At 58.3% G+C, this 115,343-nt stretch carries 107 protein-coding genes and 2 pseudogenes (2 of these 109 running past the window's edge); 82 read left to right on the top strand and 27 right to left on the bottom strand.

What is annotated here, in order from left to right; genetic code table 11:
- From mutM to ffh, 14 genes are all read left to right on the top strand, one after another.
- A protein-coding gene (gene mutM / locus LG376_RS07955; protein WP_225746769.1) for a bifunctional DNA-formamidopyrimidine glycosylase/DNA-(apurinic or apyrimidinic site) lyase crosses the window boundary here: on the top strand, positions 1-627 show its 3' portion. It extends 189 nt beyond the left edge of the window; only the last 627 of its 816 coding nucleotides appear in the window; the start codon falls outside the window, past its left edge; the stop codon is at positions 625-627.
- 53 nt (positions 628-680) lie between these two features.
- On the top strand, positions 681-2,180 hold the full coding sequence (locus tag LG376_RS07960) for a sodium:alanine symporter family protein (protein WP_225746770.1): 1,500 nt from the start codon (positions 681-683) through the stop codon (positions 2,178-2,180).
- A 16-nt stretch (positions 2,181-2,196) separates the two neighbouring features.
- Positions 2,197-2,481, top strand: a complete 285-nt coding sequence (locus tag LG376_RS07965) for an acylphosphatase (RefSeq protein WP_225746771.1) — start codon at positions 2,197-2,199, stop codon at positions 2,479-2,481.
- Between the two features lie 78 nt (positions 2,482-2,559).
- Positions 2,560-6,081, top strand: coding sequence for a chromosome segregation protein SMC (gene smc, locus LG376_RS07970; protein WP_225746772.1), 3,522 nt, complete (start codon positions 2,560-2,562; stop codon positions 6,079-6,081).
- An 89-nt stretch (positions 6,082-6,170) separates the two neighbouring features.
- The gene (ftsY, locus tag LG376_RS07975) at positions 6,171-8,108 is read left to right on the top strand and encodes a signal recognition particle-docking protein FtsY (protein ID WP_225746773.1); all 1,938 of its coding nucleotides are present in this window, start codon (positions 6,171-6,173) and stop codon (positions 8,106-8,108) included.
- Between the two features lie 370 nt (positions 8,109-8,478).
- Positions 8,479-11,457, top strand: a complete 2,979-nt coding sequence (locus LG376_RS07980; RefSeq protein ID WP_049378299.1) for a DUF4040 family protein — start codon at positions 8,479-8,481, stop codon at positions 11,455-11,457.
- Positions 11,457-11,933 carry a sodium:proton antiporter gene (locus LG376_RS07985; protein WP_049378298.1) on the top strand — a complete coding sequence of 159 codons (477 nt, stop codon included), beginning with the start codon at positions 11,457-11,459 and terminating at the stop codon, positions 11,931-11,933. The genes LG376_RS07980 and LG376_RS07985 overlap by 1 nt, the downstream gene beginning before the upstream one ends.
- Positions 11,933-13,474: a monovalent cation/H+ antiporter subunit D family protein gene (locus tag LG376_RS07990; RefSeq protein WP_225746774.1), complete on the top strand. Its 1,542-nt coding sequence runs from the start codon at positions 11,933-11,935 to the stop codon at positions 13,472-13,474. Before LG376_RS07985 ends, LG376_RS07990 begins: the two co-directional genes overlap by 1 nt.
- A complete protein-coding gene (locus LG376_RS07995; protein WP_225746775.1) occupies positions 13,475-14,008 on the top strand; it encodes a monovalent cation/H+ antiporter subunit E in 534 nt (177 codons plus the stop codon).
- The gene (locus LG376_RS08000) at positions 14,005-14,295 is read left to right on the top strand and encodes a cation:proton antiporter (RefSeq protein ID WP_225746776.1); all 291 of its coding nucleotides are present in this window, start codon (positions 14,005-14,007) and stop codon (positions 14,293-14,295) included. The genes LG376_RS07995 and LG376_RS08000 overlap by 4 nt, the downstream gene beginning before the upstream one ends.
- Before the next feature lie 3 nt (positions 14,296-14,298).
- The gene (locus LG376_RS08005; protein ID WP_198491644.1) at positions 14,299-14,667 is read left to right on the top strand and encodes a Na+/H+ antiporter subunit G; all 369 of its coding nucleotides are present in this window, start codon (positions 14,299-14,301) and stop codon (positions 14,665-14,667) included.
- A 230-nt stretch (positions 14,668-14,897) separates the two neighbouring features.
- Complete coding sequence (locus tag LG376_RS08010; protein ID WP_225746777.1) at positions 14,898-15,236, top strand: P-II family nitrogen regulator; 339 nt, start codon at positions 14,898-14,900, stop codon at positions 15,234-15,236.
- A 6-nt stretch (positions 15,237-15,242) separates the two neighbouring features.
- A complete protein-coding gene (locus LG376_RS08015; protein WP_225746778.1) occupies positions 15,243-17,366 on the top strand; it encodes a [protein-PII] uridylyltransferase in 2,124 nt (707 codons plus the stop codon).
- 51 nt (positions 17,367-17,417) lie between these two features.
- Positions 17,418-19,070, top strand: a complete 1,653-nt coding sequence (gene ffh / locus LG376_RS08020; RefSeq protein ID WP_225746779.1) for a signal recognition particle protein — start codon at positions 17,418-17,420, stop codon at positions 19,068-19,070.
- A 131-nt stretch (positions 19,071-19,201) separates the two neighbouring features.
- On the opposite strand, the gene LG376_RS08025 is transcribed toward ffh, so the two are convergent.
- Positions 19,202-21,469 carry an acyltransferase family protein gene (locus LG376_RS08025; RefSeq protein WP_225746780.1) on the bottom strand — a complete coding sequence of 756 codons (2,268 nt, stop codon included), beginning with the start codon at positions 21,467-21,469 and terminating at the stop codon, positions 19,202-19,204.
- A gap of 353 nt (positions 21,470-21,822) precedes the next feature.
- Between LG376_RS08025 and rpsP the strand changes: the two genes are divergently transcribed.
- Positions 21,823-22,338, top strand: a complete 516-nt coding sequence (gene rpsP, locus LG376_RS08030; RefSeq protein WP_198491639.1) for a 30S ribosomal protein S16 — start codon at positions 21,823-21,825, stop codon at positions 22,336-22,338.
- A 217-nt stretch (positions 22,339-22,555) separates the two neighbouring features.
- Here rpsP and LG376_RS08035 read toward each other — a convergent pair whose 3' ends face one another.
- Both LG376_RS08035 and LG376_RS08040 read right to left on the bottom strand, forming a co-directional pair.
- On the bottom strand, positions 22,556-23,251 hold the full coding sequence (locus LG376_RS08035) for a TetR/AcrR family transcriptional regulator (protein ID WP_225746781.1): 696 nt from the start codon (positions 23,249-23,251) through the stop codon (positions 22,556-22,558).
- Between the two features lie 29 nt (positions 23,252-23,280).
- Positions 23,281-23,685 carry a cupin domain-containing protein gene (locus tag LG376_RS08040; RefSeq protein ID WP_225746782.1) on the bottom strand — a complete coding sequence of 135 codons (405 nt, stop codon included), beginning with the start codon at positions 23,683-23,685 and terminating at the stop codon, positions 23,281-23,283.
- Positions 23,686-23,791: 106 nt separating this feature from the next.
- On the opposite strand from LG376_RS08040, the gene rimM reads away from it, so the two are divergent.
- The 7 genes from rimM (at position 23,792) to LG376_RS08075 (ending at position 31,052) form a co-directional block, all read left to right on the top strand.
- The gene (rimM, locus tag LG376_RS08045) at positions 23,792-24,286 is read left to right on the top strand and encodes a ribosome maturation factor RimM (protein ID WP_225746783.1); all 495 of its coding nucleotides are present in this window, start codon (positions 23,792-23,794) and stop codon (positions 24,284-24,286) included.
- On the top strand, positions 24,283-25,155 hold the full coding sequence (gene trmD / locus LG376_RS08050) for a tRNA (guanosine(37)-N1)-methyltransferase TrmD (protein WP_225746784.1): 873 nt from the start codon (positions 24,283-24,285) through the stop codon (positions 25,153-25,155). The genes rimM and trmD overlap by 4 nt, the downstream gene beginning before the upstream one ends.
- Positions 25,155-25,529: a hypothetical protein gene (locus LG376_RS08055; RefSeq protein WP_225746785.1), complete on the top strand. Its 375-nt coding sequence runs from the start codon at positions 25,155-25,157 to the stop codon at positions 25,527-25,529. Before trmD ends, LG376_RS08055 begins: the two co-directional genes overlap by 1 nt.
- A gap of 255 nt (positions 25,530-25,784) precedes the next feature.
- Positions 25,785-26,288 (top strand): hypothetical protein, encoded by a 504-nt coding sequence (locus tag LG376_RS08060; RefSeq protein WP_225746786.1) that lies wholly within the window; start codon positions 25,785-25,787, stop codon positions 26,286-26,288.
- A 146-nt stretch (positions 26,289-26,434) separates the two neighbouring features.
- Positions 26,435-28,771, top strand: coding sequence for a Tex family protein (locus tag LG376_RS08065; RefSeq protein WP_198491632.1), 2,337 nt, complete (start codon positions 26,435-26,437; stop codon positions 28,769-28,771).
- A gap of 173 nt (positions 28,772-28,944) precedes the next feature.
- Entirely contained in the window at positions 28,945-29,289 is a 345-nt protein-coding gene (gene rplS / locus LG376_RS08070; RefSeq protein WP_005325245.1) for a 50S ribosomal protein L19, read from the top strand.
- Positions 29,290-29,414: 125 nt separating this feature from the next.
- On the top strand, positions 29,415-31,052 hold the full coding sequence (locus LG376_RS08075) for an IS30 family transposase (protein WP_225746787.1): 1,638 nt from the start codon (positions 29,415-29,417) through the stop codon (positions 31,050-31,052).
- A gap of 89 nt (positions 31,053-31,141) precedes the next feature.
- Here LG376_RS08075 and LG376_RS08080 read toward each other — a convergent pair.
- Positions 31,142-32,317: pseudogene (locus LG376_RS08080) on the bottom strand (IS1249 family transposase).
- Between the two features lie 270 nt (positions 32,318-32,587).
- Here LG376_RS08080 and lepB (LG376_RS08085) point away from each other — a divergent pair.
- The 8 genes from lepB (LG376_RS08085) (at position 32,588) to LG376_RS08120 (ending at position 39,351) form a co-directional block, all read left to right on the top strand.
- Positions 32,588-33,391, top strand: a complete 804-nt coding sequence (lepB, locus tag LG376_RS08085) for a signal peptidase I (protein ID WP_049377482.1) — start codon at positions 32,588-32,590, stop codon at positions 33,389-33,391.
- Positions 33,369-34,106, top strand: coding sequence for a signal peptidase I (lepB, locus tag LG376_RS08090; RefSeq protein WP_225746788.1), 738 nt, complete (start codon positions 33,369-33,371; stop codon positions 34,104-34,106). Before lepB (LG376_RS08085) ends, lepB (LG376_RS08090) begins: the two co-directional genes overlap by 23 nt.
- A complete protein-coding gene (locus tag LG376_RS08095) occupies positions 34,093-34,734 on the top strand; it encodes a ribonuclease HII (RefSeq protein WP_225746789.1) in 642 nt (213 codons plus the stop codon). The genes lepB (LG376_RS08090) and LG376_RS08095 overlap by 14 nt, the downstream gene beginning before the upstream one ends.
- Positions 34,735-34,796: 62 nt before the next feature.
- Complete coding sequence (locus LG376_RS08100; protein WP_005325239.1) at positions 34,797-35,102, top strand: DUF2469 domain-containing protein; 306 nt, start codon at positions 34,797-34,799, stop codon at positions 35,100-35,102.
- A gap of 170 nt (positions 35,103-35,272) precedes the next feature.
- Positions 35,273-35,671, top strand: a complete 399-nt coding sequence (locus tag LG376_RS08105) for a YraN family protein (RefSeq protein WP_225746790.1) — start codon at positions 35,273-35,275, stop codon at positions 35,669-35,671.
- Entirely contained in the window at positions 35,658-37,220 is a 1,563-nt protein-coding gene (locus LG376_RS08110; protein ID WP_225746791.1) for a YifB family Mg chelatase-like AAA ATPase, read from the top strand. The genes LG376_RS08105 and LG376_RS08110 overlap by 14 nt, the downstream gene beginning before the upstream one ends.
- Positions 37,217-38,398 (top strand): DNA-processing protein DprA, encoded by a 1,182-nt coding sequence (gene dprA, locus LG376_RS08115; RefSeq protein ID WP_198491628.1) that lies wholly within the window; start codon positions 37,217-37,219, stop codon positions 38,396-38,398. Before LG376_RS08110 ends, dprA begins: the two co-directional genes overlap by 4 nt.
- A 35-nt stretch (positions 38,399-38,433) precedes the next feature.
- Positions 38,434-39,351: a tyrosine recombinase XerC gene (locus LG376_RS08120; protein WP_198491627.1), complete on the top strand. Its 918-nt coding sequence runs from the start codon at positions 38,434-38,436 to the stop codon at positions 39,349-39,351.
- On the opposite strand, the gene LG376_RS08125 is transcribed toward LG376_RS08120, so the two are convergent.
- A complete protein-coding gene (locus LG376_RS08125) occupies positions 39,348-39,869 on the bottom strand; it encodes a M23 family metallopeptidase (RefSeq protein WP_225746792.1) in 522 nt (173 codons plus the stop codon). The genes LG376_RS08120 and LG376_RS08125 overlap by 4 nt on opposite strands.
- Before the next feature lie 378 nt (positions 39,870-40,247).
- Here LG376_RS08125 and rpsB point away from each other — a divergent pair, with 378 nt between their 5' ends.
- The 5 genes from rpsB to LG376_RS08150 all read left to right on the top strand — a co-directional run bounded on the left by rpsB (position 40,248) and on the right by LG376_RS08150 (position 44,803).
- A complete protein-coding gene (rpsB, locus tag LG376_RS08130) occupies positions 40,248-41,081 on the top strand; it encodes a 30S ribosomal protein S2 (RefSeq protein WP_049377474.1) in 834 nt (277 codons plus the stop codon).
- Positions 41,082-41,379: 298 nt separating this feature from the next.
- The gene (tsf, locus tag LG376_RS08135; RefSeq protein ID WP_225746793.1) at positions 41,380-42,192 is read left to right on the top strand and encodes a translation elongation factor Ts; all 813 of its coding nucleotides are present in this window, start codon (positions 41,380-41,382) and stop codon (positions 42,190-42,192) included.
- Between the two features lie 266 nt (positions 42,193-42,458).
- The gene (gene pyrH / locus LG376_RS08140; RefSeq protein ID WP_023027755.1) at positions 42,459-43,145 is read left to right on the top strand and encodes a UMP kinase; all 687 of its coding nucleotides are present in this window, start codon (positions 42,459-42,461) and stop codon (positions 43,143-43,145) included.
- A 71-nt stretch (positions 43,146-43,216) separates the two neighbouring features.
- Entirely contained in the window at positions 43,217-43,774 is a 558-nt protein-coding gene (gene frr / locus LG376_RS08145) for a ribosome recycling factor (protein ID WP_005325221.1), read from the top strand.
- 150 nt (positions 43,775-43,924) lie between these two features.
- Positions 43,925-44,803: a phosphatidate cytidylyltransferase gene (locus LG376_RS08150; RefSeq protein WP_193393087.1), complete on the top strand. Its 879-nt coding sequence runs from the start codon at positions 43,925-43,927 to the stop codon at positions 44,801-44,803.
- An 83-nt stretch (positions 44,804-44,886) separates the two neighbouring features.
- Here LG376_RS08150 and LG376_RS08155 read toward each other — a convergent pair whose 3' ends face one another.
- Positions 44,887-45,294, bottom strand: a complete 408-nt coding sequence (locus LG376_RS08155; protein ID WP_225746794.1) for a lipopolysaccharide assembly LapA domain-containing protein — start codon at positions 45,292-45,294, stop codon at positions 44,887-44,889.
- An 82-nt stretch (positions 45,295-45,376) separates the two neighbouring features.
- Here LG376_RS08155 and rlmN point away from each other — a divergent pair, with 82 nt between their 5' ends.
- From rlmN to LG376_RS08175, 4 genes are all read left to right on the top strand, one after another.
- Entirely contained in the window at positions 45,377-46,501 is a 1,125-nt protein-coding gene (rlmN, locus tag LG376_RS08160; protein WP_225746795.1) for a 23S rRNA (adenine(2503)-C(2))-methyltransferase RlmN, read from the top strand.
- Positions 46,502-46,519: 18 nt separating this feature from the next.
- Positions 46,520-47,350 (top strand): ABC transporter ATP-binding protein, encoded by an 831-nt coding sequence (locus LG376_RS08165; protein ID WP_225746796.1) that lies wholly within the window; start codon positions 46,520-46,522, stop codon positions 47,348-47,350.
- A 5-nt stretch (positions 47,351-47,355) separates the two neighbouring features.
- Positions 47,356-48,948 (top strand): hypothetical protein, encoded by a 1,593-nt coding sequence (locus LG376_RS08170; protein ID WP_225746797.1) that lies wholly within the window; start codon positions 47,356-47,358, stop codon positions 48,946-48,948.
- A gap of 414 nt (positions 48,949-49,362) precedes the next feature.
- On the top strand, positions 49,363-50,541 hold the full coding sequence (locus tag LG376_RS08175; RefSeq protein WP_013887464.1) for an IS256-like element ISCre1 family transposase: 1,179 nt from the start codon (positions 49,363-49,365) through the stop codon (positions 50,539-50,541).
- Positions 50,542-50,664: 123 nt separating this feature from the next.
- On the opposite strand, the gene LG376_RS08180 is transcribed toward LG376_RS08175, so the two are convergent.
- Positions 50,665-51,171 (bottom strand): DUF2631 domain-containing protein, encoded by a 507-nt coding sequence (locus LG376_RS08180; RefSeq protein WP_193393089.1) that lies wholly within the window; start codon positions 51,169-51,171, stop codon positions 50,665-50,667.
- Positions 51,172-51,303: 132 nt separating this feature from the next.
- On the opposite strand from LG376_RS08180, the gene dxr reads away from it, so the two are divergent.
- From dxr to map, 5 genes are all read left to right on the top strand, one after another.
- The gene (dxr, locus tag LG376_RS08185; RefSeq protein WP_225746798.1) at positions 51,304-52,464 is read left to right on the top strand and encodes a 1-deoxy-D-xylulose-5-phosphate reductoisomerase; all 1,161 of its coding nucleotides are present in this window, start codon (positions 51,304-51,306) and stop codon (positions 52,462-52,464) included.
- A 14-nt stretch (positions 52,465-52,478) separates the two neighbouring features.
- A complete protein-coding gene (locus LG376_RS08190) occupies positions 52,479-53,687 on the top strand; it encodes an RIP metalloprotease (protein WP_049377467.1) in 1,209 nt (402 codons plus the stop codon).
- 108 nt (positions 53,688-53,795) lie between these two features.
- A complete protein-coding gene (gene ispG / locus LG376_RS08195) occupies positions 53,796-54,959 on the top strand; it encodes a flavodoxin-dependent (E)-4-hydroxy-3-methylbut-2-enyl-diphosphate synthase (protein ID WP_023021310.1) in 1,164 nt (387 codons plus the stop codon).
- Between the two features lie 81 nt (positions 54,960-55,040).
- Positions 55,041-56,894, top strand: a complete 1,854-nt coding sequence (locus LG376_RS08200) for a penicillin-binding transpeptidase domain-containing protein (protein WP_225746799.1) — start codon at positions 55,041-55,043, stop codon at positions 56,892-56,894.
- 84 nt (positions 56,895-56,978) lie between these two features.
- Complete coding sequence (gene map, locus LG376_RS08205; protein ID WP_049377466.1) at positions 56,979-57,848, top strand: type I methionyl aminopeptidase; 870 nt, start codon at positions 56,979-56,981, stop codon at positions 57,846-57,848.
- A gap of 187 nt (positions 57,849-58,035) precedes the next feature.
- On the opposite strand, the gene LG376_RS08210 is transcribed toward map, so the two are convergent.
- The 4 genes from LG376_RS08210 to LG376_RS08225 form a co-directional block, all read right to left on the bottom strand.
- Entirely contained in the window at positions 58,036-58,434 is a 399-nt protein-coding gene (locus tag LG376_RS08210) for a hypothetical protein (RefSeq protein WP_049377465.1), read from the bottom strand.
- 48 nt (positions 58,435-58,482) lie between these two features.
- The gene (locus tag LG376_RS08215; RefSeq protein ID WP_049377464.1) at positions 58,483-58,875 is read right to left on the bottom strand and encodes a hypothetical protein; all 393 of its coding nucleotides are present in this window, start codon (positions 58,873-58,875) and stop codon (positions 58,483-58,485) included.
- Between the two features lie 322 nt (positions 58,876-59,197).
- Positions 59,198-60,595, bottom strand: a complete 1,398-nt coding sequence (mtr, locus tag LG376_RS08220; RefSeq protein ID WP_225746800.1) for a mycothione reductase — start codon at positions 60,593-60,595, stop codon at positions 59,198-59,200.
- A 27-nt stretch (positions 60,596-60,622) separates the two neighbouring features.
- Entirely contained in the window at positions 60,623-61,651 is a 1,029-nt protein-coding gene (locus tag LG376_RS08225; protein ID WP_225746801.1) for an alpha/beta hydrolase, read from the bottom strand.
- 265 nt (positions 61,652-61,916) lie between these two features.
- On the opposite strand from LG376_RS08225, the gene mqo reads away from it, so the two are divergent.
- Positions 61,917-63,413: a malate dehydrogenase (quinone) gene (gene mqo / locus LG376_RS08230; protein WP_225746802.1), complete on the top strand. Its 1,497-nt coding sequence runs from the start codon at positions 61,917-61,919 to the stop codon at positions 63,411-63,413.
- A gap of 79 nt (positions 63,414-63,492) precedes the next feature.
- On the opposite strand, the gene LG376_RS08235 is transcribed toward mqo, so the two are convergent.
- Together LG376_RS08235 and LG376_RS08240 are read right to left on the bottom strand one after the other, a co-directional pair.
- Positions 63,493-64,848 (bottom strand): YdiU family protein, encoded by a 1,356-nt coding sequence (locus tag LG376_RS08235; protein ID WP_225746803.1) that lies wholly within the window; start codon positions 64,846-64,848, stop codon positions 63,493-63,495.
- Positions 64,849-65,670: a PhzF family phenazine biosynthesis protein gene (locus LG376_RS08240; RefSeq protein WP_225746804.1), complete on the bottom strand. Its 822-nt coding sequence runs from the start codon at positions 65,668-65,670 to the stop codon at positions 64,849-64,851.
- A 67-nt stretch (positions 65,671-65,737) separates the two neighbouring features.
- Here LG376_RS08240 and LG376_RS08245 point away from each other — a divergent pair, with 67 nt between their 5' ends.
- From LG376_RS08245 to LG376_RS08265, 5 genes are all read left to right on the top strand, one after another.
- Positions 65,738-66,922 (top strand): sensor histidine kinase, encoded by a 1,185-nt coding sequence (locus LG376_RS08245; protein WP_005325192.1) that lies wholly within the window; start codon positions 65,738-65,740, stop codon positions 66,920-66,922.
- Positions 66,915-67,658: a response regulator transcription factor gene (locus tag LG376_RS08250; RefSeq protein WP_005325191.1), complete on the top strand. Its 744-nt coding sequence runs from the start codon at positions 66,915-66,917 to the stop codon at positions 67,656-67,658. Before LG376_RS08245 ends, LG376_RS08250 begins: the two co-directional genes overlap by 8 nt.
- 66 nt (positions 67,659-67,724) lie before the next feature.
- Positions 67,725-68,624 carry an ABC transporter ATP-binding protein gene (locus LG376_RS08255; protein WP_179386638.1) on the top strand — a complete coding sequence of 300 codons (900 nt, stop codon included), beginning with the start codon at positions 67,725-67,727 and terminating at the stop codon, positions 68,622-68,624.
- Between the two features lie 33 nt (positions 68,625-68,657).
- Positions 68,658-69,410: an ABC transporter permease gene (locus tag LG376_RS08260; RefSeq protein ID WP_005325189.1), complete on the top strand. Its 753-nt coding sequence runs from the start codon at positions 68,658-68,660 to the stop codon at positions 69,408-69,410.
- Between the two features lie 27 nt (positions 69,411-69,437).
- The gene (locus tag LG376_RS08265) at positions 69,438-70,751 is read left to right on the top strand and encodes a DUF4921 family protein (RefSeq protein WP_225746805.1); all 1,314 of its coding nucleotides are present in this window, start codon (positions 69,438-69,440) and stop codon (positions 70,749-70,751) included.
- 16 nt (positions 70,752-70,767) lie between these two features.
- Here LG376_RS08265 and yaaA read toward each other — a convergent pair whose 3' ends face one another.
- Positions 70,768-71,490: a peroxide stress protein YaaA gene (gene yaaA / locus LG376_RS08270; protein WP_225746806.1), complete on the bottom strand. Its 723-nt coding sequence runs from the start codon at positions 71,488-71,490 to the stop codon at positions 70,768-70,770.
- A 31-nt stretch (positions 71,491-71,521) separates the two neighbouring features.
- Between yaaA and LG376_RS08275 the strand changes: the two genes are divergently transcribed.
- Positions 71,522-73,291 (top strand): proline--tRNA ligase, encoded by a 1,770-nt coding sequence (locus LG376_RS08275; protein WP_225746807.1) that lies wholly within the window; start codon positions 71,522-71,524, stop codon positions 73,289-73,291.
- Positions 73,292-73,330: 39 nt separating this feature from the next.
- Complete coding sequence (locus LG376_RS08280) at positions 73,331-73,693, top strand: membrane protein (RefSeq protein WP_034668463.1); 363 nt, start codon at positions 73,331-73,333, stop codon at positions 73,691-73,693.
- A gap of 122 nt (positions 73,694-73,815) precedes the next feature.
- On the opposite strand, the gene LG376_RS08285 is transcribed toward LG376_RS08280, so the two are convergent.
- Complete coding sequence (locus LG376_RS08285) at positions 73,816-74,145, bottom strand: transglycosylase family protein (protein WP_049361177.1); 330 nt, start codon at positions 74,143-74,145, stop codon at positions 73,816-73,818.
- A 181-nt stretch (positions 74,146-74,326) separates the two neighbouring features.
- Positions 74,327-75,178, bottom strand: coding sequence for a DUF4439 domain-containing protein (locus tag LG376_RS08290; RefSeq protein WP_225746808.1), 852 nt, complete (start codon positions 75,176-75,178; stop codon positions 74,327-74,329).
- Positions 75,179-75,216: 38 nt separating this feature from the next.
- Here LG376_RS08290 and rimP point away from each other — a divergent pair, with 38 nt between their 5' ends.
- From rimP to infB, 4 genes are all read left to right on the top strand, one after another.
- A complete protein-coding gene (gene rimP, locus LG376_RS08295; protein ID WP_005325182.1) occupies positions 75,217-75,756 on the top strand; it encodes a ribosome maturation factor RimP in 540 nt (179 codons plus the stop codon).
- Between the two features lie 23 nt (positions 75,757-75,779).
- Positions 75,780-76,796, top strand: coding sequence for a transcription termination factor NusA (gene nusA / locus LG376_RS08300; protein WP_005325181.1), 1,017 nt, complete (start codon positions 75,780-75,782; stop codon positions 76,794-76,796).
- Between the two features lie 84 nt (positions 76,797-76,880).
- On the top strand, positions 76,881-77,228 hold the full coding sequence (locus LG376_RS08305) for a YlxR family protein (RefSeq protein WP_225746809.1): 348 nt from the start codon (positions 76,881-76,883) through the stop codon (positions 77,226-77,228).
- A 106-nt stretch (positions 77,229-77,334) separates the two neighbouring features.
- Entirely contained in the window at positions 77,335-80,166 is a 2,832-nt protein-coding gene (infB, locus tag LG376_RS08310) for a translation initiation factor IF-2 (protein ID WP_225746810.1), read from the top strand.
- Positions 80,167-80,295: 129 nt separating this feature from the next.
- Here the strand turns inward: infB and LG376_RS08315 are convergent, their stop codons facing one another.
- Positions 80,296-80,736, bottom strand: a complete 441-nt coding sequence (locus LG376_RS08315) for a hypothetical protein (protein ID WP_005325175.1) — start codon at positions 80,734-80,736, stop codon at positions 80,296-80,298.
- Between the two features lie 239 nt (positions 80,737-80,975).
- A complete protein-coding gene (locus tag LG376_RS08320) occupies positions 80,976-81,359 on the bottom strand; it encodes a hypothetical protein (protein WP_152687323.1) in 384 nt (127 codons plus the stop codon).
- 239 nt (positions 81,360-81,598) lie between these two features.
- Between LG376_RS08320 and rbfA the strand changes: the two genes are divergently transcribed.
- From rbfA to LG376_RS08345, 5 genes are all read left to right on the top strand, one after another.
- Positions 81,599-82,042, top strand: coding sequence for a 30S ribosome-binding factor RbfA (rbfA, locus tag LG376_RS08325; protein ID WP_225746811.1), 444 nt, complete (start codon positions 81,599-81,601; stop codon positions 82,040-82,042).
- Positions 82,043-83,005 carry a bifunctional oligoribonuclease/PAP phosphatase NrnA gene (locus LG376_RS08330; RefSeq protein WP_049377447.1) on the top strand — a complete coding sequence of 321 codons (963 nt, stop codon included), beginning with the start codon at positions 82,043-82,045 and terminating at the stop codon, positions 83,003-83,005. It abuts the gene before it with no gap.
- A 20-nt stretch (positions 83,006-83,025) separates the two neighbouring features.
- A complete protein-coding gene (locus LG376_RS08335) occupies positions 83,026-84,342 on the top strand; it encodes an MATE family efflux transporter (protein ID WP_225746812.1) in 1,317 nt (438 codons plus the stop codon).
- Between the two features lie 86 nt (positions 84,343-84,428).
- Positions 84,429-85,241: a metallophosphoesterase gene (locus LG376_RS08340; protein WP_049377445.1), complete on the top strand. Its 813-nt coding sequence runs from the start codon at positions 84,429-84,431 to the stop codon at positions 85,239-85,241.
- Entirely contained in the window at positions 85,238-85,912 is a 675-nt protein-coding gene (locus LG376_RS08345) for a 4'-phosphopantetheinyl transferase (RefSeq protein ID WP_034668458.1), read from the top strand. The genes LG376_RS08340 and LG376_RS08345 overlap by 4 nt, the downstream gene beginning before the upstream one ends.
- On the opposite strand, the gene truB is transcribed toward LG376_RS08345, so the two are convergent.
- Positions 85,909-86,802, bottom strand: a complete 894-nt coding sequence (gene truB / locus LG376_RS08350; RefSeq protein ID WP_225746813.1) for a tRNA pseudouridine(55) synthase TruB — start codon at positions 86,800-86,802, stop codon at positions 85,909-85,911. The two genes, LG376_RS08345 and truB, sit on opposite strands and share 4 nt — an antisense overlap.
- Before the next feature lie 23 nt (positions 86,803-86,825).
- Here truB and LG376_RS08355 point away from each other — a divergent pair, with 23 nt between their 5' ends.
- From LG376_RS08355 to LG376_RS08370, 4 genes are all read left to right on the top strand, one after another.
- A complete protein-coding gene (locus LG376_RS08355) occupies positions 86,826-87,848 on the top strand; it encodes a bifunctional riboflavin kinase/FAD synthetase (protein WP_225746814.1) in 1,023 nt (340 codons plus the stop codon).
- Complete coding sequence (locus LG376_RS08360) at positions 87,849-88,781, top strand: nucleoside hydrolase (protein ID WP_225746815.1); 933 nt, start codon at positions 87,849-87,851, stop codon at positions 88,779-88,781.
- Between the two features lie 169 nt (positions 88,782-88,950).
- A complete protein-coding gene (gene rpsO / locus LG376_RS08365) occupies positions 88,951-89,220 on the top strand; it encodes a 30S ribosomal protein S15 (RefSeq protein WP_005278802.1) in 270 nt (89 codons plus the stop codon).
- Positions 89,221-89,363: 143 nt separating this feature from the next.
- Positions 89,364-91,610: a polyribonucleotide nucleotidyltransferase gene (locus LG376_RS08370; protein WP_225746816.1), complete on the top strand. Its 2,247-nt coding sequence runs from the start codon at positions 89,364-89,366 to the stop codon at positions 91,608-91,610.
- Positions 91,611-91,706: 96 nt separating this feature from the next.
- Here the strand turns inward: LG376_RS08370 and LG376_RS08375 are convergent, their stop codons facing one another.
- Both LG376_RS08375 and LG376_RS08380 read right to left on the bottom strand, forming a co-directional pair.
- Entirely contained in the window at positions 91,707-92,111 is a 405-nt protein-coding gene (locus tag LG376_RS08375; protein WP_225746817.1) for an AMIN domain-containing protein, read from the bottom strand.
- A gap of 408 nt (positions 92,112-92,519) precedes the next feature.
- Positions 92,520-92,908: pseudogene (locus LG376_RS08380) on the bottom strand (VOC family protein).
- Positions 92,909-93,056: 148 nt separating this feature from the next.
- On the opposite strand from LG376_RS08380, the gene dapB reads away from it, so the two are divergent.
- From dapB to LG376_RS08415, 7 genes are all read left to right on the top strand, one after another.
- The gene (dapB, locus tag LG376_RS08385; RefSeq protein ID WP_225746818.1) at positions 93,057-93,803 is read left to right on the top strand and encodes a 4-hydroxy-tetrahydrodipicolinate reductase; all 747 of its coding nucleotides are present in this window, start codon (positions 93,057-93,059) and stop codon (positions 93,801-93,803) included.
- A 3-nt stretch (positions 93,804-93,806) separates the two neighbouring features.
- A complete protein-coding gene (thyX, locus tag LG376_RS08390) occupies positions 93,807-94,553 on the top strand; it encodes an FAD-dependent thymidylate synthase (protein WP_225746819.1) in 747 nt (248 codons plus the stop codon).
- Positions 94,554-94,609: 56 nt separating this feature from the next.
- Positions 94,610-95,518, top strand: a complete 909-nt coding sequence (gene dapA / locus LG376_RS08395) for a 4-hydroxy-tetrahydrodipicolinate synthase (RefSeq protein ID WP_225746820.1) — start codon at positions 94,610-94,612, stop codon at positions 95,516-95,518.
- Between the two features lie 2 nt (positions 95,519-95,520).
- Positions 95,521-97,659, top strand: a complete 2,139-nt coding sequence (locus tag LG376_RS08400; protein WP_225746821.1) for a ribonuclease J — start codon at positions 95,521-95,523, stop codon at positions 97,657-97,659.
- Between the two features lie 58 nt (positions 97,660-97,717).
- Entirely contained in the window at positions 97,718-98,353 is a 636-nt protein-coding gene (locus tag LG376_RS08405) for a TIGR03085 family metal-binding protein (RefSeq protein WP_225746822.1), read from the top strand.
- A gap of 216 nt (positions 98,354-98,569) precedes the next feature.
- Positions 98,570-101,896 (top strand): DNA translocase FtsK 4TM domain-containing protein, encoded by a 3,327-nt coding sequence (locus tag LG376_RS08410; RefSeq protein WP_370633404.1) that lies wholly within the window; start codon positions 98,570-98,572, stop codon positions 101,894-101,896.
- Between the two features lie 169 nt (positions 101,897-102,065).
- Positions 102,066-103,187: a TerC family protein gene (locus tag LG376_RS08415; RefSeq protein WP_225746824.1), complete on the top strand. Its 1,122-nt coding sequence runs from the start codon at positions 102,066-102,068 to the stop codon at positions 103,185-103,187.
- On the opposite strand, the gene LG376_RS08420 is transcribed toward LG376_RS08415, so the two are convergent.
- Positions 103,184-103,471 (bottom strand): YciI family protein, encoded by a 288-nt coding sequence (locus LG376_RS08420; RefSeq protein ID WP_225746825.1) that lies wholly within the window; start codon positions 103,469-103,471, stop codon positions 103,184-103,186. The genes LG376_RS08415 and LG376_RS08420 overlap by 4 nt on opposite strands.
- Positions 103,472-103,530: 59 nt before the next feature.
- On the opposite strand from LG376_RS08420, the gene pgsA reads away from it, so the two are divergent.
- The 4 genes from pgsA (at position 103,531) to LG376_RS08440 (ending at position 106,052) form a co-directional block, all read left to right on the top strand.
- Positions 103,531-104,115 (top strand): CDP-diacylglycerol--glycerol-3-phosphate 3-phosphatidyltransferase, encoded by a 585-nt coding sequence (gene pgsA, locus LG376_RS08425; RefSeq protein ID WP_049377432.1) that lies wholly within the window; start codon positions 103,531-103,533, stop codon positions 104,113-104,115.
- A 7-nt stretch (positions 104,116-104,122) separates the two neighbouring features.
- Complete coding sequence (locus LG376_RS08430; RefSeq protein ID WP_225746826.1) at positions 104,123-104,620, top strand: CinA family protein; 498 nt, start codon at positions 104,123-104,125, stop codon at positions 104,618-104,620.
- Between the two features lie 26 nt (positions 104,621-104,646).
- Positions 104,647-105,009 carry a helix-turn-helix domain-containing protein gene (locus LG376_RS08435; RefSeq protein WP_225747372.1) on the top strand — a complete coding sequence of 121 codons (363 nt, stop codon included), beginning with the start codon at positions 104,647-104,649 and terminating at the stop codon, positions 105,007-105,009.
- Between the two features lie 182 nt (positions 105,010-105,191).
- Positions 105,192-106,052 carry a PspA/IM30 family protein gene (locus tag LG376_RS08440; RefSeq protein ID WP_225746827.1) on the top strand — a complete coding sequence of 287 codons (861 nt, stop codon included), beginning with the start codon at positions 105,192-105,194 and terminating at the stop codon, positions 106,050-106,052.
- 78 nt (positions 106,053-106,130) lie between these two features.
- Here the strand turns inward: LG376_RS08440 and LG376_RS08445 are convergent, their stop codons facing one another.
- From LG376_RS08445 to LG376_RS08455, 3 genes are read right to left on the bottom strand one after another with little or no spacing between them, the layout of a single operon-like run.
- Positions 106,131-106,751, bottom strand: coding sequence for an energy-coupling factor transporter transmembrane protein EcfT (locus tag LG376_RS08445; RefSeq protein WP_023021358.1), 621 nt, complete (start codon positions 106,749-106,751; stop codon positions 106,131-106,133).
- Between the two features lie 11 nt (positions 106,752-106,762).
- Entirely contained in the window at positions 106,763-107,455 is a 693-nt protein-coding gene (locus LG376_RS08450; RefSeq protein ID WP_225746828.1) for an energy-coupling factor ABC transporter ATP-binding protein, read from the bottom strand.
- On the bottom strand, positions 107,455-108,018 hold the full coding sequence (locus LG376_RS08455; RefSeq protein ID WP_225746829.1) for a biotin transporter BioY: 564 nt from the start codon (positions 108,016-108,018) through the stop codon (positions 107,455-107,457). Before LG376_RS08455 ends, LG376_RS08450 begins: the two co-directional genes overlap by 1 nt.
- 163 nt (positions 108,019-108,181) lie before the next feature.
- Between LG376_RS08455 and LG376_RS08460 the strand changes: the two genes are divergently transcribed.
- From LG376_RS08460 to LG376_RS08480, 5 genes are all read left to right on the top strand, one after another.
- Entirely contained in the window at positions 108,182-108,397 is a 216-nt protein-coding gene (locus LG376_RS08460; protein WP_005325117.1) for a DUF3046 domain-containing protein, read from the top strand.
- A gap of 182 nt (positions 108,398-108,579) precedes the next feature.
- The gene (gene recA, locus LG376_RS08465) at positions 108,580-109,716 is read left to right on the top strand and encodes a recombinase RecA (RefSeq protein WP_225746830.1); all 1,137 of its coding nucleotides are present in this window, start codon (positions 108,580-108,582) and stop codon (positions 109,714-109,716) included.
- A 50-nt stretch (positions 109,717-109,766) separates the two neighbouring features.
- Positions 109,767-110,369 carry a recombination regulator RecX gene (gene recX, locus LG376_RS08470; RefSeq protein WP_049361204.1) on the top strand — a complete coding sequence of 201 codons (603 nt, stop codon included), beginning with the start codon at positions 109,767-109,769 and terminating at the stop codon, positions 110,367-110,369.
- A 45-nt stretch (positions 110,370-110,414) separates the two neighbouring features.
- On the top strand, positions 110,415-111,977 hold the full coding sequence (gene miaB / locus LG376_RS08475; RefSeq protein ID WP_198493206.1) for a tRNA (N6-isopentenyl adenosine(37)-C2)-methylthiotransferase MiaB: 1,563 nt from the start codon (positions 110,415-110,417) through the stop codon (positions 111,975-111,977).
- 22 nt (positions 111,978-111,999) lie between these two features.
- Positions 112,000-112,629: a hypothetical protein gene (locus LG376_RS08480; RefSeq protein ID WP_225746831.1), complete on the top strand. Its 630-nt coding sequence runs from the start codon at positions 112,000-112,002 to the stop codon at positions 112,627-112,629.
- 11 nt (positions 112,630-112,640) lie between these two features.
- Here LG376_RS08480 and LG376_RS08485 read toward each other — a convergent pair whose 3' ends face one another.
- The gene (locus tag LG376_RS08485) at positions 112,641-113,771 is read right to left on the bottom strand and encodes a GNAT family N-acetyltransferase (protein WP_225746832.1); all 1,131 of its coding nucleotides are present in this window, start codon (positions 113,769-113,771) and stop codon (positions 112,641-112,643) included.
- Positions 113,771-115,075 (bottom strand): DUF349 domain-containing protein, encoded by a 1,305-nt coding sequence (locus LG376_RS08490; protein WP_225746833.1) that lies wholly within the window; start codon positions 115,073-115,075, stop codon positions 113,771-113,773. Before LG376_RS08490 ends, LG376_RS08485 begins: the two co-directional genes overlap by 1 nt.
- Before the next feature lie 136 nt (positions 115,076-115,211).
- On the opposite strand from LG376_RS08490, the gene LG376_RS08495 reads away from it, so the two are divergent.
- Positions 115,212-115,343 carry the beginning of a hypothetical protein gene (locus tag LG376_RS08495; RefSeq protein ID WP_225746834.1) on the top strand. Its footprint extends 468 nt past the window's final position, so 132 of the gene's 600 nt are visible here — the first part of the coding sequence; the start codon lies at positions 115,212-115,214; the stop codon falls past the right edge of the window.

Consider the following 115,343-nt stretch of genomic DNA (forward strand, 5'->3'; position numbering starts at 1 on the left):
TTTGTGGGCGAAGATTTCATGGATCCCCACCGCGACGTCCTTTTTGTCCACTTAGGCATGTCGGGCCAGGTTCGAATCGGCACGACTGATTCGCCGCATCTGCGCATTAGCGCTCAGCTAAGCGGTGGGACAGAGCTTAGCTTTGTAGACCAGCGCACCTTTGGCTATTGGCTCTATGCGCCGTGGGCGAAGATCTCGCACATTGGCATTGACCCGTTGGAACCAGACTTTGACATTGTGGCTACCGCACGGCGCCTGCGGGCAAAGAAAACTGCAGTAAAGACCGCACTGTTGGATCAAACCTTGGCTTCTGGAATCGGCAATATCTATGCCGATGAATCCCTGTGGGCGGCACAGATTCCGCCCCGCAAAAGGGCATCGACGTTGCGGCAAAAGGATGCCGTAGCCCTGCTCGAAGCGGCCCAAGAGGTTATGGCCGCCGCCCTAAAAGTGGGTGGCACGAGCTTCGATTCCTTGTACGTTAATGTGAACGGCGAATCGGGATACTTCTCGCGGTCCTTGGCCGCGTATGGGCGGGCTGGCCAGCCCTGTCAGCGTTGCGGAACGCTCTTGGAGCGCTGCGTAATTTCAGGGCGTTCCACCCATTTCTGCCCCCATTGCCAATAAGTTATGGCGCATGAGGTTCACGTTGTGAACCTCAAGGCAGTAAATTATTCTGCATGGATTTTCTTGAAAATGTCGTAACGACATTTAATGACGGCGTCTGGTCGTGGATTCTGCCCTGGCTGCTCATCGCTGCGGGCCTATTCTTCGGCATCCGTACCGCTTTGGTGCAGGTGCGCATGGTGCCAGATATGTTCCGCGCCGTCGTCGAGCGACCCAAGGGGGAAGGTCGCGATGAGGACGAGGACTACGGCGGCATCTCTGCTTTCAAGGCCTTTACTATTTCGGCCGCCTCCCGCGTCGGCACCGGTAACGTGGCCGGCGTGGCCGTGGCCATTTCCGTGGGCGGCCCAGGTGCTGTCTTTTGGATGTGGCTCATCGCCATCCTTGGTGGTGCAACTGCATTCATCGAATCCACGCTGGCGCAGCTGTGGAAGGTGCGCGATGGTGATGGTTACCGTGGCGGCCCAGCGTACTATATGAAGCGGGGTTTGGGCTGGGGCCCGCTTGGCGTTCTTTTCTCCATCGCTATCGCTTTTACCTTTGGTTTGGTCTACAACGCCTTCCAGACCAACGCCATCGCGGATGCGGTGTCTTTCTCTTTTGACCGCGATGACACCATGTTCCGCGCCATCATCGGTGTTGTTATCGCCATGGTTGCAGGCCTCATCATCTTTGGCGGTGTTAACCGCATTGCCAATATCACCCAGATCATCGTGCCTTTTATGGCGGTGGCCTACCTGCTTGTCGGCGGTTTTGTAGTCATCACGAACTTTGACAAGGTGCCGGGAATGATTGGAGATATTGTCGGTCACGCCCTGGGCATTAAGGAAATCGCAGGCGCCGGTCTCGGTGCGGCCATGATGAAGGGTATTCAGCGCGGACTGTTTTCCAACGAAGCTGGCGAGGGCTCTGCTCCGAATGCAGCGGCTACCGCGGCAGTCTCGCACCCGGTCAAGCAGGGCCTGGTACAAACCCTTGGCGTGTACTTCGACACCTTGGTGGTGTGTACCATCACCGCCTTCGTCATCTTGCTGGGGCCGGAGATTGCCTACGGCGCTGAAGCAGAAGGCGTCTCCTTGACCCAGGCGGCTTTGTCTTCTGAGGTGGGCGAGTGGGGCATCCACTTCGTCAGCTTCATCCTTCTCTTCCTGGCTTTCTCCTCCATCCTGGGCAATTATTACTTGGCGGAATCTAACCTGGAGTACCTCACCCAGAGCAAGCCTGCGCTGGTAATCTTCCGCCTTGTTGTGCTTTTCTTTGTCTGGTTCGGCGCAGTGGGCTCCCTGCCGCTGGTCTTTGCCTTGGCCGATACCGGTGCGGCAACCATGGTGATTCTCAATATCATCGCCATCGTGCCACTATCCGGTGTGGCGATTAAGTTGCTCAAGAATTACAACAAGCAGCGCAGCCAAGGCATTGACCCGGTATTCCACCGCGATATGATGCCGGAGCTGAAGGGCGTAGAGTGCTGGGACGGATCGGATCCTGTCACTCGCCGCAGGGAGGAGGATCGCCGCGTGTTGCGCGATAAGGGACACCACGACCACTATTAGAAATTAGGGAGACCGCATGGCACTGGAAAGAATGACCGCTTTTGTCCATGGGCACGTTCAAGGCGTGGGCTTTCGGTGGTGGACGCGCTCCCGTGCCCTTGAGCTCGGCTTGAACGGGCATGCCACTAATCTGGCCGATGGCCGGGTGCAGGTGGTAGCTGAAGGTCCGCGGGAGAAATGCGAGGAATTGCTGGGACTCCTCAAAGAGCAGCCGAGTACGACCCGCCGCCCGGGAACGGTGGATCTAGTCGTCGAACAATGGGCTGCCCCTAAGGGCGAATCTGGCTTCATCGAACGCTAACTCGCAGCACAAGCCCGCCCAGCCGAATCTCGAGGCTCGGCTGGGCGGCTGCGTTCAAGGCTTGCTAAACTTACCCAAATGCACCTGAAATCGCTGACGCTGAAAGGCTTCAAATCATTCGCGTCGGCGACGTCTCTGAAATTCGAGCCAGGAATTTGCGCCGTCGTCGGACCGAATGGCTCCGGCAAGTCCAATGTGGTCGACGCCCTGGCCTGGGTTATGGGTGAGGGAAGCGCCAAGACGCTGCGCGGTGGAAAGATGCAGGACGTCATCTTTGCCGGCGCTGGTGACCGCAAAGCGCTGGGGCGCGCCGAGGTCACCCTCACCATTGATAATGCGGACGGTGCGCTGCCAATCGAATACTCGGAAGTGTCGGTCACCCGCCGGATGTTCCGCGATGGCGCCAGCGAATACGAAATCAATGGCTCCAAAGCGCGCCTGATGGATATTCAGGAGCTGCTATCTGATTCCGGTATCGGCCGCGAGATGCACATTATCGTCGGCCAAGGCAAGCTTTCTGAGATCCTAGAATCGCGGCCTGAGGATCGGCGCTCGTATATCGAAGAGGCTGCGGGTGTGCTCAAGCACCGCCGCCGCAAGGAAAAAGCGCAGCGCAAGCTCACCGGCATGCAGGCCAATTTGGATCGCCTGCAGGACCTTACTGATGAGTTGGGCAAGCAGCTCAAGCCTTTGGCCCGTCAGGCTGAGGCCGCGCAGCGCGCTGCCACTGTACAGGCTGATTTGCGCGACGCTCGCCTGCGGCTTGCCGGCGATAGGGTAGTGCGCCTGCGCAGCAAGTTTCAGGAGGCCGAGCGCGCGGCCGAGGTCCTAGCCGAGCAAGTAGAAGAAGTTACTGCGCAGCTAGAAGAGGCAACGGGTTCCCAGCTAGAAGTGGAAGCCCAGCTGGAGGAGGTTAACCCCAAGGCGGATTCCGCCCAAAAGCTGTGGTTCGACCTATCCACGCTTTCCGAGCGCATTTCCGCCACCCAGCGCATCGCGGAGGAACGAGCGGCCAATGCCGGCGCCCAGGTGGCCTATTCTGGCCAGGACCCGGATGACCTAGAGGCCCGTGCTGCCCGCGCGGACGAAGAGCATGCGGAGCTTCTCGCCGCGGCAGAGGAAGCTGCGGAGCGCTTGGAGGCCATCCGCGAGGAGGTAGCAGAGCGTCGTGAGGCATTCGAGGCCGCTGAGCGCGAGCACATGGCGCAGCTGCGTGCTATTGCGGATAGGCGTGAGGGCGTCGTCCGCCTCATCGCCGCAGAAGAAAAGGCGGCAGGCCAGGTAACTTCGGCAGAAGAGGAGCTGGCGCGTCAAGAGGAGACCTTGACTTCTACCAAGCAGCGCACCCAAGCTGCCCAGGCGGAAGCCGATGAGGTAGCGGATAAGTTGCAGTCTTTGGCCGGTGAGCGTGAGCCGCTCGAGGAAGCCCATGTGCGAGCGGCCAGTGAATCGGGTGCGGCCGATAAGCGTTTGGAGCAACTACGCGATGAGCAGCGCGAGCGCGAGCGCGCCGTCTACACGTTGCGCTCCCGCATCGATACCTTGGCTCAAACTGCGCCGGAAAAGATTGAGGTCGGCGAGCATTTCCAACCGTTGGCCGAGTTCATTACCACCAAGTACGAGACCGCGGTAGCTGCCGCGTTGGGTGCTTTTGCAGAGGCCCAGGCGGGCGAGATTTCTGCCCAGCTGATTGCGGACTTGGAAAAGGGCACGCGCTCTGCGCTTATCGACGTCTCCGTGGCCGCCCCTTCCTCTTCCTGGCGCGTGGATGCGTCTTTGCCCGCAGGCACCTCGTGGTTGCTCGACCACATTGCGGTGGTTCCAGAGGTATCCGCCGCGCTGCACCGCCTCCTTGCGGATGTCGTGCTCGTCTCCGATGTCGCGGAGGCGAAAAAGCTGGTGGCCGAGGACCCGCGCCTGCGTGCGGTCACCGAATCCGGCGTGGTGCTGGGTGAAGGTTGGGTGGAAGTGGGTACCGGTGCTTCGTCCACCGTTGAGGTTTCCGCCCACATCGCGGAGGCAGAGGAGCAGTTGGAATCTGCCACGCAGGAGCTGGAAGAACTATCGGGCACGCTTGAGGGCGCGAAGATCGCGGCGGAGGATGCCCGAGTGACTGCAGCCTCGGCAAAGGCCGCCTTGCGCGAGCACGATACTGAAGTTGATGCGTGGAAGCGCGATCACCAGCGCCTGCTCAAGCAATACGAGGCCAATAAGAATGAGCACGAGAAGGCCGCGGCGCGCGCGATCGAGATCGAGGTTAAGCTGACCGAGGCCCGCACGCAGCTTGCCGACGCCCGCGATAGGCTCGCCCGCGTCGATGCGGACGAACAACCCGACGAACCCTCTTCGGTGGAGCGCGATGAGGCCTCCGCAGCATTAGAGCAGGTCAAGTCCATGGAAATGGAGGCGCAGGTTGCAGCCCGCTCTGCCCAAGACCACGTGGGGCAGGTAGCGGGGAAGGGAGAGGCGTTGCGTCGCCAAGCGCAGCATGAACGCCAAGCCAAGGCCCGCCATGAGCGAGCCATGGCGCGGCGCAAGGCCCAGGGAGAATTGGCCGGTGCGGTAGCCAAGCATTCCCGCGATTTGGCTGCCCGCGCCACGCAGCTCCTCGAGCGCGCGACCTCTGAGCGCGATGATTACTTTGCACAGCGCACCTCCCTAAACTCGCAGCTGCAGCAGGTTAAGCAACACGTCTCGGCCGCGCGGCAGCAGCTGGACCGGCTGACCAACCGCGCCCATGACTCGGAAATTGCTCGCTCCCAGGCGCAGGTGCGTGTGGACGAAGCCGAAGCCAAGATTGTGGAACAGCTGGGCATTGCGATTTCAGATCTCTTGCAGGACTACACTCCAGGCGAAGATTTCGACCGCGGGGCGGAAAACGCGCGCTTGAAGCAAGCAGAAAAAGACCTCAATTCCCTAGGCAAGGTCAATCCGCTCGCGCTGGAAGAATACAAGGCTTTGGAGGAGCGCTATTCCTTCCTCTCTACTCAGTTGGAGGATGTCATCCAAGCCCGCAAGGATCTGGCGGGCGTTATCGAAGATGTAGACGCGCAGATTTTGCAACTGTTTACCGATGCGTGGCACGACGTCGAAGCAGAATTTCCTAAGGTTTTTCAGACCCTTTTCCCCGGTGGCGAGGGGCGGCTTATCCTCACAGAGCCGGAGGACATGCTCACCACTGGCATCGAGGTGGAAGCGCGCCCACCGGGCAAGAAAGTCAAGCGCCTGTCCTTGCTATCTGGTGGCGAGAAGTCGCTTACTGCGCTAGCGATGCTGGTAGCCATCTTCCGCGCCCGCCCCAGCCCGTTCTATGTCATGGACGAGGTTGAGGCAGCGCTTGATGACGTCAACCTGCGCCGCCTCATTGCCCTCTTTGAGGAGCTGCGGAAAGACTCGCAGCTCATCGTCATTACGCACCAAAAGCCGACGATGGATGTCGCCAACGTCCTTTATGGCGTAACCATGCGCGGCGATGGTGTTACTCGCGTGATTTCGCAGCGCATGAATCCCGCAGGCAGCGCCCCTGGAACGGAGCAAGCCAGCGAGGATGCCACTCGCTTGGGCGTAGATGCTCCCCGTGGTGACGAGGCGGGGAAGTAGCCTGGGCTCGTCGACTTCCCGCAGAATTCCTTCCGCTATAGGAGGGGGTTTGGCGTGCCGCGAGCTGAGAAGACTGGCACTATAGAGGCATGAATTCTTTATGGTTATGGATCGGCATTGCGATCGTCGTCATCGTGCTGATTATTCTTTTCGTAGTAATCGGCAAAAAGCGCGGCGATGCCAAAAAGGTGTCCTTTGATAAGCCTGCTGAGGAAGAACCGAAGCAGCTGACCCAGGAGCAAAAGTCCGGCAACTATCAAGCCAAGTCCGGCTTTAACTTTGCTCCTGCTGGCGGCGCTAAGGAAGCGCAGAAAGCCCCGGTTCAGGCGGACAAGTCAGCTCAAGCGCAGCAGGCAGCGAAGACAGAGCCGAATGCTACAGACATCGCCAACGAGCAGCTCAGCGGCAAGACCTCACAGTCTAAGGAAAAGCCGCAGGCACAGGCTAAGCCACAGTCTGCTCAGCCCACGACTGATGCCGCGGCAAACAAGCCCGTGGCCGACAAGCCTATGGCAGACAAGTCTGTGGCAGAGGAGCCAGAAACCGAACCGGCACCTCAGCAGGGGAAGCCGGCGAAGACCGACAAGCCGGCAGAGCCTACTAAGCAGGCCCAGGCCCAAACGCCAGCGGAGGAGAAGAAGCAAGCGGCAGAATCTTCCGCTGATAAGACAGAAAAACCACAGTCCAAGGGAACTGGCGCTGCGGCCGCGGCGACGACTGCTGGCGCGGCAGGCGTAGCGGGTGCGGCAGCTGGGGCGTCGGAAAGCGAAGAATCGCACGCGGACCGTGCCCCGAAAGCGGCTGGACAGCCAGAAGCTGCACCCAAGCCGGAAGAGCCGGCAGCTGCCGAAAAGGCAAAAGAGCCGGAAGACGTTGTCTCCGTGGAAAATGCCGAGGTAGAAGAGGAGTCCCCAGTCTTCGACGAGGTTGTTGAAGACAATGATGCGGAAGACATCGAGGAGCGGGTGGACGACCGCGAGGAAGCCGAAGAAGCCGCAGCTGCTGCCGAGGCACAAACCGGTGCAGCCGAAGCTGCCAAGGAACAGACCGAAGTTCCAACAGGCGAACCTGCCCCAGCACCAGCTCCGCAGGATGATATCGCCCCCGCCGGTGGGCGTCTTGGCCGTTTGCGCGGGCGCCTTTCGCGCTCGCAAAATGCCATCGGCCAAGGGCTCATGGGAATTTTGTCTGCAGGCGATTTGGATGAAGAAGCCTGGGAGGAAGTCGAAGATACGCTCATCATGGCGGATTTGGGCACCAAGTCCACGATGAAGGTGACTGACTCCCTGCGCGAGAAGATTGCAGAGCGCGGCGTTTCCAGCGAGGATGAAGCCCGTGCCATGCTGCGCGAATGCCTGATTGAAGCAGGCCACCCAGAGATGGATCGCTCCATTAAGGCCATGCCGAATGAGGGCAAGCCAGCAATCGTAATGGTCGTCGGTGTCAATGGCACCGGCAAGACCACAACCACCGGCAAGCTTGCTCGCGTGCTAGTAGCCATGGGCCATAAGGTCCTTTTGGGTGCGGCCGATACTTTCCGAGCTGCGGCCGCTGATCAGCTTGAGACGTGGGGCCGCCGAGTTGGCGCCGATACCGTGCGCGGCAAGGAAGGCGCTGACCCAGCATCGGTAGCCTTCGATGCGGTAGCAACCGGCGTGGAACAGCAAGTAGATGTGGTCTTGGTCGACACCGCAGGCCGCCTCCATACCTCCACGGACTTGATGGACCAGCTAGGCAAGGTCAAGCGCGTGGTAGAAAAGAAGACCGATGTGGACGAGGTCCTGCTGGTATTGGATGCCACGGTGGGGCAGAATGGCCTTACGCAGGCACGAATCTTCCGCGAGGTAGTAGATATCACCGGTGTGGTTCTCACCAAGCTGGATGGCACCGCTAAGGGCGGAATCGTCTTCCAGGTACAAGAAGAATTGGGTGTTCCAGTCAAGCTTGTGGGCTTGGGCGAAGGCGCCGATGATCTCGCGCCATTCGAGGTTGAAGGCTTCGTCGACGCTCTGTTGGGTGAGAAGTAGCCGCCAACCTTGCAACTCCCCCTGCATATCGGGTGTCACGTACGTGCGCCACGGTGTGCTGGGGGAGTCCTTCGTTTTCATGGGTGAGTTATAGCGTGCAACAATCTCGCGAATTCTTTTCGCTCTCATCTCGCTGTCGGTTCGCAGACTATGCAAAAGTCCTATGCAATTGGCGCGGGAATAAGTCCTGCTGAACGCCTGTGAACTCTCTGCCTGCGAGCGTAATTGTGGCGGTTGTGCTTGCCTTTTATGTAGCGCAGAGGAATGCTGCAATGTGGTTTGACCTTGGCGGGAATGGTAGCCTGAAAGGGCTGTATTTAATGCGAAATTCGCATTAAACCTAGACCAAGGTTCGTGAGGCAAGTATTTCGTGACGCTACTTTATGCAGTCCTCCTCGCGGCGCTGGCAGTGATCTTGGCACCGGTAACCGTAAAGGTTATTGACCGAAAGGCAGGCTATCCACTAGCTGGCCTTTTTCTTATTGCAGCGGTCCTCATCGCCAAGGAATTTCCTGCCATTGCAGCCGGGGAGGAATTAAGTTTCCACGCCACTTGGGTGCGTGATTTCATCGCACCAGGCGTCGACGTAAGTTTTGCTCTCCGCGGGGACGCGTTGAGCATCTTCTTCGCTATGTTGGCGCTGGTCATTGGCGCCGTCGTTTTCACGTATTCGGCGGCCTATTTGCCCAAGAATGAGGGCAACACCAGCTTTTATACCTTGATGACAGCGTTCACGCTGTCCATCTTGTTGCTGGTTCTGGCCAACGACGTGGTGGTTTTGTTCCTTGCCTGGGAGCTAGTCTCCTTGGCTTCGTTTATGTTGATTGCTCGCTCCGGTTCAGGCGGCGAGGCTGGTTCGCAGCGCACACTGATCCTAACCTTTATTGGTGGATTGACCCTGCTGACCGGCTTGGGTATTGCCGCGACGGTGACTGGATCGACTACCGTTTCTGATATCTTGGCGTCCCCTGTATGGACGGAACGCCCAGGGATAACGGCAGCCGTAGCCGTGTTGATTGCGGCGTCCGCCTTTACTAAGGCGGCACAGTTCCCATTCCATTTCTGGTTGCCAGAGGCTATGGCCGCCGCCACCCCGGTATCGGCCTTCCTTCACGCAGCAGCGGTGGTCAAGGCCGGTGTGTACCTGCTTATTCGTTTTTCCACCATCTTCCACGATGCGGCGGTGTGGAATTGGTTGCTCATCGTCGTAGGCATGGGCACCGCGGTGATGTCCGCGGTATTTGCAGTGCAGAAGACGGATCTGAAAAAGCTTACGGCCTATTCCACCGTCTCCCATCTGGGCTGGATTGTTGCCACGATTGGCGTGGGTACCCCGTTCGCTATCGCTGCAGCGTTGGTCCACACTCTGGCGCACGCGCTGTTTAAGTCCTCGCTGTTTATGCTCATTGGCGTCATCGACCATGAGGCTGGGTCGCGCGATATTCGCCGCCTAGGACCACTGTGGAATAAGATGCCGTGGACATTTGGCTCCGTAGTAATTGGTGCGGCCTCGATGGCTGCGGTGCCACCGCTTCTGGGCTTTGTGTCCAAAGAGGGAATGCTCACGGCGTTTGAGGACGCCCCGATTGGCAGCGCGGGCCAGGTAATCCTGCTCATCGTTGCTGGCATCGGTGCCTTTTTCACCTTTACTTACTCCGCAAAGATTGTCTTCGGCGCATTCTTTGATGGACCTCGCGACATGGAACATGTCCACGAAGCCCCCGTGTCGCTCTGGCTGCCCGCCGCTTTGCCGGGCTTTATGTCCCTGCCGCTGGTATTTGTGCTCGGGCTCTTTGATGCCCCGATTGATGATGCAGTGGCTGCCGTGGGATTGGAGCATCATTCGCACCTTGCCCTCTGGCACGGGTTCAACGTTCCTTTCCTTATCTCGCTAGTGGTCCTCATCGTCGGTATTGCCGGTATCTTTGCCCGCAAGAAGATGTGGGCAAGCTTTGAAGCTCACGAGTTCATGCCGCGCAGCGGCAATGATTTGCTGTATTCACTGATGAAGGGTTGCTCCCAGTTGGGGCGCGTTCTGGGCAAGATGTCCGATTCGCATAATCCATCCCGTCATATGCTGCCGATTGTCATTTTGATTATCGTGCTGGCAGCTACCACCCTCATTCGCGATGGCGTCGACGGCGTAGCACTGCAGCCACGGGTGGCTGGTCTGGATAACCCATGGGACTTGCTGCCACTGGGCATCATCGCCCTAGCGATGTTTGGTCTGGTGCGCACCCAGAACCGCTTGACCGGTGCCATCATGATTGGCATTGCCGGCTCGGGCGTGACCTTGCAGATGTTCCTGCTTGGCGCACCTGACGTGGCGCTGACGCAGTTTATGGTGGAGGCCCTGTCCGTCATCGTCATGATGATGGTGCTGCGCTACCTGCCAGAAACCTTCCAGCCGGTGAAGAACAAATCCCGCAAGACCGGCTCCATCGTCATTGCGGTCTTGGCCGGTGTGGCTGCGTTCCTAGGCGTGTGGGGACTCATGGGCCGACACGAGCGCTCCGATTTGGCCATGTGGTACCTGGACAATGCTCCGGACATCACCGGCGGCGACAATGTTGTCGCTACTATCATCGTGGAGTTCCGTGCACTCGATACCTTGGGCGAGCTTTCCGTACTGGGCATGGCTGCAGTGGTTATTGCAGCAATCACTACAACGTTGCCGCGGTTCCCGTTCAAGTCGGGTACACGCCCAGCGCCGTTTGGCCAGTCCCAGCTGAACTCCGTGCCATTGCGCAAGGGCGTGCATGTTGTTATCCCGCTGTTGGTCATTATGTCCGTCATCGTTTTCTTCCGCGGGCACAATGCCTCCGGCGGTGGCTTCCCCGCGGCGCTGATCATGGGTGCAGCAATCGGGCTTATCTATCTGTCCCGTGGCTCCGATGAAATTGTTTTCGGCCGCATGACTCCGATTAACCTGACCGGTATCGGCATTATCACCGCCTTGATTGCCGGCTTTGTAGGCTACTTGCACCACGGCATTGGCAATGGTGGCTTCCTGGCTGCAATCCATGCCGAAGCCTTTGGCCAACACTGGACCACCTCGCTCATCTTCGACTTGGGCATCTACCTAGCGGTGCTGGGTATGTTGACTATGGCGATTAACGCATTGGGCGGTTACCTGCGCCCAGGAACGGAGCGTGAATTCTTGCCATGGGTTCATGATGATGATTCCGCACTGCCGACGACTCCACGCATTTCGCTTGAAGACGTCGACGATCCGTACCCAGACCCGATCAACCCTTCGACCGATCCGTTGGCCTTGCTGACGCCTTCGGAAGCAAAGACGAAGAGGAAGAGTAAGCGCTCCGCGGCTATCCGGGGAGGGGAGAAGTAATGATCCTTGCATTGACTATTGCTTTGCTCATCGGTAGTGCTGTCTATCTCATCCAGCAGCGCGGCTTGGTACGCATCGTGCTGGGCATGATGGCTTTTGGCCACGGTGCCAACCTGATGCTGCTGGCTACGGGCGTGTATTCCTACCGCGGAGAGTCCTTCCCATCTCAGGTTCCGCACGATCAGATGGCCGACCCGCTGCCGCAGGCCTTCGTGCTGACCGCCGTTGTTATTTCCATGGCAACCTCGACCATCTTGTTGACGATGGCGGCCATGGGCAAGAACGACGACACCGATGTGGTGGAACCAGTTGATGACAACACCATCGACCATGCCTTTTCGACCTTGGGACGCGACGCCCAAAATCGCCAAATTTTGGAGGATTCCACCAATCAGCTTGACCGAATTGGTCAGGTGGACCACAACACTCCCGTTGCAGAACGCGGCGCAACTGAACAGAAGGAGGATGACAAATAATGGCTGATGCTGTAGCTCAACTCCTTCCGCTATTTCCAGCGGTCCCGCTGATTGCAGCGGCCTTCGCACTGCTGGCACCGTGGCGTGCGGTACGCGATTCCATCATGCTTATCATCCCGGGTGTTGGAATTTTCGCCGGCTTGGGCCTGCTCATCTACACCATGAACAATGGGGTAGTAGCCCATACTGTTGGCCTCTACCAAGGCAATGTGGGTATCCCGTTTGCGGCGGATGCCTTCTCCGCGTTGATGATCATTACTACGATGATCGTCGCGTTTGGTGCCAACTGGTTTGCCATTGTGGGTGGGGAGACTAAGTCTCGCTACTATCCTTCGCTCACCCTGATTTTGATCACCGGTGTGTGCGGTGCATTGCTAACCGCTGACCTCTTTAACTTCTTCGTTTTTATTGAGGTCATGCTTCTGCCGTCCTACGGCCTTATCACCATGTCTGGTACGTGGTCGCGCTTGGCAGCCGGCCGTGCCTTCGTCTTGGTTAACCTTTTCGCCTCCACCTTGTTGGTTGTTGGCGTGGGTTATATCTATTCGGTTACCGGTGCGGTCAACCTAGGCGCACTGAAGGGCGCAGCGGCAGGCAATGGGCCGGTGACCGTGGCAGCAGGCTTGATCCTCATTGCGATTACCGCCAAGGCCGGCGTGTTCCCCGTGCAGTCGTGGCTGCCACGCACCTACCCAGGAACCTCCGCCGCGGTGATGGGCCTATTTTCCGGCTTGCACACCAAAGTGGCCGTCTACATGCTCTACCGCCTCTACGTGCAGCTATTCGATCTGGAACAGCGCTGGAATCTGTTGATCATCGTCATCATGATTATCTCCATGATGATCGGTGCCTTCGGCGGCCTAGCGGAAAATTCCATCCGCCGCGTCCTCGGTTACCAGATGCTCAACGGCATGCCTTTCATCTTGGTCATGCTTGCGTTTACCTCTGATGACCCACGTCGCGCACTGGCAGCTGGCATCATGTACACGATTCACCACATGGTGACCGTTGGTTCGCTGATCTTGGCCTCTGGTGCCATTGAGGAGACCTACGGCACGGGCGTGCTCAGCAAGCTTTCCGGTCTCGCTCGCCGCGACCCCATCATCGCGTGGATTTTCGCTGCCGGTGCATTCTCCGTCGTGGGCTTCCCACCGTTCTCGGGAATGTGGGGCAAGTTGATGATTGTCTTCGAGATCGCCCGCGTGGGCGGTGCTTGGGCCTGGATTGCCATCGCGGCCATCATCATCGCTTCCTTCGCTGCCTTCTTGGCCATGCTGCGCGTGTGGCGCAAGGTCTTCTGGGGCAAGGGCCTGCCGGAGGACAAGGTCCCGGATGAATTGGTCATCCGCAAAAAGCTCATGGCCCCATCCGCGGCTCTCATCCTTGGTTCGCTGTGCATGTTCATCTTCTCCGGCATCGTCCTCGATGTTGTGGATGCCGCAGCGGAGCAGCTGCTGGACACTAACGCATATACTGAAACCGTCTTGGGAGATGAGCCGATTGCCGTTCCCAATATCGATGAAATCCAGGAGGGCCGTTAAATGAACGCAATTGTGTATGCATTGTGGCTCATCAAGGAGATTTTCGTAGCCGGCATTAGCTTGGCACTGGCGGCCTTCAAACCGGATAACGAATACAATCCGGTTATTATTCGCTACCCCCTGCGCGTGACTAGCGCCTGGGAAATCTTCTGGTTTACGTCTTCCATTACCGCAACCCCGGGCACGCTCTCGCTCGGTTTGCGTGAACCGCCCCGCCAAGGGCTGCCGCGAATCGTGCTGGTACAGGCCGTCCAAGGATCCGACCCGGCGGAAATCGTGGCTGACCTGGCTGAGATGGAACGGCGCCTCGCCCCGCGGGTTAAGGACATCGATTATGGAGTGCCGGGCCAAGGGGAGACTACAGAATTGGATGAGGCTTTCTACGAGTATCCGCTCGAGTCTGTGGGACGCTATATGCGCTCGCCTGACTTGGCGCGGGCGGAGGACACTCCGCTTTCAGAAAGCCAGGCGGACGTCGAAAAGCCAAAGCGCCGAGCCCGCAACGTACAACGCAGAAAGGAGACCGAGCGATGATTGACTTTGCCACATTGTCCCCATTCGGCTGGGTCATATTTGTATGCGTATTCATCATTGGCATCGCCACGTGGTGTGGCGTGCTGCTAGCGCTTCGTACGCGCGATGAGCTCACCCGCGCCATTACCTCGGATATAGTTTTCTACGGCATGATCTGCATGTATTTAGCGTGGTCGATGACCAATAACGCCCCGATGGCGTATTACATTGCACTCCTTGGTGCCATTGCCGCCGGTGTGCTACCGACGCTATCGATGGCCCGCATTATTTCGAAGGGCAGGCGATAAACTATGGCCATTTCTGAAATTATCGCCTCCGTCCTGCTTATCATCGCTACCCTCTTGGTGGTCGCTACGGTGGTGTCTCTGTGGCGAGCGCCCGATGCCTTGACCCGTGCTAACTTGCTGGGCCCCACTGTGGGACTTGCGGTACCGCTGATTATCGTGGCCAAGTTAGTCGTGGACTTTGGCCGCGATGGCTTTTCCCTGTGGCTGCTCATCCAGGCACTGATCGCCTGCTTCGGCGTATGGATCATCGGCTCGGTAGGCTCCTTTTATCTGGGCCGTTCCATCTACGGCGTAACCGTCACCGACGTCAAACACGCCAAGCACAACAATAGGGAAATTCAGACCGTGCACGCAGAGGAAGACGATATCTAGTCCTCTCCAGCCCCTTCTGGCGGCGAGCCTTTTCTGTTCCTGCGCGTGGCTGCGGGGAAGACAGGACAGCTCGCCGCTTTTCTGGTCGCACAGGGGGTCTTCTGAACCCACCAGCGCTTTGAATACGCAATGTGGAAAAAGTTGCACAGCAATTGCTGTGCTCGGGCTAGAATGGGTGCACGTTATTCGGTGCCTGTAGACCCGCCCCGAAGAGTTAGCAAGGAGTAACAATGAAACTCATCACGGCCATCGTTAAGCCCTTCACCCTGCCGGAAATCCGCCAGGCTTTGGAGCAGCAGGAAGTACGCGGCCTCACTGTTACTGAAAGCCAGGGCTTTGGGCAGCAGCGTGGACACAGCGAGGTATACCGAGGGGCAGAATACGCCACCGACTTTGTGCCCAAGGTGAAGCTGGAGATTGTTGCGGCCGATGACCACGTCGAAGACATCATTAATGCCATTGTGGATGGTGCCTACACGGGCAAGATCGGCGATGGCAAGCTGTGGGTAACCCCGGTTGAAGATGCCATTCGTGTGCGCACCGGCGAGCGCGGCGAGGCGGCGCTCTAAGCCCGCATGCATACCGCCGCACAGATTCGCGCCGAGGCCCATGCCTCGGCGCTTCGTGTATTGCGCAGTCTCGAGCTTCCACCGGGAACAGCGCTCGCTGCCACCGGATCCTTTGCGCGCAATGAGATGACTACGCACTCCGATATTGATGTCATCCTCATCTATCCGGAAGGTCACGAGCCAGATCCGGCTTTGGTGGAGCAGCTGTGGTACCCCGTGTGGGATGCCAAGTACCGCCTGGATTATGCCCTGCGCACCCCACAAGAGTGCGGGGCGATTGCCGCCGAAGATGCCTCTGCCGGCTTTGCCCAGTTGGATTTGGCCTTTGTAGCAGGGCGCAAGGTTCTGGTGGATGAGGCGCGGGCGCAATTGCTCGCAGCGTGGCGGCGCCAGCTGCAGCGCGGCTTTGATGATTTCTTGGATACCGCGATTACTCGGTGGAAGCGTTCGGGCGCTGTGGCAGCGATGACGAACCCGGACTTGAAAAATGGGCGCGGGGGATTGCGCGATATTCAGCTCTTGCGCGCGATGGCTTTGGGCAACCTGTGCGACTTTCCAGATTTGGACGTTGAGCAGCGGCTGCTTCTCGACGCCCGCACGCTCCTGCATGTCACAGCCCGGCGCCACCGGGATATCTTGGATCCCGAGTTCGCCGCGGATGTAGCTGCGGACCTGGGGTTTGAAAGCCGTTATGCCTTGACAGCGGCTTTGGTCAGCGCTGCGGCCACGGTCAATAAGGCGGTGGAGCGCGGCCTTGCTACCGCCCGTGGGGTGCTAGGCCGTAATGCTTCAGTGACCGGCCGGGGCCGGCGCCGCCCGCTCGATGTGGACGTGGTGTCCGAGGGCGGCAACATTTTCCTTTCCCGCAATCCAAATGTAGAGGACCCGTGGCTGCTCACCCGCGTGGCTGCTGCCGCGGCACGCACGGGATATATTATCGCCGAGATCACGTGGCACCAGCTCCAAGGCCTGCCCGAGCTGCCGCTACGCTGGCCGCGGGCAGCGGTGGATGATTTCTTCGCTATTTTGTCCTCGCCGCGATGCACGCCGCGCGTCATACAGGACTTGGACCGCTATGGCCTATGGGAACGCTTAGTCCCGGAATGGGGGCATGTGCGCGGCTTGTTGCCGCGCGAGCGCAGCCACGTCAATGCGGTGGACCATCATCTCATCGCAACGGTAACGCGGTGCGCGCAGATGCGTACCTCGGTGGCTCGTCCTGATTTATTGCTGCTGGCCGCGCTTTACCATGACATAGGCAAGGGCTACGGACGCCCTCATGCCCAAGTAGGTGCGGAGATGATTACCCGCCAGGCAGCCCGTATGCGGTTGAGCGTCGCCGATAGGTCGCGCGCCCAAACCTTAGTGGCAGAACATACCACCTTGGCGCGGTTAGCGGCGACGATGGACCCGGCTTCCGATGCCGCTCGCGATGCCCTCTTGGCTGCCGCGCATTATGACCAGCTGACTATATCCCTGTTAGCGGTGTTGGCTGAGGCTGATGCCCAATCGACCGGGCCTGGCGTGTGGACACCGCGAGTGGAGCAAGCACAGAAGCTGATCGTCGCGCGGGCACTTGAGGCGCTCAAACCACGTGTTCTCGACCGCCCTGCTGTGCATGTACCGCTATCTAGCGAAGGCGTTGCGCTCAAAGTGGATTGGGAAGACCAAGAAGTCAGCGTGTCGTGGTGCGGTACTTCTCAAGGGGAGCTAAAGCGCATCTTCGCCTTGCTATCGGCGCTTGGGTGGACCATCGTGCGGGCGAATATCGTTCGCGAGGAGGACGGTGCCTATAAGGCGGAGTTTTTCATCCGTACGGTGCAACAGACCCTGAAGGAGGCAGCGCAGGAGATAAGGTTTATTCAGTCCTATAACTCACGAACTTATACGGAGCTGCCGGCCATTGCTGGAGAAGTAACCACCGCGGCATTCGATGTGGGCGGCATTTTGGTCATCCGGACGGTCGAGCGCATCGGCGCTTTAGGGCACTTGGTAGAGGCATTGCCGGACTTTGTATGGCTGCGCCATGAGATTTTGGGCGCGACGATGATCGTCAATGTGTACCTCGCCGGGCAGGTTTCTCGCACTACCGTGGTGGGGAATGTGACCAGGGCCCTGGCTAGGGACTAAGATTGAATAGTTGAACTTTAGATCGATCTAAATTAAGGGAGCGCATCCGTAGTGTTTGACTCACTATCAGACCGCCTACAGTCAGCCCTGGCGGGCCTGCGCGGTAAGGGCAAACTGACCGAGGCTGATATCAATGCCACCGCTCGCGAGATCCGCCTCGCGCTGCTGGAAGCCGACGTGTCTTTGACCGTCGTCCGTGGCTTTATCAAGCGCATCAAGGAACGCGCCCGCGGCGCGGAAGTCTCTGAGGCGCTCAACCCAGCGCAGCAGGTAGTCAAAATCGTCAATGAGGAGCTCATTGAGATCCTTGGCGGCGAAACCCGCCGCCTGAACTTAGCTAAGAACCCGCCGACGGTGATCATGCTCGCCGGCTTGCAGGGTGCTGGTAAAACCACCCTGGCCGGTAAATTGGCCAAGCACCTAGCTAAGCAGGGCCATACCCCGATGCTGGTGGCCTGTGACTTGCAGCGTCCAGGCGCGGTGCAGCAGCTGCAAATTGTCGGCGAGCGCGCTGAGGTGCCGACCTTCGCACCGGATCCGGGAACCTCCCTAGACTCCAACGAGCATGAAATGGGCACCTCGCACGGGGACCCGGTGGACGTCGCTAAGCAGGGCATTGCTGAGGCTAAGCAGAAGCAGCACGATGTGGTCATCATCGATACCGCTGGCCGCTTGGGCATCGATGAGACCCTGATGACGCAGGCGCGCAATATCCGCGATGCCGTCAACCCGGACGAAGTCCTTTTTGTCATTGACTCGATGATCGGCCAGGACGCCGTGCAGACGGCCGAGGCCTTCCGCGATGGCGTGGACTTTACCGGCGTCGTTCTCACCAAGCTGGACGGTGACGCCCGTGGTGGTGCGGCCTTGTCTATCCGTGAGGTCACCGGCAAGCCCATCATGTACGCCTCTACCGGTGAGAAGCTCGATGATTTCGATGTCTTCCACCCGGAGCGTATGTCCAGCCGTATTCTGGGCATGGGTGATTTGCTCTCCCTTATCGAGCAGGCTGAAGCAACCCTGGACCATCAGAAAGCCGAAGAGGCAGCCTCTAAGCTGGGCTCTGGCGAGCTGACGCTAAATGACTTCCTTGAGCAGATGTTGATGATCCGCAAGATGGGTCCCATCGGCAATCTGCTGAAGATGATGCCCGGCGGCAAGCAGATGAATGAAATGGCCGCCATGGTGGATGAAAAGCAGCTGGACCGCATCCAGGCGATTATTCGCGGTATGACGCCGCAGGAACGCGAGGATCCGAAGATTCTCAATGCTTCGCGCCGCAAGCGCATTGCTAATGGTTCTGGTGTTAGCGTTTCCGAGGTCAACCAGCTCATTGAGCGCTTCAACCAGGCTAAGAAGATGATGTCCAAGATGGCCGGCCAATTCGGCATGGGCGGCATGGGTGGTCGCTCCGCTACCAAGAAGAAGCCTAAGGGCCGCAAGGGCAAGAACGGCAAGCGAAAGAAGGGCAAAGGCGGCGGTGGCAACCGCGGCCCGAAGATGCCAGGCGGGATGCCGGGCATGGGCGGAATGCCAGGAATGCCCGGTGGCGGCGGCATGCCGTCCATGGAGGAGCTGCAAAAGCTCCAGCAACAAATGGGCGGCGGCGGTGGCATGCCAGGTATGCCCGGCATGCCAAAGATGCCGAAGGGAATGGAAAATATCGACCTCAACAACCTGGACTTTGGCAAGGGCACAAAATAGTCTTTCTAGCCCGTAGTCAGGGCAAAGGGGCTTCCGCATTCGCGCGGAAGCCCCTCTTTAGTGCTTGCGGTTGTCGACGTCCCCCTTTAAACCGGCTTCGCGAAAGCGCAGCCGGTTGTGGATCTTAAGAGCTAGACTGCTTCATCTTGGCCAGCGTTGGGGTAGGGGACTGGGTTGGCATGTTGCTTGCCGGCATTGGTAGGCGCTGCGGGCGCTTGCTCCACGGCTCCTGCAGCCTGCTCCGGTGGAATATCCGGGGCTTCCTGCTGGACTTTTTCCCCGTTGAGGAAGGGCTTTAGGGCCTCGCGGATCATTGGCATTGCAGATTCCGCAAAAGCATTGGTGATGTGGTGCATGTCGCGGTAGACCATCGTATTGCCGATGATGACCGGGCAGTCACCATTGGCATCGCAGAACCACGGAGCGGTATCAATCGAGAGCATATTCTGGTACTTCGACAGCACGACCGCACCGGGGTCATAAGGCTGGTAGACCTGCTCAACGCGCATGCCGCAGCCGTAGGCATCTTCGGTAGCGACGTAGCACTCATCAAACTCGCGTGGGCGGCCTTCTTCATCGAATCCCCACGGGTTATCGCGGAAGCCCAAGAAGGGAATATCGCGTTCGGCCAATTCATCCCAGAATGCCTGGTAGCCGGCGGGCACCGCATCGGGGCCGGTGCCGTATTCATTTTGCGGACGAGTGGTATTCGAGATGACTAAGACCGGGTTCGCCTCTTCGATGCGATCCATGACCAGCTTGCCCCACTCGGCACACTCTGGGGTCACGGTGACATCGTCGCCCAATTCAATCGGGCAGCCCTGGCGCAACAGCGGTACCAGCTTAAAGCCCATTTCCTTGCCTAAACGGTCCAGCGCGGCAGAATACTGCTCCGCGTGGGAACCGCCCACCAAATAGACTTCCTTCTCTGCATTGGGGTCACCGAAAATGCAGGGGGTCTTTCCATCTTTGCGGGTTTCGAAGAAGAAGTCAGCAGGCTGGCTATCTGGTACGAAGCACCAATTTGTTGCTACTGGTGGCTGGATACCGCCGGCCAGGATCGGATCAGGCTTGACCTCCACATTATCCGGCGGGGTGATGTCGTTGATGAACGTCGTTGCGCCGGGGTAGAGGGCAGGATCCAAAAGCTCCGCATCAGCATCATCAAGGGTGCGCATCCACAGTGGCTGGACAGTTAAGAGGCCGATCACGGCTGCGGCGACTACGACGCCGCCCACACCGCGGGCGGCACCGGCGGGTTTCTGTAAGGTCGAAAGGCCCTTGCGTACCGGCAAATCCTCGGCCGTGGGGCGCTTGCGATGCTGGCGCAGGGGCTTCTCCACAAAGCGGTGCGTGAGGTCCGCCAACACTAGCGAAATGACGATAATGATGACGCCCAACCACCACGACGGAGTTTCTTGACCCAGGTAGGAGGTAGACAAAATGAGCAATGGCCAGTGCCACAGGTAGAGCGGGTAGGCTACATCGCCCAGCCAGCGCGCCTGCTTGGAGGCCATGGCCTTGGAAATCTTGCCACCGCCGCCCAAGATAATGAGCACGGCGCCGCCTAGTGGCAAGAGGGAAAGCGGGCCAGGATACGCAGTGGTGTCCGCGATGATGGCACCAGTAAAGATGAGCATCAGAAGGCCCAGACCAGTAAAGAGGTCATAGAGGCGGGCTGGAATCTTCCAGGAGGAACCATAGATGGCCAGGACCGCGCCCAAGGTTAACTCCCAAGCGCGCGACCAGGTGGAGTAGTAGTTCTCCGGAGTTCCGTAGAGGCCGTGGCGCGAAGCGTAGGCGAAGGAGACGATGGTGACCACGATGAGGATCGGGCCAGCAATCTGGTTGACCGTGGGGAAGCTACGCTTGCCCAAAGACTGCTGCTTCGGCCGGAACTTCATGATGGCAGCCAAGAGGAGCGCGAAGGCAATGCCCATGATGTAGAACTGGCCCTGTACGGCCATGGACCACATATGCTGCAGCGGTGAGGTATCAGCTGCGGCGGCCGTGTAGTCGGCGTTTTGTTCCGCTAGCTCCCAGTTCTGGTAATACAGCATGGTGGCTGTGATCTGTTGGGTGAGCTCGGTGCGCATAAGCTGTGGGGTGAAAATGCGCACTAGAATGTAGGTCACGCCGATGACCAGAACCAAGCTCGGCACTAGGCGCCGCAAGGTGCGCCAGATCGGCCACCATGGGTTCAGCGAGGCGTTGGGCTTGCTTGCGTAGCGCAGCTGGGAGCCCAAGAAGAAGTATCCGGATAGCAGCAGGAATACGTCGACGCCGCCGGATACCCGTCCGACGAATACGTGGTAGATAACTACGAGGCCGATGGCAATACCGCGCAGACCATCAAGGTCATAGCGGTACCGGAAATTTCGCGGTGATTCTTTAGTCATAAACTGTCTTTTCGTGCGCCTATGCCTGGATGGTGGGGCGGAAGGCGCGCCATACATATGAAACGAAATGTCTATATTCGGCCCTTAAGGGTACTCTGCTTCAGTATCGCAGGCATAACGAGGCTGCGTGCGTGGCGTAGTAATTTTTGAAAATGCAGCTACTCGCGCTAAAATACTTCAAGTTATCTTCTCGGTTGTACTGAGCTAGATAAACTACATAACGTAATATTCTGCGTAGCACCGTTCCCGTCTACGGTCGGCCGGTATGTCACGCGCAGATAAAATCCAAGGGTTGAACCGGCGCACTATGCAGTGCGCGTCCGAACTGCCCAGTGACTAGAAAAGGAGCCATCATGGCTGTCAAGATTAAGCTGCAGCGCGTGGGCAAGATCCGTGCTGCTGAGTACCGCGTTGTTATTGCTGATGCCCGCACCCGTCGTAACGGCAAGGTCATCGAGAACATCGGTATCTACCACCCGAAGGAAGAGCCCTCCCTCATCCAGATTGATTCCGAGCGTGCACAGCACTGGCTGTCCGTTGGTGCACAGCCAACCGAGCCGGTTCTCGCTCTGCTGAAGGTAACCGGTGACTGGCAGAAGCACAAGGGCCTGCCGGGCGCAGAGGGCACCCTGAAGGTTGCTGAGGAGAAGAAGTCCAAGCTGGAGATCTTCAACGAGGCACTGGCTGAGGCCAACAACGGCCCGACTATCGAGGCCATCACTGAAAAGAAGAAGAAGGCCAAGGAAGAGGCTGAGAAAAAGGCTGCTGAGGAGGCTGCTGCTGCAGAGGCTGCCGCTGCTGCCGCCGGCGAAGCTGACGCTGAGGCCGAGGAGAAGGCTGAGGAAGCTTCCGAGGAGTCCGCAGAGTAATCTGCCTCCCTTGTTAAGCGCATAGCGCTTTAGCTTCGGGCCCCGCCGCTACGATCACTGATCGTAGTAGCGGGGCCTTTATAGTTTGGGGAAGAACGCCGGCACACGATAGCGACCGCGCACGCTAGTCCTTGACGGGGCTGCGTGCGCGGTCGCTGCTGGCAGTTACGTGCTAGGAAACTTGCGGCATCCATGTCGTGGATATGCAAGTTCGCCTTTAGTTCTGTGGCTTGTAGTTGGAGTAGCGGCTGTAAACGTTAGAGGGGTCCTTAAAGTCCATGCCGCGCAGGGCGCCTGCAACAACCGGTGTGAAAAGCTCAAGGATCTGCTCGCGTGGAAGCTGTGACATAGGGCCGTTGATGGCAAGTACAGTAAATCCATGAATAGTTGACCAGGCCAGCAGAGCATTCTGCATGAAATACGTAGCGTCAGTGGTATTATCCAGCGCTTCCGCGTGGCGGGACAATAGGGCGAAGAAATCGCGAATCTGCTGTAGGTGATCCATCTTCGGATCATCTTCCGTATTGGGGTCTACGCCAAGCATGAAACGCAGCGCCTTCCACTCCAGCATGCAGCGGAAGAAATTGGTCTCATCCAAGGCGAACTCGAGGTAAGCGTAACCAATCTGCATCAGGTGCTCTGGAAAATCTAGGCCCTCTGCAGTCTCGGTAGTCTCGTGTAAACGCCGGACCAACTCATCGGTAGCAAGTTCAGCGACCTTATCGTGCAGTTCTTCTTGGTCCTTGAAGTGGCGGTATGCGGAGGTAGGGGACACTCCTGCTTCGCGGGTTACCGCACGGACGGTAATTGCGTCGGGGCCGCTTCTTTTACCTAGTTGAACAGCGATACGGAGCAGCTCATCGTGGAGGTTTCCATGATGGTAGGGCTTATTGTGCGTTTCTTTAAAATTCATATTATCACCAAAACGTATGCGTGTATAAATTATTTGGTTAGCATGGTGAGTAGCAAAACTGCGGGGGTAGAAGGGTCGCCGCTCTCGCTTGTAGCCTCGACCTTATGTACTTCATATGCGGGAAGGTGCACGATCGAGCCGGGGGTGAGCGTGATGGTTTCACTGCCGTAGCTGAAGTCAAGCTCACCGCGCAGCGCCTGCACGGTGATGGGATGTGCGGCCTTATGGTCGGGCAGGGACTGTCCAGGTGCAAAGCTAAAGAGAATGAGGTTGGCACCATCGGCGCTCAAGACGCGCTGTACGCCCGGGCGCGGGCGGTGCGGATCGGTATCAGGCGCGATGTCCAGCAGGTTTAGCGCGGACATTACGGCTTCCTCGCCTGAATGAGAAGCTGCGCCAAACGTGTCCGGGGAGTTGGTTGGTAGATCGCTCATGAGCCCACTTTAACGACAATGACACTCAAATTCTGGGTTTGTTTTCCAAAGCGCCAAAATTCATGACTGACAAGGGCAAAGAGGTCTGTGTTGTAGACTTTCCGCTATGGAATTGATGATTGGTCGCGTGATTAAATCGCACGGCGTGAAAGGTGAAGTCGTAGTAGAAGCCACTACGGATGAATCGGAGGTGCGCTTTGCGGTAGGGGAAGTTCTTCATGGCACGCAGGGCAAGAAGGAGCACACACTAACTATCAAGGCGGTCCGGAGCCATAAGGGAAGGCTGCTCATTACCTTTGAAGAGATCAAAGACCGAACAGTGGCGGATAGCCTACGTGGTACTAAGTTCTTTGCCGCTCCGCTCGACAGTGATGATGGCTTTTATGACCATGAGCTGGAAGGGCTGCGCGTTCTTTTAGCTGGCAAGGAAGTCGGTAAGGTCACATCAGTCATCCACGGCGGAAGCCAGGATTTGTTGGAGGTAGAACTCGACAACAGCAAGGAGGCGCTCATTCCCTTCGTGCATGCCATTGTTCCTGAGGTGAACCTGGAAGCTGGAACGTGCACCATCGATCCGCCGGAAGGACTGCTTGACCTATGAGGCTTGACGTCATCACCATCTTTCCGGAGTACCTAGACCCGTTGCGGCATGCGCTTTTGGGAAAGGCCATTGAACAAGGTCGCCTTGAAGTAGGTGTGCACGACCTGCGGCAGTGGGCTACGGATGCGCATAAGTCTGTCGATGACTCGCCGTTCGGCGGTGGCCCCGGCATGGTTATGAAGCCAGAAGTTTGGGGGCCGGCGCTCGATAGCGTCGCCGCGCGGGAAAGTGCGCCTAATTTAGAGTCTGCGCTGCCACACCTAAACCGTCCGCGCCACGACGAATTAGAAGGGGTAGAAGCACAAGCCTATGCGGTTGATGCCACGGCCGATGAGGATAGCGACCTCCCACTGCTTATCGTGCCGACGCCAACGGGAAAACCGTTTAGCCAAGCAGATGCGCGGGCGTGGTCCAATGAGGAGCACATTGTTTTTGCCTGCGGGCGTTATGAGGGCATCGATCAGCGCGTGGTGGATGACGCCGCTCGGCGCTACCGCGTGCGCGAGGTTTCCATCGGCGATTATGTGTTGATCGGTGGGGAAGTGGCAACGTTGGTGATTGCTGAGGCAGTAGTGCGACTCATCCCCGGTGTGCTGGGAAATAAGCGCTCTCATGAGGAAGATTCTTTTTCTGATGGTCTCTTGGAAGGCCCGAGCTATACCAAGCCGCGAGAGTGGCGTGGCCTAGCCGTGCCGGACGTGCTCACCTCGGGAAACCACGGTTTGGTAGACACATGGCGGAGGGAACAGGCTTTGCTGCGCACGTGGCAACGCCGTCCCGAACTTTTGGAGGCGGCTGAGCTCGATAAGGACGACAAGGCCTTCATCGCGCAGTTGGAACAAGAAGCCAACACACAGGGTGAAGGCTAATGGAGGTAAGCGCTGATCTCTCCGTACTCCTAGTAACCCAGGAGTGGGAGAATAGCCTCGAAGCATTGCCGGAGACGCTGCAGGCACGAGGCTTTGAGCCGCTAAGCATTTTCGCTCTCCAAGTAGCGGAGGAGTGCACTGAAAGCAGCCCGCTAGCGCAGGAATATCGCTTCAGATTCGGCCAGTGGCCACAAGGAATTCCGGTGTGGCGGCTCATCGTAAACGCAGAGACCACGCAGCCGCTGGCCACAGTGGCTTCCTTAGTAGCAGACTGCTTGCCGCCGGCAGCCTCGTGGGTGGGCAGTGCGGAAATCGGTTTTACAGAGTTGGGGCTTGGTGCCCCGGCGGTGTGGCGGACGGATTCTGGGTTATAAGCGGAATCTGGAAAACTATTTAGCTCTTTTCATGCCTACACTGCAGCGCATATGCCTTATAGGGCTATAGTAAAGGGGACATCCCCTCCAGATTCCTATTCCCAAGGTGATCCCTTCAATATGACGGCTCCCAACGGCAATAATTACGGTGGATATAACCAACAGCCGCCCCAGTACAATCAGCAGTAATATTCCCAGCCGCAGCAAAGCGGTGGCGTAGGTGGCGCCACGATCGCCGCGATTATCGCAGCCATTGTGGCGGTCATCGCGGTGGCAGCCATGGTCATCATGTTCGTGACCAATACCAAGGATGATGCATCGAGTAGCGCGGCCGCCGATAGTCAATTCCAGCAGGCTGATGCCAATAGCGGCTCCGGCTCCGGATCTAGCAAGCACTCCGGTTCCTCGTCCAAGGACGATGCTGAGGATGAGGATGAAGATTCCAGCCCGGTCACGGTGACCAAGACCAAGGACGCCCCAGCACCAGCGCCGGCACAGGCAGCGTCTTCTGGCAGCAGCAATGGGCACTCTTGGAGTGACTTCACTAGCTACTATGCAGCTACCAGCAAGACCTCCAGCGGCTTTGCCAGCAACGTCTATACCGCGTTTATGAATAACTGGGTCGCTGGCGGCGGAACCGGCACTACCTTGAGCGTCTACTCGCCGGCCACCGGTGGTACCTACACCATGTACTGCTCCGGCAGCTCTTCGCGCGTTTCCTGTTCCGGCGGCGATAACGCCCGCGTGGTTATCTACTAAGAACGCACCATAGCAACCTCCTTTCCTTCCTGGGGAAAGGAGGTTTTGTGCGTCTTGGGGGCGTCGGCAAGCGAAGGCGGTGGAGGGGCCGTGCGGTAAATTGGGTGGGTCTAATCCCAAACCTCGAGAAAGAGTGAGGAGACCACGTGAATATTGCGGCCACTATCGCCGCCGAGCTCAACGTCAAGGAATCGCAGGTTTCTACCGCGTTGCAGCTGCTTGCGGAGGGCAATACAGTGCCCTTTATCGCCCGCTACCGCAAGGAGGCCACCGGTGGGCTGGATGACTCCCAGCTGCGCACCATTGAAGAGCGCGCGAACTATCTAAAGGAACTACAGGAGCGCAAGGAGACCATCCTTGCGGCGATTGAAGAGCAGGGCAAGCTTGGCGACGCCCTCAAGGAGCAAATCCTTGCCTGCGAGACCAAAGCACGCCTAGAAGATTTGTATCTGCCGTATAAGAAGCGCCGCAAAACCAAGGCCGATATTGCCCGCGAAGCCGGCCTTGAGGAGCTGACCGATAAGCTCATTGCGGATCCCAACGCCGCTCCAGAAGAGTTGGCACAGGCCTTTACCACCGAGGGCTTTGAGGATACCAAGAAGGCTCTCGACGGCGCCCGGGCCATCTTGGTGGACCGCTTCGCGCTCGACGCGGATCTGGTGGGTGAAGTACGCGAGCGTATGTTCACTGAAGGCTCCATGGGCGCGCACGTTATTGAGGGCAAGGAAGCCGAAGGCGCGAAGTTTAAGGATTACTTCGATTTCAACGAGCCCTTCCACAAGCTGCCTTCGCACCGCATTTTGGCGCTGCTGCGTGGCGAGAATGAGGGAGTGCTGCAGCTGCAACTAGATGCCGGCGATGACGCCGATTACGAGGATGTAATCGCCTCCCGCTTCGAGCTGGATCGCTCCTCCAAATGGCTTGCCGACGCCGTGCATTGGGGCTGGCGCACCAAGCTCTATATTTCCTCCAGCCTGGACGTTCGCATGCGGCTGAAAGAGATTGCGGAGGAAGGCGCGCTGAAGATCTTTGCCACCAATTTGCGCGACGTGCTGCTCGCGGCACCTGCTGGCCAGCGTGCCACCATCGGCTTGGATCCGGGTTATCGCAATGGTGTGAAGTGTGCGGTAGTGGACAAAACCGGCAAGGTGCTCGATACCGCCATTGTCTACCCGCATCAGCCGCAGAACCAGTGGAGTCAAGCAGTTCAGACGCTGTCGACCCTGTGCGCCAAGCATTCTGTAGACCTTATGGCCATCGGCAACGGCACCGCCTCCCGTGAGACCGAGAAGCTTGCCCAGGAAATTGCGGACCTTATCAAGCAAGCTGGGGGTCAGCGACCCACTCCTGTGGTGGTTTCGGAGTCCGGCGCCTCGGTCTACTCAGCTTCGCCGCTTGCAGCGGAGGAATTCCCCGACATGGATGTCTCGCTGCGCGGTGCGGTTTCCATCGCTCGCCGCTTGCAGGATCCTTTGGCTGAGTTGGTCAAGATCGATCCTAAGGCTATTGGTGTGGGGCAGTACCAGCACGACGTTAACCAGACCGCGCTCGCTCGCACCCTTGATGGCGTCGTGGAAAGTGCGGTAAACGGTGTGGGCGTAGATCTCAATACCGCTTCCGTCCCGCTGCTTGAGCGCGTGGCGGGTGTCAATTCCACCATCGCCGCCAATATTGTGGCCTACCGCAATGAACACGGTTCTTTTGCTTCCCGCAAGGAACTGAAGAAGGTACCGCGTCTGGGGCCTAAGGCCTTCGAGCAGTCTGCGGGCTTTCTCCGCATCAGCGGCGGTACCGATCCGCTGGATTCCTCTGCCGTACACCCGGAGGCCTATCCTGTCGTCTCCCGCATCGCGGAGAAGACGGGTCTGGGTATTTCTGAACTTATTGGCAATACCCGCGTACTCAGCACGCTGGCGCCAGCAGACTTTGCAGACGAGACTTTCGGCATTCCTACGGTGACCGATATCATCGCCGAGCTGGATAAACCCGGACGCGACCCGCGCCCTGAGTTCAAGACCGCCACCTTTAAAGAAGGCGTACATAAAGTCTCCGATCTCACCCCGGGCATGATTCTTGAGGGCACGGTGACAAACGTGGCGGCATTTGGCGCCTTCGTGGACGTCGGAGTCCACCAGGATGGCCTCGTCCACGTTTCTGCCATGAGCCACAAATTTGTCTCCGATCCGCACGAGGTCGTGCGCTCTGGCCAGGTGGTCAAGGTGAAGGTCATGGAGGTTGATGTGGAGCGCCAGCGCATCGGTCTCTCCCTCCGTTTGGATGATGAACCGGGGCAGCCGGCCCCTAAACGCCGCGGTGATTCTCCACGCGGTTCCGCCAAGTCCGGTGGCGGGGGAGGCGGAAAGCGCTCTGGCCACAAATCTGGGCGTGGATCCCGGGGCGGCTCGCGCGGCCGCACGGGTGGTGCAGGCAGCGCCGGCGGTGGCGGAGCTATGGCCGATGCTCTGAAGAAGGCAGGCTTCTAGCTGCCTCCCACCGCGGTGAAAAATCGTGGTCGGGCAAGGCAGCGTGCGATATGAGAATTTGGTTCCGGCTGGCGTATGTGGAAAAATAGAGCACCGTTCTATGTAACGGGCACGAACCGGTTAGGCAGTACGCCGCTAGGGTCCTCTGTCCCAAACTGAAAAGGAATATTGGCATGTCCAACATTATTGACAAGGTCGATGCAGCACAGCTGCGCGACGATATCCCGTCCTTCCGCCCAGGCGATACCCTCGACGTTAACGTAAAGGTTATCGAGGGCAACAACGAGCGTGCACAGCTCTTCAAGGGCATCTGCATCCGTCGTCAGGGCTCCGGCATCCGTGAGACCTTCACCGTCCGTAAGGTCTCCTTCGGTATCGGCGTTGAGCGTACCTTCCCGGTTCACTCCCCGAACCTGGAGTCCATCAAGGTCTCCCGCCGTGGCCGCGTCCGCCGTGCGAAGCTCTACTACCTGCGCGATCTGCGCGGCAAGAAGGCTCGCATCAAGGAGCGTCGCTAGTACTAGCGCGCCGCGCGCCAGTTTCCCCTTGCACCCTGCTGTGGGTGGAAGGGGATTTTTCAATGCCCAATTTTGCCTTGAGTTCAGAGGGTCGTTGCAACACTTTCCCTTAGGAGGGTGTTGTTGTGTCTGAGATTATTGGCCCGTTTCATTCGTTGTCTGAATCGGATCGTCGTGGCTTAGTTGCCTTGGTTGGCAGTGGGCGTAGTGTCCGTTCGGCGGCTGGTGAGCTTGGTTGTCATTACGGGCATGCTTTGAATTTTTGTCATGCCTTTGGATTGCCAGTCGTGTTTAAAGCCAAACGAGTTGATCGCCGCGGTAGCCAGGCTTTCCAGCTTGTAGAGCTAGTCCGAAGCGGACTGTCGGTACGCCAAGCTGCTAAAAGATGTGGGATGCATCTTTCTGCGGCTTATGCCGTAGCTACGGAAGCTGGGTGCCATATCCGGTTGAGTCAGTATGCTCGGAAAGTCCGCCAGACGCAGTTAAGAGTGGAATATCTGCGCCTTCGGCTGGCGAGCCTGCCTGGTGGTGATGCTGGCGCGGCAGTAGGAATTGATCGTCGACTGCGTTTAGATTTCGAAAAAGGACTCACCAAATCCCAGGGTCGACGAGAAGAGTTCATACCCGTCGGCGAAGACGCCAGCACGTATAACAGACTTATGAAAGCGCTGCGCCAACGCCATGATGTCATCGAATCCGGAAGGCTTGCCCCTCCCGCCTTACCTAGCGGGGTAGATCCGTATAAACGCATCAGCAATCGCTACATTTGCTTCGAAGAACGCGTCATTATCGCCGATCTTCTCCGCGAAGATGTGCCACTGCGTGAGATTGGGCGCCGTTTAGGGCGAAGTGCATCGTCAATTCAGCGTGAAGTACGCAGAAACCACAGTGCTGAAGGCCCGTATCGTGCGGAAACAGCCCAGTTAAAGGCCTTTGCGCGGAGATTGCGGCCGAAAATACCGAAACTACTAGCCAACAAAAGACTATGGGACTATGTATGCGCACAATTGCGGGCACAATGGTCACCTGAGGAGATTTCTAATCGCCTGCCCATCGACTACCCCACTGATAAGGACATGCGCATTAGTCACGAAACGATTTATGACGCCTTTTACCTGCAGGCCAAAGGAAGACTCAAAGACCTTGGCTTGGACTTGCCGACAGGTAGAAAGAAACGCAAGAAACGTCAAACCCGCTCCAGCACACCTGCCCAGCAACGCTTCGTCGACGACATGATCCTCATAGACGACCGGCCAGATGAGGTAAGTGAACGTATTTTGCCAGGCCACTGGGAAGGCGACCTCATCCTCGGTAAAAACAACCAATCAGCGGTAATCACGCTAGTAGAACGCGTTAGCCGATTTGTTGTCCTTGGCCACCTACCGGGAAGGCATACCAGCAAAGAAGTATTCACAGCCCTGCACAAGGCAGTTGCAGGAATCGATAAAGCTATCTGGTCATCAATTACCTGGGACCAAGGAAGCGAAATGGCTGGCCATAAAGCCTTTACTATGGCCACTGACATTCCCATCTACTTCTGCCATCCAGGATCACCATGGGAACGCGGCAGCAACGAAAACACCAACGGCAGGCTCAGAAGAAACCTTCCTAAAAACAGCGACCTGTCCATCTACAGCGCCGAGGACCTAGAAATGATCGCCAACATTCACAACCACAAACCACGCAAAGCACTCAACTGGCGCACCCCAGCCGAAGTCATGACCAACGCCCTCACACAAACCGGTAGCATCAAACCAAACTAACCATCATCGTTGCAACGACCCCTAGAATCCGCCTGCTCAATTCAGGGTTAAGGGTCAAAATGTGTGTCTGGCTCGGCGTGTCGCTTGGGCTAGATTTGGCCTTTTTGGATGCCGATTGAATGGGTGTAGTTGGTGTCGATAGCGTTGTCGTAGAGGGCTGGTCGTCCTGTTTCGTGGTCGGCTTGGTTCTCGTTGTGGGTCAGGGGTTGTACTTTGGCGAGTTGGTCCTGGCCCCAGTTGGACTGTCTGGCGATTTCTACGGGATCGTCGGGCAGTTCTGTTTTTAGATACAGCCACCACTCCAGCATTCGCCGTTGGTGTTCTCCGCGTCGTCCGCGGTGAGTGCGAGCTAGTAGTTTCAGCTGGGAGTTGATTCCGCCTTCAAGGCTGTTGGTGGTGGCCTTGATCCGGTGCGTGTCAAGGACTCCATCGGGTGGGTTGAGGTAGACAAACAGCAGGTCATTGCGCCAGAGGTGGTTCAAACTGTTGTAGGCCTTGCGCACGCTGGCATGAGTCCAGGTGTGAGTCCAGCGACCGGTCTGAGGGTCTTTGACAAGAGTCTTTTCGTCCAACCAGGTGCGGTAGACCGAGGCGAATTCATGCAGTTGTGCACCCCATTGGCTGGCTTGGTCGATAGTGTTAATGCGTGTGAGTTTGAGTGCTAGCTGGTAGATGGTTCACCCGGCATCAGTGCGTGGGCGTGAGGTGGTGTAGCGCCGTACCACGCGTTGAGCATGCACCAGGCAGCGTTGGACGAGCGTGGTCGGCCAACACTGTTTGATGGCACTGGCAGCTCCTTGGCCCCCGTCGATGACGGCGATTAAAGGTGCTGGGATGCGCTCTAGTAGCTGTTTATAAGCGCGGGTGGTTTCGCGTTTGCACCAGTGCCAGGCGATGACGTGGTCTAGGGTGGCGGCCACGATTAGACATCCACTGGCGGTGTAGGTGCCGTCGATGAAGACTTGGTCGTAGATTCGCCCGGTATGCCCGGTGGGATCAGGAACGTCAACCAGCCAGCACCAGCTAAACCGGCGTTTCATTGTGGAGGCGCTGACACCAATTCGGTCGGCCACTGCTTCCAGTGAGGTTGTGGTGGTGCAGTGTTCAATGAACTGGGTGAATGTGCAAGCTTTAGTGACATCTGGCCGACTTTTATTGACTGAGGCTCCGCAGGCCTTACATCGCCATCGGGTAGTGCCTTTGCTGGTTGTTCCGTTGCGTTTGGTATCACCGCCGCAGTAGCAGCGTGGTCGGTTCTTTGGCATTGAGCCACCACACCACCGCCTACTACCACAGACTGGCAGCCACACCGGGGATTTACCGTGTTGAGGCCAGATATATGCTCCCAAAGCATATATTTCACGCTAACCTACAGGTCAGAACCTAAAAATCCCCGATCCCAGACACACTTTCTGACCCTTAACCCTCAATTCACAGTTGGAAGCCCTGATCTAAACGGAAAGTTGTCTGTGAATCCTCCTGCCGCGAGGGGGATAAGGCCGGAAATCGGACATGGGGTTGCTAGGATCTAGCGCGTGAATAAAGACAGCATCTCGCAGGAACAGTCGCCGGAAGGCGAGGGGGCCCACCCCGTACAGGGCGAGGCCACCCAGCAAGGCAAAGAGGCGACTAAGAAGAAAGAAATGCCGTGGCTGCTGGAAACCCTTCTGGTCGTGGCTACGGTTCTCGTGATCGTCGGACTATTCCAGAACTTTATCGGCCGGCAGTATGTGATCCCATCGGGCTCGATGGAGCCGACTCTGCACGGTTGCGAGGGCTGCACAAATGACCGTATCTTTACGGAAAAGATCTCTTACTACGGTGACGGCGAGCCAGAACCAGGCGATGTCGTCGTGTTTAAAGGTACCGAGGACTGGAATTCCAGCTACGTCTCGCCGCGCTCGTCCAATCCGGTAATTCACGGTGTACAGGATGCGTTGAGCTTCGTATCCTTGGCACCGCCAGACGAAAATACTCTGGTCAAGCGTGTGGTTGCTACTGGCGGACAGACGGTGTCCTGCCAGGAGGGCGATCCTGCTGTCATGGTAGATGGCAAACCCATCGAGCAGGATTACGTGCAAGATCCACCAACGTATCCGGTAGATGAGTCGACCGGCTCGGAGGCCTGTGGTGGTCCGTACTTTGGTCCCGTCGAGGTCCCAGAGGACAACATCTGGGTGATGGGCGATAACCGTACTGCTTCGGCCGATTCGCGCTACCACATGACCGATAAGTTCCACGGCACGGTTCCAGTAGAAAACGTCCGCGGCAAGGTGAAATTCGTATTCTGGCCGTTTACCCGCATTGGTGGGGTCGATGACCCGGACATTCAGGAATAAGCCTTCCTCCCAACGCCTGCGCACCCGGGATTTTCTCATCCCCGTGGTGGCAGGCTTTGTCCTGCTGGTGCTCCTGCAGGCGCTGGTGGGGCGGATGTATGCCATTCCTTCTGCGTCGATGGAACCGACCCTGCACGGGTGTCCGGGCTGCAAGAACGATCGTATCGCCGTGCAAAAGGTCAGCTATTACTTCACGGACCCAAAGCCCGGGGAGGTGGTGGTTTTTGAAGGGCCCGAGTCGTGGAATAACGAGTTTGAGGTCAATCGTTCGCACAATATTTTCGTGCGCGGAGCCCAAAATGCTCTAGCGGCCGTAGGGCTGCTTCCCAATGGGGAAAATATCCTGGTAAAGCGCGTCATTGCTACCGAGGGGCAGACGGTGAGCTGTCAGGCCGGCGATCCTGCGGTCATGGTGAACGGAAAGCCCATTGACCAATCCTTCGTCCTCGATCCGCCGGAGATTCCCGTAGACCCCAGCGTGGGTTCGCGAGAGTGTGGCGGAGAGTATTTTGGCCCGGTCACCGTCCCCGAAGGAAACCTTTGGGTGATGGGTGATAATCGCACCAACTCCCTCGATTCCCGTGCGCACTTGGGTGACCACCTGCAGGGCACCGTGCCGGTCGACAATGTCCGCGGGCGCGTCGAGGCCATCATTTTGCCGCTTTCGCGTTGGGGCGGGGTGGAACACCCGGAAATCTCGCATGCGGCGGCTTAAACAGCGACGCACCTACGAGGTCGCATTGAACAAGGCCGGTTTAGGCCCGGTAGCCGGCGTAGACGAGGCTGGGCGCGGTGCCTGCTGTGGACCAATCACCATCGCAGCTTGTGTGATGCCCGATCGGCCGATCAAGGAGTTGTCGGAACTTACTGACTCCAAGAAGCTCACCCCCAAACAACGCGAGAAGCTTTTTCCACTCATTAAAGACAAGGCTGTGGGCTGGTCTGTGGTGCATATTGGTGCGGGGGACATCGATAAGCGCGGCCTCCAGCACGCCAATATTTCCGGCATGCGCAGGGCAGTTGCGCGCCTGGAGGTACGTCCGGGCTATGTGCTTACCGACGCCCTCTTTATCCCCGGCCTCACCCAACCCCACCTGCCCATTATCGGCGGCGATGCGGCCGCGCGGTGTATCGCCGCGGCGAGTGTGTTGGCCAAAGTCAGCCGCGACCACCTGATGTACGAGCTGGATGCGCGGTACCCCGGCTACGGGTTAGCCAGCCATAAGGGGTACGGAACCAAGGCGCATGAGGCCGCAATCGCGGCGCTTGGAGCGTGCCCGGAGCACCGGATGAGCTATGAGAATGTCCGCCGCGCTCATGCGGATTTTGCCGCGCGTGCCTAGCTAGAAACTAGCGCTTCTCGCGCTAAGCTAAAGCGAGCTAACCCACAACCTGGAGGTCCACCGTGAGTGCAGAGGAACTCGATAACTACGAGGCTGAGGTAGAGCTGTCTCTCTACCGCGAGTACCGGGACGTTGTCAGCCAGTTTTCCTATGTCGTTGAAACTGAGCGGCGCTTTTATCTGGCTAATGCGGTAGAGCTTATTCCGCATACCTCTGGGCCTGATGTCTACTACGAGGTACGCATGTCTGATGCTTGGGTATGGGATATGTACCGCTCCGCGCGCTTTGTGCGCTACGTCCGCGTTATTACATACAAGGATGTCAATATCGAGGAGCTGGATAAGCCGGAATTCATGATGCCGGAATAACTTTGTCAAGCCGGTGCACACAGCGCCGTACCCTAGCTGTGGATAAAAGCGCTGCAGAGCGTAGTTATCCACAGCTAGGGTCTTTTTGCTATTGCGTCCCTTGTATAAGCCTTGCCAACTGCGGTGTTCTGTGCTGGCCAATGAATTTCTCGACGCACAAGGAAACCGCAATGCACTTTAGTTCAGAACACCGCTTGGTCACGAAGAAGCCTCGTCATAAACAAGTCTTAGGTAAAAGGGGAGAGGCCTTTGCAGCGCGCTATCTGCGCGAACGTGGGGCAGAAATCATCGCTGCCAACGTCTCTTATCGGGTGGGAGAGATCGACCTCATCGCCCGGGAACCTAACGGAACCATCGTCTTTGTTGAGGTTAAGACCCGCGCCAATTCCCGCTACGGGGTAGCTGAGGCCGTAACCCCGCAGAAGCTCGGGCGACTGCGTAAAGCCGCGGCGCAGTGGCTCGATGGAAAGCCATTGTCTGAGGTGCGATTCGACGTCATTGCCTTGGTCGCGCGCGGACAGGGGTTTGCGCTGGAACACTTCAAGGGGGTTGAAGATGGCTCTAGGTAATTGTTTGACCATGTCCTTAAACGGAGTCCTAGCTCAGTTAGTTGAGGTAGAAGCAAACGTTGGCCACGGGCTGCCAGGGGTACACGTTGTAGGCCAGACGGATACCGCAATCTCCGAATCTCGGGATAGGATCAGGACCGCAGCCTTTAATTCCCATCTGCCCTGGCCCAAGACCAAAGTGGTGGTCTCCATGTCCCCGGCGTCGCTTCCCAAATCCGGGTCCCACTTTGACCTACCCATAGCGCTTGCGATCCTCGCGGCACAGGCGGAGGCCGACTTCCCGTCTTATGGCAGTACTCCCTCGCCCGTCCAACGTCTCCAGCGCACCTTGGTCTTAGGCGAGCTCGGTCTCGACGGCTCCGTCCGGCCTGTAGCAGGCATTATCCCCGCTCTTCTGGCCGCACGGGAACAAGGAATTACAACTCTCGTTGTGCCACCTGGCAATGCCGCCGAGGCCACATTGGTGCCGGACATGGACGTACTGGTTGCTTCGTCTTTGAAGGAGGCTTTCGGATGGGCCTGCGGTAATCGTGGGCTGCCGCAGGCGGCGAGCTTTACAGGGTCGCTCAGCCCCGCGCCTGCGGCGGGGTCGCGACTCGACTTTAGCGATATCGCTGGCCAAGCTAATGCCAAATGGGCTGCCGAGGTTGCTGCAGCCGGTGGCCATCACCTGATGATGATTGGGCCGCCTGGGTCAGGAAAGTCCATGATCGCCTCGCGCCTGCCCACCATCCTGCCTGCCCTTACCCCAGATCAGCAGGTCGAAACCACCGCAATTCATTCGCTTACCGGAACCCCAGGTGAGATCATCGAGCGCGCCCCGTTCATCGCCCCACATGCCTCAGTTACTCGGGCGGCATTACTTGGCGGCGGTTCCGGACATCCGCGCCCTGGTGCGGTGAGTTTGGCTCACAATGGTGTGCTCTTTCTCGACGAGGCCAGTGAGGTAGCCGCGCCGGTACTCGATGGTCTGCGTGCACCGCTGGAGGAAGGACACGTGCGGTTGGCGCGCTCGCGCCGCGAGGTCACCTATCCTGCCCGCTTCCAATTGGTCATGGCGGCAAATCCGTGCAGGTGTGCGGCCGAAGATCCATCCAAGTGCAGGTGCAATCCCCATGAACGGATGAACTACCTCTCCAACCTCTCCGGACCGTTGCGAGACCGTCTGGATATGGTGGCCACCTTAAGCGGGCAGGCGGCAACAATTAACGCCGACGGTGAAGAGGAATCCGCAGTCATCGCCGAGCGCGTCGCCGCAGCCCGTGAGCGTGCCGCCGCGCGCTGGTGGGCGGATGGCATCACCGCGCGCACCAATGGGGAAGTTCCTTCGTCCTATTTGCGCCGAAAGAGGCCCGCTGCGGAGGCTGCGATGGTCATGTTGTCTGCCTACTTGGCTGAAGGCGATATATCCCAGCGCGGAGTGGACCGCGTATTGAAGCTCTCCTGGACTCTGGCCGATCTAGCAGGAAAGGCGCAGCCGGACCTGGATGAAGTGGGGCGCGCGCTCGATCTACGCGGCTCAATTAACGTCGGGAGGCTCGCAGCATGAGCGAACTTGACCTTTCTACTCCGTATGCGACCTGGGTATATCTCAATCGGGTGGTGGAAGGCCCCTCTGCTGCATTGCAGGCCCTGCTCACGCAATACCCAGCTGAGGAAATCGCCCACGGAATCTACAATCGCGCCGACTGGATAGGCCCGCTTTTGGCGCGCACGGCCTCCCGCTATGACTGGTTGCGGCAAGCCGAAGATATGGCGGCAGCCGAAAAAGTTGGGGCCCGGCTCATTACGGCAGAAAGCCCAGAGTGGCCCACAGAGGAGTTTGACACTGCATTCGGTTTCTATCAGCACAGCGGGGAGGCCCCAGCTACTTTTGATGACCAAGCATTGCCGCCGCATAGCCTGTGGGTGCGCGGTGCGCCATTGCAGGCAGAGGTTGCTCAAGCTGTGGCCATCGTCGGTACTCGTGCCATTTCTCGCTATGGCTGGCAGGCCACCCAAAACGTCGTGTCCGGATTGGTTCAGCATGAATGGACTCCAATATCAGGCGGCGCGCTGGGAGTGGATACCGTCGCGCACGAAACAGCGTTGCACAACAACGGGCGCACGGTAGCCATAGCAGCGTGCGGCATCGATAGGGATTACCCAGCCCGCAATGCCAACTTATTCGCCAAGATTGCGGACAATGGTTGCATCATCTCTGAATTCGCGCCGGAAACCGCGCCGAAGCGCCACCGGTTCTTAACGCGTAATCGCTTAGTGGCAGCATTGAGCCACGGCACCGTCGTGATGGAGGCGGCATTTCGATCTGGCGCGTTGAATACCCTCAACTGGGCAGAAGCGCTTGGGCGAGTTGCGATGGCGGTGCCGGGGCCGATAACTACTAGCGGCTCGTTGGGCTGCCACCAGCGCATTCAAGAAGGCCGCGCACAGCTGGTTACCAGTGCTGATGAAATTCGCGCTCTAGTAAGTCGCGCCGGGGAAGTAGACCCAGGTGCACAGTACGAAATCAATTTTGCGGCAACCATGACCCAACGCCTCTCCCGCAATGAGTTGCGCGTCTTTGACGCCACGCCACCGCTAGGACAGGAAAAAGCAACGGCAGAAGACATTGCCCGAGAAGCGGGATTCCGTTTACCGCTGACAGTTCACTTACTGCTGGCACTGGAAAAGATGTGCGTTGTCGTCCGGCATGGCAATACCTGGGCACGCCGGGAAACGGAATAAATGGCACCTGCGTTTGGCGAGTACACTGCTGTGGCATGAGTGAAGATGGAAAGTCCGCGAAGGCTCTAAAAGTTGAGGGGCAGATGGCTGAGGCCATTGAGGACTTCGCGGATTTCCAACTACATGTCAAGGGCCGTGCAGAAGCGACGGTGCGCGGGTATCGCTCCGACTTGCGCGACCTTGCACGCAGCGTGCCTACCTTCGCGGAGTTTGACCTCAACAGCCTGCGCCAATGGTTGGCCGAGGCTGTTGCGGAAGGAAAATCGCGTTCCACCCTGGCACGGCGCACCGCGGCAGCGAAGGGATTTTCTACTTGGGCAGTGCGCGAAGGGCACCTTAAGCGAGACGTTGCTGCCCGCTTAGTTACGCCCAAAGTGGGGCGTCACCTTCCAACGGTTCTCGCTCCGGAGCAAGCCGGCGAGCTTATGGGCAATGCGGTCTCTGCAGATGAAGTCCACTTCCTTCGCGATAGCGCCATCCTAGAGTTGCTCTATGCCTCCGGTATGCGCGTGGCGGAGTTGGTCCGGCTAGACCTAGGCGATATTGATTTTCAACGCGGTACCTTGCACGTCACCGGTAAGGGCAATAAGCAGCGCGTAGTGCCTTTCGGGCACGCAGCGGAAGACGCTTTAAAGCAGTGGATTGACAAAGGCCGTGGAGAAATCGCCACGGCTGAAACTGAAGCGGTTTTTGTTGGCAGCAGGGGAGGGCGCATCGATCAACGCCAGGTGCGCCGCATTGTAGAAAAGGCCGCCAAAGTCACTGGTACACAGGGACTAACCCCGCACGGGGTGCGCCACTCTGCCGCAACCCACCTTTTGGAAGGTGGGGCAGATTTGCGCGTAGTGCAAGAACTGCTGGGGCACTCCTCGCTTAATACCACGCAGATTTATACCCACGTATCCGCGCAGCGCTTGCAGCGCGTATACGACCAAGCCCATCCCCGAGCTTAAAGCGGTTTGAGGCGAATTACCGGCATATCCAGCAGAGATAAAGGATCGATGTAGGTATCTTTTGCGATTAGTGCACCCCAGTGTAGTCCGGGATAGCCATCGACGGGATTGCCTAAACGGCCTATCACTTGGCCCTCGCGGACTTCTTGGCCCTGCTTTACGGAGCCGTGCACGGGCTGATACGTCGTTCTCACTCCATCCGCGTGGGCAATGGAGACAACTGGTTTGCCGGCCACCGTGCCCACAAAGGCGACTTCGCCGTCTTCGGCGGCTACTACCGGCGAGCCTACTGATAGGGCCATGTCGACGCCGCGGTGGCCAGGGCTCCACTTTTGTTCTGGGGCGTCGAATCCACGCAACACCCGCGCCGGGCTAGGTTTTCCGGAAGCAGGGTCGACATAGGCCGTGGCCGGTGGGCAACACAGAATAAGAAGCGAAAGAAGGGTGAGGAAAGTGGTGGGGAGGAAGGTGGGGCGTCGGCAAGCAGGAAATGCGGAGGGGGAAAGGAACTGATTCATGGGCACAGTGTCAGCCGGAAAGAAGCGTTTCGGGAGTCCGTTCTCTTTTAGCTGTGGACAACTTGGGTTGCGTGATGTGATTGAGCCGGTTGTGACGATTGATGCAATGTGGCTGCGGCAAAGTTGTGGATAAGCTGTCTTCGGTTTGGAAAAACCAGCGTAAGGGGATTATTCTTTGGGGCAGCAGTGTGTCCACCTCGTGGAGGCATTGACTACGCGCGGCGAAGTTGTCGCTTCCTGCTGGAAGGAAGAGACAGCCTGACGGTTGACGTGGTCCTTGGAAACAAGGTGTCAGCGGGGCCTTCGTTGCTAGGGTGCGGAATAAAACACCGCACAACTGGAAAACCGAAAGACAAGATAAAAGAAAGCGAGCGAATCATGGCAGTTGTAACCATGCGCGAGCTCCTCGACGCTGGTGTGCACTTTGGTCACCAGACCCGTCGCTGGAATCCGAAGATGCGTCGTTTCATCTTCACCGACCGTAACGGCATCTACATCATCGACCTGCAGCAGACGCTGACCTACATTGACGAGGCTTATGAGTTCGTCAAGGAAACCGTTGCACACGGCGGCACCATCCTGTTCGTTGGTACCAAGAAGCAGGCTCAGGAAGCAGTTGCTGAGGAAGCTACCCGCGTCGGTATGCCTTACGTCAACCACCGCTGGTTGGGCGGCATGCTCACCAACTTCCAGACCGTTTCCAAGCGTCTGAAGCGCATGAAGGAGCTTCAGGCAATGGATGAGCGTGAGGACGGCTACAAGGGCCGCACCAAGAAGGAAGTTCTCATGCTCAACCGTGAGCGCGCCAAGCTCGAGCGCGTTCTGGGTGGCATCTCCGATATGGCCAAGACCCCATCCGCACTGTGGATTGTTGATACTAACAAGGAGCACATTGCGGTTAAGGAAGCTCGTAAGCTGAATATTCCGGTAGTCGCCATCTTGGACACCAACTGTGATCCGGATGAAGTTGATTTCCCGATCCCAGGCAACGACGACGCCATCCGCTCCACCAAGCTGCTTTCCGGCATCGTTGCTTCCGCTGTAGAGGAAGGCAAGAAGGCGCGCGAGGAGCGCCAGCTGGCTGCAGCTAAGGAAGCTGCCGGCGATTCCGCTGAGAAGGAAAAGCGCGATGCTGAGGCGGCTGCCGCAGCTTCCGACCCGGCTTCCGCGGAAAAGTCTGAGGAAGCATCCGCAGACAAGGCCGAGAAGTAGTCTTAGCTTCTCGCTAGGAATTTTCCTCACCTGCGTTTAACTGAATACCCCACGCACTTTTGGTGTGGGGCAGCAAGGGAGTAATTCCTGCCCAAGGCTGTTTACCAACCCCCGCCACCGTGCTGTAACGGCGGCGGGGGTTGGTTTTATCTATGCTGGGTGCTGCTGAAACCAGCTCCACTTTCATACATAGGTGGGAAGGGGTGGTTTCTGCCACCCTAAAGCGGCGCGATTTCACCGCGTCGACTACGCTGTTTGAACGAACACTGTTTGATTTTCAAGGAGGATCGCCCCAACTATGGCGAACTACACTGCTGCAGACGTCAAGGCACTGCGCGAAGCTACCGGCTCCGGCATGCTCGATTGCAAGAAGGCTCTGGAAGAGTCCAACGGCGACTACGATAAGGCCGTTGAGTACCTGCGCATCAAGGGCGCTAAGAACGTCTCCAAGCGCGCTGACCGTGAGGCTACCGAGGGCCTCATCGCCGTTTCTGGCAACACCATGGTCGAGATCAACTGTGAGACCGACTTCGTTGCTAAGAACGAGGCTTTCAAGATCTTCGCAGCCAAGATTGCTGACGCTGCTGCTGAGGCCAAGGCAAACTCCGCTGACGAGCTCAACAACATTGAGATCGACGGCAAGAAGGTCTCCGAGGTCGTGGACGAGGAGTCCGCAAAGACCGGTGAGAAGCTGCAGGCACGCCGTGCGGTTACCGTAGAGAGCGACAACGTTGCCGTTTACCTGCACCAGCGTTCCGCTGACCTGCCGCCAGCAGTGGGCGTGTTGGTTTCCTACGAGGGCAGCGAGGAAGGCGCTCACGCTGCAGCCCTGCAGATTGCTGCCATGAACGCTGAGTACCTCACCCGCGAGGACGTTCCTGCAGAGATCGTTGAAAAGGAGCGCGAGATCGCTGAGGCCACCACTCGTGAGGAGGGCAAGCCAGAGGCAGCCCTGCCGAAGATCGTGGAAGGCCGCCTGAACGGCTTCTTCAAGTCCATCGTTCTGCTGGAGCAGGCTTCCCTGTCTGATAACAAGAAGACCGTAAAGCAGGTTGCTGAAGAAGCTGGCACCACCATCACCGGCTTCGTTCGCTACGAGGTTGGCGCTTAAGCCCACCCCCGTTTTAACGACTAGCCCACGAAGGACTATCCTTCGTGGGCTTTGTTGTGCGCTTACCGTGCCGACTAGTGCGGATTGTCTATCCGCAGGAGAGGGACCGGCACGTAGCAATTGCCTACTGGCTTGCACCGGCAGGCGGTGTGAGGAAGCGAAAGATATATGGGTAAGATAGGGCGGAGATTGAAACTGCCCCGCGTTAAGGAGACGAAGTAGGCGTGACTGCTGCAGAAATTAAGCGAACCGGATACAAGCGAGTAATGCTGAAGCTGGGCGGTGAGATGTTTGGCGGCGGCAAGGTCGGCATCGACCCAGATGTGGTTGAAAACGTAGCCCGCCAAATCGCCGAGGTTTCCCGCCAGGGAATCGAGATTGCAGTGGTTATCGGTGGCGGAAACTTCTTCCGCGGCGCCGAGCTTTCCCAGCGCGGCATGGATCGTGCTCGCTCGGACTACATGGGCATGCTGGGCACGGTAATGAATTCCCTCGCACTGCAGGACTTCCTCAAGCAGCAAGGCGTGGACTGCCGCGTGCAGACCTCCATCAACATGGCGCAGATTGCCGAGCCGTACCTGCCGCTGCGCGCTGACCGCCACCTGGAAAAGGGCCGTGTGGTTATCTTTGGCGCCGGCATGGGCATGCCGTACTTCTCCACGGATACCACTGCCGCGCAGCGCGCCCTGGAAATTGGTGCCGAGGTTCTTTTCTTGGCCAAGGCAGTCGACGGTGTCTACTCCGATGACCCACGCACCAACCCGGATGCGGAACTGTACTCTGAAATCACTCCGCGTGAGGTTATTGAAAAGGGCCTTAAGGTTGCGGATGCCACGGCCTTTAGCCTGTGCATGGACAATGATATGCCAATTTTGGTCTTTAACCTGCTGGAAGAAGGTAATATCGCCCGCGCCGCCGGCGGTGAAGTTATCGGCACGCTGGTGCAGTCCTAATACTGTAAGGGCTGCGAACCTGCTACCTTTTTATACAGCCACCCCTATTCGTTTAAGGATGATTTAACCTCATGATCGATGAGATTCAGCTCGAAGCAGAAGAGCACATGACCGCTTCCGTCGAGCACACCCGCGAGCAGCTAGTGACCATTCGTACCGGCCGCGCGAATCCCACTATGTTCAACGGCTTGGTAGCCGAATACTACGGTGTACCTACCCCGATTACCCAGATGGCTACCATTTCCGTACCGGAACCGCGCATGCTGCTCATCAAGCCTTATGAGCAGTCCATGATTCATGAGATTGAAAACTCCATCCGCAACTCGGATTTGGGCGTGAATCCCACCAACGATGGTCAGGTTCTGCGCGTGACCGTTCCACAGCTGACGGAGGAGCGTCGTAAGGAAATGGTGAAGCTGGCCAAGAGCAAGGGCGAGGACGGCAAGATTGCTATCCGTAATATTCGCCGCAAGGCCATGGAGCAGTTGAAGAAGCTGCAGAAGGACGGCGACGCCGGCGAGGACGAGGTCATCGCAGCGGAAAAGGAAATGGAAAAGATTACTTCCGGCTACATCGAGCAGGTGGACAAGCTGGTAGAAAATAAGGAAAACGAGCTCATGGAGGTCTAAGACCTCCCGTCATTGCCGCCGTGCCCGTCCCCGGCCGGCGGCGCTTTTTCTGTTCCGCAGCCTACAGCTCTGAAGTTTGGAGTAGGGGAGGTCGAGCAGTGGAAAGTTAGCGAGGGAGCGCGAAAGAAGCAGCGAAAGGAGCCGGTCATCGTGAGTGACGCCATTAACCGCCGATTGCCTCAGCCGAAGAATGGCGCAGGCCGCGATTTGCCGGCCGCTATCGGCGTCGGCGTAGGTCTCGGCGCACTCGTCGTGCTCGCCGTATGGGCCGGCCCACTCGCGTGGTACGCGTTTGTGGCCCTTGCAGTTGGCGTTGCTATGTGGGAGGTGCTCAGCCGCCTGCGGGAGCATTCCTACTATATCCCGCGCACGTTGCTCATTATTTTGGGCCAAGCTATGGTGTGGGTCTCGTGGCCACTGGGCGCGCCCGGCCTTGTTGCGGTCTATGTCACCGCTGTGCTGGCGCTTATGTTTGGTCGCCTCTTCCATAATGGTCGCCATCGCCCACCAATTAACTACCTGCGGGATATGTCCGTCGGCATTTTTGTGCTGACATGGATTCCGCTTTTTGCCACCTTCGCAGCAATGCTGTCCCTGGTGTCGACCCCATTTGCCAGTGGCGCCGCCTCCATCGTGGTCTTCATGTTGTGCGTGGTGGCCTCCGATACTGGTGGCTATATCGCTGGCGTGATGTTTGGCTCGCATCCCATGGCCCCTGCAGTAAGCCCAAAGAAATCGTGGGAGGGCTTTGCCGGGTCCATCCTCTTTGGCGTGGTCACCGGCGCGCTTACCGTTAAGTTCCTGCTCCATCACGATGCCTGGGTGGGCGGCCTGATGGGGCTTGGCCTTGTCATTTGCGCCACCTTGGGCGACTTAGTGGAATCACAGTTTAAGCGTGAGCTGGGAATCAAAGACATGTCGGCCCTGCTGCCAGGCCATGGGGGCCTGATGGACCGCCTAGATGGCATGCTGCCTTCCGCCATGGTCACCTGGGTGGCCATTAGCTTCCTGGCAACGTTCACGCCATAGAAGCAGCGGGTACGCAAAAGCCGCCTCTCCCCAATAGTCCGTCCTAAGAAGGCAGGACAGGGGGAGAGGCGGCTTTTTAAGACCTATACCTGCTGAGCCTGCTTGCGCAGTTGGCGGCGCAACTCAAACATGCGCCAGCCACCCACTAGCGCCATGATGAGTGCTCCGCCAATGGCGAAGATGAGGAAAGCGATTCCAGCAGGGAACTCACCGGACCAGCCTAGGAAATTCATGGGAACCGCGTGCTGGTTTTGCATGATGAAAACAATGAGAACAATCAGTAGCAGGAAACCTACGATGAGCGCGATCCATGTGCTGGCTGCGAAAGATCCCTTCGCCTTGCCGGAAGGCTGGGTGGAGTGAGAAGTAGAGTCAGAGACCGTCGGCTCTAGGCTAGAACCGGTCTCCGGTGCAGAAGCGTTCATCTCCGTCGAGGAGAGGTCTGCGTCGGAAGAAGAAAAGTCATCTGCGGGGTAATTCGGATTTGTCATGTATCCATTATTTCTTTAAACCTGTCGATTATGCCACTTGGCACGGCTTTCAATTGGAAAAACCCACGCAGACCGTGGAAAGATGGGCAACACTATGGCTCAACCAGTGAAACTTAATTTCTCCGCCCCGCGCCGCGGACTTCCCCCTAAGCACTTCGCCGACCTGACCGAAAACGAGCGCATTGATAAGCTCGCCGAAATTGGCCTACCTAAATTCCGTGCAAAGCAGCTGGCTAAGCACTATTACGAGCACTATACCGACAATGTGGAGGATATGACCGATATCCCCGCCGGCAAGCGCGAAGCAGTTAAGGAAGCCTTCTTCCCTGAGCTCATGAAGCCTATCCGGACCACCTCCACGGATGACGGCGAGACCACTAAGTCCCTGTGGCGTTTGCATGATGGCACGCTGCTGGAGTCGGTTCTGATGCGCTACCCTGGACGCGCTACGTTGTGTATTTCTTCCCAGGCCGGCTGCGGTATGGCCTGCCCGTTCTGCGCTACCGGCCAGGGCGGTCTGGACCGTAACTTGTCTACGGGCGAGATCGTTGAGCAGTTCCGCCATGCTGCAGCCGCAATGGCGGCAGAAGGTGGCCGCCTGTCCAACGTGGTCTTCATGGGCATGGGAGAGCCATTGGCCAACTACAAGCGCGTGGTGCAGGCCGTGCGGCAGATTACCGGCCAGGATGGTGTCGGCTTTGGTCTTTCCCAGCGCAACGTGACTGTGTCTACCGTGGGCTTGGCTCCGGCAATCCGTAAGCTGGCGGACGAGGATTTGGCCTGCACGCTCGCCGTTTCCTTGCACACTCCGGATGATGAGCTGCGCGATGGCCTCGTGCCGGTCAATAACCGTTGGTCCGTCGATGAGGTGCTCGATGCTGCGCGTTATTACGCGGATAAGTCTGCCCGCCGCGTGTCTATTGAGTATGCCCTGATTCGCGATAAGAATGATCAAGATTTCCGCGCGGATATGCTGGGCCGCAAGCTGCATCAGAAGCTGGGCTCCAAGGTTCACGTCAATGTCATTCCGCTCAATCCCACGCCGGGCTCGGAGTGGGATGCGGCCCCGCAGGACCGCCAAGACGAGTTCGTGCGCCGCGTACAGGCCCAAGGCGTTCCTTGCACGGTGCGCGATACCAAGGGTGATGAGATTGCGGCAGCTTGTGGTCAGCTCGCAGCGGATGAACGGGAAGATAAGTCCGCCTAACTGATAAGATTGGCGGATATGATTACTCCGAATTATCCGCCGCTTGCAGATGACCCCACCTCGCAGGCCTTGGCCGTGCGCGGTCTGAATAAATCTTTCGCTGGACGCCCCGCGGTGTCGAATTTGAGCCTCGACATCCCGCGGGGCTCTATTTATGGCATCGTTGGCCCTAATGGCGCCGGCAAAACCACCATGTTGACCATGGCATGTGGTCTGCTGCGCCCAGATAGCGGTGAGGCGTTCATCGCTGGGCACAATACGTGGCAGGAACCGATTGCGGCCAAGGCAGCGATGGGCCTGCTCATTGATGGCGCTCCCGTCTTTGACCGCTTGTCCGGCCCAGAGTACCTGTTTTATCTAGGCGCTTTGCGCAGCATGAACCAAACCGAGGTGGAGCGCCGCAGCGCACAGCTGCTAGATGCCTTGCAGCTTGCCGACGCCGCCGATAAACCCATCGCGGACTATTCCGCCGGCATGACTAAGAAGATTCTTTTGGCAGGTGCGCTTTTGCATAATCCGGAAGTCGTGATCCTCGACGAGCCTTTGGAAGCGGTGGACCCAGTCTCGGGCCAGCTCATTCAGGAGCTCTTGCGCGCCTATGTCGCCCGCGGTGGCACCGTAATCCTGTCTTCACACGTTATGCAATTGGTAGAAGGATTGTGTGATCATGTAGCCATTATCGCGGGAGGACAGGTGTTATCTGCTGGCCACGTCGAGGAGGTGCGCCAAGGCGGCAGCCTGACGGATGCTTTCATCCACTTTGCCGGTGGCAGTGACTTTGATGCGCGCTCTTTCGACTGGCTGCGTCGTGAAGGCGGCGATCCGCAGCGTGGGGAAGGGGAGGCGTAGGTTCAATGACTTCGACGCTCCTCAAGCTGCACCGCACACTGTGGGCGCGCAATCTCAAGGCGAATGCCGCGGCGGTCATGATCCCTATCTGCCTATTGCTCTACGGACTCATAGGCCTTGCGTCGCTAGGAGCTCTTGCTGCGGCAGATATCTCCATCGGAACTGGAAAAATGCAAGCGCTGGCCGTGGCCCCCGCTGTAGGCACACTTGCCTTTATCGTTATCACCCTCATCATGCCCAGCGGGGAGAATCAGCTTTCTGCCCGTGAACTTTCCGCGTTGCCGGTGCGCTTAAAAGACATCACACCGGCACTGGCTATTGCCTCAATACTCAATCTGCGCGCTCCGGTATCTGTCTTGCTCTCCATCGCCTATGCGGTGGCGGGAAGTGTGATCTTGGCGGCCAATGGCAAGGCATTGTTCATCGTGTCCTTCTGCCTGGGTATGCTCTTTGCCCTAGTGCTGACGCTGGTTTTAGTGGACCTTGCGGTCTATGTCGGGGCTACTGTCGCGGAGCTAAGCTCGACCTCCCTTAAAGTTTTGGGTGCGCTGGCGGTGTTCTTGCTCATCTTTGGTTCTAATCGGCTTGCTTCCCTCGCTGGCTCTGACTTCCCATTGGGAACTGTCGGCGAGGGGCTGGCATGGACGCCCGTAGGCGCACCAGTGGGCTGGGCGCTCGCGCTCGCCCAAGGCCAACTGGCGGTGGCACTTGCACAGGTCCTCATCGCCGCGGCGTCGTTGGGCACAGCCGTGTGGGCGTGGCATCGGTTGCTGCGCCTGCAATTCGAGCGCCGCACACTCTTCTCTCCGGCGCACCAACGCCGCGAAAAGGCCAAAGGGGTAAGGCGCTTTTCCTTGGGCACCTTTTCCTATCGCGGTCCGGCTGCCATGGAATTTACGCGCTCGTTGCGCTACATCTTCCGTGACTCTCGCCTTATCGGCACCATCATCATGCAGCCGATTTTGGCAATCGTCTTTATCATTCAGGGCTTTACTACTGATTCCGACTTGCCGTCTATAGGAATGCTATTTCTGGGACTCTTCGGCGGAATGGTAGCCACTAATGATTTTGGCTACGACGGTCCAAGCCTGTGGGTAAAGATGGCCGCCCCAGTCCGTCCGCGCACCTTGCTCTACGCGCGGCACTGGGCGCACTTGGCGCCCACAGCCATAATCTTCGTCCTCTCGGCGGCGGTGCTTTTCACGGTGAGCGCCGACAAAGCGCTCACCGGGTGCTTGATGGTGGTAGCACTGGGAATTTTCATTTCTTCTGCGGGATTGTCATTGCTGCTTTCCACCTTTAATCCCTTTGCCACCGCGTGGCCCGGTGGCAGTATGTGGGCAGATAAATCTGGCTACTCGGCCAGCGCCTTCTTAAGCGCAATCTTGAACCTGTTTATTGGCTGGACGCCGATTATTCCCGGCGTCATTCCAATGGCCATCGGCTACGGCTCGAATATGGTTCTGGTTGCGCTGGGGTTTATCCTCGTCATTGCGGTTCCCGTTGCGTGCTATATCGTTGCCCTCCGGGTAAGCGGCAAACGCGTGGACAACTCCTTGCCTGAGATATACGCCAAGGTGGGGCACTGGGTGTCTTAATCCTCTGGTCCCCGAGACAGTGGCCGCATCGCGGCCCTCGCAGGCGCGGTTGGGTTCGTCGGGCTGGGAGTGGGGCCTAAACGACAGAATGTGTTGGTGAGTAGGAGGGGCGTCGCGGGTTAAGCGACAAAATGTGTGTCCGGAATCGTTGATTTTCATGCTCTGAACTCCGCGTTTGCGGAAAATATATGCTCCAAAAGCATATATTGGCCCTCTCTTGCGAAAATCCCCGGTGTGGCTGCCATGGTGTGCTACGGAGCGGTGGTTCGNGTGTGTCCGGAATCGTTGATTTTCATGCTCTGAACTCCGCGTTTGCGGAAAATATATGCTCCAAAAGCATATATTGGCCCTCTCTTGCGAAAATCCCCGGTGTGGCTGCCATGGTGTGCTACGGAGCGGTGGTTCGGTTGCCCAATGCCAAAGAACCGACCACGCTGCCATTGTGGCGGCGATATGAAACGAAACGGCACCACCAGCAACGGGACGACCCGGTGGCGGTGCAAAATCTGCGGTGCTTCACTGACCAAGCAGCGCAGCGATATCACCAACGCAGCCCTATTTCGTGCGTTCATCCAGCACCTGACCGCCGGGACCAGTCTTGCGGCGATCGCCGGCAACATGAGCTGCTCGACACGTACGCTGCAGCGCAAATTCGATGCCTTTTGGCTGGTTGACGTGCCTGACCCGACCATCGGCCATACAGGCAGGGTCTACGACCAGATCTTCATCGACGGCACCTACACCGCAGGTGGCTGTCTGATCGTGGCGGCAACGCTCGACCACGTCATCGCCTGGCACTGGTGCAAACAAGAAACCACACACGACTACAAGCGCCTGCTCGAGCGCATCGAAGCACCGTTGATCGCTGTGATCGACGGTGGCCGAGGAGCCACAAGCGCAATTAAAACGTGCTGGCCAAACACCAAAATCCAACGCTGCCTCGTGCACGCCCAACGCAGAGTACGCCGCTACACCACCTCACGACCACGCACTGATGCTGGCCGCACCATCTACCGACTCGCGCTGAAACTCACCCGCATCACCACCCTGGACGAGGCTGCACAATGGGGTGCACAACTGCAAGAGTTTCACACGCTCTACAAGGATTGGCTCAACGAAAAGACACAGGTCAAAGACCCGAAAACAGCAAAAGACACACTCGTGTGGACCCATGTCAACGTGCGCAAGGCCTACAACAGTCTCAACCACCTGTGGCGCAATGACCTGCTGTTTGTCTACCTCAAGCCCCCGAAAGGTGTGCTCGAGCCGCACCGGATCAAATCCACCACCAACAGTCTTGAAGGCGGCATCAACGCCCAGCTGAAGCTCCTTGCAAGAACTCATCGCGGCAGACGCGGTGAGCACCAACGCAAAATGCTGGATTGGTGGCTGTATCTGAAAACGGAACTGCCTGGCGATCCAATAGAAATCGCCAGACAGTCCAACTGGGGCCAGAACCAACTCGCCAAAGTTACAACCCTGACCCGAAACGAGAACCAAGCCGACTATGAAACAGGACAACCAGCCCTCTACGACAACGGTATCGATACCGAGTACACACACTCAATCGGCATCCAAAAAGGCCACATCTAACCCCGCGACACGCCGATAGCAGACACACATTTTGTCGCTTAACCCGGCGTCGCCAAACGGAGGCATAAAGGAACCGCCGGCCTTCGCGGGGAAGGGCGGCGGTAGCTAAAGCGTACTAAAAGCTTAGAGCGCGTGCTTGCCGGAAGTAACCGGGGTGGCGTTGTTGGTGCCTGGCTCAACGCGCAGGTGAGAAACGCGGGAAGGCTCAATGTTGAGCGCGCGCAGCTGGGAATCGGTCAGCTCGGCGTATACGCCGGTGTTGGTCTTCTGGTCGTAGACCCAGTCCGGCTCCTGGTGGCCCACCGGCTGGTTGCGGGCGGTTACGGTGCGAACCTGGTGCAGCTTAGGCTGGAAAGCGTGGATGAGCAGGCCAACGACGAGCAAGATAGCCAAGGCAATGAGCCAGATGGTCTCAACGTGGCCCTTGTGGTTACCAAAGTTGTAGGCAAGCAGGAACAGGACAGAAATCCAACCGGCAATCTGTACGCCAGAGCGGCTGATGCGGGACCAACCGAATCCTGCGGATGGAACGTCCTCAGTAGAAACACCGTCAAATACCTGCGGTACCGGCTTGTGGGAAGACACTTGCTCTCCTTCGCTTCTGCGTGTGTCCGTCTGTGCGATGGGCATGCGGGCACACCAATGCCATTTGTCTGTTACACATTCTAAAACATCGCACCTTAGATGGCGATTAAACACCCCCGTCGCAGTGTGGCGTACCTGCCGCGACCGCCCAATGGTGGTGGGCGCTAGGGTGGAAGCGTGACTACTCAGCGAATACTCATTCTTGGTTCCACCGGTTCAATCGGCACGCAAGCTCTGGAAGTTATTGCGGATAATCCCGATAAATTCGACGTCGTGGGAATCGCTGCGGGTGGCTCCAACCCGCAGCTGATCATCGAACAAGCCCGTAGCCTCAACCTTTCGTTTGACCACGTTGCCGTGGCCGACGAGGACGCCGCGGCCGAGGTGTCGGCTGCTTTAGGTGGTTCGGTTTTGCGTGGCGCCGACGCTGCAGAGGACCTAGTGCGCTCGACCCCGGCCGATACGGTACTCAATGCCTTGGTGGGGTCTTTGGGGCTCAAGGCCACCTTGGCCACCTTGGAGATGGGCGAGTACCTAGCCTTGGCCAATAAGGAATCCCTCGTCGCGGGCGGCACACTGGTTACGCAGAAGGCGCGCCCTAGCCAGATTATCCCTGTTGACTCGGAACATTCCGCCATGGCGCAGTGCCTGCGTGCCGGCGAGGAGGGGGAGCTGGATAAGCTCGTCCTTACCGCCTCTGGTGGCCCCTTCCGCGGTTGGTCGCGCGAAGAGATGTGGGATGTGACCCCTGAGCAGGCAGCGCAGCACCCTACGTGGTCCATGGGGCAGATGAATACCCTCAACTCTGCCACCCTCATTAACAAGGGCCTGGAGCTTATTGAAGCAACGCTGCTCTTTGACATCGCCCCGGAGCGCATCGACGTCACCGTGCACCCGCAGTCCATCATTCACTCCATGGCCACCTTCAAGGATGGCTGCACGATTGCTCAGGTCTCGCCGCCGTCGATGAAGCTGCCCATTTCGCTAGCGCTGAATTGGCCGCACCGCGTACCAGGTGCCCAGCCGGCTTTGGACTTTGCGCAGGCGCATGATTGGCGTTTTGAGCCGCTTGACGATGCCGCCTTTCCCGCCGTCAACCTCGCCCGCCGGGCCGCGGCTGAGGGAACAGGGGTCATCTACAACGCCGCCAATGAGGAGGCAGCGGCCGCGTTCTTGTCCGGGCGCATCCATTTCCCGGAGATCGTGGACGTCGTGGGCAGGATCCTTGATTCCGCATCCGAGTTTGCTGGTGTAGTCTCTAGCCTCGATGAAATCCTCGCGGTGGAAGGCGAGGCGCGCAGGCGCGCGAATGCGCTGATTGATTCGCTGGCTGACTAGAAAGCTTTCACACCATGGCAAACTTGCTGGGCATTGTGTTTTTCGCCCTTGGCATCGGGCTTACCGTAGCGCTGCACGAAGCAGGCCATATGCTCACTGCGCGTGCCTTTGGCATGCGCGTGCGCCGTTATTTTATTGGCTTTGGGCCGCGCCTATTTTCCTTCCGGAAGGGCCACACCGAATATGGACTTGCGGCCTTCCCAGTAGGTGGGTTTTGCGATATCGCTGGCATGACCGCGCAGGATGAATTCCTCACCGAGGAAGAAGAACCCCATGCGATGTATAAAAAGCCGTGGTGGCAGCGCATAATCGTGATGGCCGGCGGCATCGGTGTCAACCTGATTTTGGGCTTTGTCATCCTCTACTTTGTGGCGATGACGGCTGGTCTACCCAATCCGGATGCTGATGTGCGCCCGCGCGTGGGCGAGGTGACTTGCTCGGCCAATCAGAAGCCGAACCAAGAGCTAGAAACGTGCACGGGTAAAGGCCCCGCTGGAAAGGCCGGAGTGCAGGAGGGCGATATTATTGTGGCCCTCGATGGCCAGAAGCTGGATTCTTTTACCCAGCTGCGCGATGAGGTAATGCAGCGCCCTGGCGAGACCATCACGCTGACGGTCGAGCGCGGTGGGGAAGACAGGGACTTCACAATCCACCTCGATACGGTCAAGCGGTTGAACCAAGACGGCGAGCTAGTGGATGCTGGCTCAATCGGGCTGAGCAATCAGCTTATCGATGTCGTAGAAAAGCACGACGCCGTCGACGCCCTACCGGCAACCTGGCGCTTTAGCACCTATTCGCTGGGCGCAACGGTCGATGGTCTCAAGCAATTCCCCGGCAAAATTCCGGGTGTGGTGGCCTCCATCTTCGGCCACGAACGCGAGGCCGATGGCCCGATGTCCGTCGTCGGCGCTTCTCGCGTGGGCGGCGAATTGGCGGAGCGCTCCCTGTGGTCGATGTTCTTTATGATGCTGGCCACGCTGAACTTCTTCCTTGCACTCTTTAACCTGATTCCGCTGCCGCCTTTCGACGGCGGACATATCGCCGTCATCATCTATGAAAAGCTGCGCGATGGCATCCGCAAGCTGGCAGGCAAGCCCGCTCTGGGCCCGGCCGATTACACCAAGTTGATGCCGGTGACCTACGTGATAGCCGCGCTGCTAATGGGCGTTGGTGTCATAGTCATCGTCGCCGATGTGGTCAACCCCATACGGCTATTTGGCTAGCCGCCGTAGCCCCCGCTGCGTGCACTTCAGGCATAAAGCAAGCAGTGCTAGAGTGGGGGCGTTAATCACCCACCGTATGTACTTACTGTGCTTCAACAAGGAGAATTCATGTCGACCCCCATCGGTCTAGGAATCCCAGACGGCCCACCACCAGTCCTGCACCCACGCCGCAAGACTCGTCAGCTGCAGGTGGGCCCGGTCGGTGTCGGCTCTGACTCGCCCATCTCGGTGCAGTCGATGACCAATACCAAGACGCACGACATCAATGGCACACTGCAGCAGATCGCGCAGCTGACCGCTTCCGGCTGCGATATCGTGCGCGTGGCTTGCCCTAAGCCCATCGATGCGGAGGCACTTCCGGCCATTGCCAAGAAATCTCCCATCCCGGTGATTGCGGATATCCACTTCCAGCCTAAGTACATCTTCCAGGCCATCGATGCTGGTTGCGCCGCCATCCGCGTGAACCCGGGCAATATCCGCGAGTTTGATGGCCGCGTGAAGGAAGTCGCTAAGGCCGCCGGCGATGCCGGCATTCCAATTCGCATCGGCGTGAATGGTGGCTCCTTGGACAAGCGCTTGCTGGAGAAGTATGGCAAGGCCACCCCGGAGGCACTCGTCGAGTCCGCTATTTGGGAGGCTGGCCTCTTTGAGGAGCACGGTTATGGCGATATCGCTATTTCCGTTAAGCACTCCGATCCGGTTCTGATGGTGGAGGCCTACCGCCAGCTGGCGGAAAAGACTGATTACCCGCTGCACCTCGGCGTGACCGAGGCTGGTCCGAAGTTCATGGGCACCATCAAGTCTTCGGTTGCCTTTGGCGCACTGTTGGCAGAAGGCATTGGCGATACCATTCGCGTGTCCCTGTCCGCTCCGCCGGTAGAGGAAATCAAGGTGGGCGACCAGATTCTGCAGTCGCTCAACCTGCGCCCGCGCAAACTGGAAATCGTCTCCTGCCCGTCCTGTGGCCGCGCCCAGGTGGACGTTTACAAGCTGGCGGAGGAAGTTACCGCAGGATTGGAGGGCATGGAGTTCCCGCTGCGCGTTGCCGTGATGGGCTGCGTTGTCAACGGTCCGGGCGAGGCCCGCGATGCTGACCTCGGTGTTGCCTCCGGCAATGGCAAGGGTCAGATCTTTGTTAAGGGCGAGGTCGTTCGCACCGTGCCGGAGGACAAGATTGTGGAAACCCTCATTGAAGAGGCCATGCGCATTGCCGATGAGCAGGGTATGGAAGCCGTGGAAGGTGCCAAGGCTGAGGTTCGCGTAACCCAGTAATTTACCCACTTTGAGCAGACTGCCCCGCACTTCGGTGTGGGGCAGTCTTTTTTGGCGCTTGCGCTGCTAGAGTGCCAAGACATGAAGAAGTTGGTCGCGCTGGTTGCAACTATCACGCTCGCCTCCACCAGCGTGGTTGCCTGTACACCGAAGCCGGTTTCTGCGGAACCGGTCGCGGAAGAATTCCTCCAGGGGATGGAATCCCGCAATAATGACGGCTTAGCCGCGCTTACCGACGCCCCCTCCGACGCCACCTCCGCCCTCGATGCCACCTACTCCGGCCTGCAGGCCGAGGGGCTTGACATTGAGCTTGAAGGCATGGACCAAGATGAGAACCTCGCCACGGCGAACTACAAGGTCACCTGGGATCTGCCCAAGGATCGTACCTTGAGCTATGACACGCAGATGACGCTGACGAAGACTGAGGATGAGTGGACGGTGCGGTGGAAGCCAAGCCTTATCCACCCCGACCTGGGAGCAAACCAGCACTTAGAGCTGCGCGCATTGGAAGCAAAGCGTGCCAGCGTAGTTTCTTCCAATGGGGTGGAATTGATGAGCCCGGGGCTGAACTACCGACTGGTGGTAGATACCAGTTCCTTGGAGGATGTGCGTCCTACCGCCTCAAAGATTAGCGGCGCGTTGGCAGCCGCCCATCGCCAGGATGATTCAATTGCAGAGATTGATGCCAAGGATTTGGCCAAGAAATTGGAGGATGCAGACGGTTCTTACTCCGTAACTATGTTCACGGAGGACCAAGCCAAGGCGGTGCGCCCGAAGGTGGAGGGCATGGACGGCGTGCGCCTCAACGAGGAGCCAGCCTTGGTTACCCGCGACCGCGGGTTAGCCCCCGATCTTATGTCGCGTGTGCGCTCTGCGGTCCAAGACGAGGTCGATGGTCAAACTGGCTGGTCCATCTCCGTGGTCAATGAGAATGGTGCGGCGCTTTCGGACGTCGAGAAGCATGCGCCTAATGCTGCGCCGTCGATTAAGGTGGGCCTTGATTACGACGTGCAGCGCGCCGCACAAGAAGCGGTAAACGAGCGCTCGGATTCGCAAGCTATGCTCGTAGCCATCCGGCCTTCTAATGGCGATATTTTGGCCGTCGCCCAAACCGAGAAGGCCGATGAAGACGGTGACGTAGCCCTCCAAGGCCAGTACCCACCCGGCTCAGTGTTCAAGATTCTTACTGCCGCGGCGGGTGTAGAAAACCAGGGCCTTAATACCGATTCCATCGTGCCGTGCCCGGGCACCATGGACATCTTTGGCCGCGTGGTGACCAACTATAATGCCTTCGCCCTAGGCAGCGTTCCGCTTAGCCAAGCATTCGCGCAGTCCTGCAACACCACCTTTGCGGATATTTCTACTAAGCTCAAGCCCGGTGAATTGAAGGACATGGGAAAGAAGTTCGGCTTCGGCGTGGAATACGATATTCCGGGCCTCACTACCATTACTGGTTCCATCCCGGAGGGAAAAGAACCACTAGAGCGCACGGAAGCCGGCTATGGACAGGGCTATGACTTGGCGAGCCCTTTCGGCATGGCACTTGTTTCTGCAACGGTTGCTAATGGCAAAACGCCGACGCCTTCGCTGATTGAGGGCCATGAGACTAAAGCGTCCGATAAGCCGCAGCGGATTCCCAAGCACGTGCTGGACAATCTCCGCGCCATGATGCGCCAAGTGGTCACCAGCGGTACTGCCCGCAGTATGGCAGCGGGTGGCACGATTTACGGCAAGACCGGTGAGGCCGAGATTAATGAGGGCTCGCACGCCTGGTTTACCGGCTACCGCGAAGAAGACGATATCGCCTTTGCCACCCTCGTGGTCTTGGGCGGCGGCTCCGATGCTTCGGTCAATATCACCAGCAATTTCTTGCAGAAGGTCGATGACTACCGCTCCGGTCCGCACAAGGGTGCGGCTCCGCCGGCCGAGGGATAGACCTAGACCCAGAGCTGAAGCTACGGCCCTAGCTTATGACCCCGGCTGCTGCATTATGGGCGCAGAGGACTACCATGGGAAACCATGAGTAATCGAGGAAAGCTAAAGCCAGGCAAGCCCACTCCGATCCTCACCGTGCCGGAGAGCATTGAGCGACCGGAGTACGTGTGGAAGGACGAGGTACAAGAGGGCATTGGTGAGCCCTACGTCCAGTCCCCAGAGGTTATTGAGAAGATGCGCGAGGCCTGCAAAATCGCGGCCAACGCCCTCAAGGAGGCTGGAAAGGCCGTGCAGCCGGGCGTAACCACTGATTACGTGGACCGCGTAGCGCACGAGTACATGTGCGACCACGGCGCTTACCCGTCTACGCTAGGCTACCGCGGCTTCCCCAAGTCCAGCTGCGTCTCCCTCAATGAGATTGTTTGCCACGGCATCCCGGATACCACCGTGATTGAGGACGGCGACATCGTCAATATCGATATCACCGCTTATAAGAACGGCGTCCACGGTGATAATAACGCCACCTTCCTTGCCGGTAACGTCTCCGAGGAACACCGCCTGCTGGTAGAGCGCACCAAGGAGGCCACCATGCGCGGCATCAAGGCCGCAAAGCCTGGCCGCGAGATCAATGTCATTGGTCGCGTGATTGAGTCTTATGCCAAGCGTTTTGGCTACAACGTCGTGCGCGACTTCACCGGCCATGGCGTCGGCCCAACCTTCCATAACGGCCTTGTTGTCCTGCACCATGACTCGACCGTTTACCGCGACATCCTTGAGCCTGGTATGACCCTGACTGTTGAGCCGATGATTAATCTTGGCTCCCTGGATTACGAGATCTGGGATGATGACTGGACCGTGCAAAACACCGACGGCAAGTTCACCGCCCAGTTTGAGCACACCCTCGTCATTACCGAGGACGGCAACGAAATCCTCACCATTCCCGACGAGGACTAAAGCTTTTTAACAAAGGCCGCCTCCACACGACCCAATGCAGGGAAGTGGGGGCGGCCTTTGTGCATGCTTGCTGACGTCCCGCGCAAGGCATCAGCACTCAGCACGTAGCTGTGCATAGCAAAGGGGCCCCGTTCTTAAAACGGGGCCCGCAAGCCCTAGCTATCTAGAGCCAATCTGCGGCTAATAATTAGCGGCGGAAGATTGGATCCAAGATGTGCTGCGGGACGATGCCGTTGTAAACAGCGTAGTTGTAAGCGCCGATGATTGCGCCGACAATGGAGGTGATGCCCAGTGCGGCAGCACCCTTCTTCCACTTGGAAGCCCAATCCGGGATGTTTTCGGAGGTCTCCTTGCCGAACATGTCCTCGCCGGTGACCTGGTTGTCAGCAGTTACGACAGGCTTGCCGTCCTCGCCCGGAGTCCATGCGCCCCACTCCTTGCCCAGCTGGGTGAGGGAGCTGGAGGACAGGGAGGAACCGGTGTTCTCGTTGGTGGTGGAGGACTCTGCAGAAGCAACGGCGGTGCCGCCGAAAGCTACGGTGACAGCGGTAGCAGCAGCAACGGCTGCGGTGCGGAAGTTACGCATTGTGAAAAATACCTTTCGGAAGTTTTGATTGAGCCGAGTGGCTGTTGCTTAGAAGGAAGGGCCGTGTACGAAGAAGTTGTAAACTGGGCCGATGATGCCGCCGAGCAGGGCACCAACGCCCGCTAGAACGGTAGCACCGTAGAAAACCTTTGCCCATGCTGGCTGGCCGGAGAAGTCCTTGGAAGAACCGAAGATGGCCACGCCGTTAGCTGCCTTGTCGGCCTCGAGCTTGTGGCCAACCTTGGAGGACAGGGAAGGAGTGTAGTCCTCTGGGGTCTGATCGTCGTCGCCGCCCTTTGCAGTCTTGGACGGGTTCTGTGGCAGTACCTGGATCTCGTTGCCGTTCTGGTTGACGGTGTCGGCAGCGGAAGCGACGGTGGTGCCGCCGAAAGCAACGGCGAGAGCGGTTGCGCCAGCGATAGCTGCATTGCGGATACGCATATCAAAATTCCTTAAAAGTCGTACTTGCAAGGCTTCCACACTGGGAAACCAAAGTGTTATTGAATGTACAGGGAACATCCAGAAACACGCGGTAGCCGTGTTCGTATCGGCTCTAGCCGGTGTCCCCAGTGAATCTAGTAAAACTCTCGTCCTTTTGCACGTCAAGGGCCGGAATTTCATCCATTAAATTAATGCGTGCCCCTAAATGGCGGTGAATTCCCTGCAGGTGCGAATGAGGCTTCCTTGGCGTGAAATGGGAATATGCTCGGAAAGCTGGGAAGATACTGGGCGTATGTGAGAAAGATCACGTAACAATTTACTTTTACCACTCCAGTCCCAAAAGGGCATTTTCCACTACTTCTGGCAGCGCAGGGTGGATCCAATATTGGTTGCGAGTGAACTCCCGCATGTCCAACTTGTAGGCCATCGCGGTGATCAATTGCTGGATCAAGGTAGAGGCCTGTGGGCCCATGAGGTGTGCGCCGAGAAGCTGCCCAGTCGCGCGGTCTGCTACCAGCTTGCAGATGCCAGTGCTATCTTCCATAGCCCAGCCGTAGGCAACGTCGCCAAAATTTTGGACCTTGACGGTGACGTCGAAGCCCTTCTGTCGTGCCTGCTTCTCAGTTAAGCCCACTGTGGCGATTTGTGGGTGGGTAAAGATGGCGGCGGGGACATTGTCGTGGGGCAGTGGGCGGAGATCTTCTGGGTGGAGCAGATTGTGCTGCACGGCGCGGGTCTCCGCATTGGCTACGTGCTTGAGCATATATGGAGAAGAGACATCGCCAAGCGCCCAAACGCCCTCGGCGGTGGTGCGGCCGAACTCGTCGGTGTTCACGCGGGCGTCGGCAAGCAGCTCAATGCCTGCCTTATCTACATCCATCTGATCGCCATTTGGGGTGCGTCCAGTGGCAATCAGAATGGCCTCTGCCTCAATAGAGGTGCCATCATCTAGCTCCAACCGCACTCCCTTGTAAGTCTCCTCGAGTTTGGTGCCATTGGCTATGCGCACGTCGAAGCGATCGCGAGCAATCTGGTTGAAGCGGCTGGACAGGTCATCATCCAAGTGGCGCAGCAAGGTATCGGAGCGATTGACCAGGGTCACCTTGGTGCCGAGACTGTCAAAGACATGGGCAAACTCCATGGCGATATAGCCACCGCCTACCACAATGAGGCTTTCTGGCTGGTGGTCCATGCGCATGATGTCTTCATTGGTGTAGTACTTCACGCCCGAGTTGGCATAGACCTCCGGAATCACCGGACGGGAGCCGGCGGCAATGACGATCTGGTCGCCGCTGATGACATGTTCGCCGGTCTGAATGGTCTTCGGGCCAACAAAGCGGGCATGCTCGTCATATACGGTGATATTTGGCGTTTCCTCACCGCGGCGATACTGCTCGCCGCCCTTGGCAATTTGGTCAATGCGGTTGGTAAAGACGCGGTCCACGATGGAATCCCAATCCACGCTATTGACCTGAGCATCTAGGCCTAGACGGCCGGCCTCGCGCGCCGCTAGGGCAATATCGGCGGCATAGACATACATCTTGGTGGGAATGCAGCCTACGTTGAGGCAGGTGCCGCCGAAGGTGCCTTTTTCAATGATGGCGATTTTCTGGTCATCAAAATCCGGGCTAGGGATGGAGTTTCCGGAGCCCGTGCCGATGATAATGAGGTCGAAATGTTCCTCGGCAGCGGTCGTATGGGACTGGTGTGAAGTAGTCACGTTTATTCCTTATATATAGGGGCTAAATTACTGAGTGGATTGTGGAGTATCGAGGACGGTGGGCAGCCACTTGTCACAGGTGTCAAAAGCTTCTTGGAGCGGGTCCGGAAGCGATAGGAACACATCGTGCCTAGCGCCCTTGATGGGATGCAAGGTGTAGTGGGCATTGAGTTCCTTTGCCCAGCGCCGCGTTTGCGCAACGTCGATGATGACATCCGCGTGGTTCACGCTGTCGGAGTACGGCTGACCCAATAGGGTTCGGGTGGACTGCAGCGTCAATATGGGGACGCCGGCATCAACGCGGCCGCTGTGGATAGCATCAAAGCCATGGAACACCGCGGCTATCCAGCCGACATATTTCTTATGGCCGGCCAATGGCTTAAAGCGAAGATCAAAATCCCAGTCGCCGTAGAAATCCTTGTGTACGGACTCGCCATAGGCGGTGAGGTTGCCACCGGGCAGGGGAGTCATGGGGGCCTTGCGGCCCAGCGCATAGAGCAACGGTTTGAGGGGAGTGAGAATCTGGCCAGGCACGCCCATCATGTCGAGCCATGGACTATTAAGGATGAGGCCTGCTAAGCGCTGGTGGCGTTCTCGGTCGGTTCGGTGCAGATGATCCATCCACAGCGGGGCGATCAAGCCACCGGTGGAGTGGGCGATGAAGACGACCTCATCATTGGGGATGGCATCGAGTGCGGCGGTGAGGTCAGCGAAATAGAACGCCAAATCCGATACATAGTGCCACGACTGGCCCGAGCGGCGCGAGCGGCCGCACTTGCGCAGATCGATGGCATAAAAGTCATAACCCTCGGCGGCAAAGTGCTCGGCTACGTGGGTGTGGAAGAAATAATCGGTCATGCCGTGTAGCCACACCAGCGCCGGGCGTGACGCGGCGGCTGACTCACGGGCAGTATCACCCGCGTGCTCCGGCGCGTAGTGCACCAGTGTGGTGACCACGTCGCCCTCGCCATCGGGGTCCGCGCCTAAGTCAATGGTGGCAGCTTCATAGTCAGGGCCAAGTTTGTCTGGGCCCCATACCGGGGAGTGTGTAACCATGCCTCGATTCTAGGTGCAATGAAGAACTTATGGTGCTGCCGGTGGGGTGTAAATACTGGGGGCGGAAATTCCCACATTTTCGCCACTGGTCTGGGGGAGAAATCCCAAATTGGATGAGAAAAAGCGTAGAGTAAGGCCTTAATGCGTGACGCACTACCAGGTTGTCATAGCGCAACGATGGTGGCGCGGGGCGCTAAGCGCTAAAAATCAAGGCGTAGACCGCGCCGATGGATATCTATTTTCAATTCGAAGAGGTAATAACACAGTGTCCTCCGCTAAGAAGACAGCACAGGTTGTAGACGAGGTCGATGTAGCACTTATCGGTGCTGGCATCATGAGCGCCACCCTGGGTGCTATGCTCCGCGAGTTGGAGCCCAGCTGGACTCAGATGGTCTTTGAGCGCCTCGATGGCCCCGCATTGGAGTCCTCCTCCCCATGGAATAACGCCGGTACCGGTCACTCCGCGCTGTGCGAGCTGAACTACACCCCGGAGAAGAATGGCCGAATTGATATCTCCAAGGCTCTGGGCATCAACGAGAAGTTCCAGAAGTCTCGCCAGTTCTGGTCCCACCAGCTCAACAACGGTATTCTCACCGACCCGAGCGAATTCATTAACCCGGTTCCGCACGTGTCCTTCGCACAGGGTGAAATCCAGGTAGATTACCTCAAGCGCCGCTATGATGTGCTGAGCGAGAAGCACATGTTCCCGGGCATGCAGTTCTCCGCAGATGATTCCGACTTTGCTGAGAAGCTGCCGCTGATGGCGAAGGGCCGTGACTTCTCCAATAAGGTGGCCATTTCCTGGACCGACGCTGGTACTGACGTCAACTTTGGCGCGCTGACCAAGCAGTTCCTGACCGCAGCTAAGGCCTCCGGCACCGAGATCCGCTACGGACATGAAGTCATCGACATCAAGCGTGATGGCTCCGCGTGGAAGGTGTATTCAAAGAACAAGCACACCGGTGACATCACTGTAGTTAAGGCAAAGTTCGTCTTCGTTGGCGCCGGCGGTTACGCCCTGGACCTGCTACGCAAGGCAAAGGTGAAGGAAGTTGCCGGTTACGCAGGCTTCCCAGTATCCGGTCTGTGGCTGCGTTCCAAGAACCCTGAACTTATTGAGCAGCACCAGGCAAAGGTCTACGGCAAGGCCGCTGTGGGCGCCCCGCCAATGTCCGTGCCGCACCTGGATACCCGCGTTATCGACGGCGAGAAGGGCCTGCTTTTCGGTCCTTACGGTGGTTGGAGCCCGAAGTTCCTGAAGAAAGGCACCTACCTGGACCTGTTCAAGTCCATCCGCCCAGACAACATCACCTCTTACCTCGGCGTTGCCGTGCAGGAGTTCGGCCTGACCAAGTACCTGGTGGATGAGGTGCGCAAGAGCTTCTCGGACCGTGTGGAAGCCCTGCGCGAGTACGTACCGGAAGCAAAGGAAAGCGACTGGGAGACCGTTATCGCTGGCCAGCGCGTCCAGGTGATTAAGCCTGCTGGTGCTCCGCAGTTCGGCTCCCTCGAGTTTGGCACCGCCTTGGTGAACAACCAGGAGGGCAATATCGCCGGCCTGCTCGGCGCTTCCCCGGGTGCATCCATTGCCCCGGCCGTCATGCTGGAGCTGCTGGAGCGTTGCTTCGGCGAGCGCATGATTGATTGGGCAGACAAGATCCGCGAGATGGTTCCGTCTTATGGCGTCAAGCTGCGCAACGATGAGAAGCTGTACGACGAGATGTGGGAGTACACCCAGAAGACCCTGAAGCTGGACCGCTAAAGCCGGCTTCTGTCTCGTTAGCCCCTGCACCGCTGCCGTTGTGGTGCAGGGGTTTCGTGCGCTTTGGGCAAAGTGGGGATTAGGTGCCGCAGTAGGTGAGGTAGCCCTGGAGACCATTAGGATCCGGCGATTCGAACGTTGGGTTGGGCTCCCACGGGTGGGTGACCGCGTGGAGAAGCTCCTGATACGGGCCCAACTCCCCGCGTTCGGCAGCATCCAGCGCGGATTCTACGGCGAGGTTGCGCGGGATAACCCGCGGCATGGCGCTATCAACACGGGAAGGATCAGGAGAGGACGCAAGGTAGTCGTCCAAGAAGTCTCCCTCGGCAAAGAGCTCGCGGGCGTGGGCGGGGTGGCCCGCGGCGGCGTCGGCAAGAGCGCGGTGAGCCAGCGTGATATCTGGGCCGTTGAGCTGCATGGCAGCCGCATAAGAAGAGGCGACTTCTCGAGAGGTATCCAAAGCCTTTGCTAAATCTGCCCTGTGCTGGTCCTCAAAGCGCTCGGTAAAGCCGTTGATGGATTCTTGGGCGAAGTCCATGGCCTTATTCATGTCTATATCAAAAAGCGGCAGGAGGGATTCCGCCAAGCGGGCCAGGTTCCATCCCAGGATGGAAGGTTGATTGCCAAAGGCATAACGGCCTTGCCTATCGATGCTGGAAAAGACCGTCGCGGGCGAATAGGCCTCCATGAAGGCGCAGGGGCCATAGTCAATGGTTTCGCCAGAGATGGTGGTGTTATCCGTATTCATCACGCCGTGGATAAAGCCCAAGCGCATCCAGTGGGAGACGGTGCGGATCTGCGCATCCATCACCTGGGTGAAAAATTCCTGGTAGTCCGCGCCAGGGTAGTGGCGCGCAATGGCATAGTCGGCCAACTGCCGGGTGTAATCCGTCTGCGCGGCTAGGTGAAAGGTGCCGACGCGGATATGGCTGGCTGCCACGCGTACCACAATGCCGGCCGGTTGCACGTGCCCGCGCTGAATGGGCCGTCCGGTGGAGATAACCGCCAGCGCCCGGGTGGTGGGAACACCCAAGGCATGCATAGCCTCAGAGACTAGGTACTCGCGCAGCATGGAAGACAGCGTTCCGCGGCCGTCGGACCCGAGGCGGGAAAAGGGAGTAAGTCCAATTCCCTTGGCATGGAGATCCCATAGCCGCCCGTCCTTATCCACCTCGCCCAAGAGCATGGCCCGGCCGTCTCCCATCTGCGGGTTAAACGCACCGAATTGGAAGCCGGAATAGGCCATAGCGTGGCCGCCTGCTCGGCCGGTAAGGAAATCTATGCCCTCGGAGGAGCGCAGCCAGTCCAGGTCAAAGCCCAACTGACTAGCCAGTTCCTCGTTCAAAATGACCATCTCTGGGTTCGGCTGCTCCTCACCCTCGGTGGGGCGAACCAAGTGGGGAAGCTTCTGGGCAAAATCGTGGTGTAGCTGCATCTAACCCTCCAGTGTTCCGCGCACGCGAATCTGGGCGCGACCGCCTACCCAAATATCCGTGCCGTCATCGTTGATAAATACTTCGCCCGCCCGGCCAATCTGGCTGCCTTGTGTTGCGGTATAACGCGCCGGCACCAAGTTACGCGAGCGCATAAACTGCGCGGCGCCGCCATTGAAAGAACCGGTGACTGGGTCTTCGAATTGCGTGGTAAAGGCCCGAACCTCATAGGCCGACTCACCCTCTGCGGCGTTGGGATTAAGGCCCACTACGCCGACCTTGGGGCGCTCGGATCGAGGCTCAACCGCGCGCACCGCCGCGGCATCGCGTAATTGCAGCAGGCGCCAGCCCGGGCCATTGTCCACCCAGCCATGGTCAACAATATCCGCGCTATCTAGCCCCAGCCCACCGCAGGCCTCCTTCAGATCCGCCGGGCTTAGCGGTTCATCGCGGCGCAGCGGCGGGGTAGCAAAGGACAAGACTTCGCCCTCTTCGCGGACGGTTACCAAGCCCACGCCGCATTCTTGGACGATAGTTCCCTCTGTCTGCGGGTTATTGCCTAGCGCCCGCCACGCGGCAGCGCTGCCCAAGGTGGGGTGGCCGGCAAAATCAAACTCCTCGTACGGGGTGAAAATGCGCACGCGGTAGTCCGCGCGGGCGTCGTGAGGCTCGAGCAAGAAGGTGGTCTCAGAAAAGTTGGTCCAGTTCGCGATTGCCTGCATTTGCTCGGTACTTAGGCCGTCGGCGCCCGCGATCACCGCCAAGGCATTGCCGTTAAAGGCACCCGTGGCAAAAACATCAACCTCAAAGAACTCGTGGTGCATGCCCGCCAGTCTAGTCAGCCCCAGGGATGAGGACTAAAGCTTAGCGCCTGCGCTAGCCTAGAAAGCCATGAAGAAGCTATGGCCCGATGCACTTCGCGCGTGGGTAGGCCCACCGTGGAGAATTATCATTCCGCTGTTTTTCTGGGGGGCTTCGGTGCCGGCGGCAGAAGGTGTTATTGATAGAACTTCGCTTTTCCAGGAGCTGGTTCTCGTACTTTATACAGTCGTTATTCCACTAGCACTCTGGCTACACCCCAAGCTCAGGGAATATGCCATCGGGGTCACTGCTATCACGCTAACGGTGTGCATCTTTACCCCGCTTGCTGCAATGGGCAACGCTCACTTTTTCCCTTTGGCTTACTGCGTGTTTCTGATAGGAGCACATTCACCCAAACGACTACAGCGAATCTGGATAGGGTGGATTGCCTTTGGCTCCTTGGCGGCCACCGCAGCGGACCTATACGGGCGGAGGATTATCAGCGGCATCGATTTTGGCCTCGAAGACACCACTGTTGGCCCGCTTCCTGCCTTCGCCTCCGTCGTCATCATCGCGTGGCCGGTCATGGGCTTTTTCTTCCTGCTTGGCACCAATGACCGCAAAAAGCGCGAGGACCAGCAGCTTCTGATTGAACGTGCGGAGATGGCCGGCGCGGTAGAGCGCAACCGCATCGCCCGCGAAATGCATGACATTGTGGCGCATAACTTAGCGGGCGTTATCGCTCTTGCCGACGGCGCCCGGTTCGCCGCCGCCAAAAATCCCGCAGCGGCCACAGAAGCCTTAGAAACCATCGCCTCTACCTCCCGCGATTCCCTCAAACAGATGCGCGGATTGCTCTCCGTGCTGCGAGATGGAGATTCCCGCGCCGATACCAAGGCGCCCGGCGCGAGTGATATCGCAGGACTCATCTCGGAAGCCCGCCGCAGCGGTTTCGATATCACCGTGCACGGGCTGGAGGACCTGCCGACCGAAAGCGACGAGCTCTATCAGTTCACCGTCTACCGCGTGGTGCAAGAAATTTTGACCAATATGCTCAAGCATTCCCGCGATAAAAGGGGAGTGCTGCGCTTTCGCTCTACTGGAAGCGGCCTAGTATTGAGCGCCGATAACCCGGCCGCACGCACGCCGGACAATCACGAGCCCGGTTACGGGCTCATCGGGATGAGCGAGCGCGTTAGGGCCTATGGCGGCAGCGTTGCTACCCGCACAGAGGACGGACACTTCTTTATCACCGTGGAGGTACCCAATGACTAACTCTGAGCAGCCAGCAAGATCGCATGCCGCTCCCATCCGCATTGGCCTAGTAGATGACCAGCCCCTCGTGCGCGCCGGGTTCGCCATGCTCCTTGGCTCCCAAGAGGATTTAGACGTTGCCTGGCAGGCATCCGATGGCGATGAAGTCCTCGACCTCGCCCGCGCGCAGCCTGCCGATATTGTGCTCATGGACGTCCAGATGGCCCGCGTCAATGGCATCGCCGCCACCGAAAGGCTGCTGCCGGAATTCCCGGATACCCAAGTCATTATGCTTACCACCTTCGATGACCAGAACTTTGTCCATGGCGCCATTTCCGCCGGGGCTTCTGGATTCCTGCTCAAAGACGTCGAACCGGAGGAACTCCTCGCCGCCATTCGCACCGTACATTCTGGCGAGGCCGTCCTTTCACCGCGCATTACCGCACAGGTGCTGCAGCAATTGCGCAGCGGGCAGTCCGCGTCACAGCCCGATTCACATGCCACCCCCGTTGCGGCAGCAGCTACCGCCCCTCCGGCAGAAGATCTCACGCCACGCGAGCTAGACGTCCTCAAGCTAATGGCACTGGGGTATTCGAATACCGAAATCTCCGAGTGCGAGTTCGTCTCCATGGCCACGGTCAAGACCCACGTACGCCATATCTTGACGAAAACCGGCTCGCGCGACCGCGTGCATGCTGTGCTCTACGCCCTTACCCATGGCGTGGTCTCGGTGGAGGAACTGCTGTCTCATCCCTAGGTATGACCTGCTAAATCACTCCCAAGGATGGTTACTTTGTGCCGGTCAGGCGGCACGATGGGAACCATGCTCAAAGTTTCACACCTTTCCAAGAATTTCCGTTCCTTTAAAGCAGTAGATGACCTCTCCTTCGAGGTTCCTGACGGTCAAGTCACCGGCTTCCTCGGACCGAATGGTTCCGGCAAATCCACCACCATGCGCATGTGCGTGGGGCTGGAGAATCCGACTTCCGGCACCGCGACTTTTGATGGCACGCCTTTCCGTGAACTGTCCAATCCCGCCACCATGGTGGGCACCTTGCTGGATGCGAACTGGTTCCACCCGGGCCGCAGCGCCCGTGCCCACCTGGGCTACATGGCCGCGCTGCAGGGCGTGTCTATGAACCACGTGGATGACACCTTGGACCGCGTCGGCCTAACTCAGGTAGCCACTAAGCGCGTGGGCGGCTATTCGCTAGGCATGAAGCAGCGCCTGGGCCTTGCTTGTGCGCTCATCGGCGAGCCGAAGCACTTGCTTCTCGACGAACCCGTCAACGGCCTCGACCCCGAAGGCGTGCACTGGATGCGTGCCCGCATCCGCGAATTCGCTGAGGCCGGTTGCTCCGTGCTGGTTTCCTCCCACCTACTTTCGGAAATGCAGCTCACCGCCGACCGCCTCGTAGTCATCGGCAAAGGCAAGCTGCTGGGCGAGGGCACGGTGGAAGAGTTCGTCAACGGCACGGGAGGCGCAAGCCTCGAGGTAATTGTGGACCAGCCCGATGAACTCCTGCGCCTACTGCACGGCACCGACGCGGAGACCTCCTTTGACGGTGAAGTCTTGCGCGTGCGCGGCCTCGAAGGCTCCGACATCGGCCGCATCTGCCTGGATAACCGCATTCTTATCTCCAGCTTGGAACGCAAACAGCCCTCCTTGGAAGAGGCCTACCTCGGCGCGACCGCCGACCACGTGGCCTACCGCTCCGCCTAAACGCATAACTCAACCTTTAAGGACAGATTTTCAATGAATACTGTGGTTTCAGAATCCCGCAAACTCTTTTCTCTTCGCTCTACCTGGGTCTACCTCGCCATCGTGGCACTCGGCATGACCGCCGGCGGCGTGCTTACGGCTTGGGGCTATGACTTCAACGGCACCGCGGACGGCAAGTTTCAATCCAGTGATGTCTTGGCAGCTAGTGACCTCGCCATGGTGGTGATGATCTTTGCATCTGCGATGATGGTCGGAGGTGACCTAGGAAAGGGAACCGTTGCATGGTCTTATCTTTCCTCCAACCGCCGCGTTGGCATAGTGCTCAGCCAATTCTTAGTCATCCTGGTATCACTCTTGCTCGCTGCCACGCTGGGTATAGCTGTGGGAACCTTGCTGATTGCGGCACTCGGCGGCGATATTGACTTCACAAGCTTTCACCAGTGGCCGGATTGCAACCGAGTGGTGTTTGCTTACCTGGAATGGGCCGGCTTTAGCCTGCTGGCTATGGGGTTGGCTTATCTCTTGCGTAGCGGCACATTTGCGGCGATGATCCTCGTGGTGGAGTTCTTTGTTCTTGAAACTGCGCTTATGGCATTTGACGCTTCGTGGGCAGAAGCGTTGTTGAGCTGCCTGCCCTTCGCCAATATGCAGACCTTGGTCCTGGGTAGCGATTTGGGCCCCTTGGACCATTCCCGCGGTGTGTCTGCTTTGATTCTGGGCGTCACGCTGGCAGTCTGCGTCGGCGGTGCGTGCGCAGTGTCCCGCCGTCGGTCCGTCGCCAAATAACTCCCAGAACTAACTACGCTGGTGGGCATGAGTGATGCACTTTTTGCCCGCATAGAACCTATCCAGACCATGCGGGATGGCACGGTCAAGCAGGTCAACCCGTTCTCTGGGACCGAGGTGTGGACCGTGCCAGGTCGCGGCAACCGCCCCCTGTCCACACCGGTGGCTAACCCGCAGCCTCTGCACGAAGAAGACTTCACCCACCGCTGCGCCTTTTGCTCAGGGCGCATGACTGATACCCCGCCGGAAAAGGCCCGCATCCTGCCATCCGGCGGGATTGTGCGTGGATTGCCCTTGAGCGAATACGGCCACACCGTTCCGGCCTTTCGCCGCATTCCTAATCTGTTTGAAATCGTCTCCTATGACTACTGGCACGCCAACTACGGCTTCGACATGGATGCTGAGACCCGCCAACGCATGGACAACTACCTTGCCGATCCTGCCGGCCGGGAACATGTGCTCAAGATCGTGCGCACGAAGCGCAAGGCAGCGCACCTGCCCGAGGCAAGCGAAGAGGAACTTATAGAACAGGCGGCGGGCTTTTTCGCAGGAGGCCACGACGTCATCGTGGCGGGCCGCCATTTTGAGCGCGGTGCACAGGATGATTCCCAAGTGGTATCTTCCGGCACCCTCAGCGCCGAAGAGCACCTGCTCTTTATGCAGCTGACTATCGACGCCATGCGGGACCTATACGAGCGCAACCGCTACGCACCCTATGTGGTGGCCTTCCAAAATTGGCTGCAGCCAGCCGGCGCCTCCTTTGAGCACCTGCACAAGCAACTCGTTGCCATCGATGACCGCGGCATGGCCTCCCACCGGGAGGTACAGATGCTGCGCAGCAATATGAACATATACAACGAGTGGGCCGTGGACTATGCCGCTAGCCGCAACCTCATCATTGCGGAAAATGACCATGCCGTCCTCTTCGCCGGCTTTGGGCATCGCTATCCCACCTTGGAGGTCTATTCCAAGTCCGCGACCTGTGAGCCCTGGCGGCAGTCGGAAGAAGAAATCCGCGCCATGAGCGACCTTGTTCACGCCGCCCACGCTGCTGTCGGCCGCGAGGTGCCCTGCAATGAGGAATGGCACCACAAGCCGGCCGACGTCGACGTTGCTCAGCCATGGCGCATCCTCATCAAGCTGCGCATTTCTACCCTTGCCGGATTCGAAGGCGGCACCAAGATTTATCTCAACACGATCTCGCCCTGGGATCTGCGCGATAGGGTAGTAGGCAAGCTTTACCCCTTGCGCGAGTCCGGGCATGTTGCCCGCTCGGTCCGCGTGGCTACCGAATGTTCGGTACAGCGCAATAGCCTGCTGTATAACCCGCAGCTGCGCTAAGCGGGCAGCATTGGGCTCAGCGCTTGACGACGAGCGTAAGCTCACTCGACCCCGGCCCTGGCTCCTCAACGGTCATACCCGCGGCGCGCGCGATGGCGGCAACGTCGGCGGCGCTATAGGCGTCGGCAGGCGAGAGCGCCAACTCGCGGGCTAAAAGACCCTTGTAGTGCTTATTGAAGTGGCTGACCACCTTGCGCGATCCATCGTCCTGCACGCTTTCCACCCGTACCGTTACCGCATCCTTTACCCGGCCGAGCTGCTGGTAAGTGCCCGAGCGCAGATCCACAATAAGCTCGTCTACTCCCTCGAGCGCCTGCGTGATCTGTGTGCCCCAACGTGACTTCATGGTGCGGCCGCCAAGCTTCGAGCCTCCCGAAAGCCGGTAATGCGGAATGGGGTCGCTGGCGCGGAGGACGCCAAAGAGGGCATCGCCAATAGCAAGGCGATCCCACGTGGGCAGGGAAGGGGCATCCAAGGCATCAAAAAGCACGCCGGTATAGCGCAACACGGCTGGCATGGTGGGGGTGGTGAAAAGCCCCTGGTTGGATTCGGCCTCACCGCGCAGCTTTTCCGAAAGCTTCAATACTTCCATGGCCTCGTCTACCGGAAGAGACTGCAGCTCAGCGGCAATTTCGCGCCGGGTATCGTGCAGTTCTGGGAAGGATAGCCGCTCAAAGTCAAGGGGCTGTCCCGTACCGCCATGAGCCTTAGTTTCTGAAGGAGGGAGGATAATGAGCATATATACAGGGTAGCGGGGTATATTTTTGTGCATGATTACCCGCCTTTCTGAACTATTTCTCCGTACCCTTCGTGAGGACCCCGCCGATGCCGAGGTCCCTAGCCATAAGCTGCTCGTACGCGCCGGTTATGTACGCCGCGTCGCGCCGGGCGTGTATACCTGGCTGCCGTTGGGTCTGCGCACCCTGCGCAAGATTGAAGATGTAGTCCGTCAGGAAATGGACGCCATTGGCGGCCAGGAAATGCTATTTCCTGCCCTGCTGCCGCGCGAGCCTTATGAAAAGACCAACCGCTGGGTGGAATATGGCGATAACCTCTTCCGCCTCAAGGACCGCAAGAACGCAGATATGCTGCTTGGCCCTACCCACGAGGAAATGTTTGCCAGCGCGGTCAAGGATATGTACTCCTCCTATAAGGATTTCCCGGTCACGCTGTATCAGATTCAGACCAAGTACCGCGATGAGGAGCGCCCCCGCGCTGGTGTGCTGCGTGGCCGCGAATTCACGATGAAGGATTCCTACTCCTTCGACATGACTGATGAGGAGTTGGACGAGTCCTACGGCCGCCACCGCAAGGCGTATCAGAATATCTTCAACCGCCTAGAGATCGATTACGCCATCTGTAAGGCCACCTCTGGTGCTATGGGTGGCTCCGCGTCCGAGGAATTCCTCGCCGTCTCTGAGGTGGGCGAGGATACCTTCGTGCGCTCCACCGAGGGCGACTACGCAGCCAACGTCGAAGCCGTGGTGACACCAGCACCGGCGGAAAAGGATATCGAGGGCCAGCCAGAGGCACAGGAGCATGACACCCCGGGAGCAGAGACCATTGAGAAGCTGGTCGAATGGGCCCAGGGCGCAGGCATTACTGTCGACGGCCGCGAGGTTACCGCGGCAGACACCCTCAAGTGCATGATGGTCAAGCTCTTCCACCCGGCCGTTGAGAGCGAAGAGCGCGAGTCCGAGTTGGCGGCCGTTCTCATCCCTGGCGACCGCGAGCTGGATGAAAAGCGCCTTGAGGCCGCACTCGAGCCGGTGGAGTTTGAGCTGGCCGGGGACAAGGACTTCGCAGACAATGACTTCTTGGTCAAGGGCTATGTGGGCCCGCGCGCTTTAAACGCCAATGGCATCAAGGTCCTGGCCGATCCGCGCGTGGTCAAGGGCACGGCGTGGATTACCGGTGCCGATGCGAGCGAGCGCCACGTGGTTGGCTGCGTGGCCGGCCGCGATTTCACCGTGGATGAGTTCATTGAGGCCGCAGAGGTTAAAGAAGGCGACCTGGCTCCTGAAAACCACGGCACCTTGACCTTGGAGCGCGGCATTGAGCTCGGTCATATCTTCCAGCTGGGCCGCAAGTACACCGAGGCCTTCGATGTCCAGATTTTGGACGAAAACGGCAAGCGCGCCGTTCCTACCATGGGGTCCTATGGCATTGGCATTACCCGCATGCTGGCCGTCCTGGCTGAGCAGCGCCACGATGACAAGGGCCTCAACTGGCCGGTTGCCGTCGCTCCTTACCAGGTACACGTAGCCGTTGCCAACAAGGATGCAGCAGCCATGGAGGCCGGCGACAAGCTGGTAGAAGAGCTATCTGCCAAGGGGCTCGAGGTGCTCTTCGATGACCGCCCAAAGGTCTCCCCAGGCGTGAAGTTCAAGGATGCAGAGCTCCTTGGCATGCCCTTCGTGGCAATTCTGGGCCGTGCCTTCAAGGAAGGCAAGATTGAGCTGCGCATCCGCGGGGGAGAGACCCTCGAGGTTCCAGCCGAGGACATCGTGGACAAGATCCTCGAGCTCGTGCATGGCTAAATAAGACCCAACTCTGCGCGGCGGGGTACCGTGGAAGGCATGAACTTTCAAAAGAATGGGCTTTCCACGGTGCTTTCAGCAATGGGCGTATTGCATTTTGTGAAGCCGAAGACTTTCGAATCCATTGTCCCGCCGCAACTGCCAGGTCCTGCGCGGTTCTATAACTTTGCTTCGGGCCTGTGGGAGATTGCCACCGGTGCCTTGCTTCGCCGCCGCGCCACCCGCGGCTTCGGCGGTGCCTCCGCACTCGCGCTCTTTGCAGCGGTGTGGCCGGCCAATATGTACCACGCCTGGATCGAGCGCAAGGCAGGGTGGCCAAAGAAGCTCTACCACATCATCCGCCAGCCGCTGCAGGTGTTGTTGATGATGTATGCCTGGAATATCGCCAAGCATGAGGCTTAAAGACACATTGCCTACATGCTAGCCAACTAGGTGGACACAAAAAGCCGGCCTCCTCCCTTACTCCGCGGGATTCCGCGGGATGGGGAGGAGGCCGGCTTCGTGTTAAATGCCGAAGCTAGAAACTAGCCGGCGACGGGGCCGCCGCAGTTAGGCCAAGCAGCAGCACCCTGGGTGGCCAGGACGCTTTCGGCCACGGCAATCTGTTGCTCGCGGGTTGCCTGGTCAGCGGTCGGGGCGTACTGAGTGCCGCCATTGGCAGCCCAGGTCTGCGCGTTGAACTGCAGACCACCCTGGTAACCGTTTCCGGTATTGATGTGCCAGTCACCGCCGGACTCGCAAGCAGCTACCTGATCCCAGGCGCTAGCCGGTGCGGCGGTAGCAGCAGGCGCGGCCAAGCCAGCAAGGCCGAGTGCTGCGGCGGATACGGTCAACATGGTCTTCTTAGAACGCATTGAGAGGAAACTCCTTCTCTTTGTGTCTGTCTAGCTTGCGGAATCTCCTGCAAGCTCATGGTGAACCAACCTACGCATGCTGGAGGAGCCGAGGCAATGCATAGGGCCGTAGAGGTTGCTGTCATTTCGCTGGCCGATTGCCAGCGGGCGGGCAGGTGGGGCTGATTGGGGCCGCAGTGGTCTAGTGCATGCCGTGGGACTCCGCCGCGATGCCAATGAGCCACGTAACCCATTCCTGATCCGGGGATTCTTCTTGCGCTGCACCTGTGGCGGCGGCGGACCACTTGCGGCCGTCGTGTTCGGCAAGGCCATCGATAAAGGCCAGCGCGGAAGCAGAATCGTGGGGCAGTTCTTGCTCTCCGGAAGTATAGGCCGACTCTGGCTGCGGAATGTTGCCGTAGCGGGCTAGTGCATCCTGGAGGGCGTCGATGCGGCGATGATGAACAGCTAGGCGATGATCCACCTTGTCCTCGTGCTCGGGGCCAACGTAGGCGCGGGCGAAATCTAGACCGAATACCTGCTCATACTCCCAGCTCAGGAGATCAGCAGCGCTTTTTTGCTCTGGTTGGGAAAGCTCGGGGATATCCGGGGCATCGCCAGGCAGCCAGGCATTGAGCGCGATGGCCTGCTCGGTAACTAGGACGCGCGATTCAACGGTGACTTCATCGGCCGCCTCTGTCGTCGCAGAAGCGGCATTTTCCATAATTTCGCCAGAGTCTGCGGCGTGATTGGCTTCGGTAGGGCGCTCTACCTCGCAGGAGCGTGGGGGATTGCCAGCATCATCCGTGCCGCATAGCCGTGTAATTTCGGCATACAGGGCGTCCGCCTGGGAGCTGCGCAGCCCTGCGGCATGGTCGTCGACGCCGCTGAGGGACAAGGCGTCGGTGGCGGCGGCGTCGGCAAGCGCCAGCAGCCTGCTTTCTGGCCGCGGGCCAAAGTAGTCGACGACGGAATCAACCGCTTGGCACCCAGCCAAGGTGGGCAGGGTGGCGGTTGTGGCTACGAGGGCTAAAGCTAAACGTCGGCGGTTCACGCAAAAGACTGTACCCCGTAGCACGTAGGCTAGTGCACATGGCTTTCCCAGATGCACAACAATTGACCGATCTCCTGCAACCCAAACTGGCTGAGCGGGGATTGGACGTAGAAGACATTAAAACCACCAAGGCGGGAAAGAAATCCCAGGTCATTATCCGTATTGATGGCGATAAGCGCCCTAGCTCCGATGTGTTGGAGGAAGTTTCCAACGAAATTTCTGCCTTCTTTGATGACAAGGAAGCGCAAGGAGAGCTGAACTTCGGTGCCGGCTATACCTTGGAGGTCTCCACCCCCGGCGTGGACTTGCCGCTCACCGCCCCGCGCCACTGGCGCCGCAATCGGGGGCGCAAGGTCTCCTTCGACCTTGGCGATGGTAAGACTCAATCGGCGCGCATTGGCGCGCTTAACGACGCCGCCGATGCCGTAATCCTCATCACGGCAAGCAAAAAGGACGTGCAGGCGCGCGCCGAACGATTGGAAAATATTGCCCGGGCAGTGGTAGAAATTGAGTTTGCACAGCCGTCCGAACAGGAGCTAGAGGCAGTGCGCAAGACGTTTGAAGAAGCCGAGAATTAACCGGCAACCGAGAGGAATGACAAGTGAATATTGATCTACAGGCACTTCGTACCATCGAGTCCGAGCGCAGCGTCCCCGTAAAGGACTTGCTGGAAGCGATTGCGGGTGCCTTGTTGTATTCCTACCTGGATTACCGCGAGTCTAATGCTGGCGGCAAGGTAGAAGGTGCCAAGTCCCGCGTCGATATCGACGCCACAACCGGTGCAGTCAGCGTCATTGTCTCGGAGCGTGACCCAGAAACTGGGGAAGTAACCACCGAATACGATGACACCCCGGAAAACTTTGGACGCGTGGGCGCACAGGCCGTGCGCGAGGCCATCCTGCGCAAGCTGCGCGAGGCCGAGGCAGAGCGTACCTTTGATTCCTACTCGGAGCTCACCGGCCGCGTTGTCAGCGGCATCGTCCAGCGCGATGCGCGCGCTAATGCCCGCGGCATCGTCGTGGTCCAGCTGGGCTCTGAGCTGGAGTCCCAGGACGGCATCTTGCTGCCTGCCGAGCAGATTCCGGGTGAAAAGCTCGAGCACGGTGACCGCATCAAGGCCTATGTCGTAGGCGTTAACCGCAATGGCGCCCAGGTACAGATCAATCTCTCTCGCACTCACCCGGAGCTGGTGCGTGGCCTCTTCGAGCTTGAAGTTCCAGAAGTTGCCGATGGCAGCGTAGAAATGATTGCCATTGCCCGCGAGGCAGGCCACCGTTCCAAGGTGGCCGTTGTGGGCCATGCCAAGGGCCTGAACGCAAAGGGAGCCTGCATTGGCCCGCGCGGTCAGCGCGTCAACAACATCATGCGCCAGCTCGGCGGTGAAAAGATTGACATCATCGACTTCAGCGAGGATCCCACGGTCTACGTAGGCAATGCCTTGGCCCCCTCGAAGGTGGTCAAGGTCACCGTTGTGGACAACGAGGCGCAGATCGCACGCGTGGTGGTGCCGGATTACCAGCTGTCCCTGGCTATTGGTAAAGAGGGCCAGAATGCCCGTCTTGCTGCCCGTTTGACCGGTTGGAAGATCGATATTCACTCGGACGCTGACGCTAATTAAGGATCTGCGCTGTTGTAGCGTAGGCTAGTAAACGGCCCAGTTGCAGATTGGGGCATATTGGCGACGCGAAAAGTAAGGAGATGAATGTCTGAGAGGAAACGACTCCGGACCTGCATCGCTACTCGCCGCCGCCTGCCAGATACGGACTTGCTACGGGTGGTCATCGACCACGATGATCCGCACGGCCGCCGTCTGGTAGCAGATCCACACCGCCGGCTTCCCGGCCGCGGGGCGTGGATTAGTCCCACACTATCTGCACTCGAGCTAGCGGAGCGCAAACGCGCCTTCAAGCGCGCGCTTCGCACGTCCGCACCCGTGGACACAGGTCAGGTACGGCAGTACTTGGAAGCGCATGGCGGACAAGTACCTAGCGTGGAAGATGCCGCGTTAGATTCGTACGAACCAGAGTTACAAAGGAAGACCGAACACTGATGAGCGCACAACGATGAAGCATCAGCGATGAAAGTCCTACACACCTAACTAGGGGTCAGGCCAGTTTCCGCGGCCTTGACTCCTAGTCGATACCAAGAGGAGACAAGTGCCCGGAAAGCTACGTGTTCACGAGCTCGCAAAGCAGCTCGGAGTAACCAGCAAGGAACTGCTCGCCACCCTGAAGGAACAGGGTGAGTTTGTAAAGACTGCTTCTTCCACCATCGAACCGCCGGTGGTTAAAAAGATGCGAGCACATTATGAAGCACAGTCCGGCGGCGATGACGCCGCCGAGAAGAAGCAAGACAATAAGCCTGCCAAGGGTGCCGCTAAGAGCACCGCAAAGGCGAGCGCCCCGAAGCCGGGTGCGAAGTCTGCTGCCCCTAAACCGGGCGCAGAGGCGCCAAAGCCAGGCGCGAAGGCCGCTGCCCCGAAGCCTGGCCAGGGCGCACCGAAGCCGGGACAGGGTGCTGCTAAGCCCGGCGCAAAGCCAGCTGCCCCGAAGCCGGGTGCTCAGGCCCCGAAGCCGGGTGCAAAGTCCGCCGCACCGAAGCCCGGCCAGGGCGCACCAAAGCCTGGCCAGGCTGGCGGCAAGAAGTCGGGCGAGCGTCCGACTCCAGGCAATTCCATGCCTCGTCCTATGCCGAAGCCAGGCGGCTCCCGTCGCGTAGCCAATAACCCGTTCTCCACGGGTGGCGGCGACAACCGTCCGGGCCCTCGCCCAGGCGGCTCCAAGGGTCAGCGTGGCGGCAATAAGCCCGGCGATAACCGCGGTAAGCGCGGTGGCCAGAACGAGGGCGGCAATAGCCGTCAGGGCGGCAATAACCAGGGTGGCGGCGGTCGTCGTCCATCCCCGGCCATGATGCCGTCCCACCCGAACCCTGCGTCGATGCCGTCTAAGGCACCGAGCGGCGGTGGACGTGGCGGCCGCGGTCGCGGCGGTCACGGCGGACCGGGTCACGGTGGCCCAGGTGGCGGCCGTCCAGGCGGTTTCCGCGGAGGCGGACGCGGCGGACGTCGCGGTGGCACCGCAGGTGCATTCGGCCGTCCAGGTGGCGCTCCACGTAAAGGCAAGAAGTCCAAGCGTCAGAAGCGCCATGAGTACGAGGAGCAGCAAAAGCATGTCGTAGGCGGCGTGCGCTTGCCAGATGGCAAGGGCCAGACCGTCCGCCTGCGTCGTGGCGCATCCCTGTCTGACTTCGCCGAGAAGATCGGCGCGGATCCGGCAGCACTGGTGCAGGCACTGTTCAACCTCGGTGAAATGGTGACGGCAACCGCTTCGGTATCGGAAGATACGCTGCAGCTGCTTGGCTCCGAGATCAACTACAACGTCGAGGTCGTCTCCCCTGAGGACGAGGACCGCGAGCTGCTCGAGTCCTTCGACCTGAAGTTCGGCGAGGACGAAGGCGGCGAGGAAGCACTGGAGAATCGTCCTCCAGTCGTCTCCGTTATGGGTCACGTTGACCACGGTAAGACCCGGCTGTTGGATGCCATCCGTAAGACCAACGAGGGCGCCCGCGAGGAAGGCGGCATCACCCAGGGCATTGGTGCCTACCAAACAACGGTGGACGTGGACGGCGAGCGCACCATCACCTTCCTGGATACCCCGGGCCACGAGGCCTTTACCGCCATGCGTGCCCGTGGTGCTAAGTCCACCGACTTGGCCATCCTCGTGGTTGCCGCCGATGACGGCGTCATGCCACAGACCGTGGAGGCCATCAACCACGCCAAGGCTGCCGATATTCCGGTCGTCGTGGCTGTGAACAAGGTGGATAAGCCGGAAGCTCAGCCGGATAAGATCCGTGGCCAGCTCACCGAGTACGGCCTGGTTCCGGAAGAGTACGGCGGTGACACCATGTTCGTGGATATTTCCGCGAAGCAGGGCAAGAACATTGACCAGTTGCTTGAGTCGGTCATCTTGACCGCGGATGCCGCCTTGGAGCTGACCGCTAACCCAGACATGGACGCACAGGGCGTGGCCATTGAGTCGCACCTGGATCGCGGCCGTGGTCCGGTGGCAACGGTCATCATTCAGCGCGGTACCTTGCACGTGGGTGACTCCATCGTCGTCGGTGATGCGCACGGTCGTGTCCGCCGCATGCTCGATGAGTTTGGCGAAGATGTCGAAGAGGCTGGCCCATCCCGTCCGGTGCAGGTCCAGGGTCTGTCCGGTGTGCCGGGTGCAGGCGATAACCTGCTCGTGGTGGAAGACGACCGCGTTGCCCGCCAGATTGCTAACCAGCGTGATGCTCGCAAGCGCTCTGCCCTGCAGGCCAAGCAGCGCAAGCGCGTCTCCCTGGAGGATCTGGACAAGGTATTGCAAGAGACTTCGACCCTCAACCTCATCCTCAAGGGCGACAACGCCGGTTCCGTCGAGGCGCTGGAAGATGCCCTGCTGGATATCAAGACCGAGGACGAAGTCGAGCTCAACATCATCGACCGTGGTGTTGGTGCTGTGACCGAGACCAACGTATCTCTCGCAGCGGCTTCCGACGCCGTCATTATTGCCTTCAACACTCGTGCGGAAGGCAAGGCAACGGAGATGGCTACCCAAGAGGGCGTGGATATTCGTTACTACACGATCATCTACAAGGCCATCGAAGAGGTCGAGGCTGCGCTCAAGGGCATGCTCAAGCCGATTTACGAGGAACGCGACACCGGTGCGGCCGAAATCCGCGCCCTGTTCAAGTCCTCCGCGGTGGGTACCATCGCCGGCTGCATGGTTACCGAGGGCAAGGTTGTCCGCAACGGCAAGGTTCGCCTGCTGCGCGATAACAACGTCATCACTGCCGATGCCAAGATTGAGTCCCTGCGTCACGAAAAGGACGACGCAACCGAAATCAAGGCCGGCTACGAGTGCGGTATGGTGCTCTCTTACCCGGATATTCAGGTAGGCGACATCATCCAGGCCTACGAAGAGGTCGAGGTTCCGCGTACCTAGTCCGCAAGCGGCGTAAATAAAATCGCCAGGTGTTTCCCCGATTGGGGAAGCCCTGGCGATTTTATTTGCAGCTTCTGCTGAACTTTAGTATTTAAACTATCTAGACAGGTTTACGACAAGTTGGGTTTGCTAATGCGTGCCTTGTTTAGCAGAGAAGTTGAGGAATGCAAGAAATTTTTCGGCCTTGATTTGGGGCTCACCAAGCAGGTCGAATACCCAGTCCTCAAGTGGGAGCATTTCCTTGTTGCCATCGTTGAACCGAAGGCCGATACTATTTTCCGTAGCCTCGCCGTGGGCCAAGTCCGACCACGTTCCAGTGCGTTTCGAAAGTAGCCATTGGCCCAAAACGTAGGTGATTCCTATTCTTCCTTCTTCGGCTTTTGTGCTGGAAGTGAGCAACCTGTGCAGTACCACTTCACTAATCTGTTCTTGATCGTTTAGCCACTCTTGCGTGAGTTTAGCCCTTTCGAGGCAGCTTGCTGCTTTGTTCGGAGCATCGGCGTGAAACTCATTTAAAGGCTGGGGCGTGACGCTCGCTGTTTCTGGCTTAGATTGGTTTTGGTCTTGCAAATCCTAGGTCCTTAGATGCCATACTCCGTTTCCCCAGTTGCTTTCGTAATTGCAAGTTGCTCTTCTCGCCCAATTAGCTGTCGCTGGGTCTTTACGTAACTCCTTCAGCGATCTTTCACACTGATCTTTTGTGTCATAAAGGAAGTTTCCGATGTCGGCGGTGGCAATATTTGAGGAAAGAAGGAGGGAAAATGCTGATACAATCGCGATGATTAGGGTCCTCATTCTGCTGCGTGTATCTAGCATTCTTGAATACCGTCCATTCGCTTTGTCGGAGACCATTCAAAGTTCCTCCGCGAATGTGCTTTTACCAACAGGCATTGTGTGTCGAAATCAAATGCAACGATTACTTTGACGTTCATATCAAAATCGCAATCGTTATAGACTTGAATTGCGCCCTTTTCCTTCTCAGAATGAATGCAAGCAGGAACAGGATCTCCCGGGCTTCTTTCCCCTGTGGAATATGGTTGCAGGCTTGGGGCGCCGTCAGAATCTACATTGAGAATGACGAATTGAGGGGGATCGTTAAGCGTTTCATTTGTGGCAGAGGCTGGAGGGACTGCAAAGCCGCCGAGGATACAAGCGGCGGTAGTGATCGATGCGGCTATTTTATAAGGTTTCACGTTTCTCTATTCAGGCTCGTGGTGGGGTGAAACACTTTTGACCATAGTTTCGGAAACGTTTTAATTCAAGGGGTCCATAAGATATATATATGGTTTTATTGCATGTTCGAGATACTCAGAATTGCCTTCATGTGCAGTTAATTTTCTGCCACAGGACATGCATGCGGAGTAATGTAAGATGGACACAATTTTATAGATCTTGGTAGAGATCGATAGTTCGACGGAGAGGGAGTTGCACCATGGTTGACCACGCGCGTGCTGCACGAATGGCCAAGCGTATTAAGGAAATCGTGGCGAGTGCCATAGAACGCGAGATCAAGGATCGCCGCCTCGAGTTGGTGACCATCACAGATACTCGAGTGACGGGCGACCTGCACGATGCCACCGTTTTTTATACCGTGCGCGGAAAAGACATTGACTCCGAGCCAGACTTCGCACAAGCAGAAGAAGCCCTCAAGCGCGCTAAAGGTCAGCTGCGCAAGATTGTGGGCGATCAACTCTCGGTGCGGTTTACCCCGACGCTAACCTTCGAGGTCGATACCGTTCCGGAGGCCTCTGCTCATTTGGAAGAACTTCTGGCCCGTGCTCGCGCCCGCGATGAAGAACTGGCAAAGCTGAAGGAAAACGCCCAGCCGGCAGGGGATGCGAACCCGTATAAGACCTCCGATGAAGACGAGGCTTAAGTGACCAAGAAGCAATACGAGCCGGCAGTTGCCGCTTTGCACGATGCTCACAGCATCTGTATTGTGACGCATTTGCGGCCGGATGCCGATGCCATCGGCTCTGCTGCGGCGTTGCTGCTCGCGCTGCGTCAACGGGGCAAAGACGTGTGCGCCGTTGTGGGCCAGGAGCGGGAAATTTCCCGTAACCTTTACACCATTCCTGCCGCCGACGACGTCACCACTAGTCTTAAGCTGCCGGAAGGCTATGACCTCTACGTCACCGTTGATTGTGGTTCTTTGGACCGAACGGGGTTCTTTGCGGATCGGATTGAACAGCTAGCCCAGCAGGGCCGGGTTCTGTGCATTGACCATCATTCTTCTAACCCAGGGTTTGGTGCCATCAATGTGGTGGACACTGCATGTGAATCCACCACCGTGGTCTTGCTGAGAATCCTGGATTCACTGGAGATTCAGATTGACCGTCATATTGCGCACTGCTTATATGCCGGTTTGATGACCGATACTGGCAGCTTCCGCTGGGGTAGGCCGGCTATGCACGATATTGCCACCCGCCTCATGCACTACAATCTTGATACCAAGCAGATCGCAGCTGACCTTTTAGATTCCACCACTCCGGACGATCTTCAGATGATCGGTAGGGTATTGGCCGGTTTGCGACTCGAAGAAGCAGGGGAGCACACCCTAGGCATTCTCGTCGCGCGGCTGGAAGATATCCAGGGACACTCCGATTCGGCTGTCGAATCACTAGTGGAGTTCGTTCGCGCGCTTGAAGGAACCACCGTCGGCGTGGTGTTTAAGGAACAAGCTCCGGAGGTGTGGGCGGTTTCTTTGCGTTCTTCTTGCATTGATTGTTCTTCGGTGGCGCTAACCTTCGGCGGCGGCGGGCATGTACCGGCCGCGGGCTATACCGCCCACGGGGCCCCGGAAGAGATTATTAAGGAATTGGTGGCCGCTATCCAATGAGAAATAGGCAGACGGATGGAATGAACGCTCAGGATCGCTCCACCGCCGGCACGGTAACCGCACGCGAGGTCTTTGGCCTCGCGTTTCCCGCGCTTGGCGTACTTGCGGCCATGCCGCTCTATCTTTTGCTAGATACCGCGGTTGTCGGTCGTCTTGGTGCCCAAGAGCTCGCCTCGCTTGCTGCAGCCACCACAATTCACTCCGTGGTGACGACGCAGTTGACTTTCTTGTCCTACGGCACGACCGCTCGCTCTGCTCGGCTCTTTGGCTCCGGCAAGCGCGAAGCTGCGGTTGCTGAAGGCGTGCAAGCCACCTATGTGGCTCTAGGAATTGGCGGGCTGCTCGCGGTAATCATGTGGATTTTCGGCGGAGTATTTGCCCGTGCTCTAACCGGTGATCCCACTACAGCCGCCGGGACGGCCTTGTGGCTGCGTATCGCAGCTCTGGCTATTCCCGTTACTCTGGTGGAGATGGCTGGTAACGGCTGGATGCGCGGTGTCCAAGATACGAAGAAGCCACTGTACTTTACTTTGTCGGGCATGATTCCCGGCGCTATTGCGGTGCCCATCTTCGTTCATTTCTGGGGGCTGGCAGGCTCGGCCATGGCCACGGTATTAGGCATGAGCATTATTGCTGCGCTATTCGTCCGCGAATTGCACAAGGAACATACCGGCTCCTGGCAATTTCAGTGGCATGTGGTACGCGAACAGCTTATCTTAGGGCGCGATCTTATTTTGCGTTCGGCTAGCTTCCAGGTGGCGTTTCTTACCGCCACGGCTGTAGTTTCCCGCGTTGGTACCGCTTCTTTGGCCGGTCACCAGATCATGATGCAGCTATGGAACTTCATGTCCCTCATCTTGGATTCGTTGGCCATTGCCGCGCAATCATTGACCGGTGCTGCACTAGGTGCTGGCTCTGCGCGGCACGCACGAAGTGTGGGCAGCAAGGTGGCGTTGTACTCTACGATTTTCTCTGGCCTCTTGGCTGTCGTATTTGCTGCTGGTGCAGGGATTATTCCGCGCATCTTCACCTCCGCTCCGGAAGTGCTCGATGCCATCTCCCAGCCGTGGTGGATCCTGGTAGCCATGGTTATCGGTGGTGGCGTGGTCTTCGCCTTCGATGGTGTCTTGCTGGGCGCGGGCGATGCTGCGTTCCTGCGCACGCTGACCATTTCTTCGGTCCTGGTGGGATTTTTGCCGGGCGTTATCTTGGCGCACTTCATGGGTACAGGCTTAACCGGCGTGTGGTGTGGCCTCGCCGCTTTCATTGCTTTCCGTATGGTGGGTGTGGTCTACCGGTTCCGTTCGATGAAATGGGCCGTAGTACAGGAGCGCTAGCTGCGCTAAAGTGGGCGTGTTCATACTCTCGCGCGGTGCCCGGCTCCGTGCAGCGCGCAGATTCTAGGAAGGCGGGTGAGAAACCTATGCCAACAGTGTGGGCGGTTTCTGACCTGCATGGAGCGGTCAAAACCAATAGCGAGCGCATTGATCAGCTCACCCCGCCCGATCCCGCAGATTGGCTCATCGTGGCCGGGGACGTTGCAGAACGCACCGATCTCATTATTCGTATTTTGCGCCAGCTCAATGATCGTTATGCCAGGGTCATCTGGGTGCCGGGTAACCATGAGCTATTCTCCCGCTCCCAAGACCGGTATCAAGGCCGAGAAAAGTATGCGCACCTGGTGGAAAGGTGCAGGGAAATTGGAGTTATTACTCCCGAAGACCCGTATCCGGTATTCCACGGGACCACCATCGTTCCGCTATTTACTTTGTATGATTACAGTTTCCGTCCGCATGGCCTTACCGTGGACGAAGCTATTGACGCGGCGCGCGCAAAACAACTGATGATGACCGATGAGTTCGCCATCGCCCCCTTCGTAGACGTGCGGGCGTGGTGTTGGGACAGGTTGGCATATTCCATCAAGCGCCTTTCCCGAGTACATGGTCCTACCGTGTTGGTTAACCATTGGCCGTTGGTCCAAGAGCCGACAATGTTATTGCGCTTTCCTGAAATTTCCTTGTGGTGCGGAACCAGGCATACGCGGTCATGGCCGCGGCGCTATAACGCGCAGTCCGTCATCTATGGGCACCTGCATATGCCGTCTCGCATGAATGTGGACGGCGTTGACCACATCGAAACATCATTGGGGTATCCGCGTGAATGGCAGGGGCGTGAGAGCGCCCAGGCGTGGCCCTATCCGGTACTGCGTTCCTTTGTAGAGGAGGGAACACGATGATGTATCCAGAGCTATTTCCAGAAAGTGCGCGCTATTGCTACGTACGCACGGACTCTAGCTATACGGATTTGGCCAATTTTGAAGAACTCGCGGCCGAAGAAAAGTCTCTGGTTTCCCAGGCAGTTGATGTACGCAAGGCCGAGTTCGGAGATGCTCGGTGGTGTGCGCACCGAGCCTTGCAGGAATTGGGGGCCAGCCCGGCGACGCCGATTCTGCGCGGCGAGCGGGGCATGCCGCTGTGGCCCGAGGGTTTTGTAGGCTCGATGACGCATACCGAGGGGATGCGGGCTGCGGTGGTTGCCCCTACTTCAGCCTTAAAATCCGTAGGCCTGGATGCAGAACCCGCCGAACCGCTGCCGGATCATGTGCTTACCATGATTGCCCGAGCGGGGGAGATGCCGCAGCTTTTGCGGCTTCGTGAGGCGGGGATTACCTGCCCGGACCGATTGCTCTTTTGTGCCAAGGAGGCCACGTATAAGTCGTGGTTTCCCATGACCTTTCGCTGGCTGGACTTTGACCAAGCAGAAATTGACCTGCGCGAGGATGGCACGCTTATTTCCTATATTTTAGCAAGGCCCACACCGGTGCCTTTTATCACTGGGCGCTGGGTAATTCGAGACGGCTACGTTATCGTCTCTACCTCGGTTCCGGCTTTAGACTTTAGCCACTAAAGGGTAGAGGGCCGTGCCACAAATACGGTGGCCAGGCGCTTGCCTTTTTCTTTAATGAGCGCCACGGCTTGGCCATTAGGGGCCACAGCAGCGTGGACGCCCTTGAGCCCGCGGGGCTCAAGCCACTTGCCCATGGCGAGGGCGGCTGCCTCCTCCTCTGTGACGGAAAGGACGGGGAAGCAGCGAGCCAAGGCCTCATCCAAGCTGAGGGAAAGGCGAGGGGATTCGGCAAGGGCGTCGAGCGAGAGGGCGTCGGCAAGCGCAAAAGGGCCCACCTTAGTGCGGCGCAAGGCGGTCAGGTGCCCGCCCACGTGTAGGGCCTCGCCCAGATCGCGGGCCAGGGAGCGAATATAGGTGCCGGAAGAACAATCCACCGTGACGTCTAGATCGATGTAGTCGCCCTCGTGGCGCTCTGCCAGAACGTCAAACTTATCTACCGTTACTGGGCGGGCGGGAATGTCTACCTCCTGGCCCTCGCGTACTAGCTCATGGGCGCGACGGCCGTTAATTTTAATAGCGGAAACGGCCGCGGGCTTTTGCATAATATCGCCGGTGAGCTTGGCAATCTCTGCCTCGATTGCGGTGCGGTCAATGGCCGCAGCGCTAGCGCCCCAGCAGCGTTCTCCCTCGGCGTCATCAGTTGTGGTGGCGGCGCCGAGGCGAATGGTGGCGTCATAGGACTTAGTGGAGGCAACCATGTGGGCCAAGAACTTAGTGCCACGCTCCAAGCCAAGGACAAGCACGCCGGTGGCCATGGGGTCGAGAGTGCCAGCGTGGCCTACCTTCTTGGTGTGAAAGTACCTGCGTAGGCGGCCGACAACATCGTGGGAGGTCATGCCGGCGGGTTTGTCTACGATGACGAGTCCGGAGTTTGCGAGCGCATCAGTCATAGCCTCTAAGTCTATGCTCTACGATGGTCTGCGTGGATATTTGGTACGGAATCGATGACATCCCCGCGGAAATGGGCCCAACGTCAGTAACCATCGGCGTCTTTGACGGCCTGCACCGGGGCCATCAGCAGCTCATCTCCGCCTGCGTGGAGCATGCACGCGCCCATGGTGAGCGCCCTGTCATGGTGACCTTTGACCCGCACCCGGTGTCGGTATTCCTCCCGGAGCGTGCGCCCTTGGCGGTGCTGAGCTTTGAACGCCGACTGGAATTGGCCGAAGAGATGGGCATTGCAGCCGTGCTCGTTATTGACTTCACCCGAGACCTTGCTGGGGTGGAACCACGGCCCTACGTAGAGGATCTATTGGTAGGAAAGCTCGCAGCACAGCACATCGTGGTAGGCGAGAACTTCACCTTTGGCGCCGGCGCCACCGGAACCGCCCAGGCTATGCAGGACTTTGGTGCCGAGTTCGGCTTTAGTGTCGAAATCGTCCCACTGCTGGATGATGAGGGCGTGCGCATTTGCTCCACCCACATCCGTGAGTGCCTTGCGCAGGGGGACATCGAATCCGCAAACTGGGCTCTCGGCCGCCATTTCACCGTGACCGGCCCCGTAGTGCGCGGCGCAGGACGTGGTGGCAAGGAGCTCGGATTCCCCACTGCCAATCAGTATTTCCCAGATACGGTGGCCATCCCGGCCGATGGTGTGTACGCGGGCTGGTTCATCGTGCACTCTGATTCCTCTATCGAAGGGGATATGCGCCCTGGCGTGGCCTATGCGGCCGCTATTTCCGTAGGTACTAACCCCACCTTCGGCGATGAGGAGCGCTCTATCGAGTCCTTTGTGCTCGACCGCGACGCTGACCTGTACGGCTACGAGGCCACGGTGCACTTTGTGGGCCACCTCCGCGATATGGTGAAGTTCAATTCCGTAGACGAGCTGCTAGAAGCGATGGCCAATGACGTAGCCAAGGCCCGCGAGGTGCTCGCTGCCGATGCTAAGGCGCAGGGCTGGACCGCGAAAGACTACTTCCTGCGGGAGAAATAAATGAAGGCGATTCTCGATCTTGATACCGGCATTGATGATGCCCTAGCGCTGGCGTACGCCATCGCCCATCCGGACCTGGACCTAATCGGCGTGACCTGCACGTACGGCAACGTGACCGTGCCCTTAGCCGTGCGCAATACACTGGCCCTTCTAGAGCTATTGGGCCAAGACGATATTCCAGTCTTTGCCGGGCCTAGCCCGGATGGTTTTCGGCCAAGCGAGATTTCTTCTTTTATCCACGGTCACAACGGCGTGGGGGAGGTCCTTCTTCCGCCGGCAACTACCCAGGCGCAGTCCCAACCTGCGGCCGATTTCCTTATCGAGGCTGTGCACGAGCACGGGGATGATTTAGTAATCATTCCGACCGGCCCGTCCACCACGATTGCTGCCGCCATGCAGCAGGATCCTTCCTTTGCCACGGCCGCACACCTGGTGATGATGGGTGGGGCTCTCACCGTTCCTGGCAACGTCACGCCGTGGTCTGAGGCCAATATCTCCCAGGATCCGGAAGCTACCGATTACCTCTTCCGCCACACTATCGATACCACCATGGTTGGTTTGGATGTTACCTTGCGCACGCTTTTGACCACGGCGGAGTCCGCTCGTTGGCGCGCTACCGGTACCCGCGTCGGCCGCGTTTTTGCGGATATGGTGGACTATTATATCCGCGCTTATGCCACCACATCGCCCCACTTGGGCGGGAGCGGCCTGCACGATCCATTGGCCGTTGCGGTGGCGGCAGATGCCTCGCTTGTCGACGTCCTTTCGATAAATCTCAAGACTGACACCGCCGGCCCTACCCGTGGACGGACAATCGCGGATGAAACGCGATTGGATGCGCCGCCCACCGCCCGTGTGGCTGTGGGTGTGGATAGTGAGCGCTTTGTGCGAGAGTTTGTCGAACGCCTTGAGATGCTCTTCAGCGAGCTTTAAAAGCACAGCCTAGAAGCCATGTGGTTTTGATTTTTTCTGCCTGGGCGCTGTAAGGTGTTTGCTTGGCTTAGCGACTGCGGTTCACAGCAGTTGCGGCACGCACAAGTACTGCGCGCAGCGCAGGCTTAAGCGTCACGATAATGTGGACTGAAATAAAGGAGAAATACTCATGGCATTGACCACTGAGAAGAAGGCTGAAATCCTCAAGGAGTACGGCCTGCACGAGACCGATACCGGTTCCCCTGAGGCACAGGTTGCCCTGCTGACCTCCCGCATCAATACTTTGACCGAGCACCTGAAGTTCCACAAGCACGATCACCACTCCCGCCGTGGTCTGCTGCTGATGGTTGGTCGCCGTCGTGGCCTGCTGAAGTACCTGGCTGAGAACAACGTCGATCGCTACCGTGATCTGATCTCTCGCCTGGGTCTGCGCCGTTAAGTTCGGCCCAGCTTCGGCCACCTCGCCCCGCCCTTTGGCGGGGCTTTTGTGGTTTTTCTGTTAGAATTTGACAGCGTTGTCATAGACAAAATCGACCAGGCGGCATCGACGATCGCCTAAACCACTCAAGGAGACATTTTTTAATGAGCGTTCAGAACTCCGTCGAGTTCAATATTGACGAGGACTTTGGCATTACGGAGGCCATTGCCACGCTAGACAATGGTGACTTCGGCACCCGCACCCTGCGCTTTGAAACTGGCCAGCTGGCCCGGCAGGCAGACGGCTCCGTGACCACCTACTTGGACGATGACACCATGTTGTTGGCCACGACTACCGCGTCCAACCAGCCGCGTGAGGGATTTGATTTCTTCCCGCTGACTGTGGACGTAGAAGAGCGCATGTACGCGGCCGGCAAGATTCCGGGCTCCTTTTTCCGCCGCGAGGGCCGTCCTTCTTCTGAAGCCATCCTGGCATGCCGCCTTATCGACCGCCCGCTGCGCCCAACCTTTGTCAAGGGCCTGCGCAACGAGGTCCAGGTCGTTGTCACCGTGATGTCCCAGGATCCGGAAGAGTATTACGACGTCGTTGCTATCAACGGCGCTTCCGCCGCCACCCAGCTGTCCGGCTTGCCCGTTTCCGGCGCTGTTGGCGGTGTCCGCATGGCACTGATCGCTGATGATAAGCACCCCGAGGGCCAGTGGGTGGCCTTCCCGAACCACGAGCAGCACGAGCGTGCTCTCTTTGAGATGGTCGTTGCCGGCCGCATTGTCAAAAAGGGCCGCAAGGACGACGTAGCCATCATGATGGTCGAGGCCGGTGCCGGCACCAACGTTGCTGAGCGCATTGCCGACGGCGCCCCTGCACCGCAGGAAGCAACCGTTGCTGAAGGCTTGGAAGCAGCAAAGCCATTCATTAAGACCTTGTGCGAAGCCCAGAACGGTCTCGCAGAGCGTGCCGCCAAGGAAACCCAGGAGTTCCCACTCTTCCCGGCATACGGCGATGATGTCTTCGCGGCAGTGGAAAAGGCTGCTACCAAGAAGCTAGAGAAGCTGCTGACCATTCCGGGCAAGCAGGAACGTGACGACGCCACTAATGAATACATGGAGCAGGTCGAAGAAAAGCTCTTGGACCAGTTCGAGGACTTGGAAGAGGCCGATGCGTCTAAGCAGATTCGCGGCGCTTATAACGCTTTGATGAAGCAGATCGTACGCCAGAAGATCCTCTCCGAGGGCTTCCGTATCGATGGCCGCGGCGTTACCGATATCCGTGACCTTTCCGTTGAGGTGGACCTGGTTCCGCGTGCTCACGGTTCCTCCCTGTTCGAGCGCGGTGAGACCCAGATTCTGGGTGTTACCACCCTGGACATGCTCAAGATGGAGCAGCAGATTGATTCCCTGACCCCGGTGGAATCCAAGCGCTACATGCACCACTACAACTTCCCGCCATTCTCCACTGGCGAGACTGGCCGCGTGGGCTCCCCGAAGCGCCGCGAGATCGGCCACGGTGCATTGGCCGAGCGCGCTCTGCTTCCGGTCATCCCATCCCGCGATGACTTCCCGTACGCCATCCGCCAGGTCTCTGAGGCCTTGGGCTCCAATGGCTCGACCTCTATGGGCTCTGTGTGTGCCTCCACCTTGTCCCTCTACAATGCCGGTGTTCCGCTGAAGGCTCCGGTAGCTGGCATCGCCATGGGCCTGGTCTCTGGCGAGGTAAATGGCAAGGAAAAGTTCGTCGCCCTGACGGATATCCTCGGTGCCGAGGATGCCTTTGGCGATATGGACTTTAAGGTTGCCGGTACCTCTGAGTACATCACCGCTCTGCAACTGGACACCAAGTTGGATGGCATCCCGTCTAAGGTCCTGACCCAGGCCCTGGAGCAGGCTCGCGATGCCCGCTCTACCATCCTGGAAACCATGGCTGAGGTCATCGATACCCCGGATGAGATGTCCGGCCTCGCTCCGAAGATTACCTCCGTCAAGATCCCGGTTAATAAGATCGGCGAGCTTATCGGACCAAAGGGCAAGACCATCAACCAGATCACTGAGGAAACCGGCGCCGATGTCTCCATCGAGGATGACGGAACCGTCTACGTTTCCGCTGCTACCGGTGAGGCTGCGGATGCTGCCATCGATAAGGTGAACTCCATTGCAAACCCCCAGCTGCCGAAGGTTGGAGAGCGCTTCCTGGGCACCGTGGTAAAGACCGTGCCGTTCGGCGCATTCGTTTCCTTGACCCCGGGTCGCGATGGCTTGATCCACATTTCTAACCTTGGTGGCGACGAGCGCATCGAGAAGGTAGAAGACGTCATCAACGTTGGCGATAAGGTTCAGGTAGAAATCGCGGATATCGATAACCGCGGCAAGATTTCCCTGGTTCCGGTGGAGGACTAATTCCTAAACCCAAAGAAGGCTCTGCCTTCCAGCTCACTCGCTGGTTGGTAGAGCCTTTCTTCGTAGATGTGCACCATTTAGAGGCGCCGCTAAACGTTAGTTCTGGAAGTCGATGACCACGCGCGAGGGGTCCTTCAGATACGTCACGGAGTAGGCAGTCTTCTTCTCTAGCCCAATAATAAGCTGTGTTTGTGCCTCGAAGGTGGTGGTGTAGTGGACTGCGCTGACCACCCCGGCACCAGGGGTAGTGCCTGGCTGCATGTACTTTTCTTTTAGCTCTGGGGTAGAAGGCCACGGCGTTCCCTCAATGCCTAGGTTGAGGAAGGTATTTCCTTGGACCTCAACCGGTTTTCCGGATGCCTGTTGGGCAGGGCTATCAGTATAGGAAGTAAACCACCCCGGTTCACCTTCGCCCTCCATGTCAATGACGACGCGGGTGAACCCATCGTGCGCCCCCACCCGCACACCCGTGGGGACGAAGTTTCCGAGACTCTTTGGCATATGCTGTTGATCCTCGAGAGAGGCCGTGCCCATACCGGCGAACGCCATTGAGGCAGAGTCTTGGGGGAGTTTTTGCTTTTCTGCATCCGCCGTTGAGGTACTGCGCGGTGCAGAAGTGGTGGCAGGGGTAGGGGAGCTGTTCTGAACTTCAGGAGTGTCGGTAGTTGACTGAACCTCACTGAAAGCCGGCGCGCCTGCCTGCGTAGTGTCCTCATCGGAACAAGCGGCAAGTGCTAACGCGCATCCTGCACTGATGGCCACGGCGATAGTGCGAGAGAAAATTGAGGGAGACATATTCATCACTTCCTTGGTGCTTACCGTGTTGCTACACCCATTCTACTGGGGCAGATGGGACAACCATTAGGAAGTGATGCAATTGTTAATCCGTGTGATGAGGGGAGGGTGTGACTACTTCTTCAGTTCCACGAGCTGAATAAGGTTGCCCACGGTGTCATCAAAACAGCGATGATGGACGGCCCGACATCGGTGGGCTCCATGGTGAACTGCACGCCCTTGTCACTGAGCTCCTTATATTCGGTTTCCACATCGGCGGACAGGAACTGCGTGACCGGAATACCGTCCGCCTTGAGTGCTGCGGCATAGTCTTTGGCGGCGGGATGGCCCTTCGGTTCCAGAAGCAGCTCGGTATTTCCCTCACCTTCAGCATTGGTAACAGTAAGCCACCGAAAATCGCCGTGAGTTACGTCATTCTTGACTCGGAAGCCAAGGGTATTGACGTAAAAATCGTGAGCGCGGGCAACGCCGTCTACGGGGACGGAAGCGATATATATATATATATCTGCATGCTCGCCATCCTAGTGAGACTCAGGGCATCGTCGAAGAGCGCAAGTCCATTCCAAGGCAGTCGAGGAATTGTGCAACCCCCATGCGCGTTAGGATGGGGAGAAAAGTACTACCGATGTGGCTGAAGAAGGAGAACACACCATGGCTATCAAGGTTGGCGTACTGGGCGCGCATGGACGCGTAGGCCAGGCAATCGTTGAAGGTGTCAACGCGGAAGATGACCTCGATCTGGTAGCGGAAATTGACCGCGGGGATGATTTGCAGCAGCTTATCGACGCCCACGCTGAGGTCATTGTGGACTTTACCCAGCCAGACTCCGTAATGAGAAACCTTGAATTCTGCATCGCAAATGGAATCCACTGTGTGGTGGGAACCACCGGCTTTGATAAGGAGCGCTTGGCTCAGGTAGAGGAGTGGACCAAGCAGGACGGTGCCGGCAATGTCCTCATTGCGCCGAACTTTGCCATTTCCGCAGTGCTCACGATGGTGCTAGCTAAGCAGGCTGCTAAGTTCTTTGAGACTGCAGAGGTTATCGAATTCCACCACCCAACCAAGTTGGATGCGCCGTCCGGTACTGCGATCCATACTGCCGAAGGAATTGCCGCCGCCCGCAAGGAGGCTGGTCTGGGTGACATGCCGGATGCTACCGAAAAGCAGCTCGATGGTGCCCGCGGCGCCACCGTCGACGGCATCCCGGTTCACGCGGTTCGCACCCGTGGCATGGTGGCACACGAAGAGGTTGTCTTTGGTGCTCAAGGTCAGTCGCTGACCATCCGCCAGGATTCTTATGACCGCGCGTCCTTTACACCAGGCGTACTGGTGGGCGTGCGCCAAATTGCAGACCACCCGGGCCTAGTCGTAGGCCTTGATAAGTACCTGGGGCTTTAAACCATGGCTAAAGCAAGTGAGCTAGACATTCAGCTCATTGCCGCAACGCAGTTCCACGCCCCGCAGGGCGTGGAGTGGCGCGTGGATGACTCGGCCTCTGATGGCGAGGCACTTGTCGAGTTTGCAGGACGGGCTTGCTACGAGTCCTTTGATAAGCCAAATCCTCGCACGGCAACTAATGAAGCCTACCTGCACCACATCATGGAGGTAGGCCATACTGCGTTGCTCGAGCATGCCACGGCCACCATGTACATCACAGGGCTGTCGCGGTCGGCGAGCCATGAGCTCGTGCGCCACCGGCACTTTTCCTTCTCTCAGCTCTCCCAGCGCTTTGTGCACCCGGAGGAGACGGAGGTGGTCCTGCCTAAATTGGTGGCTGAGGACGAGCAACTTAGCCGATTAGTAACGCAAGCGGTAGATGAGACTCGCTTTGTCTACGATGAACTGCTTAGCGCACTAGAAGAGAAGCTGGATGAACCTAACGCGCTCCTGCGCAAGAAGCAGGCTCGTCAGGCGGCGCGTGCCGTGCTGCCAAACGCCACAGAAACGCGCATCGTTGTTACTGGCAACTATCGCGCGTGGCGGCACTTTATTGGTGCACGGGCCGCCGAACAGGCCGATGAGGAACTCCGCCACGTTGCGGTGGAGTGCCTGAAACTGCTGCAAAGCAAGGCGCCAGAGCTCTTTGATGATTTCAATATCACCACTCTGGCTGATGGAACCCAGATGGCAGCGAGCCCCTACGCCTAACACGCGCGGGACCCCGATGCGGCTAATTGCAAGCCAAAAGGGTAATCTTGACGGCTATGAGCACAGGTATGACAGCAAAGACTGGCGTCGACACCTTTGGACGCATCGGCGTCGCCATGGTCACCCCATTTGACCGTGACGGTGCGCTGGACGTTGCAGCAGGTCGTCGCCTAGCAGCTCATCTCGTTGACAATGGCGTTGATTCGCTCATCCTAGGTGGAACCACGGGTGAATCGCCGACCACTTCGGTCGAAGAGAAGCTGGAGCTGCTCAAAGCCGTAAAGGAAGAAGTAGGAGACCGCGCAAAGCTTTGCGCCGGTGCCGGAACGAATGACACCGCAACCTCTATTAAGTTGGCTCAGGCCACCGCGGAAGCGGGGGCAGATAGCCTGCTGGTGGTAACTCCGTACTACTCCAAGCCTTCTCAGAAGGGCGTTTACGAGCACTTTGCCGCAGTCGCGCAAGCCACGGATCTGCCGATCTGTGTCTATGACATCCCTGGCCGCTCGGGCATCCCAGTGGCGCCGGATACCCTCCGCCGCCTTGCGGATTTGCCGACCATCCAAGCCGTAAAGGACGCTAAGGGCGACCTTCCTGCGGCCGCAGAACTCATCCAAGAAACCGGTTTGGCCTGGTATTCCGGTGATGATCCGATTAACCTGCCGTGGCTTTCCCTCGGCGCTTCTGGTTTCATCTCCGTCATCGGCCATGTTGCACCGCGTGCCTTGGTAGAACTTTATGAAGCTTTCGACGCGGGCGATATGGCCCGCGCCCGAGAAATCAATGTCACTACGCTTCTTCCGCTAACCCATGCACAAGCTCGGTTGGGCGGAGCGACGTTTGCAAAGGAAGCCCTGCGCCTGCAGGGCATCGAAGTTGGCGATACCCGTCTTCCTGTCACCGCTGCGAGTGAGGAGGAACGCGAGGTGCTTCGCCGTGATCTGGAACAATCTGGAGTCCTCTAAGAATGAATGAACCCCGTAACCGTTCCCGCAAGGTGACCCGCAAGGCGGGTCCACCGGCGGAAAACGAAACCGCCTCCAACGAGGCGGCTTCGCCAGTTTTCCAAGCCCCAGCAACTGACGCAGGCAATTCCGCGCAGGATAATTCCGCTAAGGGCGACAAAGATAATTCTGGCAAGAAGAATTCCTCTGACAACAACACTGATGGCGGCAGCAACAACCGTCGCTCCCGTTCCCGTGGCAGCCGCGGCCGTGGCCGTGGTGGCAACGGCAATGGCAATAACCACGGTGGAAACAATAACCACGGCGGCAAGAACGGCAACGGCAACGGAAAGAACGGTAAGGGCCGCAGCCGCAATAACCGTGGCCGCCGCAACGTGCCGAAGTCTATGCAGGGTGCGGATCTGACCAAGCGCCTGCCGGAGCCACCGAAGCAGCCGAAGGATGCCCTGCGCATTTACGCTCTGGGCGGTATCTCGGAGATCGGCCGTAATATGACCGTCTTCGAGTACGGCGACGACCTCATCATCATTGACTGCGGTGTGCTCTTCCCATCCTCTGGTGAGCCAGGCGTGGACCTCATCCTGCCTGACTTCGGCCCCATTGAGAAGAAGATCCACAAGGTCAAGGCCCTCGTCGTTACCCACGCGCACGAGGATCACATTGGTGCAATCCCGTGGCTGCTCAAGCTGCGCCCGGATATCCCCATCGTTGCTTCCCGCTTCACCATCGCGCTCATTGCTGCAAAGTGTAAGGAGCACCGCCAGAAGCCGAAGTTCGTCGAGGTTAATGAAAAGTCTGACGTAACCTACGGTCCGTTCCGCGTGCGCTTCTGGGCAGTCAACCACTCCGTGCCGGATGCTTTGGGCATCATGCTGGGAACCCCAGCCGGCAACATCATCCACACCGGTGACATCAAGCTGGACCAGACCCCGCTGGATAACCGTCCAACGGATCTCCCAGCCCTGTCCCGCTATGGTGACGAGGGTGTTGACCTCATGCTGTGTGATTCCACCAACGCCACGGTCCCTGGTGTATCGGCGTCTGAGGGCGATATTCCCGCCAACTTCAAGCGGCTCGTCGCCGGCGCTAAGCAGCGCGTAATCTTGGCGTCCTTCGCCTCCAATGTTTACCGTGTCCAGGCCGCTATCGACGCCGCTGTGGCTAACGGGCGCAAGGTAGCTTTTAACGGCCGATCGATGATGCGCAACATGGAAATTGCGGAGAAGATGGGCTTCTTGAAGGTTCCACGCGGCACTATTATCCCCATCGATGAGGCAGCCAAGATGGCTCCGCATAAGACCATGCTGATTACCACCGGTACTCAGGGTGAGCCCATGGCAGCTCTGTCGCGTATGGCTCGCCGTGAGCACCGCCAGATTACCGTCCGCGATGGCGATACCATCATCTTCTCTTCCTCACTCATCCCGGGCAACGAGGAGGCCGTCTACGGCGTCATCAACATGCTGTCCCAGATCGGTGCCAACGTTATTACCAACCAGGATGTAAAGGTGCATGCTTCCGGTCACGGTTACGCTGGCGAGCTACTCTTCCTGTACAACGCAGCGCGCCCGCGCAACGCGATGCCGGTGCACGGCGAGTGGCGCCACCTGCGCGCCAATAAGGAACTGGCTATTTCCACCGGTGTGGACCGCGACCGTACCGTGCTGGCACAAAACGGCGTCGTCGTGGACCTGCACAAGGGCCGCGCTGAGGTCGTAGGCCAGATGCAGGTAGGCAACCTATACGTCGACGGCGTATCCATGGGCGATGTGGATGCCGATACCTTGGCTGATCGCACCAACCTGGGTGCCGGCGGCGTGGTTTCTATCACCTGCGTGATTGATAACCGCACCTCGCGCCTGCTGGAGCACCCAACGGTATCTACCACAGGCTTCTCCGATGATGACCGCGGCATCGTGCCGGAGGTTGCGGAGATGGTGGAAAACACCATGAACGATCTCGCCGCAGAGGGTGAGAACGATACCTACCGCATGGTGCAGAAGCTTCGTCGCAAGGTATCCAAGCTTATGGATTCCAAGTACAAGCGCGAGCCGGTTATTCTCCCGACCATCGTGCCGACTAATTCCGGTCCTTTGGTTACCGATGAAGAAGATGTTGACGCTTCTCGGGAGTCCCTGTAAATAGAACGGGTTCCTCGCGCTAAGTAAAAGCAAGCCCCAGCATGCCAGTTAGCTCGGTATGCTGGGGCTTATGTCGTTTTCTTCTGCTGAGCGCGCCAAGATGGTAGCGCTATTTCATAAGCTTGGCCCCGATGCCCCCACCTTGTGTGAGGGCTGGACAACCCGCGACTTAGCGGTACATCTGTGGGTGCGGGAAAATCGCCCCGATGCGGCCGCCGGTATCTTCGTTAAAGCACTGTCTGGCCGTCTTGAAAAGGAATCACGCAAGGTGGCCGAGCGCGACTTTGCTGAGTTGGTTGATGACTGGGGGAGGGGGCCTGCTTCCTATAACCCCGTCCGGTTTGTGGATGCACAGCAAAACTTTGTGGAGCACTTTGTTCACCACGAAGACATTCGCCGGGCTAACGGCATGGGCCCACGCGACTTTTCGGCACGCATCAAGCAACAGATGCATAGCTACCTAAAGCCCTTGGCTAAGCTGGCTCTGCGCAAATCTGAACGTCCGGTTATTCTGCAGCCGGAAGGTTTACCGCGAATCGTGGCCGCCGATTCGCATGGCGTGGCGGATAAGGGTGATGCCGTCGTCCGTGTTTCAGGCGAGGTAGGCGAGCTCATCCTCTGGTCCTTCGGGCGTGATGCTGCTGAAGTTAAGGTCGAAGGGGATACCGAGAAGATTGTAAAGTCAAATATCTAAACTTGATTTAAGTGTTTATCCTTAACTGCAGGCTGTGACTGAGGTGTATGCCGATAGATTGAGGTCTAGGAGTTAAAGAAACGCGTGTGGCTAATGTTATTTATGGGGTGGCCCGGTTAAAGTAGAGGCATGTCTGTCAAAAATGCCTCTTCGCGCGGAACGCGCCGAAAGTCGAATCGTTCACGGCCGTCGGGCCGCAGCCGGTCCGGTGCTGGCATGCCGGAAAACCTGGCTATGACGTCTTCGCATCGGCGCGCGGCGGCGACCTCGCAGGAGCGTACGGGCAGTGCGTTCCGGGCCGTCGGCAAGGGCTTAGGCGTTGCCTTTGGTGCCACGGCCCGCAGCATGGGAAATATGGCGCGGGGCGTAAGCCATGGCGTGGCGGGGCTCAAGCCCAGCGAAGACGTATATGACACCGAGGAGTACGAGACGACGAGGGAGCCGGAAGAAATTTCTGCACGCGGGGAGAAAAAGAAGAAGAGCAAGGTTACTCGGGCGCGCGATGTAGCCGCGGAAGAAGAACTTTCTACCATGGAAGTAAGCGAGGAAGAATCACGCGGTATTCAGGTGAAAAATCCTGATGCGGTGGCGCTCGTTTTAATCGGCATCGCCATCGTGCTTGCGGCTACCGTCTGGTTTGGCGTTGCCGGCCAGGTAGGCGCCTGGGTGGGCAATATCGTCCGCTACGTCATTGGTGCAGGTGCCTGGGTGCTGCCGGTGGCATTGGTGGCCTTGGCCATCTCCTTGATGATGGATATCTCCGGCCCAGCGGGGCACTTTAAGCCGCGCATTGTGGGCGGCATCAGCATCATCGTCCTTGCCATGCTCAGCTTGATCCACATCTTTGCTGGCACCCCTGAGCTTGGCTTTACCCCGGACAGCGCCGGTGGTGCTGGCGGTGTAATCGGCTACGCTATCGGCGGCCTTCTGGAGACGGCCTTTACCTCTTTCGTCGCAGTGCCGTTGCTTTTCCTCGTCATTATTTACGGCGCCTTGTTAGTCACCGGCATTACTATCCGCGAGGCCTATGAGTTGGTGGCTGATGCCATTGCTGCGGCCTTCTCCCGCTTTGGTGGTACGGATGAAGACTATTACGACGAAGAGGGCGATGACCTCTACGGCCACGTGACTGGCGATATTGATGACATAGCGGAAGGCCGTGAGCGCAGCGAGCGCCCAGCACGACCTGTGGCCAAGCGTCGTTCCTCTGAGCGTGGTGGAAGCCTGCGCGCTTTCCGACGCCCCACTGAAGACCCCGCCCCGCGTGGTTCTTCTTACCCGGTGGATTCCCCTGCTACAGCAGAGGAGGAACAGGCCACCCGCGCCTTTAGTGCACCAACCCGAGGCGGGTTCCAGTCCGTGTCTAACGCCGCTGAAAAGCCTGTCTCCCGCGATATTGGGGATACCGATGAGATCCCGGTGGTAGACGACGCCGCTGCGTCATCGCCAGCACAACCTGACTCCGGACATCCAGAAACGACCCGAGTGCTGGGCACTACTCGTCAACGTCCCACTTCTGCTTCCACTCGCTCGGCTACGGCGACGGGCTCTGATGCTGGCACCGCCGCCGGTAACGCCATTGGCTCGGCCGCTGGTGCGGCTGCGGGCGCCGCGGGTGCTGCTGGAGCTGCAAGTGGCGAAGCAAAGATTGCTGCTGCGGGTGCTGCCGGTGCCGCTGGCGCTGCAGCAGCCGGTGCAGCTGCAGGCGCTGCTGGATCTGCGGTGGAAGGAGGCGCTGATGTGGTCTCGTCCGCGCACGAGAAGGCCCGCCAACTCTTCCGCGAGCGCTCCGGACGCGACGCTACGACCGGTGCACAGGTGGACTCCACCGAGCCCGCAGCCGAGGCAGCAGGGGAAACGGGAACTTCTGCCGCTCCTGCGCCGTCCGCGCAGTTTGGCAATGAGAATTACGCGGTTCCTACCACGGACCTGCTGACCCCGGGTACTCCAGCAAAGGAGCGCACGGAGATTAATGACCGCATCATTGAGGCCATCACCGATGTCTTCGAAGAGTTCAAGGTCGATGCCCAGGTAACCGGCTTTAGCCGTGGCCCAACAGTTACCCGTTATGAAATCGAGCTGGGACCAGGCGTTAAGGTATCGAAGATTACGAACCTGCAGTCCAATCTGGCCTACGCCGTGGCCACGGATAATCTACGTTTGCTCACGCCCATCCCGGGCAAGTCGGCCGTCGGCATTGAGGTCCCGAACCCGGACCGCGAGATGGTGCACCTGCGCGAGGTGCTTGATGCGCCGAGCATGACCAGCTCCCCGGACCCCATGCTCATCGGTTTGGGCAAGGACATCGAAGGCGAATACACCTCGTTCTCGGTACAAAAGATGCCGCATTTGCTGGTCGCCGGTGCTACCGGTTCCGGTAAGTCCGCTTTCGTCAACTCCATGTTGGTCTCGCTGCTAACCCGAGCCACCCCTGAGCAGGTTCGCCTCATCCTGGTGGACCCGAAGATGGTGGAACTTACCCCGTACGAGGGCATTCCGCACTTGATCACGCCCATCATTACCCAGCCGAAGAAGGCTGCAGCAGCCCTGCAGTGGCTGGTGGAGGAGATGGAGCAGCGCTACATGGATATGAAGGCTGCTCGCGTGCGCAAGATTGAGGACTATAACCGCAAGGTGGTCTCCGGCGAATATCAGGCACCGGCAGGCTCCGAGCGCGAGGTACGCCCGTACCCGTACATCGTCTGTGTCGTCGACGAGCTGGCGGACCTGATGATGACTGCGCCAAAGGAGATTGAGGACTCCATCGTCCGCATCACCCAGAAAGCGCGTGCCGCCGGAATTCACCTGGTGCTGGCAACCCAGCGCCCGTCCGTTGACGTGGTGACCGGTCTGATTAAGACAAACGTGCCTTCACGCTTGGCCTTTGCGACGTCCTCCCTGACGGACTCTCGCGTTATCTTGGACCAGGGTGGCGCGGAAAAGCTCATTGGTATGGGCGATGGCCTCTTCATTCCGCAGGGCAAGCGTCCTGTGCGTATGCAGGGCGCATTCGTCTCGGACGATGAAGTCATGGCGGTTGTCGATGCCGCCAAGTCGCAGGCCGCGCCGAACTACACCGAGGGCGTGACTGAAGAGAAGCAATCCGAGGCCAAGCAGGAAATCGATGAGGAAATTGGCAAGGACATGGACGACCTCCTCGAAGCCGTCGAGCTGGTGGTCACCGCCCAGTTGGGCTCGACCTCAATGCTCCAGCGCAAGCTGCGCATCGGCTTTGCCAAGGCCGGTCGTCTCATGGACCTCATGGAATCTCGTGGCGTCGTCGGTCCATCAGAGGGCTCCAAGGCCCGCGAGGTACTAGTGAAGCCGGAAGAGCTCGATACCATCATCTGGATGATCAAGGGCGCTGATCCTGCCGAGGCGCCGAAGGAAATTCAGGAGGAGATGCAACAGCAAGAGCAGGACGAAGCTGCCGCTACTTCCGACGCCGCCTCTTCCGCTGGCTCCGATTCCTCCCCGCAGGGCGATGCCGAGGACACCCGTACCGTCCAGGCAACGTATAACCCTTCGACAGGTGCCTTCTAAGCTCGTGTAGAGTTGGACGGGTCTTGGAGGGGAGTACCCCATCCTTCGGCATTGATCGTCAGCACGGAAGCGTTACGCTCCCGGTCGTGTCGGCCCGGCTGCAGCTATCTAGCCGGGCGGGGGAGACCTCCGGTTACTTTGTTGTATCTTCGACCGGAGGGATGTACCAATGCATGTGCCATTGTGGATCTGGGCGATTTCCATCGTCGTCATTCTTGGATTCTTTGTTTTTGATTTCTACTCCCACGTGCGCACCCCGCACGAGCCGACGCTGAAGGAATCTGGGTTCTGGACCCTATTCTATGTCGGTATCGCTTTACTTTTTGGTGCCGGCGTGTGGGCCATATGGGACCACGAGCACGGCATCCAATACCTCACGGGTTACGTGACAGAGAAGGCGCTATCCGTAGATAACCTCTTTGTTTTCGCGCTTATCATGGGCGCCTTCAAGATCCCGCGTAAGTACCAGCAAAAGGTATTGCTCATCGGTATCGTTATTGCCTTGGCATGCCGCCTGGTGTTTATCCTTTTGGGTGCTGCGGTCATCGCGGCATGGTCCGATATCTTCTACCTGTTCGCGATATTTCTCATCTACACAGCGATCAAGCTCATCGTCGATGAGATTCGGGATGCCCCCGAAACCGATCCCAATGACATGGCCATCATCAAGCTGATCCGCAAGGTAGTCCACGTCACCCCGCGCTACCACGGCGATAAGCTCACGCACCGCGTGGAAGATTCCTCGGGCAAGCGGAAATTTGCGTTCACCCCGCTATTTATTGCGTTGGTGTCCATTGGCCTTATCGACGTGATGTTTGCCTTCGACTCCATCCCAGCCATTTACGGTATTACCTCAGAAGCGTTCTTGGTCTTTACCACGAATGCTTTCTCCCTCATGGGATTGCGCCAGATGTACTTCCTGCTGGATGGCCTACTGGATCGTTTGGTGTACCTGCCCTATGGTTTGGGTATCATCTTGGGCTTCATCGGTGTAAAGCTCATGTTCCATGCGCTGCATGAGAATAACTTGCCGTTTGTAAACGGCGGCGAGAACGTGGAGTCGATCCCAGAATTTTCCACCATCACCTCACTTATCGTGATCGTGGGTGTACTGGTTATTACGGTTATCGCCTCGATTATTAAGAACAAACGCGATGAGAACCAAGGCGGAGTGCCGGTATCGCACAATCACTTCGACTGGGACGAGGAAGGCAATAAGATCGTCCGGAACAAGAGGGGCGAATTCTTGGGCAAGGCCGAAGACCTGCCCAAGGAAGAGCTACCACACTAGAAGCGGGTGTTTACGGGATTCCATTCGCGGAAGCTGCGGCCGGTGATGCAGCCCGCCTGGTAGAAGGGGTCGTTGTCCATGAGGGCAATGGCGTCGGCGACCACGGCGTCGTCGGCAAGCCCCACGATGATGAGTGCGCCGCCCTTGGAATCCGTCAAGGGGCCGGTGGCAATGATGGTGCCCTCCTCAAAAAGTTGCGCGGTAAACTCGCGGTGCGCGGGGCGAGCCTTAGCAATCCCAGGATTATTGGGGTTGTAGTCGTAGCTAACAGCAAAATACTTCATGCTACGCATTTTAAAATGCAGGGGCATCCAAGCGCAGGTGCTTGGTGCTAACAGGTAGTATGTATAACGTGAATCAACCCGGAACACAGTCAGCGCAATCCTCGGATGTGAATCCACAGGTGTCCAATTGGAACCTGCCAAATCTTCTCACCAGCCTGCGCATTCTTTTCATTCCGGTTTTCGCATGGCTAGTTATTGCCGGCCATGAATGGTGGGCTTTTGGCCTATTCGCCGCCTTAATGCTCACAGATAAGCTCGACGGGGACATCGCACGTGCCCGTGGCCTTATCACCAATTTTGGCAAGATTGCTGATCCCATCGCGGATAAAGCGCTTATGACTACCGCACTGGTATGCCTCAACTTCATCGGGGTGCTGCCAGTGTGGATTACCGTGGTCATTCTCATCCGTGAGTTCGGTATCACCATCTGGCGTATGGTTTTGTTGCGCCGCGGCAAGGTGGTACCTGCTTCGAAGGGCGGCAAGCTGAAGACTGTATTGCAATCCTTGGCAGTCGGGCTGTATTTGTGGCCGTTGCCGGAGTGGATGAACGTACCTACCTTCCTAGTGATGCTCTTGGCCGCAGTGGTGACCGTAGTTACCGGCGTCCAATACCTTATCGACGGCAAGAAGCAGAATAGCTAGGTAGTTCATGAGCACCATGGCGGCCCGCCTCGTATCCGAGCTCACTGAGCGCGGCGAGACTTTGTCCTTTTGTGAGTCACTTACTGCTGGGTTGGCCAGCGCCACGGTGGCTTCTGTCCCTGGAGCCTCGGCTGTTTTGCGCGGAGGGCTTATAACATATGCCACCGAGGTGAAGTCCCACTTTTTGCACCAACCGGTAGCCGATATCGAAGCAGCCGGAGTGGTTTCTGGGGAGACCGCCCTTGCTATGGCCCGCGCGGCAGTGGCAGAAACCGCTGCGGATTGGGGGATAGGCCTTACCGGAGTGGCAGGACCAGACCTACAAGAAGGCAAGCCGGCGGGCACCGTATATATCGGCATCTATTCTCCTGGCAGAGTCGCTTTCTCCCAGTTGCTATCCGGATTGGGCAAGGAGCGCAACGAAATTAGAGAGGCCACGGTCGCAGCCGCCTTGCGTCTACTGTGCGCAACTGTGGAAGAAAATCCGGCACTGCGGGAACAATAGCGAGACAAGGAGCGTTGACCATAGTGATGAACACTTCTACTGCAGTCCTCGAACACCCGGTAAACGGCGCTGTTGCACCAGCGGCGCCCGCCACTGCTCGTACCCCTGAGCCGCTTTTGCGTGAGGCTCTTGGGTTGACGCTGCGCGCCTTCCGCGCGGACAAAGGAGTGACCCTGCGCGAATTGGCCGGAGCGGCCCGCGTATCGCCGGGTTACCTGTCAGAGCTCGAACGCGGCCGCAAGGAGGTCTCCTCTGAGCTTCTTGCGTCCGTGTGCCACGCGCTGGATTGCTCAGTCTCGGACGTATTGATTGAAGCGGCCGGTTACATGGCCCTGCCCTCCATGGATGAGGAGCTAGCCCATACGGCACCTGCCGCATCAGAGCTTTAGCCCATAGCGGTCTATGTCAACAGCCGGCCTATTCTCTTGCGAGGAAGGTCGGCTGTGGTGGTTAAGGGGGCGTCGGCAAGCGCCCGCGACCGCGGGGAGTACAAGCGGTGGAAACAGCGCTTCGCTAGTATAAACAGCAGAACATTACGCACATTTTTAACCTAGAAAGGTTGAAGCACACCATGGCGAACCCATTTGTTAAGGGCTGGAAGTACCTGATGGCTCTCTTCGATAATAAGATCGAGGAAAACGCCGATCCGAAGGTGCAGATCGAGCAGGCTCTTGAGGATGCTCAGCGCCAGCACCAAGAGCTTTCTCAGCAGGCAGCCGCCGTGATTGGTAACCAGCGTCAGTTGGAAATGCAGCTTAACCGCCGTTTGGCAGAGGTAGAAAAGCTGCAGGGCAATGCTCGCCAGGCTCTGGAATTGGCTGATCAGGCCCGTGCCAAGGGCGATGAAAATAAGGCCGTGGAGTATGAGAACGCGGCCGAGGCCTTCGCCGCCCAGCTGGTTACGGCTGAGGAGTCCGTGGAGGATACCAAGAAGCTGCACGACCAGGCACTACAGCAGGCAGAAAAGGCCAAGAATGCGGTTCAGCGTAATAACGCCGCGCTGCGCGAAAAGGTCAATGAGCGTTCCAAGCTGCTTTCCCAGCTGGAGCAGGCAAAGATGCAGGAAAAGGTCTCTGAGTCTTTGAACTCCATGAACGAGCTGACTGCCAATGGCAATACGCCGTCTCTGGATGCTGTGCGCGATAAGATTGAGCGCCGTTACTCCAAGGCACTCGGCCAGGCTGAGCTTGCTGAGAACTCCGTGGAAAACCGCATGGCCGAGGTACAACAAGCTGGTATTCAGATGGCCGGTCATTCCCGCTTGGAGCAGATTCGCAGTGAAATGAACTCTTCTAAGTCCGTGGAAGGCAATAAGGCCCAGGCCATTGAGGGCAATAAAGCTTCTGGCTCTGCTGCCGACAACGCTGCTCAGCCCGGCAGTGCCAACAACGATGCTGTGCAGGCCCGTCTGCGTGAGCTGCGTGGGGAGTAATCCCCGACTGTCTTCTAAATAATTATCGCCTCCCTCGGCCATCATGTGGTGGTGCAAGGGAGGCGATAACTTATGCTGCTAGTCGCCGACGCCGCGGGCCTGCAACGCTTCCCCCATCGCGCGCGCTCGCCGGATGGAGCGAATAATAACGGGGGTGCCAAATGCCAGCGGGGACATCCCGGCGCCGCGCGCTTTGCGGGCATCGAGGACTTCGTAGACGGTTTCAAACATCAGCGGGATGAGCCGAATCGTCAGTGACATAGCCAAGCTGATGTTTTCTACCGGTATTCCTAGTCGCTTTAGGGGCTGCAGCGACTCTTCCAGCGACTCCATGATTTCATCTACCGTGGAGGTCAGCGTGAGCAAGAAGGCAGCCATCATAGCGGCGAAGACATTGAGGAACATCACCGCCGCATAGTCGAAGTCCTTTGCCCACCATTGAAAGCCTGCCAAGGGGACTAGGAAAAAGAGAGGCGGCCAGATTTGACTCCATGCAATGCCCAGTGGGATCCGTGCACAAGCATAGAGGATGACAACGAAGATGACCCCGCCTGCTGCCCACGGAATGGACTTGAAAAAGATGCTGGTGACCAGGATAAAGACTAAAAGGAATGCGATCTTCCAACTAGGTTTGATGCGATGAACAAAACTGGTGCCATCAACATAGACGGAAAGTGGGAGATTCGTGCGTCGTTGCATGACAATTCTCCCTACAGCGGCCGCTGGGCCATGAGGTCTTGGTAAAAATCTATGACCTCCGCCGGCCGGCCATCCGCGGCGATGCGGTGGTCATCGATGCAAATGACCCGATCAAAATCGCGCAGAAAGTCCAGATCGTGCGTCACCACAACTAGTTGCTGTTCCAATCGCGCGAATTCTCTTTTGATTCGATCGCGGTTGCGCAGATCCAGCAGGGTAGTGGGCTCATCAGCGATGATGAGTATCGGGTCGATGACCATGACCGCTGCCAGCGCAAGGAGCTGCTTTTGTCCGCCAGACAGCGTGTGCGGTGAGCGCTCAGCAAAGTCGGCGAGTCCGAAGCGTTCGAGGGCAGCATCCACGCGGGCGAGGCGCTCGTGTTTGGGCAGCTTAAAGCGGCGGAGCGAAAAGGCGACGTCATCGCGCACATTGGGCATGACAATCTGGTTTTCGGCATCCGAAAAGACAAACCCCACCTTTTCGCGCACCTTTTTGCCCTGCTTGGCGACGTCCATCTGGTCCACCGTCACCGTACCTTCACTAGGTTCGCCCAACCCATTAATGAGCCTGGTCAAGGTGGATTTTCCGCCACCGTTTTGGCCGATAATGCCAATTCGCTGTTCGGTGAGGGTGAGGTTGATGTCCTCGAGCACCACGGTGTCATCAAAAGCCACCGAGACCGAGGAAAATTCGATCGTGGGCACTAGGCGGCCTTTCGTCCCATCAGATCGGGGAAGGCCGAGTGAACACCGAGAGCGATGATGACGGCAACGACAAGCTTTCCGGCATCGACAGGGATGAAGGGCAATTGCGCTGCGAAGGCTGGGCCAATTTCCAAGCCAGAGCGGATCATGAGACCAAAGGCGCCGCAGATGTATTGGACGGCAAGGCCGACAATGGCAGCAATGGCAAGTATGACCGCCATGCCACCCTTGTTCTTAGGGGAGCGGTAGGCAATTGCACCTGCAATCGCTGGCGAGAGAACATAGCCGATGATGTAGCCCGCGGTTGGGCCTGCCAAGGCACGCAGCGTAGTACCGCCACCTGCTAAAACTGGGAGGGCAAGGCCCAGGAACAAAAAGAGGAGTCCCACGTAACCGCCGCGCTTGCTACCCAAAATAAGGCCGGCGAGGATCAGCGCTGCGTTTTGCAACACGATGGGCACGCCGGCCGAACCGATGGGGATGGACACGAAGGCAAGGACGATGACGAGAGCGGTAAACACGGCAACATAGGCAATGGTGGTTGCCAGAGAGTTCTTTTTCATGTTCAAGAGGTTAGCACTGCATGAAAACTGCAGACAATTGAGGGTTTTGAACGGTGTTCATCCGAGGCTGATACTTGTGAGGCAGGGCCATTGCGGCGGGCTCCCAATCGACGCTTTCTAGACCTCTGGCGCCTGTGCTTTAGTGCTGAGTAGGATGGCGCGCATGCGATTGACCGAGTATCACCAGCTCATTGTGGATGAATTTGGCGAGTCTAAGGGAAAGTGGATTAGCCACTCCCATGTCCTGCCTGACCTCGGGGCGACACCCGATGAGCTTATCGAACGCGGCGTCGATCCGCGTCGCGTCTGGCTGAGCCTGTGCGATGACTTTGATGTACCGAAGGAGCGCAGGTTGGGGGTCGATTACCCTACTTTATAGCGGCGTCGAATTTGACGGACTGGCGTGTTCACTTTCAAAATTCGAACAGATGTATGTAAGATGGCGGAAGTGTCGATGCAGTCGTCTACAGTGGGATGGCGTTGACGGAGGGAACCGTTTGAGTTCCACGGCAGTCTAATAATGCGTTAGTACATCGTCGTTAAAGATAAGGATGAAAGTTAATGGCAACCAAAAAGAAGTCTTCTTCTGCTGCCTCTAAGGGAGATGACCGCCAAAAGGCCCTCGATGCCGCAATGGCCATGATTGAGAAGGATTACGGCAAAGGCGCTGTGATGCGCCTGGGCGATGACAACCGCCCACCGATTAAGGCCATTTCTTCCGGTAATACCGCAATCGATGTCGCTCTTGGTATTGGCGGTTTCCCGCGCGGGCGCATCGTAGAGATTTATGGCCCGGAGTCTTCTGGTAAGACCACTGTTGCGCTGCACGCTATTGCATCCGCGCAAAAGAACGGCGGCATTGCCGCGTTTATTGACGCCGAGCACGCGCTCGACCCACAGTATGCACGCCTGCTTGGCGTGGATACCGATAACCTCTTGGTTTCCCAGCCAGATACCGGTGAGCAGGCCTTGGAGATTGCCGATATGCTGGTGCGCTCCGGCGCAATTGACATCATCGTCGTTGACTCCGTAGCTGCCCTTACCCCGAAGGCGGAAATTGAAGGTGAGATGGGCGATAGTCACGTCGGCCTCCAGGCTCGCCTGATGTCCCAGGCGCTGCGCAAGATGACCGGTGCCCTGTACAACTCCGGTACCACCGCTATCTTCATTAACCAGCTGCGCGAAAAGATTGGCGTGATGTTCGGCTCGCCAGAGACCACCACCGGTGGTAAGGCGCTCAAGTTCTACTCTTCCGTGCGCTGCGATATCCGCCGCATCCAGACCTTAAAAGATGGTCAAGATGCCATCGGTAACCGCACCAAGCTCAAGGTAGTAAAGAACAAGGTCTCGCCACCATTTAAGATTGCCGAGTTCGACATCATGTATGGCGAAGGCATCTCTCGCGAGTCCTCCATCATTGACCTTGGCGTCGAAAACGGCTTCATCCGCAAGTCCGGCTCTTGGTTTACCTACGAAGGCGACCAGTTGGGCCAGGGCAAGGAGAAGGCGCGTAATTTCCTGAAGGATAACCCGGATCTGGCCAATGAAATCGAGCAGAAGATTTTCCAGAAGCTCGGTATCGGCGAGGCCGCGGCCGAAGGCGAGGAAGGTGCTGCGATGGACGTTCCTGGCGCCGATGACCCATTGACCGATGAGTCCGTGGATCTCGTTCCAAACGTCGATTTTGACGACGACTAGAAACGTCTAACCCGTCCCCACACAGTCCGCGTACTATTTGAATCTGCATCATGAATCAGCCCGCCCCCGAAAAGCTCGCCCAACTCCGTCAGGCCCTCGAGGCCTATGAGAATGGAGCAGCTGGGGGTGGGCTTTTTGATCGAGAGGCAGAGGAAGCCAAGGCCAAGGTCCGCTCTCGGGCACTGGGCCTTTTGGATCAGCGTTCTAGGTCCCGGAAAGAGCTCTATGATCGTCTAGTAAAGGCCGAGTTTGAGCCAGATATCGTTGAGGACGTGCTAGATGATTTAGCCCACGTGGGGCTGGTGAATGACGCAGCCTTTGCACACGAGTGGGTGCGCCAACGGCATAAGCGGCGCGGCAAGTCCAGTACGGTTCTCAACAGGGAATTGCGGGAAAAGGGCGTGAGCGAGGCCGACCGTGCTGAGGCCCTCGAGCAAATTGACCCTGCCGATGAACAAGCCATGGCGCAGGCCCTTGCGGAAAAGAAGGCTCGCTCCATTAAGACCGTCCCGCCGGATCGCAAGGAGCGCGACAAGGCTCTACGCCGCATCGTGGGTGTGCTGGCACGCCGCGGCTTCAATGAAGGAATGTCATTGCAGATCGCAATCGCAGCGCTTGACGCGCGGTGCGCGGAACTGCGCGCAGAGGACTGATACGGCCAAGGCAGGGTAGCGCCGGAATGGCCAAGTCCGGCAGTTATGAGATGCCTAGCTTCATGGCTAAACTATGCCGACGTGGAGCAGACAATCGCAGATAACCGTACTTATGAAGTCCGAACTTTCGGCTGCCAGATGAATGTGCACGATTCCGAGCGCATCTCTGGCCTTTTGGAGGAGGCCGGCTACGCGGCCGCCGGTGAAGGCGTGGAGCCAGATCTCATCGTCTTTAATACCTGCGCCGTGCGCGAAAATGCCGATAAGCGGCTCTACGGCACCTTGGGTGCCTTGAAGAAGACAAAGGAAAATCATCCCGGTATGCAAATTGCCGTGGGTGGTTGCTTGGCGCAGAAAGACAAGGACACCGTCCTAGACAATGCTCCGTGGGTAGATGCTGTCTTTGGCACCCACAATATGGCGGCCCTGCCGACGCTGCTGGAGCGCGCCCGACACAACGATGAGGCACAGGTGGAAATCGTTGATTCCCTCGAGGCTTTTCCGTCGGTCTTGCCAGCCAAGCGTGAGTCTGCCTATGCCGGCTGGGTTTCTGTCTCTGTAGGCTGCAATAACACCTGCACCTTCTGTATTGTTCCTTCCTTGCGCGGCAAGGAAGAGGACCGTCGGCCCGGCGATATCTTGGCCGAGGTTAAAGCCTTGGTAGACCAGGGCGTATCCGAGGTCACCCTGCTGGGACAAAACGTCAATGCTTATGGCGTCAATTTCGCCGATCCCGACATGCCACGCGACCGTTTCGCCTTTTCTAAGCTGCTGCGCGAGGTCGGCAAGATCGAAGGCCTTGAACGCCTGCGCTTTACCTCCCCGCACCCGGCGGAGTTTACTTCCGACGTCATCGATGCCATGGCCGAGACCCCGGCCGTGTGCCCGCAGTTGCATATGCCGCTGCAGTCTGGCTCCGACAAGGTCCTTAAGGACATGCGTCGTTCCTACCGCACCAAGAAGTTCCTGCGGATTTTGGACGAGGTACGGGACAAGATTCCGCACGCCGCAATCACGACCGATATCATCGTGGGCTTCCCGGGCGAGACCGAGGAAGACTTCCAAGACACCATGGAATTGGTGCGCCGCGCTCGCTTTGCCTCGGCCTTTACCTTCCAGTATTCGCCGCGCCCGGGAACCCCGGCTGCGGAAATGGAGGATCAGATTCCCAAGGAGGTCGTCCAGGATCGTTTCGAACGTCTCGTTGCCCTGCAAGATAGCATTCAGGCAGAGGAAAACAAGAAGCTCATCGGCACGGATGTGGAGCTTTTGGTGCAGGCCGAAGGTGGCCGCAAGAACGATGAAACCCACCGCATGACCGGCCGTGCGCGCGATGGCCGCCTGGTGCACTTTACCCCGGTTGATTCGGATGGCACGGATATTTCGGCGGAGATTCGCCCTGGCGATGTGGTGCATACCCAGGTCACCGGTGCGGGCTCCTTCTTCTTGCTTGCCGACGCCGCCGTGACCTCCCACACCCGTACCAAGGCCGGGGACATGTCTGCTGCCGGCGAAACGCCTACCACCGCACCCATCGGCGTCGGTCTGGGATTGCCGTCGATTGGCAAGCCCGCAGCGGCCGAATCTGGCGATTCCTGCGGTTGCTAGCAGGGGAGTAGGCTAGGGAGCCATGACTGAGGAACATTCGACCACCGCAGCCCATAATGCAGCTAACGCTGAGCGTAGAGCAGCACAAACAATGGACCTCGGCGGTCACAAGGTGACGCTGAGTATTGCAGTGGTGGTCTATATCCTCTACCTGATTTTGCCCTACGCCGGTCCGGCCCATGGTTGGGAGGCATTGACCTTCGGCACCACGTCAAGTGGCGTCAGGATTTCCATCATGGAAACCGTCTCCGCGTGGCTCGCGCTCATTGGGTTGGGCGTTCTTACTCCGGTGACGCTGTTTACCCGCCGCGCTACGCCGGGACTCATCGCGTGGATGTTGGTGACGGTGTCCTTCTTCGCTAACCTATGGGGCTTCTGGTTCCGTGGCTCTACTTCCGACGGGGCGTCGTTGGGAATGTGGGTAGGAATGCTGGCTACCTTCCTAGCATTTCTGGCCTATAGCATGGTGGCGCTGCGCCGCAGCCCAGAGCAGAAGGCTGCCGAAGCCCGCGTGCGCGCCACCGCCGGACAGCTCGATGAGGTGGGCGAATTCCAATCCAAAATTGACGCGGCACCGATCCAGGAACCCCTTGTGGACAATCGCCGCAGGCAAGCTGCCGAACGCCACCGCGCCCAACGCGGCGAGCGGTAGGCCTACCGCCACTAGTCCCGCAGCCGCAACTCCCACGCAGAAGAGCGGGAAAGTTCCCGGGCGCCCAGGCTGCGATAGATGGCATTCATGGCCGCGTCCTTGGCGGCAACGGAACAATAGCAGCGCCGTACCCGTGGCCAATAGCCTGCCACCTCATGCAGCGCAGTGAGCTTGGCTAGCTGCGCAAGTCCGCGGCGCCGGTGCGGGCGATCGGTCACAGTCAGAGTCCACTCGCAAACTTCAGGATTCGCGTCCTCGTGCCGAGCCATCTCGGTCAGTGCGAGAATGCTCCCGTCCTCGGCGGTGAGCGCGATAAGAAGCGTGTGCCCGCGACGAGAGCGCAGCCGGCTGTGCGCTTCGCGCAATCGAGCACGCGTCCACACGATGGGCTCCACCGTCAGATTCCCGGTCTCCGCGTCCTTGGACGCTAGGCTAAGCAGCCGCATGACCTCGTCGAGGTAGTCCTCAGGGATGTCGTAATCCGGCCAGACTCGGGCCGTGATTCCCGCTGGGAGCAGTGCTGCGACCGGGCTTTCGGGGATGTCCATCACCAGCTGGTGCTCCGCATGCCTTTGCGTAAATCCCAACTCGCGGTAGATGCTGCCCATAGCGTCGTAGTCTGGATCCGCGCCCGGCGGGTTCAATAATCCCACGTGCGCTACGGTGCGGCCGAGCTGCCGGGCCAGCTCCAGCGCCTTCGTACCCATCCACTCGGCAACCTTGCGCCCTTCCTCATCGAGCTGCTCGCCGGGCAGAGGCAGGTCGCACAGCACGCATTCAATTTCAGCGGCCTCGCGCTCCTCCAAAAGCGGCAGGCTAATGTGGATGAACCCAAGGTAATCCAGCTCCGGGCTCGGCTCCACCGAGGGGATGAGCGGCAGGCCAAGATCAGAAACCTCACCAAGGGTGGAGTCGCCGTCCACTACGGCAAAGAGATAGGTCTGTGATTCGCTAGAACCCTGCAGACGCTGGACCACACGGCCCGGCGACGTCGATGCCGCGGCATCGCCGCTGGCTTCTTGGGCCGCCAAGTTGGCCCAAAAGACGAAGCTGCGAATACAGTCCGCAGGTTCGCTGGGCCGGGCGTGAGCGGTAGGCGAGTGCGCCGGCCGCGGTGGCCGCGCAATGTGGACGAGGTGCACTACTTGTCATTGACGGCGTTAGCGGCGGCGTCGGCAAAAGCCTGCCACTGTTCAGCCTGCGCACGCAGATCAGCGGCCTTTTTCGCATTGCCCTTGGCCTCAGCTGCCTCGGCTTGGGAGTTAAACTCATCGACCTTGGCCTGGAACTGTGCCACGCGTGCTTGCGCCTCTGGGTCGGTGCGGCGCCACTCGGACTTTTCTGCCTCGGTGACGCGCTGCTCCAGCGCCTCAATCTTGGACTCGTACTCGCGCACCTGCTTGCGGGGAACGAAGCCAATTTCTTCCCACTTTTCCTGCAGCTCGCGCAGCTTGGCCTTCGCACCCTCGATGCCCTTGGACGGGTCGATCTGCTCGTCGTATTCCGCGATCAAGGCGTCCTTGGCCTTGGCATTTTCTGCAAACTCGCGGTCGCGCTCGTCATTGACGGCATTGCGGGCATTGAAGAACTTGTCCTGGGCGGCGCGGAAGCGGGCCCAGAGCTTATCGTCCACGTCGCGCGGGGCGCGGCCGGCAGCCTTCCACTCAGTCATCAAATCGCGGTAGGCGCGGGCGGTGGGTCCCCACTCGGTGGAATCCTGGATAGCCTCGGCGCGCTCGACCAGTTTTTCCTTCTTCTTGCGGGCAACCGCACGGGCGCGGTCCAGCTCGGCAAAGTGGGAGCCGCGACGGCGGTTGAAGGAGTCGCGGGCGCGGGAGTAGCGCTTCCACAGGGCATCATCGGTCTTGCGATCAATGCCCTTAATCTGCTTCCACTCTTCTAAGATGGCGCGGATGCGGTCACCGGCGGCCTTCCATTCGGTGGAGTTTTCGGCAATCTCTTCTGCTTCCGCCGCCAGCTTCTCCTTGGCAGCAATAGCTTCCTCGCGGCGGCGTTCCTTATCGGCCTGCGCCTGCTCACCGGCTTCTACCGAGTGCTCAATGACGGCAACAAGGCGGCGGTCAAGTGCTGCGATATCACCGATGACCGCAGCGGTAGGCAGGGTTTCGCGCAATTGCGCTGCGGTCTTCTTGATGCCAGCGGCCTCACTGGGGTTGGCGCGCAGGCGGGCCTCGAGCAATTCAATTTCGGTGGAGAGATCGTCGTAACGCGCGCCATAGTGCTGTAGACCCTCCTCGGGAGTGCCGGCCTGCCATTCGCCAATCTTGCGTTCGCCCTCCGGAGCGGAAACGAAGACGGAACCATCCGCGTCGACGCGGCCCCATTTGGCCGGGTCATTCTTGCTTGGTGCCTGCACGGGAACAGGCTTTGCGGTGGGGCGAGGGCCCTTCTTGGGCATGGAACCTGGGGTAGGGATGGGAGACATGACAAGCCCTCCTATGCATAGATCGCCGCGCGTCACGGCTGCCGAATAAAATCACTCGATACATTACCGCGAATATCCCGCGCGTGCCCAGATTCTATTTAATTACCTCCACTTGGGTAGATAGAATGGAGGAATAATGTTCAATCTCATGGTAATGCCAGCGTCACCGGCGTTGGCCGTGGAGCTTTCCGCTCATGACGCCGCCTCCCGCGCACTACTTGCCGCTGCCCGTACGCTCGCAGTGGAGGCTGCGGCCGCCGGAATAGCG

It is taken from the genome of Corynebacterium sp. Marseille-P4611 (assembly GCF_916618765.1).
Taxonomy (GTDB): Bacteria; Actinomycetota; Actinomycetes; order Mycobacteriales; family Mycobacteriaceae; genus Corynebacterium; species Corynebacterium marquesiae.

Bases quoted from the DNA above. Each gene is read 5' to 3' on its own strand.
- LG376_RS08170 (WP_225746797.1), top strand. From the start codon at position 47,356: ATGACTTCGACGCTCCTCAAGCTGCACCGCACACTGTGGGCGCGCAAT.
- LG376_RS08415 (WP_225746824.1), top strand. From the start codon at position 102,066: ATGCATGTGCCATTGTGGATCTGGGCGATTTCCATCGTCGTCATTCTT.
- LG376_RS08335 (WP_225746812.1), top strand. From the start codon at position 83,026: ATGAACGCTCAGGATCGCTCCACCGCCGGCACGGTAACCGCACGCGAG.
- LG376_RS08360 (WP_225746815.1), top strand. From the start codon at position 87,849: ATGAAGGCGATTCTCGATCTTGATACCGGCATTGATGATGCCCTAGCG.
- LG376_RS08480 (WP_225746831.1), top strand. From the start codon at position 112,000: ATGACTGAGGAACATTCGACCACCGCAGCCCATAATGCAGCTAACGCT.
- map (WP_049377466.1), top strand. From the start codon at position 56,979: ATGAGTAATCGAGGAAAGCTAAAGCCAGGCAAGCCCACTCCGATCCTC.
- LG376_RS08280 (WP_034668463.1), top strand. From the start codon at position 73,331: ATGAACTTTCAAAAGAATGGGCTTTCCACGGTGCTTTCAGCAATGGGC.
- LG376_RS08430 (WP_225746826.1), top strand. From the start codon at position 104,123: ATGAGCACCATGGCGGCCCGCCTCGTATCCGAGCTCACTGAGCGCGGC.
- LG376_RS08240 (WP_225746804.1), bottom strand. From the start codon at position 65,670: ATGCACCACGAGTTCTTTGAGGTTGATGTTTTTGCCACGGGTGCCTTT.
- ispG (WP_023021310.1), top strand. From the start codon at position 53,796: ATGTCGACCCCCATCGGTCTAGGAATCCCAGACGGCCCACCACCAGTC.
- rpsB (WP_049377474.1), top strand. From the start codon at position 40,248: ATGGCAGTTGTAACCATGCGCGAGCTCCTCGACGCTGGTGTGCACTTT.
- yaaA (WP_225746806.1), bottom strand. From the start codon at position 71,490: ATGCTCATTATCCTCCCTCCTTCAGAAACTAAGGCTCATGGCGGTACG.
- miaB (WP_198493206.1), top strand. From the start codon at position 110,415: ATGAGATGCCTAGCTTCATGGCTAAACTATGCCGACGTGGAGCAGACA.
- LG376_RS08005 (WP_198491644.1), top strand. From the start codon at position 14,299: ATGGCCATTTCTGAAATTATCGCCTCCGTCCTGCTTATCATCGCTACC.
- LG376_RS08405 (WP_225746822.1), top strand. From the start codon at position 97,718: ATGCTGGGGCTTATGTCGTTTTCTTCTGCTGAGCGCGCCAAGATGGTA.
- LG376_RS07965 (WP_225746771.1), top strand. From the start codon at position 2,197: ATGGCACTGGAAAGAATGACCGCTTTTGTCCATGGGCACGTTCAAGGC.
- LG376_RS07985 (WP_049378298.1), top strand. From the start codon at position 11,457: ATGATCCTTGCATTGACTATTGCTTTGCTCATCGGTAGTGCTGTCTAT.
- pyrH (WP_023027755.1), top strand. From the start codon at position 42,459: ATGCTGAAGCTGGGCGGTGAGATGTTTGGCGGCGGCAAGGTCGGCATC.
- LG376_RS08245 (WP_005325192.1), top strand. From the start codon at position 65,738: ATGAAGAAGCTATGGCCCGATGCACTTCGCGCGTGGGTAGGCCCACCG.
- truB (WP_225746813.1), bottom strand. From the start codon at position 86,802: ATGACTGATGCGCTCGCAAACTCCGGACTCGTCATCGTAGACAAACCC.
- dapA (WP_225746820.1), top strand. From the start codon at position 94,610: ATGAGCACAGGTATGACAGCAAAGACTGGCGTCGACACCTTTGGACGC.
- LG376_RS08285 (WP_049361177.1), bottom strand. From the start codon at position 74,145: ATGCGTTCTAAGAAGACCATGTTGACCGTATCCGCCGCAGCACTCGGC.
- LG376_RS08180 (WP_193393089.1), bottom strand. From the start codon at position 51,171: ATGCCCATCGCACAGACGGACACACGCAGAAGCGAAGGAGAGCAAGTG.
- LG376_RS08275 (WP_225746807.1), top strand. From the start codon at position 71,522: ATGATTACCCGCCTTTCTGAACTATTTCTCCGTACCCTTCGTGAGGAC.
- rlmN (WP_225746795.1), top strand. From the start codon at position 45,377: ATGGGCAACACTATGGCTCAACCAGTGAAACTTAATTTCTCCGCCCCG.
- LG376_RS08410 (WP_370633404.1), top strand. From the start codon at position 98,570: ATGCCGGAAAACCTGGCTATGACGTCTTCGCATCGGCGCGCGGCGGCG.
- tsf (WP_225746793.1), top strand. From the start codon at position 41,380: ATGGCGAACTACACTGCTGCAGACGTCAAGGCACTGCGCGAAGCTACC.
- rimP (WP_005325182.1), top strand. From the start codon at position 75,217: ATGGCTTTCCCAGATGCACAACAATTGACCGATCTCCTGCAACCCAAA.
- LG376_RS07995 (WP_225746775.1), top strand. From the start codon at position 13,475: ATGAACGCAATTGTGTATGCATTGTGGCTCATCAAGGAGATTTTCGTA.
- recA (WP_225746830.1), top strand. From the start codon at position 108,580: ATGGCAACCAAAAAGAAGTCTTCTTCTGCTGCCTCTAAGGGAGATGAC.
- LG376_RS08025 (WP_225746780.1), bottom strand. From the start codon at position 21,469: ATGACTAAAGAATCACCGCGAAATTTCCGGTACCGCTATGACCTTGAT.
- LG376_RS08125 (WP_225746792.1), bottom strand. From the start codon at position 39,869: ATGAATCAGTTCCTTTCCCCCTCCGCATTTCCTGCTTGCCGACGCCCC.
- LG376_RS08250 (WP_005325191.1), top strand. From the start codon at position 66,915: ATGACTAACTCTGAGCAGCCAGCAAGATCGCATGCCGCTCCCATCCGC.
- LG376_RS08110 (WP_225746791.1), top strand. From the start codon at position 35,658: ATGGCTCTAGGTAATTGTTTGACCATGTCCTTAAACGGAGTCCTAGCT.
- LG376_RS08445 (WP_023021358.1), bottom strand. From the start codon at position 106,751: ATGCAACGACGCACGAATCTCCCACTTTCCGTCTATGTTGATGGCACC.
- LG376_RS08010 (WP_225746777.1), top strand. From the start codon at position 14,898: ATGAAACTCATCACGGCCATCGTTAAGCCCTTCACCCTGCCGGAAATC.
- LG376_RS08210 (WP_049377465.1), bottom strand. From the start codon at position 58,434: ATGCGTAACTTCCGCACCGCAGCCGTTGCTGCTGCTACCGCTGTCACC.
- LG376_RS08035 (WP_225746781.1), bottom strand. From the start codon at position 23,251: ATGAATTTTAAAGAAACGCACAATAAGCCCTACCATCATGGAAACCTC.
- rpsP (WP_198491639.1), top strand. From the start codon at position 21,823: ATGGCTGTCAAGATTAAGCTGCAGCGCGTGGGCAAGATCCGTGCTGCT.
- LG376_RS08000 (WP_225746776.1), top strand. From the start codon at position 14,005: ATGATTGACTTTGCCACATTGTCCCCATTCGGCTGGGTCATATTTGTA.
- LG376_RS08375 (WP_225746817.1), bottom strand. From the start codon at position 92,111: ATGCCAAAGAGTCTCGGAAACTTCGTCCCCACGGGTGTGCGGGTGGGG.
- LG376_RS08095 (WP_225746789.1), top strand. From the start codon at position 34,093: ATGCGGCGGCTTAAACAGCGACGCACCTACGAGGTCGCATTGAACAAG.
- LG376_RS08305 (WP_225746809.1), top strand. From the start codon at position 76,881: ATGTCTGAGAGGAAACGACTCCGGACCTGCATCGCTACTCGCCGCCGC.
- thyX (WP_225746819.1), top strand. From the start codon at position 93,807: ATGGCTAAAGCAAGTGAGCTAGACATTCAGCTCATTGCCGCAACGCAG.
- LG376_RS08175 (WP_013887464.1), top strand. From the start codon at position 49,363: ATGCCAAAGAACCGACCACGCTGCCATTGTGGCGGCGATATGAAACGA.
- LG376_RS08055 (WP_225746785.1), top strand. From the start codon at position 25,155: ATGGAGGTAAGCGCTGATCTCTCCGTACTCCTAGTAACCCAGGAGTGG.
- LG376_RS08345 (WP_034668458.1), top strand. From the start codon at position 85,238: ATGATGTATCCAGAGCTATTTCCAGAAAGTGCGCGCTATTGCTACGTA.
- rimM (WP_225746783.1), top strand. From the start codon at position 23,792: ATGGAATTGATGATTGGTCGCGTGATTAAATCGCACGGCGTGAAAGGT.
- LG376_RS08460 (WP_005325117.1), top strand. From the start codon at position 108,182: ATGCGATTGACCGAGTATCACCAGCTCATTGTGGATGAATTTGGCGAG.
- LG376_RS07960 (WP_225746770.1), top strand. From the start codon at position 681: ATGGATTTTCTTGAAAATGTCGTAACGACATTTAATGACGGCGTCTGG.
- LG376_RS08120 (WP_198491627.1), top strand. From the start codon at position 38,434: ATGAGTGAAGATGGAAAGTCCGCGAAGGCTCTAAAAGTTGAGGGGCAG.
- LG376_RS08040 (WP_225746782.1), bottom strand. From the start codon at position 23,685: ATGAGCGATCTACCAACCAACTCCCCGGACACGTTTGGCGCAGCTTCT.
- LG376_RS08355 (WP_225746814.1), top strand. From the start codon at position 86,826: ATGGTCTGCGTGGATATTTGGTACGGAATCGATGACATCCCCGCGGAA.
- rbfA (WP_225746811.1), top strand. From the start codon at position 81,599: ATGGTTGACCACGCGCGTGCTGCACGAATGGCCAAGCGTATTAAGGAA.
- ftsY (WP_225746773.1), top strand. From the start codon at position 6,171: ATGAATTCTTTATGGTTATGGATCGGCATTGCGATCGTCGTCATCGTG.
- LG376_RS08455 (WP_225746829.1), bottom strand. From the start codon at position 108,018: ATGAAAAAGAACTCTCTGGCAACCACCATTGCCTATGTTGCCGTGTTT.
- dapB (WP_225746818.1), top strand. From the start codon at position 93,057: ATGGCTATCAAGGTTGGCGTACTGGGCGCGCATGGACGCGTAGGCCAG.
- trmD (WP_225746784.1), top strand. From the start codon at position 24,283: ATGAGGCTTGACGTCATCACCATCTTTCCGGAGTACCTAGACCCGTTG.
- lepB (WP_225746788.1), top strand. From the start codon at position 33,369: ATGACCCGGACATTCAGGAATAAGCCTTCCTCCCAACGCCTGCGCACC.
- pgsA (WP_049377432.1), top strand. From the start codon at position 103,531: ATGTATAACGTGAATCAACCCGGAACACAGTCAGCGCAATCCTCGGAT.
- LG376_RS08200 (WP_225746799.1), top strand. From the start codon at position 55,041: ATGAAGAAGTTGGTCGCGCTGGTTGCAACTATCACGCTCGCCTCCACC.
- frr (WP_005325221.1), top strand. From the start codon at position 43,217: ATGATCGATGAGATTCAGCTCGAAGCAGAAGAGCACATGACCGCTTCC.
- LG376_RS08265 (WP_225746805.1), top strand. From the start codon at position 69,438: ATGAGTGATGCACTTTTTGCCCGCATAGAACCTATCCAGACCATGCGG.
- LG376_RS07990 (WP_225746774.1), top strand. From the start codon at position 11,933: ATGGCTGATGCTGTAGCTCAACTCCTTCCGCTATTTCCAGCGGTCCCG.
- LG376_RS08260 (WP_005325189.1), top strand. From the start codon at position 68,658: ATGAATACTGTGGTTTCAGAATCCCGCAAACTCTTTTCTCTTCGCTCT.
- LG376_RS08235 (WP_225746803.1), bottom strand. From the start codon at position 64,848: ATGCAGCTACACCACGATTTTGCCCAGAAGCTTCCCCACTTGGTTCGC.
- LG376_RS08015 (WP_225746778.1), top strand. From the start codon at position 15,243: ATGCATACCGCCGCACAGATTCGCGCCGAGGCCCATGCCTCGGCGCTT.
- LG376_RS08400 (WP_225746821.1), top strand. From the start codon at position 95,521: ATGAATGAACCCCGTAACCGTTCCCGCAAGGTGACCCGCAAGGCGGGT.
- LG376_RS08255 (WP_179386638.1), top strand. From the start codon at position 67,725: ATGCTCAAAGTTTCACACCTTTCCAAGAATTTCCGTTCCTTTAAAGCA.
- LG376_RS08155 (WP_225746794.1), bottom strand. From the start codon at position 45,294: ATGACAAATCCGAATTACCCCGCAGATGACTTTTCTTCTTCCGACGCA.
- LG376_RS08215 (WP_049377464.1), bottom strand. From the start codon at position 58,875: ATGCGTATCCGCAATGCAGCTATCGCTGGCGCAACCGCTCTCGCCGTT.
- LG376_RS08225 (WP_225746801.1), bottom strand. From the start codon at position 61,651: ATGGTTACACACTCCCCGGTATGGGGCCCAGACAAACTTGGCCCTGAC.
- smc (WP_225746772.1), top strand. From the start codon at position 2,560: ATGCACCTGAAATCGCTGACGCTGAAAGGCTTCAAATCATTCGCGTCG.
- recX (WP_049361204.1), top strand. From the start codon at position 109,767: ATGAATCAGCCCGCCCCCGAAAAGCTCGCCCAACTCCGTCAGGCCCTC.
- dprA (WP_198491628.1), top strand. From the start codon at position 37,217: ATGAGCGAACTTGACCTTTCTACTCCGTATGCGACCTGGGTATATCTC.
- LG376_RS08165 (WP_225746796.1), top strand. From the start codon at position 46,520: ATGATTACTCCGAATTATCCGCCGCTTGCAGATGACCCCACCTCGCAG.
- LG376_RS08490 (WP_225746833.1), bottom strand. From the start codon at position 115,075: ATGTCTCCCATCCCTACCCCAGGTTCCATGCCCAAGAAGGGCCCTCGC.
- rplS (WP_005325245.1), top strand. From the start codon at position 28,945: ATGTCCAACATTATTGACAAGGTCGATGCAGCACAGCTGCGCGACGAT.
- rpsO (WP_005278802.1), top strand. From the start codon at position 88,951: ATGGCATTGACCACTGAGAAGAAGGCTGAAATCCTCAAGGAGTACGGC.
- LG376_RS08435 (WP_225747372.1), top strand. From the start codon at position 104,647: ATGAACACTTCTACTGCAGTCCTCGAACACCCGGTAAACGGCGCTGTT.
- LG376_RS08370 (WP_225746816.1), top strand. From the start codon at position 89,364: ATGAGCGTTCAGAACTCCGTCGAGTTCAATATTGACGAGGACTTTGGC.
- LG376_RS08440 (WP_225746827.1), top strand. From the start codon at position 105,192: ATGGCGAACCCATTTGTTAAGGGCTGGAAGTACCTGATGGCTCTCTTC.
- LG376_RS08420 (WP_225746825.1), bottom strand. From the start codon at position 103,471: ATGAAGTATTTTGCTGTTAGCTACGACTACAACCCCAATAATCCTGGG.
- LG376_RS08105 (WP_225746790.1), top strand. From the start codon at position 35,273: ATGCACTTTAGTTCAGAACACCGCTTGGTCACGAAGAAGCCTCGTCAT.
- LG376_RS08340 (WP_049377445.1), top strand. From the start codon at position 84,429: ATGCCAACAGTGTGGGCGGTTTCTGACCTGCATGGAGCGGTCAAAACC.
- LG376_RS08190 (WP_049377467.1), top strand. From the start codon at position 52,479: ATGGCAAACTTGCTGGGCATTGTGTTTTTCGCCCTTGGCATCGGGCTT.